This window comes from Brachybacterium muris, assembly GCF_016907455.1.
GTDB classification, from domain to species: domain Bacteria; phylum Actinomycetota; class Actinomycetes; order Actinomycetales; family Dermabacteraceae; genus Brachybacterium; species Brachybacterium muris.
Window position 1 is genome coordinate 3426632 of record NZ_JAFBCB010000001.1, and the last position, 115343, is coordinate 3541974.

At 69.5% G+C, this 115343-nt stretch carries 96 protein-coding genes, 3 tRNA genes and 1 pseudogene (2 of these 100 running past the window's edge); 51 read left to right on the top strand and 49 right to left on the bottom strand.

From position 1 onward, the window contains the following. Both JOD52_RS15870 and JOD52_RS15875 read right to left on the bottom strand, forming a co-directional pair. Positions 1–66: the beginning of a hypothetical protein gene (locus JOD52_RS15870; protein ID WP_204411114.1), read on the bottom strand. The gene continues 279 nt to the left of window position 1, outside the view; only the first 66 of its 345 coding nucleotides appear in the window; it begins with the start codon at positions 64–66; its stop codon lies off the left edge, out of view. Then, positions 63–344 (bottom strand): type II toxin-antitoxin system Phd/YefM family antitoxin, encoded by a 282-nt coding sequence (locus JOD52_RS15875; RefSeq protein ID WP_204411116.1) that lies wholly within the window; start codon positions 342–344, stop codon positions 63–65. The genes JOD52_RS15870 and JOD52_RS15875 overlap by 4 nt, the downstream gene beginning before the upstream one ends. Before the next feature lie 103 nt (positions 345–447). Between JOD52_RS15875 and JOD52_RS15880 the strand changes: the two genes are divergently transcribed. Next, a complete protein-coding gene (locus JOD52_RS15880; RefSeq protein WP_204411118.1) occupies positions 448–2031 on the top strand; it encodes a M81 family metallopeptidase in 1584 nt (527 codons plus the stop codon). A gap of 169 nt (positions 2032–2200) precedes the next feature. Here the strand turns inward: JOD52_RS15880 and JOD52_RS15885 are convergent, their stop codons facing one another. Beyond that, positions 2201–2932, bottom strand: coding sequence for a TetR/AcrR family transcriptional regulator (locus JOD52_RS15885; protein ID WP_275579122.1), 732 nt, complete (start codon positions 2930–2932; stop codon positions 2201–2203). Positions 2933–3311: 379 nt separating this feature from the next. On the opposite strand from JOD52_RS15885, the gene JOD52_RS15890 reads away from it, so the two are divergent. The 3 genes from JOD52_RS15890 (at position 3312) to JOD52_RS15900 (ending at position 9125) form a co-directional block, all read left to right on the top strand. Next, on the top strand, positions 3312–6863 hold the full coding sequence (locus JOD52_RS15890) for a phosphodiester glycosidase family protein (RefSeq protein WP_239551939.1): 3552 nt from the start codon (positions 3312–3314) through the stop codon (positions 6861–6863). A 129-nt stretch (positions 6864–6992) separates the two neighbouring features. Beyond that, entirely contained in the window at positions 6993–7892 is a 900-nt protein-coding gene (locus JOD52_RS15895; protein ID WP_239551940.1) for a hypothetical protein, read from the top strand. A gap of 21 nt (positions 7893–7913) precedes the next feature. Further along, on the top strand, positions 7914–9125 hold the full coding sequence (locus JOD52_RS15900) for a toxic anion resistance protein (RefSeq protein ID WP_204411122.1): 1212 nt from the start codon (positions 7914–7916) through the stop codon (positions 9123–9125). An 80-nt stretch (positions 9126–9205) separates the two neighbouring features. On the opposite strand, the gene JOD52_RS15905 is transcribed toward JOD52_RS15900, so the two are convergent. The 15 genes and pseudogenes from JOD52_RS15905 to JOD52_RS15975 form a co-directional block, all read right to left on the bottom strand. Beyond that, complete coding sequence (locus tag JOD52_RS15905; RefSeq protein WP_204411124.1) at positions 9206–10540, bottom strand: Wadjet anti-phage system protein JetD domain-containing protein; 1335 nt, start codon at positions 10538–10540, stop codon at positions 9206–9208. A gap of 4 nt (positions 10541–10544) precedes the next feature. Then, the gene (locus JOD52_RS15910) at positions 10545–11291 is read right to left on the bottom strand and encodes an ATP-binding protein (RefSeq protein ID WP_338124028.1); all 747 of its coding nucleotides are present in this window, start codon (positions 11289–11291) and stop codon (positions 10545–10547) included. Then, positions 11288–12850 carry an IS21 family transposase gene (gene istA, locus JOD52_RS15915; protein WP_204408388.1) on the bottom strand — a complete coding sequence of 521 codons (1563 nt, stop codon included), beginning with the start codon at positions 12848–12850 and terminating at the stop codon, positions 11288–11290. The genes JOD52_RS15910 and istA (JOD52_RS15915) overlap by 4 nt, the downstream gene beginning before the upstream one ends. A 101-nt stretch (positions 12851–12951) precedes the next feature. Further along, the gene (locus tag JOD52_RS15920) at positions 12952–16347 is read right to left on the bottom strand and encodes an SbcC/MukB-like Walker B domain-containing protein (protein ID WP_204411127.1); all 3396 of its coding nucleotides are present in this window, start codon (positions 16345–16347) and stop codon (positions 12952–12954) included. Continuing rightward, positions 16344–17087 (bottom strand): DUF4194 domain-containing protein, encoded by a 744-nt coding sequence (locus JOD52_RS15925; RefSeq protein ID WP_193864974.1) that lies wholly within the window; start codon positions 17085–17087, stop codon positions 16344–16346. The genes JOD52_RS15920 and JOD52_RS15925 overlap by 4 nt, the downstream gene beginning before the upstream one ends. After that, positions 17074–18615, bottom strand: coding sequence for a DUF3375 domain-containing protein (locus JOD52_RS15930; RefSeq protein ID WP_017823489.1), 1542 nt, complete (start codon positions 18613–18615; stop codon positions 17074–17076). Before JOD52_RS15930 ends, JOD52_RS15925 begins: the two co-directional genes overlap by 14 nt. 421 nt (positions 18616–19036) lie before the next feature. Then, positions 19037–20590 carry an aldehyde dehydrogenase family protein gene (locus tag JOD52_RS15935; protein ID WP_204411129.1) on the bottom strand — a complete coding sequence of 518 codons (1554 nt, stop codon included), beginning with the start codon at positions 20588–20590 and terminating at the stop codon, positions 19037–19039. Continuing rightward, positions 20587–21420, bottom strand: a complete 834-nt coding sequence (locus JOD52_RS15940; protein WP_204411133.1) for an NAD(P)-dependent oxidoreductase — start codon at positions 21418–21420, stop codon at positions 20587–20589. The genes JOD52_RS15935 and JOD52_RS15940 overlap by 4 nt, the downstream gene beginning before the upstream one ends. Then, positions 21420–21953: a hypothetical protein gene (locus JOD52_RS15945; RefSeq protein ID WP_204411135.1), complete on the bottom strand. Its 534-nt coding sequence runs from the start codon at positions 21951–21953 to the stop codon at positions 21420–21422. Before JOD52_RS15945 ends, JOD52_RS15940 begins: the two co-directional genes overlap by 1 nt. After that, on the bottom strand, positions 21950–22894 hold the full coding sequence (locus JOD52_RS15950; protein WP_204411137.1) for a DUF3100 domain-containing protein: 945 nt from the start codon (positions 22892–22894) through the stop codon (positions 21950–21952). Before JOD52_RS15950 ends, JOD52_RS15945 begins: the two co-directional genes overlap by 4 nt. Before the next feature lie 211 nt (positions 22895–23105). Beyond that, positions 23106–24110, bottom strand: a complete 1005-nt coding sequence (locus JOD52_RS15955; RefSeq protein WP_204411139.1) for a Gfo/Idh/MocA family protein — start codon at positions 24108–24110, stop codon at positions 23106–23108. Further along, on the bottom strand, positions 24104–25096 hold the full coding sequence (locus tag JOD52_RS15960) for a Gfo/Idh/MocA family protein (protein ID WP_204411142.1): 993 nt from the start codon (positions 25094–25096) through the stop codon (positions 24104–24106). Before JOD52_RS15960 ends, JOD52_RS15955 begins: the two co-directional genes overlap by 7 nt. 185 nt (positions 25097–25281) lie before the next feature. Continuing rightward, on the bottom strand, positions 25282–25779 hold the full coding sequence (locus JOD52_RS15965; protein WP_204411144.1) for a flavodoxin domain-containing protein: 498 nt from the start codon (positions 25777–25779) through the stop codon (positions 25282–25284). Between the two features lie 230 nt (positions 25780–26009). Continuing rightward, positions 26010–27161: pseudogene (fucO, locus tag JOD52_RS15970) on the bottom strand (lactaldehyde reductase). Between the two features lie 555 nt (positions 27162–27716). Continuing rightward, positions 27717–28568 (bottom strand): uroporphyrinogen-III synthase, encoded by an 852-nt coding sequence (locus JOD52_RS15975; RefSeq protein ID WP_204411146.1) that lies wholly within the window; start codon positions 28566–28568, stop codon positions 27717–27719. Positions 28569–28756: 188 nt separating this feature from the next. On the opposite strand from JOD52_RS15975, the gene JOD52_RS15980 reads away from it, so the two are divergent. The 9 genes from JOD52_RS15980 (at position 28757) to JOD52_RS16020 (ending at position 36136) form a co-directional block, all read left to right on the top strand. Then, positions 28757–29074 (top strand): hypothetical protein, encoded by a 318-nt coding sequence (locus JOD52_RS15980; protein ID WP_017823500.1) that lies wholly within the window; start codon positions 28757–28759, stop codon positions 29072–29074. After that, positions 29074–30282 carry a JmjC domain-containing protein gene (locus JOD52_RS15985; protein WP_204411148.1) on the top strand — a complete coding sequence of 403 codons (1209 nt, stop codon included), beginning with the start codon at positions 29074–29076 and terminating at the stop codon, positions 30280–30282. The genes JOD52_RS15980 and JOD52_RS15985 overlap by 1 nt, the downstream gene beginning before the upstream one ends. A gap of 146 nt (positions 30283–30428) precedes the next feature. Then, a complete protein-coding gene (locus JOD52_RS15990; protein WP_338124121.1) occupies positions 30429–31259 on the top strand; it encodes a sucrase ferredoxin in 831 nt (276 codons plus the stop codon). A 3-nt stretch (positions 31260–31262) separates the two neighbouring features. Then, positions 31263–31538, top strand: coding sequence for a type II toxin-antitoxin system Phd/YefM family antitoxin (locus JOD52_RS15995; RefSeq protein ID WP_204411150.1), 276 nt, complete (start codon positions 31263–31265; stop codon positions 31536–31538). A gap of 3 nt (positions 31539–31541) precedes the next feature. Beyond that, positions 31542–31946 carry a type II toxin-antitoxin system VapC family toxin gene (locus tag JOD52_RS16000; protein WP_204411152.1) on the top strand — a complete coding sequence of 135 codons (405 nt, stop codon included), beginning with the start codon at positions 31542–31544 and terminating at the stop codon, positions 31944–31946. A gap of 45 nt (positions 31947–31991) precedes the next feature. Continuing rightward, positions 31992–32903, top strand: coding sequence for a CorA family divalent cation transporter (locus tag JOD52_RS16005; RefSeq protein WP_204411154.1), 912 nt, complete (start codon positions 31992–31994; stop codon positions 32901–32903). A gap of 247 nt (positions 32904–33150) precedes the next feature. Further along, positions 33151–34713: an IS21 family transposase gene (istA, locus tag JOD52_RS16010; RefSeq protein WP_204408388.1), complete on the top strand. Its 1563-nt coding sequence runs from the start codon at positions 33151–33153 to the stop codon at positions 34711–34713. Beyond that, the gene (locus tag JOD52_RS16015) at positions 34710–35456 is read left to right on the top strand and encodes an ATP-binding protein (RefSeq protein WP_338124028.1); all 747 of its coding nucleotides are present in this window, start codon (positions 34710–34712) and stop codon (positions 35454–35456) included. Before istA (JOD52_RS16010) ends, JOD52_RS16015 begins: the two co-directional genes overlap by 4 nt. 134 nt (positions 35457–35590) lie before the next feature. After that, positions 35591–36136 (top strand): AMIN-like domain-containing (lipo)protein, encoded by a 546-nt coding sequence (locus JOD52_RS16020; protein ID WP_204411156.1) that lies wholly within the window; start codon positions 35591–35593, stop codon positions 36134–36136. Between the two features lie 89 nt (positions 36137–36225). Here the strand turns inward: JOD52_RS16020 and JOD52_RS16025 are convergent. The 3 genes from JOD52_RS16025 to JOD52_RS16035 all read right to left on the bottom strand — a co-directional run bounded on the left by JOD52_RS16025 (position 36226) and on the right by JOD52_RS16035 (position 36617). Beyond that, positions 36226–36301 (bottom strand) — tRNA-Ala (locus tag JOD52_RS16025). A gap of 33 nt (positions 36302–36334) precedes the next feature. Next, entirely contained in the window at positions 36335–36523 is a 189-nt protein-coding gene (locus JOD52_RS16030) for a DLW-39 family protein (RefSeq protein ID WP_204411157.1), read from the bottom strand. 20 nt (positions 36524–36543) lie between these two features. Then, positions 36544–36617 (bottom strand) — tRNA-Ile (locus JOD52_RS16035). A 146-nt stretch (positions 36618–36763) separates the two neighbouring features. On the opposite strand from JOD52_RS16035, the gene JOD52_RS16040 reads away from it, so the two are divergent. Further along, positions 36764–37237 carry an aminoacyl-tRNA deacylase gene (locus JOD52_RS16040; RefSeq protein WP_204411159.1) on the top strand — a complete coding sequence of 158 codons (474 nt, stop codon included), beginning with the start codon at positions 36764–36766 and terminating at the stop codon, positions 37235–37237. 121 nt (positions 37238–37358) lie between these two features. Here JOD52_RS16040 and JOD52_RS16045 read toward each other — a convergent pair whose 3' ends face one another. The 7 genes from JOD52_RS16045 to dnaA all read right to left on the bottom strand — a co-directional run bounded on the left by JOD52_RS16045 (position 37359) and on the right by dnaA (position 48945). After that, on the bottom strand, positions 37359–37958 hold the full coding sequence (locus JOD52_RS16045; protein WP_017823509.1) for a DUF3566 domain-containing protein: 600 nt from the start codon (positions 37956–37958) through the stop codon (positions 37359–37361). Positions 37959–37962: 4 nt separating this feature from the next. Then, positions 37963–40851, bottom strand: coding sequence for a DNA gyrase subunit A (gene gyrA / locus JOD52_RS16050; protein WP_239551941.1), 2889 nt, complete (start codon positions 40849–40851; stop codon positions 37963–37965). A 112-nt stretch (positions 40852–40963) separates the two neighbouring features. Then, positions 40964–43078, bottom strand: a complete 2115-nt coding sequence (gene gyrB / locus JOD52_RS16055; RefSeq protein WP_338124122.1) for a DNA topoisomerase (ATP-hydrolyzing) subunit B — start codon at positions 43076–43078, stop codon at positions 40964–40966. A gap of 388 nt (positions 43079–43466) precedes the next feature. Beyond that, positions 43467–44216 (bottom strand): DciA family protein, encoded by a 750-nt coding sequence (locus JOD52_RS16060; protein WP_204411161.1) that lies wholly within the window; start codon positions 44214–44216, stop codon positions 43467–43469. Positions 44217–44275: 59 nt separating this feature from the next. Further along, the gene (recF, locus tag JOD52_RS16065; RefSeq protein WP_204411163.1) at positions 44276–45541 is read right to left on the bottom strand and encodes a DNA replication/repair protein RecF; all 1266 of its coding nucleotides are present in this window, start codon (positions 45539–45541) and stop codon (positions 44276–44278) included. 19 nt (positions 45542–45560) lie between these two features. Beyond that, the gene (gene dnaN, locus JOD52_RS16070) at positions 45561–46685 is read right to left on the bottom strand and encodes a DNA polymerase III subunit beta (protein WP_204411165.1); all 1125 of its coding nucleotides are present in this window, start codon (positions 46683–46685) and stop codon (positions 45561–45563) included. A 499-nt stretch (positions 46686–47184) separates the two neighbouring features. Next, a complete protein-coding gene (gene dnaA, locus JOD52_RS16075; RefSeq protein WP_204411167.1) occupies positions 47185–48945 on the bottom strand; it encodes a chromosomal replication initiator protein DnaA in 1761 nt (586 codons plus the stop codon). Between the two features lie 345 nt (positions 48946–49290). On the opposite strand from dnaA, the gene rpmH reads away from it, so the two are divergent. The 8 genes from rpmH to JOD52_RS17640 all read left to right on the top strand — a co-directional run bounded on the left by rpmH (position 49291) and on the right by JOD52_RS17640 (position 55662). Further along, the gene (gene rpmH, locus JOD52_RS16080; protein ID WP_017823516.1) at positions 49291–49428 is read left to right on the top strand and encodes a 50S ribosomal protein L34; all 138 of its coding nucleotides are present in this window, start codon (positions 49291–49293) and stop codon (positions 49426–49428) included. Between the two features lie 46 nt (positions 49429–49474). After that, positions 49475–49933: a ribonuclease P protein component gene (gene rnpA / locus JOD52_RS16085; RefSeq protein ID WP_204411169.1), complete on the top strand. Its 459-nt coding sequence runs from the start codon at positions 49475–49477 to the stop codon at positions 49931–49933. After that, complete coding sequence (gene yidD / locus JOD52_RS16090) at positions 49933–50223, top strand: membrane protein insertion efficiency factor YidD (protein WP_204411171.1); 291 nt, start codon at positions 49933–49935, stop codon at positions 50221–50223. The genes rnpA and yidD overlap by 1 nt, the downstream gene beginning before the upstream one ends. A gap of 86 nt (positions 50224–50309) precedes the next feature. Then, a complete protein-coding gene (gene yidC / locus JOD52_RS16095) occupies positions 50310–51422 on the top strand; it encodes a membrane protein insertase YidC (RefSeq protein ID WP_204411173.1) in 1113 nt (370 codons plus the stop codon). A 69-nt stretch (positions 51423–51491) separates the two neighbouring features. Then, the gene (locus JOD52_RS17325) at positions 51492–52220 is read left to right on the top strand and encodes a Jag family protein (RefSeq protein ID WP_017823520.1); all 729 of its coding nucleotides are present in this window, start codon (positions 51492–51494) and stop codon (positions 52218–52220) included. 8 nt (positions 52221–52228) lie between these two features. Next, positions 52229–52921 carry a 16S rRNA (guanine(527)-N(7))-methyltransferase RsmG gene (rsmG, locus tag JOD52_RS16105; protein WP_204411175.1) on the top strand — a complete coding sequence of 231 codons (693 nt, stop codon included), beginning with the start codon at positions 52229–52231 and terminating at the stop codon, positions 52919–52921. Positions 52922–52955: 34 nt separating this feature from the next. After that, complete coding sequence (locus JOD52_RS16110; RefSeq protein ID WP_031307119.1) at positions 52956–53837, top strand: ParA family protein; 882 nt, start codon at positions 52956–52958, stop codon at positions 53835–53837. A gap of 88 nt (positions 53838–53925) precedes the next feature. Then, complete coding sequence (locus JOD52_RS17640) at positions 53926–55662, top strand: ParB/RepB/Spo0J family partition protein (RefSeq protein WP_017823523.1); 1737 nt, start codon at positions 53926–53928, stop codon at positions 55660–55662. A 322-nt stretch (positions 55663–55984) separates the two neighbouring features. Here JOD52_RS17640 and JOD52_RS16120 read toward each other — a convergent pair whose 3' ends face one another. Continuing rightward, entirely contained in the window at positions 55985–56731 is a 747-nt protein-coding gene (locus tag JOD52_RS16120; protein ID WP_338124028.1) for an ATP-binding protein, read from the bottom strand. Continuing rightward, positions 56728–58290: an IS21 family transposase gene (gene istA / locus JOD52_RS16125; RefSeq protein ID WP_204408388.1), complete on the bottom strand. Its 1563-nt coding sequence runs from the start codon at positions 58288–58290 to the stop codon at positions 56728–56730. The genes JOD52_RS16120 and istA (JOD52_RS16125) overlap by 4 nt, the downstream gene beginning before the upstream one ends. Before the next feature lie 1189 nt (positions 58291–59479). Between istA (JOD52_RS16125) and istA (JOD52_RS16130) the strand changes: the two genes are divergently transcribed. The 3 genes from istA (JOD52_RS16130) to JOD52_RS17645 are packed head-to-tail and all read left to right on the top strand — an operon-like array spanning position 59480 to position 61912. Then, positions 59480–61042, top strand: a complete 1563-nt coding sequence (istA, locus tag JOD52_RS16130; RefSeq protein WP_204408388.1) for an IS21 family transposase — start codon at positions 59480–59482, stop codon at positions 61040–61042. Beyond that, positions 61039–61785, top strand: a complete 747-nt coding sequence (locus JOD52_RS16135) for an ATP-binding protein (protein WP_338124028.1) — start codon at positions 61039–61041, stop codon at positions 61783–61785. Before istA (JOD52_RS16130) ends, JOD52_RS16135 begins: the two co-directional genes overlap by 4 nt. A 4-nt stretch (positions 61786–61789) precedes the next feature. Further along, entirely contained in the window at positions 61790–61912 is a 123-nt protein-coding gene (locus tag JOD52_RS17645) for a hypothetical protein (RefSeq protein WP_275579124.1), read from the top strand. 1603 nt (positions 61913–63515) lie between these two features. On the opposite strand, the gene JOD52_RS16140 is transcribed toward JOD52_RS17645, so the two are convergent. The 6 genes from JOD52_RS16140 to JOD52_RS16165 all read right to left on the bottom strand — a co-directional run bounded on the left by JOD52_RS16140 (position 63516) and on the right by JOD52_RS16165 (position 72521). Further along, positions 63516–63809 carry a hypothetical protein gene (locus tag JOD52_RS16140; protein WP_204411177.1) on the bottom strand — a complete coding sequence of 98 codons (294 nt, stop codon included), beginning with the start codon at positions 63807–63809 and terminating at the stop codon, positions 63516–63518. Positions 63810–64014: 205 nt separating this feature from the next. After that, positions 64015–65196: a thioredoxin-disulfide reductase gene (trxB, locus tag JOD52_RS16145; protein WP_204411179.1), complete on the bottom strand. Its 1182-nt coding sequence runs from the start codon at positions 65194–65196 to the stop codon at positions 64015–64017. Between the two features lie 49 nt (positions 65197–65245). Next, positions 65246–65839, bottom strand: a complete 594-nt coding sequence (locus JOD52_RS16150; RefSeq protein ID WP_239551942.1) for a hypothetical protein — start codon at positions 65837–65839, stop codon at positions 65246–65248. Continuing rightward, positions 65836–68358 carry a hypothetical protein gene (locus JOD52_RS16155; RefSeq protein ID WP_204411181.1) on the bottom strand — a complete coding sequence of 841 codons (2523 nt, stop codon included), beginning with the start codon at positions 68356–68358 and terminating at the stop codon, positions 65836–65838. The genes JOD52_RS16150 and JOD52_RS16155 overlap by 4 nt, the downstream gene beginning before the upstream one ends. Before the next feature lie 54 nt (positions 68359–68412). Continuing rightward, on the bottom strand, positions 68413–70047 hold the full coding sequence (gene murJ, locus JOD52_RS16160; protein WP_239551943.1) for a murein biosynthesis integral membrane protein MurJ: 1635 nt from the start codon (positions 70045–70047) through the stop codon (positions 68413–68415). 89 nt (positions 70048–70136) lie between these two features. Beyond that, positions 70137–72521, bottom strand: a complete 2385-nt coding sequence (locus JOD52_RS16165) for a DUF6049 family protein (protein WP_204411185.1) — start codon at positions 72519–72521, stop codon at positions 70137–70139. A gap of 191 nt (positions 72522–72712) precedes the next feature. Here JOD52_RS16165 and JOD52_RS16170 point away from each other — a divergent pair, with 191 nt between their 5' ends. Together JOD52_RS16170 and JOD52_RS16175 are read left to right on the top strand one after the other, a co-directional pair. Beyond that, on the top strand, positions 72713–74119 hold the full coding sequence (locus JOD52_RS16170) for a CCA tRNA nucleotidyltransferase (RefSeq protein WP_239552479.1): 1407 nt from the start codon (positions 72713–72715) through the stop codon (positions 74117–74119). Positions 74120–74307: 188 nt separating this feature from the next. Beyond that, a complete protein-coding gene (locus JOD52_RS16175; protein WP_204411189.1) occupies positions 74308–77133 on the top strand; it encodes a transglycosylase domain-containing protein in 2826 nt (941 codons plus the stop codon). A gap of 73 nt (positions 77134–77206) precedes the next feature. Here the strand turns inward: JOD52_RS16175 and JOD52_RS16180 are convergent, their stop codons facing one another. Beyond that, positions 77207–78232, bottom strand: coding sequence for a hypothetical protein (locus JOD52_RS16180; protein WP_259884394.1), 1026 nt, complete (start codon positions 78230–78232; stop codon positions 77207–77209). A 310-nt stretch (positions 78233–78542) separates the two neighbouring features. Further along, on the bottom strand, positions 78543–78677 hold the full coding sequence (locus JOD52_RS17650) for a hypothetical protein (protein ID WP_259783812.1): 135 nt from the start codon (positions 78675–78677) through the stop codon (positions 78543–78545). 586 nt (positions 78678–79263) lie between these two features. Between JOD52_RS17650 and rpsF the strand changes: the two genes are divergently transcribed. The 8 genes from rpsF (at position 79264) to JOD52_RS16220 (ending at position 86080) form a co-directional block, all read left to right on the top strand. Beyond that, positions 79264–79596: a 30S ribosomal protein S6 gene (gene rpsF, locus JOD52_RS16185; protein ID WP_204411191.1), complete on the top strand. Its 333-nt coding sequence runs from the start codon at positions 79264–79266 to the stop codon at positions 79594–79596. Positions 79597–79636: 40 nt separating this feature from the next. Next, positions 79637–80197 (top strand): single-stranded DNA-binding protein, encoded by a 561-nt coding sequence (locus JOD52_RS16190; RefSeq protein WP_204411193.1) that lies wholly within the window; start codon positions 79637–79639, stop codon positions 80195–80197. 108 nt (positions 80198–80305) lie between these two features. Then, positions 80306–80542 carry a 30S ribosomal protein S18 gene (gene rpsR, locus JOD52_RS16195; RefSeq protein ID WP_017823537.1) on the top strand — a complete coding sequence of 79 codons (237 nt, stop codon included), beginning with the start codon at positions 80306–80308 and terminating at the stop codon, positions 80540–80542. A 17-nt stretch (positions 80543–80559) separates the two neighbouring features. Next, a complete protein-coding gene (gene rplI / locus JOD52_RS16200) occupies positions 80560–81027 on the top strand; it encodes a 50S ribosomal protein L9 (protein WP_017823538.1) in 468 nt (155 codons plus the stop codon). 243 nt (positions 81028–81270) lie between these two features. Continuing rightward, positions 81271–81552 (top strand): ribosomal protein L7/L12, encoded by a 282-nt coding sequence (locus JOD52_RS16205; protein WP_204411195.1) that lies wholly within the window; start codon positions 81271–81273, stop codon positions 81550–81552. 258 nt (positions 81553–81810) lie between these two features. After that, positions 81811–83169, top strand: coding sequence for an amino acid permease (locus JOD52_RS16210; RefSeq protein ID WP_276547970.1), 1359 nt, complete (start codon positions 81811–81813; stop codon positions 83167–83169). A gap of 170 nt (positions 83170–83339) precedes the next feature. Further along, positions 83340–83423, top strand: a tRNA-Leu gene (locus JOD52_RS16215). Positions 83424–83644: 221 nt separating this feature from the next. Further along, on the top strand, positions 83645–86080 hold the full coding sequence (locus JOD52_RS16220) for a TIM-barrel domain-containing protein (protein WP_204411199.1): 2436 nt from the start codon (positions 83645–83647) through the stop codon (positions 86078–86080). 30 nt (positions 86081–86110) lie between these two features. Here JOD52_RS16220 and JOD52_RS16225 read toward each other — a convergent pair whose 3' ends face one another. The 6 genes from JOD52_RS16225 to JOD52_RS16250 all read right to left on the bottom strand — a co-directional run bounded on the left by JOD52_RS16225 (position 86111) and on the right by JOD52_RS16250 (position 92040). Then, positions 86111–87175 (bottom strand): hypothetical protein, encoded by a 1065-nt coding sequence (locus JOD52_RS16225; protein WP_204411201.1) that lies wholly within the window; start codon positions 87173–87175, stop codon positions 86111–86113. 62 nt (positions 87176–87237) lie between these two features. Then, on the bottom strand, positions 87238–87786 hold the full coding sequence (locus JOD52_RS16230) for an NYN domain-containing protein (RefSeq protein WP_204411805.1): 549 nt from the start codon (positions 87784–87786) through the stop codon (positions 87238–87240). A gap of 8 nt (positions 87787–87794) precedes the next feature. Continuing rightward, a complete protein-coding gene (locus tag JOD52_RS16235; RefSeq protein ID WP_017823544.1) occupies positions 87795–88718 on the bottom strand; it encodes a hypothetical protein in 924 nt (307 codons plus the stop codon). Between the two features lie 117 nt (positions 88719–88835). Further along, positions 88836–89897, bottom strand: coding sequence for a Gfo/Idh/MocA family protein (locus JOD52_RS16240; protein WP_204411203.1), 1062 nt, complete (start codon positions 89895–89897; stop codon positions 88836–88838). A 56-nt stretch (positions 89898–89953) separates the two neighbouring features. Then, complete coding sequence (locus tag JOD52_RS16245) at positions 89954–90853, bottom strand: sugar phosphate isomerase/epimerase family protein (protein WP_017823546.1); 900 nt, start codon at positions 90851–90853, stop codon at positions 89954–89956. Further along, positions 90850–92040 carry an ROK family transcriptional regulator gene (locus JOD52_RS16250; RefSeq protein ID WP_017823547.1) on the bottom strand — a complete coding sequence of 397 codons (1191 nt, stop codon included), beginning with the start codon at positions 92038–92040 and terminating at the stop codon, positions 90850–90852. Before JOD52_RS16250 ends, JOD52_RS16245 begins: the two co-directional genes overlap by 4 nt. Positions 92041–92150: 110 nt before the next feature. On the opposite strand from JOD52_RS16250, the gene JOD52_RS16255 reads away from it, so the two are divergent. The 3 genes from JOD52_RS16255 (at position 92151) to JOD52_RS16265 (ending at position 94737) form a co-directional block, all read left to right on the top strand. Continuing rightward, complete coding sequence (locus JOD52_RS16255; protein ID WP_204411205.1) at positions 92151–93680, top strand: protein adenylyltransferase SelO; 1530 nt, start codon at positions 92151–92153, stop codon at positions 93678–93680. A 204-nt stretch (positions 93681–93884) separates the two neighbouring features. Then, complete coding sequence (locus JOD52_RS16260) at positions 93885–94442, top strand: type 1 glutamine amidotransferase domain-containing protein (RefSeq protein WP_204411207.1); 558 nt, start codon at positions 93885–93887, stop codon at positions 94440–94442. A 43-nt stretch (positions 94443–94485) separates the two neighbouring features. Further along, positions 94486–94737, top strand: a complete 252-nt coding sequence (locus JOD52_RS16265; protein ID WP_204411209.1) for a hypothetical protein — start codon at positions 94486–94488, stop codon at positions 94735–94737. A 32-nt stretch (positions 94738–94769) separates the two neighbouring features. On the opposite strand, the gene JOD52_RS16270 is transcribed toward JOD52_RS16265, so the two are convergent. Together JOD52_RS16270 and JOD52_RS16275 are read right to left on the bottom strand one after the other, a co-directional pair. Further along, a complete protein-coding gene (locus JOD52_RS16270; protein ID WP_259884391.1) occupies positions 94770–96245 on the bottom strand; it encodes a DUF4091 domain-containing protein in 1476 nt (491 codons plus the stop codon). After that, entirely contained in the window at positions 96208–96579 is a 372-nt protein-coding gene (locus JOD52_RS16275; RefSeq protein WP_204411214.1) for a hypothetical protein, read from the bottom strand. The genes JOD52_RS16270 and JOD52_RS16275 overlap by 38 nt, the downstream gene beginning before the upstream one ends. Positions 96580–96982: 403 nt before the next feature. Here JOD52_RS16275 and JOD52_RS16280 point away from each other — a divergent pair, with 403 nt between their 5' ends. The 10 genes from JOD52_RS16280 (at position 96983) to ppsA (ending at position 109392) form a co-directional block, all read left to right on the top strand. Further along, positions 96983–97807 carry a hypothetical protein gene (locus JOD52_RS16280; protein ID WP_204411216.1) on the top strand — a complete coding sequence of 275 codons (825 nt, stop codon included), beginning with the start codon at positions 96983–96985 and terminating at the stop codon, positions 97805–97807. After that, entirely contained in the window at positions 97804–99234 is a 1431-nt protein-coding gene (locus JOD52_RS16285) for a PGAP1-like alpha/beta domain-containing protein (RefSeq protein WP_204411219.1), read from the top strand. Before JOD52_RS16280 ends, JOD52_RS16285 begins: the two co-directional genes overlap by 4 nt. A 393-nt stretch (positions 99235–99627) precedes the next feature. After that, entirely contained in the window at positions 99628–101199 is a 1572-nt protein-coding gene (locus tag JOD52_RS16290) for an HNH endonuclease signature motif containing protein (RefSeq protein ID WP_204411222.1), read from the top strand. Between the two features lie 148 nt (positions 101200–101347). Beyond that, positions 101348–101749, top strand: coding sequence for a hypothetical protein (locus tag JOD52_RS16295; RefSeq protein ID WP_017823556.1), 402 nt, complete (start codon positions 101348–101350; stop codon positions 101747–101749). 45 nt (positions 101750–101794) lie between these two features. Then, complete coding sequence (locus JOD52_RS16300; protein WP_204411225.1) at positions 101795–102457, top strand: alpha/beta hydrolase; 663 nt, start codon at positions 101795–101797, stop codon at positions 102455–102457. 250 nt (positions 102458–102707) lie between these two features. Beyond that, positions 102708–104174, top strand: a complete 1467-nt coding sequence (locus JOD52_RS16305; RefSeq protein ID WP_204411227.1) for a CNNM domain-containing protein — start codon at positions 102708–102710, stop codon at positions 104172–104174. Next, a complete protein-coding gene (locus tag JOD52_RS16310; RefSeq protein ID WP_193865022.1) occupies positions 104171–105211 on the top strand; it encodes a hemolysin family protein in 1041 nt (346 codons plus the stop codon). Before JOD52_RS16305 ends, JOD52_RS16310 begins: the two co-directional genes overlap by 4 nt. Then, entirely contained in the window at positions 105208–105867 is a 660-nt protein-coding gene (locus JOD52_RS16315; RefSeq protein ID WP_239551944.1) for a class I SAM-dependent methyltransferase, read from the top strand. Before JOD52_RS16310 ends, JOD52_RS16315 begins: the two co-directional genes overlap by 4 nt. A 140-nt stretch (positions 105868–106007) precedes the next feature. Then, a complete protein-coding gene (locus JOD52_RS16320; RefSeq protein ID WP_204411229.1) occupies positions 106008–106946 on the top strand; it encodes a pyruvate, water dikinase regulatory protein in 939 nt (312 codons plus the stop codon). Positions 106947–107016: 70 nt separating this feature from the next. Then, positions 107017–109392 (top strand): phosphoenolpyruvate synthase, encoded by a 2376-nt coding sequence (ppsA, locus tag JOD52_RS16325; RefSeq protein ID WP_204411231.1) that lies wholly within the window; start codon positions 107017–107019, stop codon positions 109390–109392. Between the two features lie 9 nt (positions 109393–109401). On the opposite strand, the gene JOD52_RS16330 is transcribed toward ppsA, so the two are convergent. Further along, complete coding sequence (locus tag JOD52_RS16330) at positions 109402–109770, bottom strand: cupin domain-containing protein (protein WP_204411234.1); 369 nt, start codon at positions 109768–109770, stop codon at positions 109402–109404. Between the two features lie 211 nt (positions 109771–109981). On the opposite strand from JOD52_RS16330, the gene JOD52_RS16335 reads away from it, so the two are divergent. Then, on the top strand, positions 109982–110461 hold the full coding sequence (locus JOD52_RS16335) for a hypothetical protein (RefSeq protein WP_204411236.1): 480 nt from the start codon (positions 109982–109984) through the stop codon (positions 110459–110461). 34 nt (positions 110462–110495) lie between these two features. On the opposite strand, the gene larC is transcribed toward JOD52_RS16335, so the two are convergent. Further along, positions 110496–111977, bottom strand: coding sequence for a nickel pincer cofactor biosynthesis protein LarC (gene larC / locus JOD52_RS16340; protein ID WP_239551945.1), 1482 nt, complete (start codon positions 111975–111977; stop codon positions 110496–110498). Between the two features lie 172 nt (positions 111978–112149). Further along, the gene (locus JOD52_RS16345) at positions 112150–113124 is read right to left on the bottom strand and encodes a sugar-binding transcriptional regulator (RefSeq protein ID WP_204411238.1); all 975 of its coding nucleotides are present in this window, start codon (positions 113122–113124) and stop codon (positions 112150–112152) included. A 130-nt stretch (positions 113125–113254) separates the two neighbouring features. Between JOD52_RS16345 and JOD52_RS16350 the strand changes: the two genes are divergently transcribed. Next, positions 113255–114919, top strand: a complete 1665-nt coding sequence (locus JOD52_RS16350) for a ribulokinase (protein ID WP_204411240.1) — start codon at positions 113255–113257, stop codon at positions 114917–114919. 24 nt (positions 114920–114943) lie between these two features. Next, positions 114944–115343: the start of a dihydroxyacetone kinase family protein gene (locus JOD52_RS16355; protein WP_204411242.1), read on the top strand. Its footprint extends 1313 nt past the window's final position; 400 of the gene's 1713 nt are visible here — the first part of the coding sequence; it begins with the start codon at positions 114944–114946; the stop codon falls past the right edge of the window.

The window sequence follows — 115343 nt, forward strand, 5'->3', positions numbered from 1 at the left end:
GACGTCCTTGGGCAGCGCCGCGAGATCATCCTTGAACGCCGGGACCCAGCGGAAGGGGAGACTCACTCGAAGTCAGCGGGGTCGAAGCCGAGCTCGGTCAGGAGTGAGTCGCTGTCGGAGGACGGCTGGCTCATACGGGATGCGAGGGTCTCGGCAAGTTCGAGGTCCTCGAGGATCGACTCGAGGCGCTCGTAGAGCTCGAAGGGGATGACGGCCGCCTGGGGCTTGCGATGCGCACCGAAGATGACGGGCTCAGCCATGGCGCCCTCGACCTGGAACCGGGCGAGGGTAGCACCGAGCTCCTCGCGGGCTTCGCGGCTGGTTCGTACCTGGGTGATCGCCATGGCGAAAGGATACCACCAACGTGTACACATTTGTGTACCTCACTTGCTGCTGCGAGGATGGCCCCACCCGCCATCAACCGCTTAAGTCCGGGAGGGCCTCCTCATGAACCGCCGCACCGAGCCCCACAGGTCTGAGCCTCGCAGGCCCCGTATCGGCATCGCCGGTATCGCCATCGAGTCCTCCACCTTCACCCCATACCGCTCCTCCGCGGCGGACTTCGAGGTGCGCCGCGGCACCGAAGCGATCCTCGATCGCTACCCGTTCTTCACCGCCACCACCGGCTCCGGGCAGGTGCTGCGAGAGGCGGCCGACTACGTGGGTGTCCTCCACGCCCGCGCCCTCCCCGGCGGCCAGCTGGTTCGCGAGGTCTACGAGGGGTGGAAGCGAGAGATCTGTGAGGGCCTGGCCGCCGCCCACGCCGAGGCGCCGCTGGACGGGTTCTATTTCGACATCCACGGCGCGATGAGCGTGGTGGGCCTGGAGGACGCCGAAGGGGACCTGATCACCGCGATCCGCGAGGCGATCGGCCCGGACGTGGTGGTGGGTACCGCCATGGACCTGCACGGCAACGTCTCCGAGACCCTGTTCGATGCCTGCGACCTCCTCACCTGCTACCGTCACGCCCCCCACATCGACGCCTGGGAGACCCGCGAGCGGGGCCTGCGCGACCTGGTGGACGCCACCGCCGCCGTGATGGCCGGCGGCCCGCTCCCCCACAAGGCGCTGGTGCACGTGCCGGTGCTGCTGCCCGGGGAGAAGACCTCCACGCGCATTGAACCGGCCAAGTCCATCTATGGCCGCATCCCCGATCTCACCGACCGCGAGGGCGTCACCGACGTGTCCTATTGGGTGGGCTTCGCCTGGGCCGACCAGCCCCGCTGCAAGGCCGCCATCGTCGCCTTCGGATCCGACGCCGAGGCCGTCGACACCGCAGCTCTGGAGCTGGCCACCTCGGTGTGGGAGGCCCGCCACGATTTCGAGTTCGTGGCCCCCACCGGCAGTTTCGCCGACTGCCTGGACCAGGCGATCGTCAGCGAGAAGCGGCCGTTCTGGATCTCCGACTCCGGGGACAACCCCGGCGCCGGTGGGGCCGACGACACCACCTACTGCCTGGCACAGCTGTTGGGCCGCGAGGAGATCCGCACCAATGAGGTGAGCGCACTGATGGTGTCCTTGGTGGATCCGGACTCGAGCAGTGCCGCGTGGGAACTGGGCGTGGGCGGGCGCGGGGACTTCGTCGTGGGCGGGCGGATCGATGCCCGCGAGCCCGGCCCGGTGCCGCTGCGTGCCCAGGTGGTGGCGCTGGACGACTCCGCCTCGACCGGACGGGCAGCCGCCCTGCAGGTGCTGGTTCCGGGCGCGGGTGACGACGGCATCGAGCAACTGTCGGGCCTGACGGTGGTTGTCACCGCGCGTCGCTCCCAGTTCGCCACCGCCGACATGTTCGCGCGCCTGGGGCTATCGATGACGGGGTTCGACGTGGTCACCGTGAAGATGGGCTACCTGGAGCCGGACCAGTACGAGGCCGCCGCCGACTGGCTGTTGGCCCTCACCCCCGGCGGCGTGGACCAGGACCTGGTGCGCCTGGGCCACTCCCGCATCGACCGGCCGATGATCCCCTTCGATGCCGAGATCCCGGCCCCATCGGCCGCAGGGATCCGACGGGGTACGCAGGTCACGGGGTGATCACGATGCCACCGTCCATCCACTCCGGTCGGCGGTGACCACTGGTCTCGGTGCATGCAGCCGATCATCGACGAGACCCCGGCCTCTCCACAATCCCCGCTGCCGCAGGTGAAATCCTGCGCGCCGCGTTCCAGGGTGAGGCCCCCGCCTGCCCGGCCGCGCCTGGCGGTCAACGGATGCCGGCGATGATGTCGTCCACCACGCGCTCGGCCACCTGGCCCGCCACCTGGGGCTCCGCGCCGCGCAGGGGCCCGTGCACCATCAGCTCCGCGCAGCCGTGCACGGCCGACCAGCAGGAGAACTCCGCACCCGGGCGGCGGTAAGCCGGCAGAACACCACTTGCCACGCAGCCCTCCAGCGCCGCCAGCAGCTCCCCGACCGGTGGCATCTCCTCGAGCGATGCCCGATTCCCCAGGCGCGCCTGCCCGGCGAAGGCGGTCTCGAACAAGCCCGGTTCCTCGACGGCGAACTCGATGTAGCTCAACCCCACTTCGCGCAGGCGGTGCAGTGCTGCCTCTGCCCGCGCCACGAGTGCGACGGGATCGGTCGCGCCGGCGGCGGGAGTGGGAGTGTCCGCGACGGGAGCGGGGGTGGCGGTCGCAGGGCCGGACCGGTCATCGATCCGGTCCCGCATCCGCTCAGCCATGCGCTCCTGGATCTCCCGGCCAAGAGCCTCCAGCAGCTCCGCGCGATCCCGGAAGTGGCGATAGGCCGCAGCGGGAGTCACGCCCGCACGACGCGTCGCCTCGCGCAGGGACAGCGACGAGGGCCCATCCACGCGGGTCATCTCCAGTGCCTCCGCGATGAGGGCTGCCCTCAGGTCACCGTGGTGGTACCCGCGGGAATCCCGGGCCTTGCTCTCCTTCACCACAGGAGTCGTTCCGAGAGTTCCCCTCACCATCCCCGCCTCCCTCACATAAGTCCACGCTGTTCACACAATGTATATGCCATTCACATAGACCGCTTCCCATCCTCCCCGATGGTCGTCATGACCTCACAGCACACCGCTCACCCACCCGCCACCTATTGCGCATTTCTGAGCGCATGGTCGATTCCCGGATACCCAGGATTCACCTGAGCCCCGCCTCCAGGACTACCGGCTTCCGTAGCGTGAGCTGTGCCCATCTCACGACCCCTAGGTCAGGACCCCCATGCGCTCCCCTGCATCCGTATCGCCGCCCGCCCAGAACCCCATGAAGGGCGTTAGGCACGAGCAGGATCCGGTCTGCTCGGCTGTCGACATTCACAACCCCGTAGGCGCCTCCGAATCCCGTGCTCGATTGACACCGACGGGTCGGTTCGCCGTCCTGCTGGCAGGTCTCGCACTGCTGGCACCGGGGCTTTTCGCACTCGAGTCCTTCCAGGCGGCACCAGCGTCGGCCGAGGTCACCGACGAGCAGCTCTCCCAGGGAGGGGTGCTACGGGACTCCACCACCCTTCGCATCGCCCCGGGGCTGGATCTGACCACCTTCTCCCGTCTGGAGGAGCCCGGCTGGAACGAAGGCAGCGTGCTGACCGCAGACCTGCGGGAGTCCACGTTGTCGCTGGATGTGCGCGACTCGGGAACCGTCACCGGCCGGGCCCCGCTCCAGGACGTGATGCGGGAGGGCCCGCGCGGCGACCGCGCTGTCGCTGCCGTGAACGGCACCTTCTTCGACATCAACCACTCGGACGCCCCGATCTACACCTCCGTCTCCTCCGAGGGTCTGCGCACCGGCACCTCCCAGCCGCGCGCCTCCTTCACGGTGGCCGACGGGCAGGCCGCCATACAGGAGCTCGCCGCCTCCGGCTCCGTCACCCTGGAGGACGGCACCGCCCTGGAACTCAGCGGAATGAACACCCCGAACCTGGCACCCGGCACGATCGGCGTGTACACCGCAGCCTGGGGCGACTACAGCCTGGACCGCCCCGCCGGCGGCCCCGATCGGATGGCCGCAAGGATCGCCCGCGCCACGGTGGTCGACGGTGTGGTCACCGATGTCAGCGGCCTGATCCCGCGTGCAGGTGACCCGCAGATCCCCGACGGCGCCCAGGTGCTGCTGGGACGCGAGGCCGGGGCGGAGAAGGTCGCCGCCCTCCAGGTAGGCGACCAGGTCGAGATCGAGGTGGGCCCCTCGGCCGATGTCGACCTCGGTATCGCTGGATCCCACCAGATCCTGCGCGACGGCGAGATCACCGATATGAGCACGTATCGGCTGGCAACCGATGTGCATCCGCGCACTGCCGTGGGCATCAGCCGGGACGGCAGCGAACTGTTCGTGTTGGTCCTGGACGGCCGCTCCTCCGACTCCCGCGGCATGACGCTGCCGGAGCTCGCCGCGCTGCTGCGGGACATGGGTGCCCACAATGCGCTGAACCTCGACGGCGGCGGTTCGTCGGCGATGGCTGCCCGCGCTGCCGGGGACGAGAGCGAGCAGATCTGGAACAGCCCCTCGGATGGCGTGGTTCGCGAAGTTCCCAACGCGCTGGTGTTCTACTCCGATGCCCCGGCCGAGCAGCTCTCCGACGTGCAGGTTCGTACCACCGTGGACGGCGAGGACGCCGTGCTGCCGGGCATGCACCGCACCGTGGAGGCCACCGGCCTGGGTGCAAACTTCGATCCGGTACTGGTGGACGGAACCTTCGATGTCGACGGCCCCGTCGAGATCGTCTCCTCAGATAGCACCAGTGCCCGCGTGCTGGGTTCCGAGCGCGGTCAGGGCACTGTCACGTATGCCGCCGGCGCCCACCAGGACTCGGTGACCCTGCGGGTGCTGGGCGAGCCGGTCGCCCTGCAGGCCTCCGCCCGCTCCCTCTCCCTTCCGGACGCGGAGACCCCGCAGTTGCTCACCCTGACCGGTGTCGATGCTGATGGGCAGAGGGCCCGTGTGGAGACCGGCGATGTGGAGGTCGATGTCACCCATGGGTTCCTCGTGACCGACGATGGCCTGGGCACCTGGGCCGTTGCCGCCACCGGCGCGGCGGACACCGGTTCGGTGACGTTCCGCCACGGGGAGCTCTCCACCACAGTGGCGCTCACCCACGGCACCGGGCAGGTCGAGGTGTTCGACTTCTCCGACCCGTCGGCCTTCCGTGGCGACTCGGCGCGAGCCACCGGGTCCTTCTCCGCCGCCGACGGACCGTCGACAACCGACGGCACCACCCACGCGGCCATTGGCCTGACCTACGACTTCACCACCTCCTCCGCCACCCGCGGCTACTACCTCGTGGCGAACGAACCGGTCCAGGTGGAGGGCTCCACCCTCGCCTTCACCTTGGACGTGCGCGGGGATGGCACCGGGTCATGGCCACGGCTGCAGGTGCGGGACGCCCAGGGCTCCGTCACCAACCTCGGTGGTGATCACCTCGAGTTCCAGGGGTGGCAGCAGATACGCTTCACGGTCCCCGAGGGTTTGCCCCAACCGCTGACCGTGGAGCGGGTGCGGATCATGGAGACCCGCCCGGAGGCCCAGTACACCGGGGACATCGCGGTAGCCAACCTGAGAGCAATCACCACCCCGGAGGCGGAGACACTCCCAGAGCAGCGCATCCATGATCAGGCCCTCCTTGCCTCAGGATCCGTCGCGGAACGCCCGCAGCGCATCGCCGTGATGAGCGATGCCCAGTTCGTGGCGGCCGATCCGGACAGCGATGCCGTCGCCGGCGCCCGCCGAACCTTGCGAGAGATCAAGGCCGAGCAACCAGACCTCCTGGTCATCAACGGCGACTTCGTCGACGAGGCCTCCGAGGCGGACTTCGTGCTGGCCAAGCAGATCCTGGACGAGGAGTGGGGCGCCGAGATCCCCTACCTCTACGTACCGGGCAACCACGAGATCATGGGCGGGAAGATCGGCAACTTCGAGACCGCCTTCGGCCCGGCGTCCACCAGTCGCGACCTGGGCCGCACCAAGGTGATCACCCTGAACACCGCCTCGGGCAGCCTGCGCGGTGGCGGACTCGACCAGATCGCCGAGTTGGAGCGCCTCCTGGAAGAGGTGGAGGACTCCGACACCCTCACCGGTGTCACCGTGTTCTTCCACCATCCGCCCACAGACCCGTTGCCCTCTAAACTCTCCCAGCTCTCCGACCAGCGCGAGGCGCGGGCCGTGGAGAAGCTGCTGGCGGACTTCCGCCGCGACTCCGGGAAGTCCGCCGCCGTGATCAACGGGCACGTGGGTGCGTTCCACGGCTCCGCGGTGGAGGGCGTGACCTACCTGATCAACGGCAACTCGGGGAAGAACCCCTCCGGCACCGTCGAGACCGGCGGCTTCACCGGCTGGACCATGGTCGGGATCAACCCCGGCGCCGGCCTGGTGGGCCAGAACCCGAGCACGCAGGACCGGGTGGACTGGCTGGCAGCCGAGACCAAGCCCTGGGTGGACGAGCTCTCGCTCACCGCCACCGAGGAACTGCGCGTCGGGGCCGTCGGCTCGGCGAGCGCGACCTTCACCCAGGACGGGCGCACCGTGCCGGTGGCCTGGCCGGTGACCGCCCAGTGGGGCGGAGAGGGCGTGATCGTGGAGTCCGGCACCGACGACGCCGAGGTGGAGAAGCGCCGCGGGGACGGCCGGGCGGTGCTGCGGATGAACCCGCTGACCGGTGAGCTCACCGGGTTGCGACGCGGGCAGGCGACCCTCACCGTGACCGTGAACGGCCGCACCGCCGAACAGGTGGTGACCGTCACCGGGCCAGGGAAGGGCCGAGGGCACGGCAAGGGACACGACAACGGGAAACGTCCTGGTCACGACAAGGGCCCTGACAACGGGAACGGGAAGGAACCGGGCAAAGGCAAGGGCAATGGACCTGGCAGTGGAAAAGGCAACGGGAAAGGCCGTGGCCACGGGAACGGCTGACGCCGGCGGCCGCGGGCCGGGGTCCGGCAGCACTGCACGCACCCCGGCAGGCCGCTGATCACGCATTCCTCACTGTTCTCCAGCCGTTAGCGATAGCCTGCGGACGACCACGAGACGAGGCGGGTGCGCGTGAGCAAAGGGAACGACCCGTCGGCCCAGCGGCCGACCACCGAGGGTGCCGCCGCGCCCTCACGCCCCGCCCTGCCCGGGGACATGGACCTGCCGTGGAAGGCCACGGCCGAGCGCCGCGACCTGTGGGGCCCGGCCCCGAAGCCCCTGGAGGGCAAGGTCCACTCCCCCGCAGCCGGAAGCTCGACCGAGCTGGTGCGCTCCGCCCCCCGTCGCAGCCCCCTGGTGTCCTTCGGGGTGCCGGTGCTGACGGGCTCTGCCGCGGCCTTCGCCGTCGTCGCCCTCGGCGTGGCCGGGGTGATCGCCGGGCCCATCGCCGCGATCGCCGCCGGCGTGGGGGTTCTGGCCGCGGGCGGCACCGGCGGCCTGCTGTACTCCCTGCGCCCGGAACCGGCCCGCCTGCTCACCACCGGTGCCGACGTGCCCGATTCCACCCGCGAGGTGCTCGAGCAGATCCTCCACGCCACCGCTGAGACTCGCGGACGCACCCGTGACCTGCGCGCCCGCGCCTCGGACCCGACAGCCCTGCAGGTGCTGAAGGACGTGGACGCGCTGCTGGTGCGGATCGACGCCCTGGCCGGCTCCGAGGCGATACAGACCCTGCGCCCCTCCTCCGGTGAGGTGACGATGCTGGAGGGCATGGCCTGCCGGTACATCCCGGAGCTGGTGGACGCCGCTGAGGACATCATCGGCTTCCTGGTCACCTTCCGCGGCTCCGCCCGCGAGGAGGCCCTGGCGAACCTGCGGGCCGTGGACCAGCAGCTCGGTGTGCTGGCCGACGGCGTGGAGCGCATCGAGCAGGACATGGTGGCCGGGGTGTCCCGCTCCCTCGAGGTGCACTCCGAGTTCCTGCGCACCCGTTTCGCCGATCAGCACCTGAACCCCATCATCGACGTCTGAGAACCCCTTCAAGGAGAACCCATGGACAAGCTGCAGCCCCCCACCCCCGCCGAGGAGATCGTGCCCGCCGAGCCCGTCGAGGAGCTCAGTGAGGAGAAGGCCGTCTCCCTACTCACCGACCTTCCCGCCGAGCAGCAGAAGGAGCTGGAGACCCGCGCCGACCAGTGGCTCGAGGAGATCTCCACCCTGAACCCCCACTCCCAGGAGTTCACCGCCCAGGTCAACGCGCTGGGCGCGGTGGCGCGTCGTACCTTCGAGCGCACCAGCGGCACCTCCTCCCGCTTCATGGAGCAGTCTCTGCGTGATGCGAAGGAGTCCGGCGGCAGCCAGGAAGTGGTCTCCAAGTCCCTCGCGGACCTGCGCAGCACGATGGAGGACCTGGCCCCCAAGGAGGACACCTTCGCCTCCAAGGCGCTGAGCTTCCTGCCCGGCCGCGGCGCCGCCAAGCGGTACTTCCGCAGCTTCGAGTCCAACCAGAAGCAGCTCGACGGTGTGCTGACGGCCCTGGGTCGTGGCCAGGAGATGCTGCAGCGCGACAACGCGGAGCTGGCCGTGGAGCGCCGCGGACTGTGGGAGGACCTGGGTGCCCTGCAGAAGGCCTCCCACCTGCTGGGTCTGCTGGATGATCGGGCGGTGGAGAAGGCGCGGCAGGCCCGTGCGGAGGGCCGCACCGAGGCGGCCGACGCCCTGGAGCGCGACGTGCTGTTCGCCGTGCGTCAGCGCCGCCAGGACGTGGCCACCCAGATCGCCGTCACCGTGCAGGCTTACATGGCGATGGGGCTGATCGAGGACAACAACACCAAGCTCGCCCAGGGCGTGGAGCGGGCCCGCACCACCACGGTGACGGCACTGCGCACCGCGGTGATCACCGCGCAGGCGCTGGAGAACCAGAAGCTGGTGCTCGATCAGATCGACGCGGTCAACTCCACCACTGATTCGCTGGTGGCGCGCACCTCGCAGATGCTGGCCGACAACTCCGTGAAGATCCAGGAGCAGGCCGCCACCTCGGGTGTCTCCGCCGAGACCTTGCAGAAGGCCTTCGACAACCTGTTCACCACCATGGACGGGATCGACACCTTCCGCGCCCAGGCCAACCAGAACTTCCTGGAGACCGTCAACGCCCTGGAGCACCAGGTGGAGCGGGCCCAGCCCTACATGCGCCGCATGGAGCAGGCCCCCGCCCAGCAGGCCCAGATCGACTCGGCCTCGGACCTGCTGCGCATCGAGGACTGATCAGCTCCTCTCAGCGCCGCGAGCGGCGAGTTCGGTGAGCATCTCAGGAGTGAAAGGCCACCGATCTCGCTATTGATCGATCAGCATGGCCGGTCAATCATCACGGCCGCTTCAAGGTGCGTGACCGCGTAGCCGAGCTCGATGCGTTCCTGCTCCAGCCGTGTGCCGCCCGTGGCGAGTTCATCGTGCAGGATCTGCTCGCTCCCGGTCAGGCGTGAGAGCGTGACCACCGGACGCACGGACGTGGTGACGGCGAGCGCTCGATGGTCTTCGAGGGTGTTGGCGTCCATGAGAATGCTGGTGACGTCGTCATGGTGGTGCCGGGCCCGGTCCAGGATCCGGAAGCCGTCTGCGTCGAGATCCCCCCAGTAGATGACCGGGACGTCTCGTATCCAGGGCACGTCGAGCAGGCTGGGGATCGCGTATCCGGAACCGCTCACGGCGACCGCCTCGGGGATGTCCGGGAGCACCTGGACGGTCTCAGCGTTCTCACACACGATGACCACGCGGGGGGTGAGCCCCAGATCAGGCAGCTGCCTCACGGCGATCCGGGAGCTTCGAGGGAAGCCGGGGTGTCCCTGTCGAAGTCGGGGATCGAGGACCAGGACGTCGTGGAAGACGGGGTCCGAGGCGAGGCCGAGGTCCTCCGACCCGTCGGCGCGGGCGGCGCCGACGAGCCTGCTCACCAGTGACCGGTGATCCCGCAGCCACTTCGTGTGCATACCCGGGAACGGCACCTGGCGGATGCGCAGCCCCGAGCGGGGGTGGGACAACAGCCAGGCCGCCACCGCGATCGACAGATCGGCATCTGTCGGAGACATCCGCAGCCACTGCGCGCGCGACCGGTCCATCCCCGCAGCGACCGAGTGACGCAGAGCCTCGCCCCCCACCCCGGGGTGATTGGCCAGGTGGGGAGTCTCCTCATGGTGGGCCAGGTGGGACACCGCCGCTTCGTAGCGGACACGCAGGAGCTCCGCCTCCGCCTGGGTCGGTCCGTCGGCACACTCGGTGAGCACGTCAGCACCGGTTGCACCCCATCGCACGGGGACTCGCTGGGAGCCGAGGTGTGCCCAGCGGCGCTCCTCCCACTGCACGTGGAGGCCCAGCGGTTCGGGGGCGCGACGCCACAGCTGGACCCACTCGGAGACCGCGGGCGGGTCGGCAAGTGCCTGCGCAGCCGTGGGAGGGTGCAGGGGCACGCTCACGGTCGCCTTCGAAGGCTCAGCGAGCCATGCGGGCAGGTTGCGATCCCACTTGGTGCGCAAGGTCGCTCGGACGTCCTCAGGTGTGCGCATGTGGACCTGATTGAGTATTCGTAGTCGTGGGAGCCACCGAATCTTGCTCTTGGGGACCGCCGATCGTGCCGACGGGGGCCAGTAGCCGCCGCGGTGGGGACCACTGGCTCCCGCCGGCATCGGGTCACTGGGGCAGTGCGGTGTGTTCTCGCATGTTCCTGTCGCCGGTGTCGATCCAGATTGTGTTGTGCACGATGCGGTCCATGATCGCATCGGCGTGGACTGCTCCACCGAGCCGGGCGTGCCAGTCCTTCTTCGGGTACTGGGTGCAGAACACGGTCGAGCCGGTGTCATAGCGGCGCTCGAGCAGTTCCAGCAGCATCGAACGCATTCCCTCGTCAGGATGGTCCAGCAGCCACTCGTCGATCACCAGCAGCGAGAACGTGGAGTACTTCCGCAGGAACTTCGTCTGGCCCTGCGGCTTGTCCTTTGCCAGGGCCCAGGCCTCTTCGAGGTCGGGCATTCGGATGTAGTGGGCTCGGAGCCGGTGCTGGCAGGCCTGCTTCGCCAGCGCGCAGCCGAGGTAGGACTTCCCTGAGCCGGTGAAGCCCTGGAAGACCACGTTCTGTTGCCGCTGGATGAAGGAGCAGGTTGCCAGTTGCGCGATCACGTTCCGGTTCAGTCCCCGTTCCTCGACCAGATCCAGCCGCCGCAGGTCCGCTCCGGGATAACGCAGCCCCGCCCGGCGGATCAGACCCTCGACCTTTCCATGATTGAAGATGGAATGCGCCTCGTCCACGATCAGCTGGAGCCGTTCCTGGAACGACATCCCCAGCACGTGAGCCTCATCCTGGGCATCGATCGCGTCCAGCAGCGCGGTCGCGCCCATCTCGCGCAGCTTCCGCTTCGTGTCGTTATCGATCACGCTCACCGGACACCTCCGGCGTAGTAGTCGGCGCCACGGACGTATCCGCCGTCTTCCGCGGGTTCCTCGCGGGGTGGACGCAGGGCGGCGACCTTGTCCTGCCCGGTGGCCAAGATCGGGTGCAGATGCGCATAGCGCGGTGAACGGACCCGTCCCGTCAGCGCGAGTGCGCAGGCCGCCTCGACCCGATCTACGGAGAAGCGGCGAGAGAGCCGTAGCACCGCCAACGCGGGATCCAGGCCCTGTTCCACGATCGGCACGGACTCGAAGATCCGCTGGATCACGATCACCGTGGCCGGCCCGACCCGATCTGCCCACGCCCGCACCCTCTGCGCGTCCCAGGCCTGGAAACGCTCGCCCGCAGGTAGGTCCGCGTCGTTGGTGCGGTACTCATTGCTCGCGGTCTCCGGGAGCAGCAGGTGACTGGTCAGTCGCTGGCTGCCCTGATAGATCTCCAGCGTCCGGGCCGTGATGCGCAGATCGACCTTCGCGCCGATGTGCGCGAACGGCGCGGAGTAGAAGTTCCGCGCGAACGTGACGTGCCCGTTCCTGCCCACTCGTCGTCCGTAGTGCCATGTCGAGATCTCGTAGGGCACCGCCGGCAGCGGCGTCAGCAGCGGCCGCTCCTCCGCGTCGAACACGCTGGCGCGGGATCCGGGCCGCTTCTGGAACGGCTCCGCGTTATAGGCCTCCATCCGCTGCCCGATGGCGGCTGCAAGTTCGGGCAGGGACGTGAATCGCTGATCCCGCAGCCCGGCGATGACCCAGGTCGCGACGTGCGCGACGGTGTTCTCCACGCTCGCCTTGTCTTTCGGTTTCCGCACCCTCCCCGGGAGCACCGCCGCCGAGTAATGCGCTGCCATCTCGCGATACGCATCGTTCAGGACGATCTCGCCCTCGCGGGGGTGCTTCACCACACCGGTCTTGAGGTTGTCCGGAACGATCCTCGGGACCGTCCCGCCCAGCGCCTCGAACATCGCTACGTGCGCTCGCAGCCAGGACTCCTGGCGCATATCCAGCGCCGGGAAGCAGAACGCGTAACGAGAAAAAGGCAGGCAGGCAACGAACAAGAACACCTTCGAGACCTCGCCGGTGACCGGATCGGCCAGCTCCATCGTGGGGCCGGACCAGTCGACCTCCACGCTCTGGCCGGCCTTGTGACCGACTCTCGAAGCGGCACCGGTGACCATGACGTGGTGCTGGTAGGTGCGGCAAAACCGGTCATACCCCATCGCCGGATCCCCAGCCGCCGTGGTCGCGTCGAAGTACTCGCCGTGCAACAGCTTCAGCGTCACGCCGACCCTGGCCATCTCTCGATGGACCTGTTCCCAGTCCGGCTGTGCGAACACGCTCTCGTGCTCGCCCCGGCCCGGGAACAACCGGGCATACACCTGCTCATCGGCGACGTCCGCGATATCGCCCCACCCGATCCCTGCAGCGTCAGCGGCCTCGAACACCGCCCTCACGGACTTGCGGGACATGCCCTGCGAGGACGAAATCGCTCGCCCCGACAGACCTTCTGCGCGCAGCTGGAGCACCAGCTTCGCCCTGATCTTCCGTACCATTCCAGATTGCTCCTTCCGCCGCGTGCCCTATACACACGGCGGAAGGAGCGTAGACAGAGCGGCCCCAACGACACCACTGGTGGTCCCGAACGACGCCACCGCTACGGCAGCGACGTGGCACCCGAACCCTCGATCAGCGGACCCCAGCGAGGCGAATATTCACCTGATCCCATGTCGGTGAAGGCGACTGCCGAGAGCCGCGAGGCCCGACCGGTGGGGTTGGAGACGACCGCCGCTCCACCGACATACTCCTCGATCGTCTGCAGCATCTTCAGGGGTGTCGCCAGCAGCAGTTGGAAGCCGAAGGAGCGGAAGACCTCCAGTCCGGCCCGAGTGAAGTGGATATCGGTCTTGTCGAAGGCCTCATCGAGCACCACCAGACCGTACGGCGGGAACCCATCGGCGCTGGAGGTGAGCTGGTAGCGCAGGGCCGCAGCGAGGCAGAACGTCACGAGGCGCTGCCGCTGGCCACCGGACCGCCCGTCGGACCCCTTGTACACGTCGACCACCATGCCCTCGGCGTCGATCTCGCGCGCCTCGAACTCCACATGGCGACGGGTGTCGAGCACCCGCTTGCGCCAGGATTGATCTGCGCTCTCCGCGGAGCCCAGCCGGCGCAGGACGTGGTCCATCCGCGCGAACCGCTCCTCGGCCGCTGTGACGCTCTCATCGTCCTGGTGGAAAGCACCGTGGGTGATCTCCATCAGCTCCCCCAGGAACGCTTTCGCCTCGTCGCTCAGACGCTGATGGGCTATCAAGGTCAGCCAGGTGCGCCGTTCGGTGTCGAAAGGGGTGGCACGCAGTGACTCATCCACCGGTCCCAGTCGCTGCTGGACGTCGCGGATGGCGTGCGCGATGTCCGCGCGGAGCTGACCGATGTTGTTCTGGGACTGGGTGCGCAGCAGGTCCCGGAAGCGATGCTCGAACTCCGGCAACCGATCGGACTCCAGGCGACCCAGCTGCGCGAGGAAGTCCGGGGTGGCCGCGATGTCGTCGACCAGGTTCACCGATCTCTCGGCCCACTGACGCAGGTACCGAGCGCGGGCGAGCGCCAGCGCACTCTCCGCACTGCGGATCTGGTCCTTGACCTGATCGAGCTCATCGCGGATCTGCCCGGAGACCTCACTGATCACGTCGGGCAGTTGCTCACGCGCCAGCGTGCGCCGCCTGGCCCGGACCCGTCGATCGAGCTGCTCGCGATGCACGAGGTCAAGGTGCGCATCGGCGAGTTCCCCCCGAGCTCGTTCCAGATCGGCGGTCGCGGACTCGACCGCAGCGGACAGATCGTGGTGCCGGTTGCGAGCCTGCTCGGCATCGTCCCGGGCCTGAGCATGGTCCTCCCCAGCAGTGCGGAGCAGGACCTCCAGGCGGGCCATGTCGGCGTCGGACAGCAGGTCCTGTCGCTGCTGCCGCAACGTCCCGAGGCGCTGATCGACGTCGACGGCGTCGATGTCCTCCCAGTTCAGCTGCAGCAGCTGAGCAAGGTCGAGGTCCCGGTCCCGGAGGGCCCGCCGCTGCCGCTCCATGTCTGCAAGCCGTTGCTGGCTCTGCGCGATCTCCGCGTTGGCCTGCTCGAGCTGCTGCCTGCGCACCTCGAGCAGAGCCGCGTTGTCGGTACCGATGACCCAGTGGTCCCGGTCCGAGATCCGATGGCGGTCGTCCTTGATGTGGCGATCACGGTTCTTCACCTGCCCGGCGCGACTGAGTGCCTTCTCATGCCGAGCCAGCTGCTGCGCATCGTCGACCAGGACGTGCGGGAATCCCGAGGAGATGCGGCCCCGCAGCCACGACTGAAAGGGAGACGGTGCGAGTTCCAGCACGGACAGGACGGTGCGATGCGAGACCGCACCGGCATCGTGCCGGTGTCGATCCGTTTCCCGAACCCGTTCGTAGGAGATGCGCCGGTTCCAGTGCCGCGCATCGACAGCCCGGGCCACAGCAGGGTAGAGACGCTCAGGAACCAGGATCGTCGTGGAGAGTCCTGCCAGCAGTCGCTCGACGGCGCCCTGCCACTGCTCATCGCGGACGTTCATCAGCTCGCCGGCGAACGGAAGTGAGGCCGGGGACTCGCCGGCGGCCTCGGCGAGCTGGTCCCTCACTTCCACCAACGATGCCGGCAGGTTCGATCGCCGAGCGTTGAGGGATCGGATCTCCGCGATCAGATCGTCCCTGCGCCGTGTGGCCTCGGCGTGCTCCACGTGAACGGGACCGGAGGTCCGGGTCAGGCCACCTGTCTCGTGATCGATGCGCTGTTGTTCGCGCTGGGCCTGGGCCTGGGCACTGGCGAGCTCCTCCGCGGTGCCTGGCATCGGGGAGCCGAGGCGGTCGAGCACCGGGGCGATGCGGTCGATGTGGTTCCGAACCCGTTCCTGGCGGTCCTCGGCCTGCTCGATCCGGCTCTCGAGCACCTGCAGGGCGGCGCCGCCGCGGTCATCGAGGGCCTGTCGGGCACGACGCTCCGCCTCCCGGGCGTCGTCCTCCGCGCGCCGGGTCCTGTCCCGCTCGTGTGCGGCGGCAGCGAGCTCGATCTCGCTCGCGCTCAGGTCACTCTGAGCGAGTTCAGCCAAGCGGGTGTACCGGTACGTCCCGACGGCTGCCAGCAGTGCGGAGAGCTGTTCCTGTTCCGCAGTGGCAGCACGGTGGACCTGCCACTGCTCCCTTTGAGGGATCAGCGCCTCGATCTGCTCACGCGCATCGATGACGGTGGCGTGCGCGTCCTGCAGAGCCCGGAACTGTTCGACAGCCTGGTCCGCGAGGGCGAATGTCGATGGCGTCTCGAGCATGAAGCCGCGCAGCAGGTCGTCCAGCGAGGTCAGGGACTTTGCTGCCTGGGTGCGGTGCAGTAGCCGCTGGGCGTCCTCGCTGCCGATCCCGGTGAGCCGTCGCAGGTGCACGCCGAACCTGGTGTAGCTGTCCTCGGCTGCCTGCGGGGAGAGCTGTTGCTTCAGGCGCCGTCGATCGATGCCCGTGTCGCACAGTCGGAGGACGTCGGCCAGTTCTGTCGGCCGATCGAACAGGACGAAGGCGGAACGGAGATCGACGGCTGCAGCGGAACGACCTGCCACGTGCATCACTCGCATCGCCGTGACGGCGCGCCCCAGACCGTCCTCGAAGGTGAGCGCGATGCCGGAGACAGTCGTCGACTGCCGCAGGTAGCCGGGGCGCACCTCGCCGGTGGCCTCGTCGGTATGCCGACGGTAGGCGCCGCGCACGTAGCTCATGGGTGAGCGGTCACGGTCACCGGCCGGTCCGTCCTGGGCAGCGGCGTTGAAGCGCGTCTCACCGGGTTTCATGAGCACTGCACTGATGGCATCCAGGATCGATGACTTCCCGGAGCCGGACTCCCCGGTGAGCAGCAGACCTGCACGGGGCACGGTGAGGTCGTGGCGCTTGTCGAAGGTGCCCCAGTTGTGCAGCTGGATGCGGGCAAGTCGCATCTGCCCGGGATGGGAGACTCCCGCTGCGGTGGGGTCGAGGTCGAGGCTGGTCTGGCTCACGTCGCGCTCTCCGTCTCGTCGAGACCTGTCTCATCGGTGTCCGGCTCGTCAGGGTCCGGCCCGTCGGAATCTGCGTCGTCGGACTCTGCGTCTTCTTCTGTCATCCCGTCGGCACTGGGCAGGTCACCGGTCCCTCCGCGCCGCAGGCGTTCGTACTCCACCTCGATCCCCTCGATCACCTCGGGGGTCAGGATCAGCGCGAGGATCGAGGACACCTCCCACCGATCGTCGGTGTCCGTGGGGAGCAGGATCGACCACTCCCGCATCCGCTTGATGCTCGCGGTGAGCCTCTTGCCGAACTGCGCCTGGTCATGACCGGAGGAGGTGGCGTAGGCCTGCATGTGCGCCTCGATCTCATCGCGCCCCACCACCATCCGCTCCTGTTGGGCAGCGCCTTGGAGCAGCAGATGCCGGAGGTGGAGGAGCAGCGCGGAGTCGATGAAGCTCAGCGGTGCCTTCCGCAGCACGCTCGGGACGGCCTGGTCGAAGTCGGGGCCGGGCTCGAGGTTGCGGGAGAAGGCGACCTCGGCATCGGCGTCGATCACCAGATCCAGCAGCAGGTCGCCGAGGTGGCGCCGTACCACCGCCTCGTGTGCCAGCAGCGCCGACCACACCAGAGGATCACGGCGGAAGGAGATGTACGGTCCGCGCAGCAGCGCGACCAGTGCTCGGCGCACGTCCAGCGGCAGGGTCCCCGGGTCACCGGGCCACAGCACCACACGATCGTCACTCTCCGACATGACTGTCCTTTCCGAGGGGGCGGGTGAACCGGCTGCGACTGATCCGAGCGCTGCGCCAGCCATTGCCGCCGTTGTGTTCGGCTCGTCCGACACCGGCTTCGCGCTCGGCACCTGCTCTTCTCCCGACCAGGCGCCATCGCACCGTCTCCACGGTGTCGGACGGCCCCTCGACCCGTTCACCGTGCCGATGGGCGAGGACCAGCAGGCCGACGATCGAGGCGAGTCCCTGAGTCGCCGGATGCTCCTCGAGCACCTCACCAACAGTCGCCGTGGAGCGGCGAGAGAGAACATCGTCGACTGCATCGACCAGTTCAGCCATATCGATCTCCGATTCACGGATCGCTGCGCGCATCGCCTCGAGATCGAGCACCTCGGTCGACGCGAGCTCGAGATCGTCCTGCGCTGTGACGTCCGAGGGTACGAGCAGATGCAGCTGGCCGACCGAGCGCGGGGTGAAGGTCGACAGCGTCAGCTCCACACCGATCCTAGTGTGAGGCCTCACCTGGGGCGCGATCTCCAGACCGATGCGCTGGGGCCTGCGGAGCCGATCGGCAAGGGCCCGGAACTCCTCGAACTGCCGGGAGCGGACGAATTCGCGCAAGGACCGTGACAGGTCGATCATGGCGTGCCGCACCTGGTGGGATTCCCGTTGCAGACGGGCGAGGTACGACTGGAGGTACACGATCCGTTCGCGACCGAACCGGTGCGCGAAGGGACGGGTGGCGAGCGCATCCACGGCGTCGTGGAACCTCGCTTCCTGGACGGGGTCGATCACCATGTCATGGAACGCGGCGAAGGAGCGTCCGGCCTCCGAGTCCTCGATCGCGTCGACGCCCAGGAACAGTTGGTCGAGGATCTCCCCCTGCGAGCCCTCGTGCTCCACCAGGTCCAGGCGCAGTCTCCGGTGCAGCCTCTCCAGTTCACCGCGCACCCGGGTGAAGTCGGACGGTACGTCCAAGGCCAGGGAGTACAGCTCGTCGATCGTCTCCAGTGCCTGAGCCTCCGGAAGCGGTTCTGCACCCAGTTCCATGACCTGTGCGATGGCCTCGTCGAGGCGGTCGCGCTCGGTATGCAGTGCCTCCAACCGCCCAGCCGAGTCAGCATCGGTGTCGCGGGCAAGGGTGCGCAGACGTTCGGTCAGCAGGGTGAGCCGGGAGCGTGTCACGGCATCGCGGGGGGTGTGCAGCTGTTCGATGAGACGCAGGGCGCTCTGAGAGTTCTCGGTGAGGGCGAACTCCTCCGTCCGTTCGGTCCGTGCAGCGCGGCGTGTGAGGTAACCCTGCTCTACCCATGTCGCACAGTACTGCTGGGCCGTGCGGGGCAGGTCGATGCCGTGGAAGCGCAGTTCCGCGAGGTCTGCAGACAGGAGGTCGTACAGGTCAGCGGCGGTACGGGTTCGCACATCCCCTGCGAGATGCGTTCCCAGGAGGCCGAGAGTGACAGGGGCGTTGTCGGTTCGCAGCAGCGCGAGGACGCCTTCCCCGCCGAACAGGTCCCGGTTCTCCAGTGCACGGGCGATCGCGGACATCAGCGGTCTCCTTCCTGTTCTTTGAGCGGCACAGCAACATCACAGCAGAGGCGCACCATGCGCATTCAGGACTCGCGTCGGAGCTGGATCACTCCACCAGGAACAGAGTAGGGACCCGCACCGACAGACGTGGGCCACCCCGGAAATCACCGGCCCCGCAGCACCTCGAACACGATGGAGTCGTCGCGGCGGTCGAAGGTGCCGTCGACCATGCGCTGCCCGCGGTCGCCGAATATGAACGAGGCGGCGGCGCCCGACCACGGGGGCTATGGGCCCCGGTCGCGATCTACTGCTGCGAGCACTGCTCGAAGCACTGAATCCCCGAGAGGCCCGGGTACCGCATCGAACCTATGCGGTACCCGGGCTCTTCCCTGCTGTGCGGCCCCCGGAACTCGGTTCGGATCGCTCAGCGGCCCGCGGATCAGTACCCGAACGCCAGCGGCGCCTGGTCGTCGGTCTCCACCCACACGGCCTTCGGCTCGGAGTACTCCAGCAGGCCGTCCCATCCGCTGGAGCGGCCGTGGCCGGAGTGGCCGAAGCCGCCGAAGGGGGCCATCACGTTGATGGTCTTGTAGCTATTGACCCAGATGGTGCCGGCCCGCAACCGCCGCGCCACCCGGTGGGCACGGTCCACGGCCCCGGTCCACACCGCGCCCGCCAGACCGAACTCGGTGGCGTTAGCCAGCTCGATCGCCTCGGCCTCGGTGTCGAAGGGGATCGCGGCGACCACCGGCCCGAACACCTCCTGCTGGGCGATCGGGTCGGTGTTGGACACCCCTGCCAGCAGCGTGGGCGGGAAGAAGAACCCCTCACGGTCCAGGCGGGCACCACCGGCGACCACCTGCGCTGTCCCGGCCGCGGCGTCCACCAGTTCGGTGATGCGCTCCAGCTGGGCGCGGTTCTGCACCGGCCCCACCTGGGTGTCGGCCGCCAACGGGTCACCCTGCTGGATGCTGCGGGCCAGCTCCCCGAGCCGCTCCACCACCTGGTCATGCACCGAGCGCTGCACCAGCAGCCGGGACCCGGCCACACAGCTCTGCCCGGCACCGGAGAAGATCGCGGCGGCCGCCCCGCCCACGGCGCGGTTCAGGTCCGCATCCTCGAACACGATGTTGGCGCTCTTGCCCCCCAGCTCCAGCACACAGGGGATCAGCGCCTCACCGGCCGCAGCCGCGATGCGCCTGCCCGTGGCGGGTGACCCCACGAACACCACCTTGCCGATCCCGGGATGGGTGACCAGGCGCTGCCCGGCCGTCGGCCCCAGCCCGGCGATCACCGCCACCAGGCCCCGCGGGGCGCCGGCCTGCTCCACCAGGGAAGCCAGCACGATCGAGGTCAGGGGAGTGAGCTCGGAGGGCTTCAGCACCACACCGTTGCCGGCCGCGAGCGCCGGAGCGAGCTGCCAGCCGGCGGTGAACACCGGCGCGTTCCACGGCGTCATCTGGGCGACCACCCCGTAGGGCTCGCGCAGTGTGTAGGTGAGGTGGCTGGTGGGCACGGGGATCGTCTCGCCGTGCTGCTTGTCCGCCCAGCCCGCGTAGTACTCGAACATCTCGGCGACCTTGGTGGTCTCCGCGCGGGCGTCGCCCAGGATCTTGCCGCCGGTGCGGGCCTCCAGCCGTGCGATCGGTTCGAGCTGCTCGCGCACCAGCTGGCCGATGCGCCACAGCACCCGGCCGCGGTCCGAGGCGGTCATCCCCCACCAGCGCTGCTGCGCGATGCGGGCCGACTGCACTGCCGCGTCCACCGCCTCCTCGCCGCCGTCGCGGTAGGTGAACAGCTGCTGCTCGGTCGCGGGGTCGATCAGCGGCACCTCGTCGCCGTCGCCGCTGTGCACGACGCCGTCGATCCAGCTGCCCACGGCGTCGGAGCCCATCAACTGGGCCCACAGTGCGGGGGCGGTGGCGGCGGGCGGCTGGGGGTCGGCCTGCTCAGAGGTGTCGTGCTGTCCGGGGGCGTGGTCAGGGGCGGTCATCGCGTGGTCACCATCCTGTTGAAGTCGTCGGCAGGGCCCACCTGCTCGCGCAGGCCGGCCCACATTCGTTCGGCTGCCTCCACCAGTGGGGAGGAGGCGCCCTGTTCGGCCACCATCTCGGCGGCGAGGGCCACGTCCCGGGCCATCAGGCCCACCGGGAAACCGGAGTCGAAGTCACCGGTGAGAACCCAGCGGGGCAGATTCACCTCGGTGACGGCGCTGCGACCGGAGGCGGTGTTGATCGCCGCCAGCAGGCGCTCCAGCTCCACGCCGGAGTTCTCCGCGACGCCGTGCAGGGCCTGGGCGGCGGCCAGGTGGATGCCGCACAGCAGGTTGTTCATCAGCTTCGCGGTGTTGCCCGCGCCCACCTCCCCTACGTGGTTCACGTTGGTGGCCAGCGGTTCGAGGGCCTCCAGCACGGCGGGCAGGTGCTGTTCGGGGCAGCCCAGGAACACGGTGAGCTGTCCTGTGGCGGCGCCGGAGGGTCCGCCGGAGACGGGGGCGTCCACCAGCACGTGGTCGTTCTCGGCGAGGTGCTCGGCGCGGCGTCGGGTGTCGTCCGGCGGGCAGGTGCTGGCATCGATCACCAGCAGCTGGTGGGGTGCCTGGTCGAGGGCCGGCAGGATCTGGTCGACCTGCTCGGTGCCCGGCAGGGACAGCACGACGGTGCGGGCCCCGGCGAGCGCCTCGGCCAGCTCCATGCGCTCCACCCCGTCGGGCGTGGGGCCGGCGCCGGGATCGACGCCGAGCACGCGGTGGCCGGCGCGCACCAGGGTGGCGGCCATGCCGCCGCCCATGTGGCCCAGGCCCACCACGGCGAATGCGCTCATCAGCCGGTCACCCGCAGCGTGATCTCGGCGATCAGGGCGGAGCCCACATAAGTGCCGGTGAACACCAGGAACGCGATGATCAGGATCTTCCAGCCGGACCGGCGCATCACGTCCAGCTCCATGCGGCTGATCGCGAAGCCCGCGTAGGCCAGCGGCGGCACCGCGAGGGCCAGGAAGTCGATCCCGCTGACCAGCGGCAGGATCGCCCCGCTCCACGGCAGCATCGGCAGGGTGAACAGGATCGCCACCAGCGAGATCCATGCGACCGACGGCAGGCGCAGCGGCACGTACTTGGTCAGCAGCAGCCCGCCGATGCACATCACGTACAGCACCGCCAGGCCGATCACGATGTCGATCACCGACAGGTCGGTGGCGAGCATCTGGATCGGCACCGCGATCAGCGACACGATGGCCACGTCGCGAAGGGTGGGCAGCAGCTGGATCTGTTTCTCGTCGCCGGCGGCGAAGTCGAGGTCGGTCAGGTCGTCCTTGGGCAGCTCGGGCCCGGTGGGGGTGGCGTCGGCGGTGGTCATCGCAGCTCGTCCTTCCCGCTGGTGGGGGTGGTGGGATCGGCCGACGGGCCGGTGGCGGAGCCGGTCGTGGTCCCGGTGTTTCCTGCCGGGTGGGCGGCCGCCGCGGCAGCCCGGCGCTCACGACGGGTGCGCGGGTTGCCAGGGTCGTCGGGCCTGGCCCAGCGGTACATCCACTCCACCAGCGGCAGGGCCACGAACAGGCTCACGTACATGCCGGTGGCGTAGGTGAGCAGGTTGGAGGAGCCGGCCAGCGCCGTGATGGTCTCGGTGGCGGCGGGGTCAGCGGCCGACAGGGCCCCGGCGCACGCGGCCATCATGGAGCCGGAGCCGATGCCGCACGCCATGGCCAGGGCCTCCACGCTGAACAGGCCGGAGGTGGAGAACAGTGAGGCCAGCACCGCGAAGATGAACGTGCCGAACAGGGTGCCCATCACGTACACGCCCAGCACGCCGGTGCCCTCGGCGCTGCGCAGCCCGTAGCGGTCGGCAATGATCGCGATGTTCGGCTCGCGGGCGATGGAGTGCACGGCACCGACGGACTCGCGGCCCATCCGCAGGATCCACACGGCGATCGGGAACGCCAGGATGATGGTGCCCAGGTTGCCGATCTCCTGCAGCAGCAGGGCGGGGCCGGACTTGATCACCAGCTCGATGCCGGGGCCGATGTCCGCACCGAAGCGGGCGATGAACGGCATCAGCGCCACCACGATCAGCGGCCCGGCAGCAGCGGCCCGCTCCCGGGAGACCACCTTCTTCATGAACCCCGCGACGTTGGGGTTCAGCAGCAGGGCGATCACGAAGGCGTAAAGCATCGGCAGCAGCAGCACGGCGCCGATACCGATGGGGATGCGGCGCACCCCGATCAACTGGGCCAGGATGCCGACGACCAGCACCAGCAGGTGCAGCGGCCAGAGCCTGGCGAAACCGCGGGCGGTCTCCATGGGGTGCTCCTCGGGGACAGGCCCCAGGCGGTCAGGTCATCCTCGATGCGTCCAGGCCGTTCCTGCGGCAGGCTTACCCCGGAGCGTAGGCGGGCACGAGGGGATGCGGCAGGGACGTCCGTCTCCCGGACTCGGATGGGCATGATGACCTCGGGCCTGGGCCCGCAGGCGCTGCCTGCCGAGGATGCTGCTGCCCAAGACGAGCAACGGTTCAGTCCTTCTCGAGGGTGACCGGCTGCCCGGTGCGCACGGACTCCTGAGCGGCGGCGACGATCCGCACGGTGCGCAGGCCCGTCTCCCCCGTCGGCTCCACGGCCTCCCCGGTGCTCACGGCATCCAGGAACGCGTCGATCAGCAGGGCGTCGTAGTTCGGGCCGTAGGCCAGCCACTGGCCCTGCCCGCCGACGTGCTGGGCGAAGGCGTCGATGTGCATCTGGCCGCCGGTGCCCAGGGCCTGCAGGGTCAGCCCGCCCCAGGTGGGAGAGTTCTTGGGCTGGGACCAGGAGCAGTCGATGGTGGCGACCAGGCCGGAGTCGTAGGTGAGGGTGACCAGGCCGCCGGTCTCGGCGTCCTCGCCGGCGGTGTCGGCCCACAGGATGCGGTTGGACACCGCGTGCACGGTACGGGGGGCGCCGAACATCGAGTCCAGGATAGCGGCCAGGTGCACGGTGTGGTCCACCATGGCGCCGCCGCCGGAGAGCTCCGCATCGCTGAACCACGCCCTCCCCGCCGGGAGCAGGCCGTTGTTGGTGCCGGTCAGGCCGACGACCTGACCGAGGGCTCCTTCGGCCACCGCGGTGCGCAGCGCCTCCACGGCGGGGGCGAAGTGCACAGGGAAGGCGGTCATCAGCACCACGCCGGCCTCGCGGCAGGCATCGACCATGGCTTCGGCATCGGCGACCGTGGTGGCCAGCGGCTTCTCGCACAGCACGTGCACGCCGCGGCGGGCGGCCTCCAGCACCTGGTCGCGGTGATGGGCGTTGGCGCTGGTCACGATCACGGCGTCGGGGCCGTCCGGCCAGGCGTTCCAGGCATCCTCATCGGAGGGGACCAGGCGGCCGCCGGGCCCGGTGCGGTACTCGCCGAAGCCTTCGGGGTCCGAGACCACCAGGTCCACGTCGCCGCGGGCCTCGAGGGCTGCCGCGTAGGAGAGCGCATGGGTGTGGGCGATGCTCAGGATCGCGACCGTGAGGCGGGGGGTGTTCTGGTTCAGCATGGGATGCTCCGTCCGGTGCGCAGGGACTCGAGGGCAGCACGGGACACCTCGACGGCGTACGCGCCGTCGGCCGCGGAGACCCGGGTGGGGGTGCCGCTGGTGATGGCCGCGGTGAACTCGAGGATCTCCTCGGTGTACGGGCTGCGGATGCCGCTGACGTCGGGCAGGTAGCCTCCCTGCTCCTCACGTCGAGCTGAGGCCACGACATCCAGCACCACGCCGGGGTCGCCCGCGGAGTCGTACTGCAGGCGGCCGGCATCACCGGCGATGTCGAAGGTGTAGCGGAAGGCGGTGCCGGGCGGGCCCCACAGCCCACGGCAGTGGCTGATGGCGCCGCCCTCATGGGTGAGGACCACGTGGCCGGTGCGCACCGTGTGGGGGCCGACGCCCACCGACTGCTGCGCGTACACGCTGGTCACGGGCCCGGTAATCCAGATCGCCTGGTCGAGGTCGTGGATCATCTGGTCCATGATGATGCCGCCGGAGGCCTCGTCGTCGGCGTACCAGTCCTGGCCCGGTGCCTCACCGGTGCGTTCGTAGCGCAGCACGGCGGGCGTGCCCACGGCGCCGGCATCGACCGCCTGCTTCGCAGCGGCGTACTGCGGGAAGTACCGCACCACGTGAGCAGGGAACAGGTGGAGCCCCGCGCGCTCGGCGTGCTCCACCACGGCGCGGGAGTCCTCGACGGTGAGCGTCAGCGGCTTCTCGCACACCACATGGCAGCCGGCATCGAGGGCCTGGTGAACGATCCCTGCGTGGGAGGGGGTGGGGGTGCACACGTCCACCACGTCCACCGCGGCCAGCAGGTCGTCGAGGGCCTCGTGCACGGTGGCGCCGTACTGCTCGGCGAAGGCCTCGGCACCGGAATGGCTGTAGCAGTGCAGGTCCACGCCCTGCTCGATCCAGCCGGGGGCGTGCTCGTGGGAGATCCCACCGGTGCCGATGATGCCGACGCGCAGGCCCTGCACTCGGTCGGGGTGGGGCATGTCGTCTCTCCGTCGCTGGAGGTCGGTGGGCGGGCACCGGGTGGCCCCGGTGCCCACGAGCCGCGTAGGGCCCGCGCATGCTCGTCCCCGGGCGCACCCGGGTTCGCACATCGATCCTAGCCCGGTCCGTGCACGTTCACGAGGGGGCCGGGCGCGCAGGCGTGGTCCGCGGGGCCGGCGGAGGGTCAGCCCTTCTGCAGCAGCGGCGCGATCTCCTCGGCCCAGGCGCGCACGGCGTCGAGGTCGCGGAAGTCGCCGGTGGGGGTGCGCATCGACTTCAGCAGCAGGCGCTCGTGCATCGGGATCTTGTCCATGATCACCCAGCCGGGGAAGTTCTTCACCGCCACCGGGGAGAAGCCCAGCATCTCCACGAAGGAGTCGGCCGCCTTCTGCTTGCCGCCCTTGGCCGGGTCCGCTGCGGAGCCCGAGCAGGTGAAGAAGGCCATCGGCTTGGTGGACAGGACCTCGCGGTGGGACTTGGCCCAGGCGGTAGCGGGCTTCTCGGCGGCATCGATGCGCACGCCGGAGCCGAGCACCACGGCGTCGTACCCGGTGGGGTCCGGTGACTGGTCCACGTCCACCAGCTCCGCGGGGACACCGGCGGCGGTGAGGGTCTCGGTGATGGTCTCGGCCAGGGTCCTGGTGGCCCCGGAGTGGGTGGCGTACGCGACGAGAACGGTCATGCGTTCACTATCGCACCGCGCGCCGCCACCCGCCCGGGACTTCGTCACTGCGGTGCCGGTGCCGGACCTGTCCGCGCACCCCGGTTCGACGATCGATCGCAGACGCTCATCACCAGAGCGCGCACGCCCCATCACCTCATCACCGCAGCACCGCAGCACGACAGAACCGCCCCGCGGGTGGTCAGGACACCCACGGGGCGGTTCAGCCCTCCGTCACAGGACGGGAAGGATCACAGCAGCGCCGCGTACAGCTCCCGGATCTCCTCGCGGGTGGCGGAGCGCGGGTTGCCAGGGGTGCACACGTCGGCGAAGGCGTCATCGGCCAGATCGTCCAGGCCCTCCTCGCTCACGCCCACCTCGCTGATCCTCGTGGGGTTGCCCAGGTCGCGGGTCAGGGCGGCGACGGCCTCGCAGGCGGCCTACCGCACCTCGGCGAGGCCCATCTCACGGGCTCTCTCGACACCGAAGGCCAGGGCGATGTCGCGGTACTTCTCACCGGTGTGCCCGGCGTTGTAGCGCATCACGGGGGCCAGCAGGATGCCGTTGGCCAGGCCATGCGGGGCGTTGTACCGGCCGCCCAGGGGGTGGGCCATGCCGTGCACCAGGCCCAGGCCCACGTTGGAGTAGCCCATGCCGGCGATGTAGCTGGCGTAGGCCATCTTCTCCACCGCCTCGGCGTCACCGTCTGCGGCCTTGCGGAGGTTCGCGGCGATCATCTGGATGGACTTCAGGTGCACCGCGTCGGACAGCTCCCAGGCTCCGGGGGTGATGTAGTCCTCGATGGCGTGGGTGAGGGCGTCCAGGCCGGTGGCGACCTTCAAGGAGCGGGGCATGCCGTCCATCAGGTCGGGATCCACGATGGCGATCACCGGGATGTCGTGCGGGTCTACGCACACGAACTTCCGCTCCTTGGCGGTGTCGGCGATGACGTAGTTGATGGTGGTCTCGCTGGCGGTGCCGGCGGTGGTGGGGATGCCGATGATCGGGACCGCGGGGTGCTTGGTGTCGGCGACGCCCTCGAGGGAGAGCACGTCGGAGAACTCGGGGTTGGCGGCGATGATGCCGATGGCCTTGGCGGTGTCCTGCGGGGAGCCGCCGCCCAAGCCGATGATCACGTCGGCCCCGGAGTCCTGGAATGCCTTCACACCGGCCTGCACGTTCTCCACCGGCGGGTTGGGGACCACGTCCGAGAAGATCTCGTAGGGGAAGGAGGCCAGGTCCAGCAGGTCGGTGATGCGGGCGGCGGTGCCGGTCTCCAGCAGCACCGCATCGGTGATCAGGAAGGCCTTGGTGAAGCCGCGTCGGCGCAGCTCGGGCGCCAGCTCCTGCAGGGCGCCCCGGCCGAAGTAGCCGGTCTGGTTGACGATCATGCGGTAGGCCATGGAGTGGGTTCCTCTCGAACTCCGGTCGCGCGATGCGGCCTGGTGCAGTGGGTGTGCGGGGATGGGTCGTGGGTGTGCAGATGACCGCGATCGACGCCCCCGTAGGCGTCAATCGATTCACAGATACTGTCTACTCGACAGCCACCGGTACTGGGGCCGAACGTCCTGCCTCACCGACATACATCCCATGAATCCGAGGCGCCGACGAGTCAGCGACCCGGCTGCCCCACGCCCGATGCCCGACTGCCCCACCCAAGACCCGAGCGCTCCAGCTCAGGGGCCGGCTTCCCCCAGCCCAGGACCCGACTGGCCCACGCCCGGCGCCCGTCTGCCCCATGCACGGCGCGGGGCGTGGGTTGCGGGGACTGAGAGCGGGACGCACCTCAGAACCACATCCTGGTTCTGAGGTGCGTCCGGCTCTGAATGTCCGGGCACCAGCTCCGGGCGCCTCCCGGGCATGACCCCGGCAAGAGCGGAGAGCAGGATCCATCCGATCTCTGCTTCCCGTCGTTCGAGCAGGCGGGGATCGGAGGCGTCCGCTCGTGCCAGCGGTCCTCAGTTCCCCCGCTGGTCCCCGTAGTGCTGCACGATCGCCTTGACCATCGACCCCAGTCGCATCCGCTCAGGCTGCAGCACAGGGATGTCCAGCTCCTCGTACGGGCCGGCGTTGACGGGCCCCACCACGGGAAGCACCAGGTCACCGGCCTTCGCGCGCCCCCGGATCCCGTCCAGCACCCCTTCCTCCTGGGCGACCTCCAACCAGCGCGCAGCACCGGGCGCGGCGGTGGAGACCACCGCGTCGAGCTTCCCCATGGCGGCGTCGTGCACGGAACGCCGCACGGCCTCGGGGTCGCGGGGAGGACCCCAGCGGTACACCGTCAGGCTCACCACCTCGGCACCCATCTCGTCCAACAGCTCGTCGAGCCCGTCGGCCCCCGAGCCATGGTGCTGCACCGCGACCCGCTGGCCGGTCACGTCCAGGGTGCGCAGGTGGTCGGCGACCTCCGCGGCGGTCTCAGACTCCGACACCCACGCGGCACTCAGGCCCGCCTGTTGGATGGCGCCGCGCCCCTTGGGCCCGCGCGCCAGGATCGTGGCACCGGCGAGCGCGGTGCGCAGCTCATCGGCGATGCCGGCGGCGGTCGCGGCCTCGAACCAGCCGCGCATGCCGATGCCGGTGGTGATCACCACCATGTCCGGGGGGCTGGCGATCAGCTCCCGGGTGCGCTCCAGCAGGGCCTCGTCGTCCACGTGGGGGATGTTCGTGAGCGCGGCGGCTACGGACACCTGGGCGCCGTGCCGTTCGAGAGCGGCCGAGAGCTCCCCGGTGCGGCGGTCCACGGCCAGCAGGATGCGCCTGCCCTCCAGGGCGTCCGAGAGGCGGGGCGATTCCGGGGATGCGCTCATGACCTCAGCGTACGGGGGCAGCGAGGGCCCGCGCGGTCCTCTCGTCCTGCGAAACACTCGGTCCATCAGGTTTCGTCTGTCGGCCCGGTCCGTTAACCTCCTGTGAGGCGGGTCACCCGCGAGGTGGCGTCGGCCATGGCCGGCGGTTACCGCAGCCCGCTCTGACAGTCCGCGATCGAGGAGGAACCATGACCGATACGACGAAGGATCCGCAGGAGAACGAGGGCCCGGCCGACGGCGGTGCCGCAGGCGTGCCCGGCGTGCAGGATGGTGGCGCCGATGGCGGGGCCGAGGGTCCCGCTGACGGTGGCGCATCCGGTGTCCCCGGCGTGCAGGACGGCGGCGCCGATGGCGGAGCCGAGGGCCCGGCCGACGGCGGCGCATCCGGCGTCCCCGGCGTGCAGGACGGCGGCGCCGACGGCGGGGCCGAGGGCCCGGCCGACGGTGGCGCCTCCGGCGTCCCCGGTGTCCAGGACGGCGGCGCCGATGGCGGGGCCGATCGATAGTGAGCAGTTCTGACTCTGATCTCCAGCACCCCGGTTCCCGTGAGGGGGCCGGGGTGCTGGGATCCCGCCTGACCGATGTGAGCCGTGAGCAGTTCGCCGGCGAAGTATGGGGGAAGAAAGCCCTGCTCACCCGTGGTGCGAGCGACTTCTCGGACCTGTTCAGCGCTGATGCGGTGGACGAGCTGATCTCCCGGCGGGGCCTGCGCTCGCCCTTCCTGCGGGTCGCGAAGGACGGTGCGACGCTGCCCGTGGCCTCCTTCACCGCCGGGGCCGGGGTGGGTGCCACCGTCAGCGACCAGCTCGACGACACGGCCCTGTGGCGGCACTTCCGCGACGGCGCCACCCTGGTGCTGCAGGCCCTGCAGCGCACCTGGGAGCCTCTCGGGGCATTCAGTGCCGCCCTCGCCGACGAGCTGGGCAGCCCGGTGCAGGCCAACGCCTACATCACGCCCCCGCAGAACCAGGGCTTCGACGACCACTACGACGTGCACGACGTGTTCGTGCTGCAGATCGAGGGCACCAAGCGGTGGGTGCTGCACCCGCCCGTTCTGGATGCCCCGCTGCGGGACCAGCCGTGGACCGACCGCCGTGAGCAGGTGGCAACTGCCGCCGCCGAGGAGCCGTACATCGACGCGGTGCTGGAGCCGGGCGACGCCCTGTACCTTCCGCGGGGCTGGCTGCATGCCGCCACCGCGCAGGGCGAGGTGTCCATCCACGTCACCCTGGGGATCCACAACTGGACCCGGTACGCCGTGGCCGAGCAGGTCACCCAGTCCGTCCTCGCGCTGCTGCGGGAGGATCCGACGATGCGGCAGAGCCTGCCGCTGGGGGCCGACGGACCGGACGAGCAGGTGCTGGCCCTGGTCAAGGACAGCATCAGCGCTGTGCTCGGCGATGCGGACCCGTCGGCAGGACTGGCGCGCACCAGGCGGGGGCAGGCCCGGCCGGCACCCCTGGGGCCGCTGGCCCAGCTGGCCGCACTGCGGGGCCTGGCCGACGACTCCCGGTTCGTGCTGCGCGAGCACCTCGATGCACGCCTGGACGGGACACGCCTGTGGACCCGCGTGGGGTGGCTGGACTTCTCCGAGGACGAGCTCCTCCACGTCCGTGCCGCGCTGGACGGCCAGGAGCTCACCCCGCAGAGCAGCGGACGGGCGCTGGTGGAGCGCCTGGTGCGTTCCGGGGTGCTCGTCCCGGTCGGCAGCTGAGCTTGACCGGGCCACGGAGCAGCGACGCCGGGCGGCGGGGTGCTGCCCCAGTTCCGCGGCAGCATGCGTTCCGCTGCGCGGATGCGGCACGGGAGCGCGGTGACAGCATCGGCGGGACCGCGCCCCGCGGCACCTACTGGGTGCTGGTGGAGCATCGCGGCGGCTGGCCCGTCAACGGCTTCGACGGTCTGGACCTCGACCCGGACGTGTACACCGAGGTATTCGCCGCGGCGCAGGCGCTGCGGGCCCGGATCCTGCTGATCCGGCGGCACGGCCGCCGTTCACGGGCCACGTCCGGCCACTGGGGCGTGATGCACCTGGCGGGCCCCGGTGACCTGCGGCAGATCTGGGGCAGATGGCGGCACGATGCGGACCTGCTGGGCATTCCCGTGGCGCTGCGTGAGGTGGCGAAGGCGTCGACGCGAGCAGGAGCGGACGAGGACCACCCACCCGTGATCCTGGTGTGTGCCCACGCCCAGCACGACCTGTGCTGCGCGATCCGCGGCAGGCCGGTCGCTGCAGCCCTCGCCGAGCGCTGGCCCAAGCAGGTGTGGGAGTGCTCGCACGTGGGCGGGGACCGTTTCGCGGCGAACGTGCTGGTGGTGCCCGACGGCGTGTACTACGGAAACCTCGAGGCGAACAACGCGGTCGACGTGCTCGAGGACCACCTGGCAGACCGGATCGGTTCGCGATACCTGCGCGGATACACCGACCTGGCTCCGGTGGAGCAGGTGGCGGTGGGTGCGGCTCTCAAGCACTGGGGGCCCGCGGGCCGCTTCGCCCACCGGATCGACTCGGCCGACTTCGAGGATGGCCGCTGGCGGGTACGGGTGCGCCGGGTTCCCACCGAGCAGGTGCTCGAAGTGGAGCTGACCGCCTCGCGCACCGTCCCCCACCAGCTCACCTGCCGCGGCCCTCAGAAGGCCATGGCAGTGACGTTCACGGTGCAGTCGGTGACCGCATGTTCTACGATGTAGCACATGAGTGAGATCGGGATCCGTGCCTTGAAGCAGAACGCCTCCGCCGTCGTGGCCGAGGCCGCTGCCGGTCACACGGTGACGATCACCGATCGAGGGCGGCCCGTGGCGCAGATATCGGCCTTGCCGCACTCCGCCCTCCAACGCCTGCTCGACTCCGGACGGGCCCGGCTCCCCAGGGTCAGGCTCAATGAACTGCCGGCACCCGCACCGGCAACGAGTTCAGGCCCGGCGATATCCGAAGAACTGCAGGCGATGCGCGAGGCAGAGCGCTACTGACCCATGGCTCACTACCTGGATACGTCCGCACTGGTGAAGCTGGTCGTGGCCGAGGCCGAGACCCCCGCACTGCGCGCGTGGCTGGAGTCGAACTCCCCCGTCGCCGTGACCTCCGACCTCACGCGCACCGAGCTGTTCCGCGCCGTGCGCCGCGTGGACCCTTCTCGGAGCCCGCACGCCCGAACCGTCCTTGACGCACTGATCATCATCAGTATCACCTCCCACATCTTCGATGCCGCCGGCCTCCTGGATCCGGTGGTCCTCAGATCGCTGGACGCCGTCCACCTCGCCGCAGCTCTGGAACTCGGGGACGATCTCGACGCTCTGGTCACCTATGACGACCGTATGGGCGAGGCTGCCCGCGCCCTGGGGATCCGGGTCCTCTCGCCCGGGCACGATCACCCCTGAACCCGTGAGGCTCCGGCGTCGAGGGTCGGGCATAGGGTGACGGCCATGCGAATCATCGAGGACGCCGACGCCCATGCGCTGCCGTCGCAGCCCACCGGCACGCCGTCCACCCGGGAACCGTTCTGCGCGCTGACCGGTTCCGTCGGCTCGGAGCTGGCCACCTGGGCGGCAGCTCAGCTGGACCTGGCACTTCCGCTCAGCAACCACACCCCGCATCGGCCCACGATCACCCTCGGTGACGACAAGGGCCAGCTGGTGGTGTTCTCCTTCGACGCCGACGGCACCCTCACACCTATCCGTCTGTTCGCCGGCGCCGGCGGCCTCCTGGTGGTCGGCCCGGACGAGGACCTCGCCTGGATCCGGGACCACCTGTGGTCCCGCGAGGGGCAGCAGACCCTGCAGGGCGCCGACGTGTGGGCGGTGCTGATCGACCTGCTCCACGAACTGGCGGTGGACACCCAGGACGTGCTGGACGAGCTGTCCGATCAGAGCCGTCACCTGGAGACCCGGGCCAGCGGCTTCACCTCGGCACCCGAGCGGCGGGCGATGGCCGAGCTGCGCAACCACCTGTTCTCGATCCAGGAGATCGCCGATACCCAGCATCGGCTGCTGGCATCGGACGGGGAGCTCGCTCAGACGCTCAGCCCGGATCATCGCCGCCGACTGCGCCGCAGCGCGAACGCGGTGGACTCGGTGCGCTCCCGCGCATCCCAGCTGTATGCGCGCCTTGGTGACGTGCTGCAGCAGCAGGGCACGATCATCTCCGAGCGCCTCACCTTCGTGGCCACGATCTTCCTGCCGCTGAACCTGGTGGCCGGGCTGTTCGGCATGAACTTCGGCTGGCTCACCGACCGGATCGGCACCTTCGGGGCGTTCCTCGGCCTCGGCGTGGTGCTCCCTCTGCTGCTGATGGGCGCGACGATGGTGCTCACCCATCGGGTGGCCCGCTCCTCCTGATCGACCATCACCGTTCCCCTGGCCTTCGGGTTTGATCGAGCGCACACTGGGCGGACGGCCGATGCCGCCGTGGCACCGACCGTGTTGAATATTCGCCTCGCTGGGGTCCGCTGATCGAGGGTTCGGGTGCCACGTCGCTGCCGTAGCGGTGGCGTCGTTCGGGACCACCAGTGGTGTCGTTGGGGCCGCTCTGTCTACGCTCCTTCCGCCGTGTGTATAGGGCACGCGGCGGAAGGAGCAATCTGGAATGGTACGGAAGATCAGGGCGAAGCTGGTGCTCCAGCTGCGCGCAGAAGGTCTGTCGGGGCGAGCGATTTCGTCCTCGCAGGGCATGTCCCGCAAGTCCGTGAGGGCGGTGTTCGAGGCCGCTGACGCTGCAGGGATCGGGTGGGGCGATATCGCGGACGTCGCCGATGAGCAGGTGTATGCCCGGTTGTTCCCGGGCCGGGGCGAGCACGAGAGCGTGTTCGCACAGCCGGACTGGGAACAGGTCCATCGAGAGATGGCCAGGGTCGGCGTGACGCTGAAGCTGTTGCACGGCGAGTACTTCGACGCGACCACGGCGGCTGGGGATCCGGCGATGGGGTATGACCGGTTTTGCCGCACCTACCAGCACCACGTCATGGTCACCGGTGCCGCTTCGAGAGTCGGTCACAAGGCCGGCCAGAGCGTGGAGGTCGACTGGTCCGGCCCCACGATGGAGCTGGCCGATCCGGTCACCGGCGAGGTCTCGAAGGTGTTCTTGTTCGTTGCCTGCCTGCCTTTTTCTCGTTACGCGTTCTGCTTCCCGGCGCTGGATATGCGCCAGGAGTCCTGGCTGCGAGCGCACGTAGCGATGTTCGAGGCGCTGGGCGGGACGGTCCCGAGGATCGTTCCGGACAACCTCAAGACCGGTGTGGTGAAGCACCCCCGCGAGGGCGAGATCGTCCTGAACGATGCGTATCGCGAGATGGCAGCGCATTACTCGGCGGCGGTGCTCCCGGGGAGGGTGCGGAAACCGAAAGACAAGGCGAGCGTGGAGAACACCGTCGCGCACGTCGCGACCTGGGTCATCGCCGGGCTGCGGGATCAGCGATTCACGTCCCTGCCCGAACTTGCAGCCGCCATCGGGCAGCGGATGGAGGCCTATAACGCGGAGCCGTTCCAGAAGCGGCCCGGATCCCGCGCCAGCGTGTTCGACGCGGAGGAGCGGCCGCTGCTGACGCCGCTGCCGGCGGTGCCCTACGAGATCTCGACATGGCACTACGGACGACGAGTGGGCAGGAACGGGCACGTCACGTTCGCGCGGAACTTCTACTCCGCGCCGTTCGCGCACATCGGCGCGAAGGTCGATCTGCGCATCACGGCCCGGACGCTGGAGATCTATCAGGGCAGCCAGCGACTGACCAGTCACCTGCTGCTCCCGGAGACCGCGAGCAATGAGTACCGCACCAACGACGCGGACCTACCTGCGGGCGAGCGTTTCCAGGCCTGGGACGCGCAGAGGGTGCGGGCGTGGGCAGATCGGGTCGGGCCGGCCACGGTGATCGTGATCCAGCGGATCTTCGAGTCCGTGCCGATCGTGGAACAGGGCCTGGATCCCGCGTTGGCGGTGCTACGGCTCTCTCGCCGCTTCTCCGTAGATCGGGTCGAGGCGGCCTGCGCACTCGCGCTGACGGGACGGGTCCGTTCACCGCGCTATGCGCATCTGCACCCGATCTTGGCCACCGGGCAGGACAAGGTCGCCGCCCTGCGTCCACCCCGCGAGGAACCCGCGGAAGACGGCGGATACGTCCGTGGCGCCGACTACTACGCCGGAGGTGTCCGGTGAGCGTGATCGATAACGACACGAAGCGGAAGCTGCGCGAGATGGGCGCGACCGCGCTGCTGGACGCGATCGATGCCCAGGATGAGGCTCACGTGCTGGGGATGTCGTTCCAGGAACGGCTCCAGCTGATCGTGGACGAGGCGCATTCCATCTTCAATCATGGAAAGGTCGAGGGTCTGATCCGCCGGGCGGGGCTGCGTTATCCCGGAGCGGACCTGCGGCGGCTGGATCTGGTCGAGGAACGGGGACTGAACCGGAACGTGATCGCGCAACTGGCAACCTGCTCCTTCATCCAGCGGCAACAGAACGTGGTCTTCCAGGGCTTCACCGGCTCAGGGAAGTCCTACCTCGGCTGCGCGCTGGCGAAGCAGGCCTGCCAGCACCGGCTCCGAGCCCACTACATCCGAATGCCCGACCTCGAAGAGGCCTGGGCCCTGGCAAAGGACAAGCCGCAGGGCCAGACGAAGTTCCTGCGGAAGTACTCCACGTTCTCGCTGCTGGTGATCGACGAGTGGCTGCTGGACCATCCTGACGAGGGAATGCGTTCGATGCTGCTGGAACTGCTCGAGCGCCGCTATGACACCGGCTCGACCGTGTTCTGCACCCAGTACCCGAAGAAGGACTGGCACGCCCGGCTCGGTGGAGCAGTCCACGCCGATGCGATCATGGACCGCATCGTGCACAACACAATCTGGATCGACACCGGCGACAGGAACATGCGAGAACACACCGCACTGCCCCAGTGACCCGATGCCGGCGGGAGCCAGTGGTCCCCACCGCGGCGGCTACTGGCCCCCGTCGGCACGATCGGCGGTCCCCAAGAGCAAGATTCGGTGGCTCCCACGACTACGAATACTCACGTGTCACGAAGGAGTGAGCCATGAAGCGATTGCTGTCCGGCATCGCCAGTCTTCTGCTGCTCGTCGGCCTGGGCATGGCCGTCCCCACCGCAGCCGAGGCCGCACCCTATTGCGGCATCAGCTGGGGCTCCAACAGCGAGACCCGTTCCGGGTACTCCACCTCCCACCTGAAGAACCTGCGCACAGGCAAGCACGACTGCTACGACAGGCTCGTCATCGATCTCGACCACCGCGTCACCGGCTACTCGGTCAAGTACGTCAGCGCAGTGCGTCGGCGCGGCTCCGGATCGGTGGTGTCCCTCGCGGGCGCGGCCGACCTGCAGATCACCCTCAACGCCCCCGCCTATGACGACAGCGGGCGCGCCACCTACTCACCTGCCCGCCCGAACACCGCGGTGAACGTGGCCGGGTGCCGCACCTTCCGTCAGGTCGCCCTCGCCGGAAGCTTCGAGGGGGAGACCACGCTGGGCCTCGGTGTGCGCGCACGCCTGCCCATGCGGGTCACGGTGCTGAACGGGCCCGGATCCGGGTCGCGCATCGTCGCGGACGTCGCCCACCGGTGGTGAGCCCCACCCCCTGAGCGGCAGTTCCCGAGCCCCATGCAGGTCAACGCAGAAGGCCGCCTCCCTCACGGGAAGCGGCCTTCTGTCCTGCCTGGTGGAGACTAGGGGGGTCGAACCCCTGACCTGAAGCTTGCAAAGCTACCGCTCTACCAACTGAGCTAAGTCCCCGTGCGCGTGAAGCGCGGTATCGAGTGGACGGTGTCAGCCCCGCTGTGCGGGAACCGGCTGGGCCTGCGGGGAGGCCTTGGCCGCGTCCTGCTCGGCGGAGATGGACTCTGCTTCGTCCCACAGGTCGTTGCGTAGCCGATCCGATTCCACCTTCCGCCAGACGAGGACGCCGGCGATGGTGCTGCTGATCAGTACTGCTGCGATCTGTCCGAACTTCTTCACGAGTCCTCCGATCCTCGAAGTGGGCCTAACTGGACTTGAACCAGTGACCTCTGTCTTATCAGGACAGCGCTCTAACCGACTGAGCTATAGGCCCGTGATGGCTGTTCCGAGCCGATCCCGCAGGATCGTACCGGGCGTGCCACCGACGCACAACGCTACAGCGGATCCAGTCGTCGCGTCCAACCGGTCGGGGAGGTTGTACGGGAGGTCACAGCCGCGACCGCCCCCTAGGGTGGCTCCATGAGCGAGCAGCGTGCGATCGAGGCCCTGGAGGCCACCGGACTGGACTTCACCCTCACCCGCCACGGCCGGGTCTCCTCCCTGGCCGAGGCCGCCGAGGCCCGCGGTGTGCAGCCCCGCGACCTGATCAAGACCCTGGTGGTGCGCCGCGCGGACGACGACTTCCTGTTCGTGCTGGTGCCCGGTGACCGGGAGATCTCCTGGCCGAAGCTGCGCTCCCTGCTCGGGGTGAGCCGCATGTCCATGCCCGACAAGGACGTGGCCAAGCAGGCCACCGGCTACGAGCGCGGAACCATCACACCGTTCGGCTCCACCACCGCCTGGCCTGTCGTCGCCGACGCCTCCCTGGCCGGTGAGCCGGATCGGATGATCTCCCTGGGTGCCGGGGCGCACGGCGTGGCCGTCACCGTCAACGCCGAGGCAGCCATCGCAGCGCTGGAGGCGCAGGTCGCCGACGTCACCGAGCTGCAGTAGGCCCGTCAGGCCCGTCGGCAGATCCGGCCGGCGCGGAGACAGCGAGGCGCAGACAGCAGATGAGTGGACGCCAGTGGCTGTTTCACGGTCTGAAATCAGCCACTGGCGTCCACTCAGTGGGTCACTCGTCGGTGAAGGTGAGCTTCAGACCGCCCAGCAGCGCCGCCACCAGGTTGTACAGGAACGCCAGCAGGGTGCCCAGGGCGGTGATGATCACGACGTTGATCACGGCCACCACGGTGCCGTAGCTGACCATCTTGGAGAAGCTGAAGAAGTCCATGAATGGCAGCGGCTTGTCGCCGTTCAGCGAGCGGCCCAGCTCGTCGATCTGGGTCCACAGGCCGATGGCGTCCACCAGGTTCCACAGCAGCGCCACGGCCACCACGGTGGAGATGCCGATGGCGATCGCGATCAGGAACGACAGCTTCATCACCGAGAACGGGTCCAGCCGTGCCAGGGTCAGGCGCACGCGGCGCGGGCCGCGGCGCTCCCGCTCGTTGGCGCTGCCCGCCGAGGCGGCGGACTTCGCCGGGCTGCGGCTGGCGCCCTTGGACGAGTCACCGCGGCCGTCGCCCAGCTTCGTCGAGCCACCCTTGGAACCGGAGCCGCTCCTGGAACCGGCAGAGCCCTTGGAGCCCCTCTCTCCCTGGGAGCCTGCGGTGTCATCCACCTCGGGCAGGGTCGAGGTGGAGTCGCCGCGCTCGTCGTTGCTCGTGGTCACGGGGTCACTCCTCGTTCAGGGTGTCGTCGTCGGACGACGGTTCGGACGCGTCCGAGCCTAGAGCATCGTCCTCGGGGGACGGCTCCAGCGACGCGGCATCAGCGGATTCCTCCATAGGATCCTCGCCCGTGGCACTCTCCGTGGCGTTCTCCGTGGCGTTCTGCGTGCCCTCGACGGCCTCGGCGACCTCATCGGCCTCGAGCTCGTCGTCCACCTCCGCCTCGGCGGTGGTGGTGACCAGGATGATGTGGTCGCCCTTGTCGGGCTTGGCGAACACCACGCCCATGGTGGTGCGGCCCTTGGCGGGCACACCGTCCACACGGGAGCGCACCACCTTGCCGCGCTCCATCACCACCAGCACCTCGTCGGTCTCCTGCACCACGGCGGCGCCGACCAGGTGACCGCGGTCGTCCGGCAGCTTCGCCACCCGGATGCCCAGGCCACCACGGCCCTGCAGGCGGTACTCGTCGATGCTGGTGCGCTTGGCGAAGCCGCCGTCGGTCACGGTGACCACGAAGGTGCCGGGGCGCACCACGTCCATGGCCAGCAGCTCGTCGTCGTGACGGAACTTCATACCGGTCACGCCGCTGGTGGCGCGACCCATCGGCCGCAGCACATCGTCGGCCGCCGGGAAGCGCACGGACTGGCCGTTGCGGGAGACCATCAGCAGGTGGTCGTCGCTGTTCACGGCGCGCGCCGCGATCACCCGGTCGGGGCGGGGACCCTCGGGGCCGTCCACCTCGCGCAGGTTGATCGCGATGATGCCACCGGTGCGGTTGGAGTCGAAGGCCGACAGCGGGGTCTTCTTCACCAGGCCCGAGCGGGTGGCCAGCACCAGGAACTCGGCATCCTCATAGGTGTCCAGCGACAGCACCGAGGCGATCCGCTCGTCCGGCTGGAAGGCCATCAGGTTGGCCACGTGCTGGCCCTTGGCGTCGCGCGGCGCCTCCGGGATCTCGTAGCCCTTGGAGCGGTACACGCGGCCCTGGTTGGTGAAGAACAGCAGCCAGCGGTGGGTGGTGGTGGTGAAGAAGTGCTCCACGATGTCGTCGGCCCGCAGGGAGGCCCCGCGCACGCCCTTGCCGCCGCGCTTCTGCGCCCGGTACTGGTCGGTGCGGGTGCGCTTGACGTAGCCGCCCTTGGTGATGGTGACGACCACATCCTCCTCGGGAATCAGGTCCTCCATCGACATGTCCGAGTCGAAGGGCAGGATCTGGGTGCGGCGGTCGTCGCCGTACTTCTCGACGATCTCGGCGAGCTCCTCGGAGACGATGCGGCGCTGCCAGGCCGGATCGGCCAGGATCCCCTCGTACTCCTCGATCATGGCCTGCAGGCGATCGTGCTCATCGATGATCTTCTGGCGCTCCAGGGCTGCCAGGCGGCGCAGCTGCATCGCCAGGATCGCGTTGGCCTGGACCTCGTCGATCTCCAGCATCTCCATCAGCCCGGTGCGGGCCTGGTCGGCATCCGGGGAGCGACGGATCAGCGCGATCACCTCGTCCAGCGCATCCAGCGCCTTGAGGTAGCCGCGGTAGATGTGGATCTGCTCCTGCGCCTTGCGCAGGCGGTACTGGGTGCGCCGCACGATCACGTCGATCTGGTGGCGGGTCCACTCACGCACGAAGGAGTCGATCGACAGGGTGCGGGGCACCCCGCCGGCCAGGGCCAGCATGTTCGCGGAGAAGTTCTCCTGAAGCTGGGTGTGCTTGTAGAGGTTGTTCAGCACCACCTTGGCCACGGCGTCGCGCTTGAGCGTGATGACCAGGCGCTGGCCGGTGCGGCCGGAGGTCTCGTCGGTGATGTCGGCGATGCCCTGCATCTTGCCCAGCTTCACCAGCTCGGCGATCTTGCGGGCCAGGGTGTCGGGGTTGACCTGGTACGGCAGCTCGGTGACCACCAGGGACATGCGCCCGTTGATCTCCTCGGTGCTGACCACGGCGCGCTGGGTGATGGAGCCGCGGCCGGTGCGGTACGCCTCCTCGATGCCCTTGGTGCCCACGATGGTGGCGCCGGTGGGGAAGTCCGGGCCCTTGATGAAGCGCAGGCAGGCGTCCAGCAGCTCGGGCTTGGTGGCCTCGTGGTTCTGCAGCAGCCACTGCACGGCCTCGGCCACCTCGCGCAGGTTGTGCGGCGGGATGTTGGTGGCCATGCCCACGGCGATGCCGGAGGAGCCGTTGACCAGCAGGTTCGGGAACCGTGCGGGCAGCACGACAGGCTCGGAGATGGTGCCGTCGTAGTTGTCCTGCACATCGACGGTGTCCTGGTCGATGTCGCGCACCAGCTCCAGGGCCAGCGGCGCCATCTTGCACTCGGTGTACCGGGGGGCGGCGGCGCCGTCGTCACCGGCGGAGCCGAAGTTGCCCTGCCCCAGGATCAGCGGGTACCGCATCGACCAGGGCTGGACCAGGCGCACCATGGCGTCGTAGATGGCGGAGTCGCCGTGGGGGTGGTAGTTGCCCATCACCTCGCCGACGACCTTGGCGCACTTGGAGAACGAGCGGTCGGGCCGGTAGCCGCCGTCGAACATCGCGTAGATGATGCGGCGGTGGACGGGCTTGAGGCCGTCGCGCACGTCCGGCAGGGCGCGGCCCACGATCACGCTCATCGCGTAGTCGAGGTAGGAGCGCTGCATCTCCTGGTTCAGATCGACCTGGCTGATCTTGTCGACCTCGTTCTCGTCCAACGGGTCCACCAGGGTGACGGTGCGGTCGGTGGCCTCGGAGGCGGAGATCTCGGTGGTGCCCGCGGGGCCGATGCCGGTGGCGGGCGCGCCGTCCAGGCGGGTGTCCTCGCTGCTCGCCTCGGGGGTGGTGGCGTCGGCACCGGGCTCGACGGGGGTGTCACCGCCGACGTTCTCGCCGGGGGTGGTGGGGTCGTTCGGGGTGTCGCTCATGCGGGAAGACCTTTCGCGTCGGATCCCGGAGGATCCTGGGGCAGCGGGTGGGGGCCGGCCGCGGGGCGCGCGCGGGGACCGGTGAGGATCCGGCGCGCGGCGCCCGGGCCGATCAGATGTCGAGGAAGCGGACGTCCTTCGCGTTCTCCTGGATGAAGCGGCGACGTGCCTCGACGTCGTCGCCCATCAGCACCGAGAAGATGGTGTCCGCATCTGCGGCCTCGTCCACGGTGACCTGCTTCAGGGTGCGCACGTCGCGGTCCATGGTGGTGGTCTGCAGCTCGCGCCAGTCCATCTCGCCCAGGCCCTTGTAGCGCTGGATCCCGTTGTCCTTGGGGATCCGCTTGCCGGCGGCGCGGCCGGCCTCCAGGCGCTGGTCGCGCTCCTCGTCGCTGAACACGTACTCGTGCGGCGAGTTGGACCACTTCAGGCGGTACAGCGGCGGCATCGCGATGAACACGTGGCCCAGCTCGATCAGCGGCCGCATGTAGCGGAACAGCAGGGTCAGCAGCAGGGTGCAGATGTGCTGGCCGTCCACGTCGGCATCCGCCATCAGGATGATCTTGTGGTACCGCAGCTTGGTGGCGTCGAAGTCCTCGCCGATGCCGGTGCCGAAGGCGGTGATCAGCGAGCGCACCTCCTGGTTGTCCAGGGCGCGGTCCAGGCGGGCCTTCTCCACGTTCAGGATCTTGCCGCGGATCGGCAGGATCGCCTGGGTGCGTGGGTCGCGGCCGGAGACGGCGGAGCCGCCGGCCGAGTCGCCCTCCACGATGAAGATCTCGGACTCGGCAGGGTTGCGGGAGGAGCAGTCGCGCAGCTTGCCGGGCATGCCGCCGGTCTCCAGCGGGGACTTGCGGCGGGTGGCGTCACGGGCCTTGCGGGCCGCCTCGCGGGCCATCGCCGCGGCCTGCGCCTTGGTGACGATGGAGCGGGCCTCCTGCGGGTGGGACTCCATCCACGCCACCAGCTGGTCGTTCATCACCTTGACCATGAAGGTGCGGGCGATGGCGTTGCCCAGCTTGGTCTTGGTCTGGCCCTCGAACTGCGGCTCGCCGAGCTTCACGGACACCACGGCGGTCAGGCCCTCGCGGATGTCCTCACCGGTGAGGTTGGCGTCCTTCTCCTTGATGATGCCCTGGGCGCGGGCGTACCGGTTCACGATCGCCGTCAGCGCCGTGCGGAAGCCCTCCTCGTGGGTGCCGCCCTCGTGGGTATTGATGGTGTTGGCGTAGGTGTGCACCGACTCGGAGTAGGCGCCGGTCCACTGCATGGCGACCTCGACGGAGATCTTCACCTCGGTGTCCTCGGCCTCGAAGGCGATGATCTCGGGGTGGATCACCTCGGCCCGCTTGGCCTTGTTGATGAACTCCACGAAGTCCTGCAGACCCCGCTCGTAGCGGTAGGTCCAGGTGGGGTGCCCGGTGGGCTTGTCCTCACCCTCGGCGGCCGTGTCCTTCTCCGCCTCGAGCTCGACGTCGACGAGGTCATCCTCGCCCTCCTCGATGTGCACGGGCCGCTCATCGGTCAGGGTGATCGCGAGGCCCTTGTTCAGGAACGCCATCTGCTGGAAGCGCTTGCGCAGCACCTCCACGTCGAACACGGTGGCGTCGAAGATCTCGTCGTCCGGCCAGAAGGTGATGGTGGTGCCGGTCTCGGTGGTCTCCTCACCCTTGTCCAGGGGGGCCTCCGGCACGCCGCGCACGTACGCCTGGCGCCACACGTGGCCCTGGCGGCGGATCTCCACCTCCATGCGGCGGGAGAGGGCGTTGACCACGGAGGAGCCCACGCCGTGCAGGCCGCCGGAGACGGCATAACCGCCGCCGCCGAACTTGCCGCCGGCGTGCAGCACGGTCAGCACCAGCTCCACGGCGGGCTTGTTCTCGGTGGGGTGCATGTCCACCGGGATGCCGCGGGCGTGGTCGACGACCTTGACGCCGCCGTCCTCCAGCAGGGTCACCTCGATCGAGTCGCCGTGCCCGGCCAGGGCCTCGTCCACGGAGTTGTCGACGATCTCCCACACCAGGTGGTGCAGGCCGCGCTCACCGGTGGAGCCGATGTACATGCCGGGGCGCTTGCGCACGGCCTCGAGGCCCTCGAGGACGGTGATGTCCGAGGCCTCGTAGTGCTCGGGGGCGTGCGCCGCGCTCTCGCTCGCGCTCATCGCGGCAGGCTCGGGCGTCGCCTGGGCCGCTGCCTGATCGGGGGTGGGATGGTCGCTGTCGCTCACGTGATGTGGCTCCTCGCAGTCCGGGGGCACTCGGCTCCGGTGGAGCGCCGAGGGGTTCGACCTGGTCAGCAGCCCGTATCCTGGTCCTGCACACGAACGGCCCGCCGTGCCTCGCGCACGCGCGCGAGGGCTCGCAGGCCGCTGTGGAGGGGGCCGGGATCGGTGCGCCGAGGCGCGGGACGAACCTGGTCGATTCTATCGGACGACGGCCCGTGAACCTATTCGACGCCCCGATCCTGTGGACAAGACGACGCAGAAGTGGCTCCAGACGCGCCGCGAACCCCTCCCGGAGCGATTCGGACACCGTCACATGAGGTCCCGTACGGCCCGGCGGGTGATCTCGCGGCACAGGGCCGTCCAGCGATCCGCGATCCAGGGGTGCCGGGCCTCAGCCGTAGGTGTCGCGCGGACCGCGCCAGGTGACGGTGCGCCGCCCCTTCTTCCAGGTGCGCTGCGCGGCCGCGGGCCCGGTGACTCGCAGCTCGGAGACCACGTGGGAGCCGATGTGCTCCTCGATCGTGGTGATCAGCTGCGGGGTGATCATGCGCATCTGGGAGGCCCAGGCGGAGGAGGATGCGCTGACCACCAGCACCCCGTCCTCGAAGGAGACGGGGCTGCAGTGGGCCGCGATCCGCTCGCCGACGATGTCGTCCCATTCCTCCAGCACCCGCCCGGCGCTCATCCCCGCGGTCCAGCCCAGGTCGCCCAGCACCCGGCGCAGCACCAGTTGGACCCCCTGCGGGTCGCGCGGATCGGGCCGGGCACCGGAGTAGCCGGGGGCGCTGGTGGAACGGTCGCGCACATCGCGCGCCTGCGTCTTCGCGGAGATCGGGAACAGTCCTCGATCCCGCGCCGCGGCACGGGAGCGGTTCACGGTGCGACGGGCCAGCTCGAAGGGATCGGTCGGGGTGGGCAGCTCCACCGGGTCGTACGCCGGCGGCTCCTCCCTGGCGTCGATCTCCTCGCCGACACCGGGCTCATCAGCAGCGCCAGGCTCGTCCCTCTGGCACGGACCCGGTGCATCATCGAGGGATACGGGAGCATCCGGCTCGGCCGCGACGTCCTGGGCAGGCTCCGGCGGCAGGTGCGGGCCCGGCACCGATGCCCTCCAGGTGGACAGGTCGTACGGGTTCGCCACCGCCGGCCGATGCGGGGGTGGGGTTCCTCGTCCGCTGCCCGCACGGGGCCGCCGCCCGGTCACCAGGCGCTCCCGGCGCTGCGGGGGCGCGGCACCGCCTCGCCGAGCCTCACGTCCACCAGGTGCATATCGCCGTGCAGGGAGGCGGGGATGTCGGAGTCGTTGGCGGTGGTGATCAGCACCTGCGAGGCGCCCTTGACGATCCGTCCCAGCCGTTCGCGGCGGTGCACGTCCAGCTCACTGAACACGTCGTCCAGGATCAGGATCGGCTCGCCGTCGCCCAGGCTGCCCTCCTCCAGGCGCAGCAGGTCGTAGGAGCCCAGGCGAAGGGCAAGGGCCAGCGACCAGCTCTCGCCGTGGCTGGCGTAGCCCTTGGCGGGGAAGTCGTGCAGGCGGATCTCGAGGTCGTCGCGGTGCGGTCCCACCAGGGTGACGCCGCGGTCGATCTCGTCGTCGTGCCGCTGCCCGAGCATCTGCAGCATCGCGTCGTGGATCTCGGCGGCGGTGGGCAGGGTGCCGGGCAGGGCGCCCAGTTCGTCCAGCACGGCGGAGCGGTAGGCGACATCCGCCGGGGAGTTCACCTCGGGCCGCTGGTCCGGGGGCAGGGCCAAGGACTCCTCGGCGCCCTCGTCGGAGGCCACCCGCAGGTAGGAGTAGCCCACGTGGGGGCGCAGGCGGTTCACCAGGTGCAGGCGCGCCCGCAGCAGGTCGGCGCCGTGCCGGGCCAGCTGCTGGTCCCACACGGTCAGGGTGGAGCTCGCGGCCTCGGCCGGGTCCAGGCCGCCCACGGAGCGTCCGCTGCTGCCGCGACGCATGGACCGCATCTGCTTGAGCAGGTTGGAGCGCTGCTTGAGCACCCGGTCGTAGTCGGCCTTCACGGCCGCGTAGCGGGGGGCGATCACGAACAGCAGCTCGTCCAGGAAGCGGCGCCGCCCCTCGGGATCGGCCTTGACCAGGCCCAGGTCCTCGGGGGCGAACAGCACCGCCCGCACCTCACCCAGCAGGTCCCGCAGGCGGGAGACGTTCTGCCCCTGCAGCCGGGCGCGGTTGGAGCGGCCCGGGGTGATCTCCAGGTCCACCTGCAATGGGCGGCCGGCGCGCTGGAATCCGGCACGGACGATCGCGGTGCTCGCCCCGCGGTGCACCAGGGCGGCATCGTGTGGCACGCGGTGGCTGGAGAGGGTCGCGAGGTACCAGACGGCCTCGACGATGTTGGTCTTGCCCTGGCCGTTCTTCCCCACCAGCACGGTGATCCCGAGCTCGAAGGCCAGGGTGAGCTGCGGGTAGGAGCGGTAGTCGGTGAGCTCGAGGGAGGTCAGCTGCACGGAGGGTGGTCCCCTCCGCTCAGATCCGCATCGGCATGATCAGGTACTTGTACGAGCTCGACGGGCTGCCCTCGAGGGACTCCTGGCCGGCCATCACCGACGGCTTGATGGAGTCGGTGAAGGTGAGGCGGGCGAACTCGGTGCCGAGTGCCCCCAGGCCGTCCAGCAGGAAGCCGGAGTTGTAGCCGACCACCAGGTCCTCGCCGTCCAGCTGCGCCTCGAGCACCTCGCTGGCCTGGGCGTCGTCACCGGCGCCGGCCTCCAGGGCCACCTGGCCCTCGGTGAAGGACAGGCGCACGGGGGTGTTGCGCTCGGCCACCAGGGACACGCGCTTGACGGCGTCGATGAGGGGGCCGGTGGCGACCACGGCGGTGATCGGGGTGGTGTCGGGGAACAGGCGGCGCACGGGCGGGTAGTCGCCGTCGACCAGGGTGGAGGTGGTGCGGCGGCCGCCGGCCTCGAAGCCGATCAGGTTCGCCGAACCCTCCTTAGACAGGGCGATGTCAACACTGCCGCCGGTGGAGAGCGAGCGGGCCACCTCGTGCAGGGTGCGGGCGCGCACCAGGGCGGTGAGCTCGGTGCCGGGGGTGGAGGGGTTCCAGGTGAGCTCGCGCATCGCCAGGCGGTAGCGGTCCGTCGACATCAGCGTCATGGTCTCGCCGCTGATCTCGATCTTCACGCCGGTGAGCAGGGGGAGGGTGTCGTCCTTGGAGGCGGCCACGGTGACCTGGGAGATCGCCTCGGCGAACACATCGGCCGGGACGGATCCTGCCACCTCGGGCATCGCGGGCAGCTGGGGGTACTCCTCCACCGGCAAGGTGGCCAGGGCGAAGCGGGCGCTGCCGCAGCGGACCTGGAGCTTGGTGCCCTCCAGTGCCACGGTGACGTCCTTGTTGGGCAGGGCGCGCACGATGTCCGAGAGCATCCGGCCCTGGACCAGCACCTCGCCGGGCTGGTCCACCTCGGCGTCGATCGTGATCTGGGCGCTGACCTCGTAGTCGAAGGTGGACAGCTGCAGGCCGCCGCCGGCATCGGCGACGATGCGCACGCCCTGCAGGATGGGCATCGCGGGTCGCACGGGGAGGGTGCGGGTGGCCCAGGAGACGGCGTCGCCCAGCACGCCGCGGTCGAGGTGGAACTTCACCGTTGCCACTCCTTCAGAAGGTCGTCATCGTGATCGGGGCCCAGCGTATCGGTTCCGCGCGGTCCTCGCCGACACACCGTCCCAGATCCTTGACTTCCGAGCTCCTCCCCACCGAGACCGGGTCCCGTTCCTCACAGCGGCCCTCCCCGCCTCCCCGTCCACATCCCCGTCGAGCAACTAACTACAGTCCTCTTCTTCACGGCTGTGCACTTCGTGGACAACCCCCGTCATCGCAGGTCACCTCCCATGACCACCCCTGCCACTGATTGTGAATCACAGGCTCGCGCTCGTGGCTGCACTGTGCATGATCAGCGGCTCATCGCTCATTCCTGTGATTCCTCGATGCACAACGGCTCCTGCGCGGATGCTCACTGATCCACACAATCCACAGAGTTGTCCACAATGGGGAGGAACAAGGTCTGCGAAACCCTGCCATCTCCCCGCCCGATCACGGCTCTTCTCCTGGTCACCGCGCACCTTCTCGCGAGCGACCGGGGCCTCAGTGCCGGGAGGTGGAGTTCGAGCTCTTGATACGTGCGGTGAGTTCGGTGACCTGATTGAAGATCGCCCGCCGTTCCTTCATCAGCTCACTGATCTTCTTGTTCGCATGCATCACGGTGGTGTGGTCGCGGCCGCCGAACTCCTCGCCGATGCGGATCAGCGGCATGTCGGTCAGCTCACGGCACAGGTACATCGCGATCTGACGGGCCGAGACCAGCCGGCGCGAGCGCCCGCTGCCGATGATCTCCTCGACCGACAGCCCGAAGTAGGTGGCGGTCTGGGCGATGATCGTGGAGGCCGTGATCTGGGTGCCGTCGTCGTGGCTGAGCAGGTCCTTCAGCACGCTCTGGGCGAGGGTGACGTCCATCGGCTGCCGGGACAGGGAGTGCAGCGCCTGGACGCGGATCAGGGCGCCCTCGAGCTCGCGGATGTTGGTGGCGATGTGGCTGGCGATGTACTCCAGCACGTCGTGCGGGACCTCACCGGTGTTCTCCTGGGCGACCTTCTTGCGCAGGATCGCGATGCGGGTCTCGAGGTCCGGGGGCTGCACGTCCGTCATCAGCCCCATCTCGAAGCGGGATCGCATGCGGTCCTCGAAGCCGCCCAGCTCCTTGGGCGGCAGGTCCGAGGTGATGACGATCTGCTTGTCCGAGTTGTAGAGGGTGTTGAAGGTGTGGAAGAACGCCTCCATGGTCTCGGGGGCGCGCTGCAGGAACTGAATGTCGTCGATCAGCAGGATGTCGATGTCGCGGTAGCGGCGCTGGAACTCCTGGGCCTTGCCGAACTGGCCGGACTGCACGGAGTTGATGAAGTCGTTGGTGAACTCCTCGGAGTTCACGTACCTCACCACGACCTCGGGGTACAGGCTCTGCGCGTAGTGACCGATGGCGTGGAGCAAGTGGGTCTTGCCCAGGCCCGAGCCGCCGTAGATGAACAGTGGGTTGTAGGCCTTGGCGGGGGTCTCGGCCACGGCCGAGCACGCCGCCTGCGCGAAGCGGTTGGAGGAGCCGATCACGAAGGTGTCGAAGGTGTACTTGCCGTTCAGGCGGGAATCGCCCACCAGGGTGGTCTCCGCCGGCGGGGCCTGTTGCGAGGACACCTGCGAGGGCGCCGGGGAGGGGGAGCCGGCGGTGGCCGGGGACCACAGGGAGCGGCCGGGGCCGGGGGTGGGCTCGGCGGCCGACGAGCTGCCTGCGGGTCTAGCGCCGCCGGCCGGACGAGCGGGTTCGGTGGGCGATGCGCCCGGTCCGGCAGGTGAGGGAGCGCCGAAGGACGAGCCGGCCGAGGGACCGATCCCGCTGCGGTCCTGCTCAGCATCGGTGGTGGACGAGGTGCCGTCGGCACGGGTGAATCCACCGTCGGACCCACTGTTGTGGACAGACCCCGTGCTGCTGTCCACAGAGTTGTCCACAGATTGTGCACCGGGGGCGGAGGAACGGGAGGTCATAGCGCTGCTGGGCATCTCATCGTCGTCGCCCTCGAGCAGCAGGGACTCGTCCACCGTGACCGCGAAGCGCATCTCGCGACCGGAGGCCTCGCTCAGTGCCTGCTTGAGCGAATCCACGATCCGGTGCTCGAACAGCTCCTTCGCCGAGGTGGAGGGGGCGGCGAGCAGGGCGGTGTCGGCCACCACGGCCATCAGCCGGGACAGGGTGAGCAGGGCCATCACCCGGGGCGACACCGTCTCGTCACGGCGCAGGATCTGGAGGGTGCGCTCCCAGATCGCCTCGACGTCGATGGTGGAGTCGTTCATGATCATCTCCGGTGGAAGGCAGCAGTCCCGGTAGTTTTCCACACGATCCACAATCATGTGGAAGAACCTGTGGAAAGCTGTGACCCCGGTCCCCACCCCCGATCGCGCGCCAGTGAGAAACCGGCCACACCTGCGCCGACCTGCACCGCAGCCGTTGACCCGGTGCCCCCTCGCCCCTAAGATCGTGCAGTCAGCGCTGCGAGCCGACCTTTCTGCTGTGGCAGTCCAGGATCGGCCCGGTCGTCACGGCAGCCGCTCCGTCACCTGCGGGAGCGCCCGATCAGCCCGTCCGCGCAGCAGACCACATGCCACCGCGAGGGGCACGTCCGTGCCCATGATCGAGGAGAACCGATGAGCAAGCGCACCTTCCAGCCGAACAATCGTCGTCGCGCCAAGAAGCACGGCTTCCGCGCCCGCATGCGCACCCGCGCCGGCCGCGCCATCATCAACGCACGTCGCGCCCGGGGCCGCAGCGAACTGTCGGCCTGAGGCCACAGGACGGCGCCCGGGCCATCAAGCAGCCCTGGACCGTGACGTGAGCACCTGGTCCCGTCACCGGCTCCGCACCGGCGACGAGTTCCGCGCCGTCACCCGCCGTGGCGTGCGCAGCGCCCGATCCCACGTGGTCGTGCACCTGGCCCTCCTGCCGGAGGGACCGGAGGCGCCCCGCGTGGGATTCGTCGTGTCCAAGAAGGTCGGTAACGCCGTGGTCCGCAACCGCGTGACCCGGCGCATGCGAGAGATCATCCGACCCCGCCTCACCGCGCTGCCTGCGTGCTCCGCCGTCGTGGTCAGGGCCCTGCCCGGCATCGACTCCCAGCCGTTCGCGCAGCTGGAGACGGATCTGGCGGGGGCACTCGACTCGGCCGCCCGCAAGCTCGAACGGCGCAACGAGGAGAGGGCCCGGCCCGCGACCTCGACGGCCGGCGAGCCCTCGACCGGCGGGCCCCTGACCGACGAGGTCGGGGCGAGCACCGGGAAGTCGGAGCGCTGATGCCCGCGACGATGCGCTCCCTGGCCCGGCTCCCGCGGCGCCTGCTGGCCCTGCCGGTGCGGGCCTACCAGGTGGGGATCTCCCCGTACACCCCTCCCGCCTGCCGCTTCTACCCGGTGTGCTCCCAGTACGGCATGGACGCCCTGCGCGTCCACGGTGCCGTCAAGGGGACCGCGCTCACCGCCTGGCGCATCCTGCGCTGCAACCCGCTCACCCGAGGAGGACCCGACCCGGTCCCCGCCCCGGGGATGTGGAGCAATCCGCGTCGACTGCGGACCCCGGCCCGCTAGGGCCTACCCTTGTCCAGAACCCCGACCCGTAGCCGTCACACCGCATGGACGTCATGCGCATACCGACGGCAGGAAGAACCAGGCCGATGAACCCTCTGTATCCCATCGAATGGGCCGTGGCATGGATCATGGTGCAGTTCCATGCACTGCTGTCCGTGTTCATGGACCCCGACTCCGGCTGGACCTGGGCGCTGTCGGTCGTCGGCCTCACCGTCGTGATCAGGACCCTGATCATCCCGCTGTTCGTGCGGCAGATCAAAGCCTCCCGGGCCATGCAGATGGTCAGCCCCGAGCTGCAGGCCGTGCAGAAGAAGTACAAGGGCAAGACGGACCAGGAATCCCGCCAGGCGATGGCGCAGGAGACCATGGCCATCTACAAGGAGGCCGGCGCCAGCCCGTTCTCCTCGTGCCTGCCGATCCTGCTGCAGATGCCGATCTTCTTCGCCCTGTTCCGGGTGCTGTACACCAAGCTGCCGCAGGCCGCCGGCGGTGAGGGCTTCGGCCCGCTCACCCCGGAGCTGGCGCACAGCGCCTACACCGGCACCTTCTTCGGCAACGTCACCATCGCCGACAGCTTCCTGAACTCCGGCGACGGCGGCATCACCACCAAGATCATCTCCGGCATCATCATCGCCCTCATGTGCGCGGTCACCTTCATCACCCAGAAGGAGCTGACCATGCGCAACATGCCCAAGGCAGCCCTCGAGGGGCCGATGGCCAGCACCCAGAAGATGATGCTGTACATGCTCCCGTTCATCTACGTGATCACGGGACCGGGCATGCCGATCGGTGTGCTGATCTACTGGCTCACCACCAACGTGTGGACCTTCGTCCAGCAGTACATCGTCATCCGCGCCACCCCCACTCCGGGCTCCGACGCCGACAAGCAGCGCCAGGCCCGCATCAACGCCAAGCGGGAGAAGAAGGGCCTGGAGCCGCTGGACTTCACGCCGAAGAAGAAGGTGGTGGAGGAGCCCGAGGAGGCGCCCACCATCCGGGTGCAGCCCAAGAAGAACAAGAAGCTCAGCGACCAGGAGAAGCTCGAGCGCGCCCGCGAGGCCCGCGCCAGGGCCCAGGCCGAGCGGAAGGCCGCCCAGGAGGCCGCCGGCGCGCAGGAGAAGCCCAAGCCCTCCTCCTCGCCGTTGAACAAGGGTTCCAAGGGGTCGAAAGGCTCGAAGGGCTCCAAGCGTCACAAGTGACACCGTCCCTGGGCGCGCTGACGCTCCCGGGACCTCCCCGTACCCCGCAGCATTCCAGGAGGACCACCGATGAACGACACCACCGAACCCCAGCAGCCCACGGGCACCACCGATGCGTCCACCCCCGACGCCACCGGGATGGACGCCGAGATCATCACGCTCGACGAGCAGCCGGAGGCCGTCAAGCCCGACGCCGTGAAGAGTGAGGATGCGAAGGCTGAGCCCACGACGGGTGAGGCCGAGGGCTCCGCCGATCCTCGCGCCGCGTCCGACGAGGACCGTGAGGACGACGACGCCCCCGTCGCCGGCCCCGCCGGTGAGAGCCGCCAGGACCGCCTGAAGCGCCTGGAGGAGGAGGGCGACATCGCCGCCGACTACCTCGAGGAGCTGCTGGACATCGCCGACCTCGACGGCGACATCGACATCGACGTGGACGGCGATCGCGCCTCCGTGGAGGTGCGCGGCGCCACCCAGCTGAAGAAGATGAACGAGCCCCGCGGTGAGCTGCTGGACGCTCTGCAGGAGCTGACCCGCCTGGCCGTGCAGACCCGCACCGGTGACCGCTCCCGCCTGATGCTCGACATCTGCGGCTTCCGCGCCCAGCACAAGGAGAGCCTCGAGGACCTCGCGGCCGACGCCGTCGCCCAGGCCAAGTCCGGTGGCGCCCCCGTGCCGCTGCGCCCGATGAACCCCTTCGAGCGCAAGGTCGTCCACGACGTCGCCAAGCGCGAGGGCCTGCGTTCGGAGTCCGACGGTGACGGCAAGGACCGTCACGTCGTCATCTACCCGGCCTCCTGAGGCCCCGCATGACTCCCGTCTCCACAGTGCCCGAGGAGCTGCGCAGCCCGGCCGAGCGGGTCTTCGGTGACCGCCTGGCACTGGTCGAGCGATTCACCGGGATGCTCGCCGCCGAGGGGCCCGAACGCGGCCTCATCGGCCCGCGCGAGGTGGACCGTCTGTGGGAGCGGCACGTGCTGAACTGCGCCCTGCTGGCCGATGCGATCGACGAGGTCTCCGCGGCCGGCCGGCCCACCGCCACCCTGGCCGACGTGGGCTCCGGGGCAGGGCTGCCCGGTGTGGTGATCGCCATCGCTCGCCCGCAGCTGCAGGTCACGCTGATCGAGACCATGCAGCGCCGCACCACCTGGCTGGACGAGGTGAACACGGAACTGGGGCTGGGCATGGAAGTGGTGCGTGCCCGCGCCGAGGAGCTGCACAAGGACCGCTCCTTCGACCTGGTGACCGCACGGGCAGTGGCGGCGCTGGACAAGCTGGCTAAGTGGACCCTGCCGCTGGTGGCCGACGGCGGCACGCTGCTGGCCATGAAGGGCGGCTCGGCCGGCGAGGAGATCGAGAAGGCCGCCCCGGTGCTCAAGCGACTGGGTGGGACCGATGCCCGCATCGGCCGCTACGGGGACGGCGAGGTGGAGGTTCCCACTACAGTGGTCCACGTGCTCCGCACTCCCCAGGCGACCAGGAAGGGAGGCCGACGTGGCTGATCAGCGCGACGTCCCCGCGACATCACGCACCGGGATGGAAGACACCCCGCTGATGCGCGAACTGGCCCGTGACCACGCCCGTCGTCGCGAGCTGGAGGGCCTGGAGTTCGGCGTCCCCGAGAACACCCGGGTGATCACCATCGCCAACCAGAAGGGTGGGGTGGGAAAGACCTCCACCACCGTGAACCTGGCGGCTGCGCTGTCCATGGGCGGGCTGAACGTGCTGGTGGTGGACGCGGACCCGCAGGGCAACGCCTCCACCGCGCTGGGGATCGACCACCACGCCGACGTGCCCAGCATGTACGAGGTGCTGGTGGAGTCCACCCCCATGCACGAGGTGATCCAGCAGGTCCCCGAGATGGACCGCCTGCTGTGCGCCCCCGCCACCATCAATCTCTCCGGCGCCGAGATCGAGCTGGTCTCGATGGTGGCCCGGGAGAACCGGCTGCGCGGCGCGATCCGTGACCTGCTCGCCCACCGCGAGAAGGAGGGGCAGCCGCGCCTGGACTACGTGCTGATCGACTGCCCGCCGTCACTGGGCCTGCTCACCGTGAACGCGCTGGTCGCCGCCCGTGAGGTGCTGATCCCCATCCAGGCCGAGTACTACGCCCTCGAGGGCCTCACACTGCTGCTGAACAACATCGAGCTGCTGCGCCAGCACCTGAACCCGGACCTGGTGGTCTCCTCGATCCTGCTGACGATGTACGACGCCCGCACCCGGCTGGCCGCACAGGTGGCGCAGGATGTGCGCGAGCACTTCCCGGACCAGACCTTCACCACCGCGATCCCGCGCTCGGTGCGGATCTCGGAGGCCCCCAGCTACGGGCAGACGGTGCTCACCTACGACCCGGCCTCCAGCGGTGCCCTCGCGTACCGGGCAGCGGCCCACGAGCTCACCACCCGCCCGGCACCTTGACCCCCACGGTCCGCAGGAGGCGACGACGCATACGGCGGACACTCCCATCACGCTCTCGGTGGATGATCCACCCGGAAGGACGACGGACATGACGCAGAAGCGAGGACTCGGTCGAGGACTCGGTGCGCTGATCCCCGGTGCCGGCACTGCCCCGGCCACCGGCCAGGACCTGCGCACCCGATCGCATCCTCGCACCTCCCCGGAGGCCGGGGAGAAGGGCGCCTCGAGCCGTCCGGTGGACATGTTCTTCTCCGGCGATCCGGTGCAGGCCGATGAGCAGCGCCCGCAGCGGGACCGTGCCTCGAAGCAGGACATCGCCGGTGAGATGGCCCGTGCTGCTGCCGAACGGCGTGGTCGTGCAGGGGTGGGCACGGGGCGCGCCAGCACGGCGAAGGCCCCGACGGCTGCGAAGGCCACTGCCGCGAAGGCCACCGCTGCGAAGGCTGCGACGGGGAAGGGCGGCGCCGCGGAGGACGCCCAGGACGCTCCGGACGCCCCGACGTCGACCACTCCCGCGAAGAAGGCACCCGCCAAGCGGACGCCTGCCAAGAAGGCTCCCGCGAAGAGCGCCCCCACCAAGAGCGCTCCGGCCAAGAGCAACCCCACGAAGAGCACCCCGGCCGAGAAGGCTGTGGCGAGGAAGCCTTCCGTGACGGAGGCCCCGGTGGAGAATGTCCCGGCGGCGGATGTCCCGGTGGCGGAGTCTCCTGCGGAGGCACCGACCGAGTCCACTGGCCCGGTCGCCGAGAACAGTCCCGTCGTGGACGTCGAGAAGGTCACCAGCACCCCCGTCTCCGGCACGGCCGAAGCAGATACCCCTGAAGGCACCGCTTCCGAGGCAACGGCCGCCGAGCCCAGCACGCCTGCCACGTCCACAACGGAGACTTCCACGCCGGAGCCGACCCCGCAGGCCGCGCCTTCCGATCACGACGAGCTCAGCAAGCCCGAGGAGGACCCCAGGGCCGCTGTCCAGGACGGAGCCCTGCTGCCCGTCCCCGGCGCGGAGTTCGCCGAGGTCCCGATCCATGAGATCCGCGAGAACCCGCGCAACCCGCGCACCATGTTCGACGAGGATGAGCTGGACGAGCTCGCCGAGTCCCTGCAGCAGGTGGGTGTGCTGCAGCCTGTGGTGGTGCGGCCGATCTCGGTCACCGAGGATGGCGAGTCCTTCGAACTGGTGATGGGTGAGCGCCGCTGGCGTGCGGCCCGCCGCGCCGGCCTGGATCGCATCCCAGCGATAATCCGTGAGACCAGCGATGACGACCTGCTGCGCGATGCCCTGCTGGAGAACCTGCACCGTTCGCAGCTGAACCCGCTGGAGGAGGCCGCTGCCTATCAGCAGCTGCTGGAGGACTTCGGGTGCACGCAGGACGAGCTGGCCGAACGCATCGGGCGCTCGCGCCCGCAGATCACGAACACCCTGCGCCTGATGCGCCTTCCCGCCCTGGTGCAGCGGCGCCTGGCCAGTGGGGCGATCAGTGCGGGCCACGCCCGTGCTCTTCTCTCGCTGGATGATCCGGCGCTGATGGAGGAGCTCGCGCAGCGGATCGTCCAGGAGGGCCTGTCCGTTCGGGCGGTGGAGAGACTCGTTGCTCGGGGAGTGCAGCCCGCTGCCGCTACCCGCACCCCGCGCCGCAGCACGTACGACCCCCACGTGGTGGATCTGACCAGTCGGCTCTCGAACCGCCTGGAGGCCCCGGTACGCATCGACGTGGGCAAGCGCAAGGGCAAGATCACCCTGGAGTTCTCCAACCTTGAGGATCTGGAGCGACTTGTGGAACGCATCGGACTGGATCTGCCCGAAGGAACCGCTGACCATAGCTGAGGTTTCACAGGACCGGGTGGTCGTACCTGCTGGACGGCGACAGAGAGCGCGAACTCTTCATTGGGGAGCGGTACTGCCGTGCCGTTGTGAGCATCTATGCGAGTGACTGCATATGCTTGCATCATCTTCCGTCATTGGTTGGTTGGATGCTCTTCCCCACCGCTGGTCCCACTCGTGACGGGCCGAGGGCGCCTGGTCCGTATCGCCCATGAGTATTCGTAGTCGTGGGAGCCACCGAATCTTGCTCTTGGGGACCGCCGATCGTGCCGACGGGGGCCAGTAGCCGCCGCGGTGGGGACCACTGGCTCCCGCCGGCATCGGGTCACTGGGGCAGTGCGGTGTGTTCTCGCATGTTCCTGTCGCCGGTGTCGATCCAGATTGTGTTGTGCACGATGCGGTCCATGATCGCATCGGCGTGGACTGCTCCACCGAGCCGGGCGTGCCAGTCCTTCTTCGGGTACTGGGTGCAGAACACGGTCGAGCCGGTGTCATAGCGGCGCTCGAGCAGTTCCAGCAGCATCGAACGCATTCCCTCGTCAGGATGGTCCAGCAGCCACTCGTCGATCACCAGCAGCGAGAACGTGGAGTACTTCCGCAGGAACTTCGTCTGGCCCTGCGGCTTGTCCTTTGCCAGGGCCCAGGCCTCTTCGAGGTCGGGCATTCGGATGTAGTGGGCTCGGAGCCGGTGCTGGCAGGCCTGCTTCGCCAGCGCGCAGCCGAGGTAGGACTTCCCTGAGCCGGTGAAGCCCTGGAAGACCACGTTCTGTTGCCGCTGGATGAAGGAGCAGGTTGCCAGTTGCGCGATCACGTTCCGGTTCAGTCCCCGTTCCTCGACCAGATCCAGCCGCCGCAGGTCCGCTCCGGGATAACGCAGCCCCGCCCGGCGGATCAGACCCTCGACCTTTCCATGATTGAAGATGGAATGCGCCTCGTCCACGATCAGCTGGAGCCGTTCCTGGAACGACATCCCCAGCACGTGAGCCTCATCCTGGGCATCGATCGCGTCCAGCAGCGCGGTCGCGCCCATCTCGCGCAGCTTCCGCTTCGTGTCGTTATCGATCACGCTCACCGGACACCTCCGGCGTAGTAGTCGGCGCCACGGACGTATCCGCCGTCTTCCGCGGGTTCCTCGCGGGGTGGACGCAGGGCGGCGACCTTGTCCTGCCCGGTGGCCAAGATCGGGTGCAGATGCGCATAGCGCGGTGAACGGACCCGTCCCGTCAGCGCGAGTGCGCAGGCCGCCTCGACCCGATCTACGGAGAAGCGGCGAGAGAGCCGTAGCACCGCCAACGCGGGATCCAGGCCCTGTTCCACGATCGGCACGGACTCGAAGATCCGCTGGATCACGATCACCGTGGCCGGCCCGACCCGATCTGCCCACGCCCGCACCCTCTGCGCGTCCCAGGCCTGGAAACGCTCGCCCGCAGGTAGGTCCGCGTCGTTGGTGCGGTACTCATTGCTCGCGGTCTCCGGGAGCAGCAGGTGACTGGTCAGTCGCTGGCTGCCCTGATAGATCTCCAGCGTCCGGGCCGTGATGCGCAGATCGACCTTCGCGCCGATGTGCGCGAACGGCGCGGAGTAGAAGTTCCGCGCGAACGTGACGTGCCCGTTCCTGCCCACTCGTCGTCCGTAGTGCCATGTCGAGATCTCGTAGGGCACCGCCGGCAGCGGCGTCAGCAGCGGCCGCTCCTCCGCGTCGAACACGCTGGCGCGGGATCCGGGCCGCTTCTGGAACGGCTCCGCGTTATAGGCCTCCATCCGCTGCCCGATGGCGGCTGCAAGTTCGGGCAGGGACGTGAATCGCTGATCCCGCAGCCCGGCGATGACCCAGGTCGCGACGTGCGCGACGGTGTTCTCCACGCTCGCCTTGTCTTTCGGTTTCCGCACCCTCCCCGGGAGCACCGCCGCCGAGTAATGCGCTGCCATCTCGCGATACGCATCGTTCAGGACGATCTCGCCCTCGCGGGGGTGCTTCACCACACCGGTCTTGAGGTTGTCCGGAACGATCCTCGGGACCGTCCCGCCCAGCGCCTCGAACATCGCTACGTGCGCTCGCAGCCAGGACTCCTGGCGCATATCCAGCGCCGGGAAGCAGAACGCGTAACGAGAAAAAGGCAGGCAGGCAACGAACAAGAACACCTTCGAGACCTCGCCGGTGACCGGATCGGCCAGCTCCATCGTGGGGCCGGACCAGTCGACCTCCACGCTCTGGCCGGCCTTGTGACCGACTCTCGAAGCGGCACCGGTGACCATGACGTGGTGCTGGTAGGTGCGGCAAAACCGGTCATACCCCATCGCCGGATCCCCAGCCGCCGTGGTCGCGTCGAAGTACTCGCCGTGCAACAGCTTCAGCGTCACGCCGACCCTGGCCATCTCTCGATGGACCTGTTCCCAGTCCGGCTGTGCGAACACGCTCTCGTGCTCGCCCCGGCCCGGGAACAACCGGGCATACACCTGCTCATCGGCGACGTCCGCGATATCGCCCCACCCGATCCCTGCAGCGTCAGCGGCCTCGAACACCGCCCTCACGGACTTGCGGGACATGCCCTGCGAGGACGAAATCGCTCGCCCCGACAGACCTTCTGCGCGCAGCTGGAGCACCAGCTTCGCCCTGATCTTCCGTACCATTCCAGATTGCTCCTTCCGCCGCGTGCCCTATACACACGGCGGAAGGAGCGTAGACAGAGCGGCCCCAACGACACCACTGGTGGTCCCGAACGACGCCACCGCTACGGCAGCGACGTGGCACCCGAACCCTCGATCAGCGGACCCCAGCGAGGCGAATATTCACCCATGGAGAGCGGGACTCGGCATAGTAGTACGAGCCTGCCTCGCCTATGCTCTGATCCCCGTCCGCTGATTGAGTCCCCTGGTGTTTCCCATCGAACGGCAGCATGGCTTCCGGAGCGTGATCCACGAATGTGCACAAGTGTGTGGATGAGTGAAGGATCTGCTGTTCAGAGGTGGAAACTGAGTCACCGCCCCACCTGACCAGGCCGCACCGTGATCGGGTAGGGACGCTGGGGTTGGTCTGAAGGGTGGGGTCGTCAGTACGCGCGTTTCACATGGAACTTTCGCAGCGGGGTTCTCACGTTTCATGTGGGATCGTTCCCGCCGGGGTTCATGTTTCACGTGAAGCCCAGTGATAAAGTCCCCCGTTACGACCAGTCGGCACGTGAGCCAGCGCCGCCCTGTACCGAGTTGTTTCCCGTGAAACCGGCGGAACACATCAACCCAAAGGTGGGCTACGAGGCTCTGACTGGCAGCGGTGATGTCTGATCCGGAGCAATTGCCCTGGCGTTCTCAGCCGTAGACGAGGCCCGGACGTCGAGCTGCCGATGGAGCACCCGGTTCCCAGAGAGAACTCGCGTTTCACGTGCAACGTCGTTCAGGCGGCAACATGTCGGAATGATGCCGGCCTTTGCTGCACTCATTCCAGAGTGCCCAACCAAGTTTTGCCCGTAGAGATTTACGTGAAACCAAGCTGGTTACGATCCTGGAGGGGTGCCGACAGTCAGGACTGGACCCCTCCCCGTGAGAGATCGGGTAGGGCACATGTTTCCCGTGAAACGATCATCCCTTAGGTCATCCATCCCCTTGAGTGAGGGCTGCTGGCGTACCAGTGGATTCCTACGATCTCGGAGCTGCGGGTCGTTGAATATTCGCCTCGCTGGGGTCCGCTGATCGAGGGTTCGGGTGCCACGTCGCTGCCGTAGCGGTGGCGTCGTTCGGGACCACCAGTGGTGTCGTTGGGGCCGCTCTGTCTACGCTCCTTCCGCCGTGTGTATAGGGCACGCGGCGGAAGGAGCAATCTGGAATGGTACGGAAGATCAGGGCGAAGCTGGTGCTCCAGCTGCGCGCAGAAGGTCTGTCGGGGCGAGCGATTTCGTCCTCGCAGGGCATGTCCCGCAAGTCCGTGAGGGCGGTGTTCGAGGCCGCTGACGCTGCAGGGATCGGGTGGGGCGATATCGCGGACGTCGCCGATGAGCAGGTGTATGCCCGGTTGTTCCCGGGCCGGGGCGAGCACGAGAGCGTGTTCGCACAGCCGGACTGGGAACAGGTCCATCGAGAGATGGCCAGGGTCGGCGTGACGCTGAAGCTGTTGCACGGCGAGTACTTCGACGCGACCACGGCGGCTGGGGATCCGGCGATGGGGTATGACCGGTTTTGCCGCACCTACCAGCACCACGTCATGGTCACCGGTGCCGCTTCGAGAGTCGGTCACAAGGCCGGCCAGAGCGTGGAGGTCGACTGGTCCGGCCCCACGATGGAGCTGGCCGATCCGGTCACCGGCGAGGTCTCGAAGGTGTTCTTGTTCGTTGCCTGCCTGCCTTTTTCTCGTTACGCGTTCTGCTTCCCGGCGCTGGATATGCGCCAGGAGTCCTGGCTGCGAGCGCACGTAGCGATGTTCGAGGCGCTGGGCGGGACGGTCCCGAGGATCGTTCCGGACAACCTCAAGACCGGTGTGGTGAAGCACCCCCGCGAGGGCGAGATCGTCCTGAACGATGCGTATCGCGAGATGGCAGCGCATTACTCGGCGGCGGTGCTCCCGGGGAGGGTGCGGAAACCGAAAGACAAGGCGAGCGTGGAGAACACCGTCGCGCACGTCGCGACCTGGGTCATCGCCGGGCTGCGGGATCAGCGATTCACGTCCCTGCCCGAACTTGCAGCCGCCATCGGGCAGCGGATGGAGGCCTATAACGCGGAGCCGTTCCAGAAGCGGCCCGGATCCCGCGCCAGCGTGTTCGACGCGGAGGAGCGGCCGCTGCTGACGCCGCTGCCGGCGGTGCCCTACGAGATCTCGACATGGCACTACGGACGACGAGTGGGCAGGAACGGGCACGTCACGTTCGCGCGGAACTTCTACTCCGCGCCGTTCGCGCACATCGGCGCGAAGGTCGATCTGCGCATCACGGCCCGGACGCTGGAGATCTATCAGGGCAGCCAGCGACTGACCAGTCACCTGCTGCTCCCGGAGACCGCGAGCAATGAGTACCGCACCAACGACGCGGACCTACCTGCGGGCGAGCGTTTCCAGGCCTGGGACGCGCAGAGGGTGCGGGCGTGGGCAGATCGGGTCGGGCCGGCCACGGTGATCGTGATCCAGCGGATCTTCGAGTCCGTGCCGATCGTGGAACAGGGCCTGGATCCCGCGTTGGCGGTGCTACGGCTCTCTCGCCGCTTCTCCGTAGATCGGGTCGAGGCGGCCTGCGCACTCGCGCTGACGGGACGGGTCCGTTCACCGCGCTATGCGCATCTGCACCCGATCTTGGCCACCGGGCAGGACAAGGTCGCCGCCCTGCGTCCACCCCGCGAGGAACCCGCGGAAGACGGCGGATACGTCCGTGGCGCCGACTACTACGCCGGAGGTGTCCGGTGAGCGTGATCGATAACGACACGAAGCGGAAGCTGCGCGAGATGGGCGCGACCGCGCTGCTGGACGCGATCGATGCCCAGGATGAGGCTCACGTGCTGGGGATGTCGTTCCAGGAACGGCTCCAGCTGATCGTGGACGAGGCGCATTCCATCTTCAATCATGGAAAGGTCGAGGGTCTGATCCGCCGGGCGGGGCTGCGTTATCCCGGAGCGGACCTGCGGCGGCTGGATCTGGTCGAGGAACGGGGACTGAACCGGAACGTGATCGCGCAACTGGCAACCTGCTCCTTCATCCAGCGGCAACAGAACGTGGTCTTCCAGGGCTTCACCGGCTCAGGGAAGTCCTACCTCGGCTGCGCGCTGGCGAAGCAGGCCTGCCAGCACCGGCTCCGAGCCCACTACATCCGAATGCCCGACCTCGAAGAGGCCTGGGCCCTGGCAAAGGACAAGCCGCAGGGCCAGACGAAGTTCCTGCGGAAGTACTCCACGTTCTCGCTGCTGGTGATCGACGAGTGGCTGCTGGACCATCCTGACGAGGGAATGCGTTCGATGCTGCTGGAACTGCTCGAGCGCCGCTATGACACCGGCTCGACCGTGTTCTGCACCCAGTACCCGAAGAAGGACTGGCACGCCCGGCTCGGTGGAGCAGTCCACGCCGATGCGATCATGGACCGCATCGTGCACAACACAATCTGGATCGACACCGGCGACAGGAACATGCGAGAACACACCGCACTGCCCCAGTGACCCGATGCCGGCGGGAGCCAGTGGTCCCCACCGCGGCGGCTACTGGCCCCCGTCGGCACGATCGGCGGTCCCCAAGAGCAAGATTCGGTGGCTCCCACGACTACGAATACTCATCGTTGAGCTCTAGTGCAGGGGTGAGCGGTGGAGTCCACCCCGAGGGTCCACGAATACTCTCTGAGCAGTTGCGAGGGATCACTGTTTCACGTGAATCATTTCGGAGACGACAGCGGGCCTGTTGGTTTTTGTAGCCATGGGGATGCGCGGGCCGGTGTGTTCACACAGTCGGTGGTGAGCGCGCTGCACGCGAACTCCTCCGCCCTGACGTGCGGCGTTAAGTGAGTTCAGGGCCGAGCAGTCGCTGGAGGGCAAAGTGTGGTGTGGTGTGGGCAGCCGGCCACAGGATGAAGCCCGTGGTGCGCACGGCAATTATGGCCCACATCGGGTTCACGTGAAACGTTCGATGCTTCCTAATCACCCGTGATGCGATACCCGAACTCGGGGATGACTGCAGTTGTCGACTGACTGACCCTGAGCACCTGGACCCGCCGCGCAGGATCGTAGACCCAGATTGTTAGATGGGTGGGTGGGAGGCTGGATGCTTCACGTGAAACGTGCACTCTCGCGTCCGAGGGACCTTGGTGCTGTGTCGCGGCGATGATTCCCCTACGTTGCACGTGAAACAGGTAGAGGACCACTCTTAAGGTACGGCGCTGGTGATGGCCTTCAATACGTGGGTACAGACCGCCGGCCACCATGGCGTCCTGGAGGGGATCGCAGTTCCGTACAGGGGGTCTCCGCGTACCTGTCCCCTGCGAAGCGGAGCGCACGATCGGTGATCGGCCACTGTTGAACAGGGGCGTGTTTCACGTGAAGCACTCCGCGGATCAAAAGTAGAAGCCCGCCCTGCCCACGCCCTCGGCCGCGGACTTCTACCCGTTTCCCGTGAAACACGGCATCACAACCTGGAGCGTCTGACTACTCGACGCAGCGCCAACTACTCACTAGGCCCGCATACGGCCTGCCCGGCAGGTTCGACGTGAAACGTCACGTGATCAGTCGCGCACTATAGGGCGCACCAGGGAGAACCTTCGGGAGGCGCGGGTGCCGGCGCCGTACGTGAGCAGTACATGTTTAGATGCCGTTCACCTCATGGACCCCGCATGACCCAGCGGCGCCCCCTGCAAGGCGCATGGAGGCGGAGGGTGCAGCTCGATGGTTCCACGCGAAACAGCGGTGAAACGATGAATCGGCTCTCGGTCGCGCTAGGAGAGGTTAGGTACTCGCGGGGTGACCGGCACGAAAGTGTCCACGCCAGCGCTGCATGGTCAAGACGATCACGTGGACCGGAACCGTGACTCTGCACAGTGTGCGTAACTGTGTGGACAAGGCAGTGGCGTCACTGCACCTCTCGGGGACCTCCGATCTGTCCAGGATCGGGGACCTTCGACTTCCCTCCCCGGCCGAGAGGGTAAATGCCCAGGTCAGAGACGTATTCGAGGAGAGTGGACATTCTGTACCGTCTAGACTGTTATCCACATTCAAGTGTGGACAACCATGTGTACAACCGCCTCGCGAGGTGTGGATAACGCTGTGGACAACACTGTGCACAATCGCTTCCTGCACGTCAGAGACATGCGTATCCCATGATTTGACAGAAGGTGTGGAGGAAGTCGGCACTCAGCTGCCAAGGCTATGAGGTCCCGCCGAAGGGTTGGTCGTGCCAGGGACGGTCACGTCGAGGAGGGCCCGAATCGCTGGTGCACCTCGTGCTTGGGCAGCGCCCCTTCGAAACGCTCCTCCACGGTCCATTCTCCGGGCAGCTGCACCATTGCGCCGTCCGGGCGACGGCCCTGGAGTCCAGCGACAGTACCGACCCCGGGCTCGGTCGGCGTCTCCGGAACACCACCAGGACGGTCGAACTGATGATCAGCGTCGTGAAGCCCTGATCTCAGACGGATCCACGCGGGCAGCGCAGTGATGCCGAGCAGGTCCAGCTGCTCATCCGTCGGGTCCTCGATCAGCACGGCATGCGCGTCCGCACCCCACCGTCGGGCAAGCTCCCGCAGCACGGTGGGAGCAGGCCGACACGGCGCGCACCAGTCGGCCCACACGAGCACGATAGCCGGACGATTGCAGGCGAGCGTTCGAACCTGCGCCTGCCCCTCCCCGCGGGGAGCACCGTCCCCGTTCACCGGAACCGGCGAGACGGGCACCCTCGACGGGGCACCGTCAGCGGGCCTCAGGCAGCGTGGTCGACGCGTCCGAAGGGCCACCGGGGGTGGTGGCCTCCAGCTGCTCGGTGGGCACGGACGGCTCCGTGGGGACTTCCTCGGCCGCGGCCTCGTGAGGGTTCTTCTCCCCGGCGAAGGCGAGAGCAGCCTGGTCGGCCAGCCAGCGCTCCGCGTCCAGAGCAGCCTGGCAGCCCGACCCGGCCGCGGTGATGGCCTGGCGGTAGGTGTGGTCCACCACGTCGCCCGCGGCGAACACGCCCGGCACCGAGGTGTAGGTGGAGCGGTCCTTGCACACGATGTAACCCTGGGCGTCGAGCTCGAGCTTGCCGCGCAGCAGCTCCGTGCGCGGCACGTGCCCGATGGCCTCGAACACGGCGCCGGCAGGAAGGGTGCGCTCCTCGCCGGTCTCCACGTCGCGCAGGGTCACCGACTCCACCTTGTCCTCGCCGTTGATGCTGACGACCTGGCTGTTCCAGGAGAAGCGCAGCTTGGGATCGGCCTCCGCCCGGCGAGCCATGATCTTGGAGGCGCGTAGCTCGTCGCGCCGATGCACCATGGTGACGTTCTTCGCGTAGCGCGTCAGGAACGTTGCTTCCTCGACGGCACTGTCGCCACCGCCCACCACCACGATCTCCTTGTCCTTGAAGAAGAAACCGTCGCAGGTGGCGCACCAGCTGACGCCCTTGCCGGAGAGCCGCTTCTCGCCCTCCACACCCAGCTCCCGATATGCGGAACCGGTCGCGAGGATCAGAGCCTTCGCGCGGTACACGGTGCCGTCATCCAGGGTGACCGTCTTGATCTCGCCCTCGAGCTGCAGGTCCACCGCATCCTCGAACAGCACCTCGGCGCCGAAGCGCTCGGCCTGCTCCTGCATCTGCGCCATCAGCTCCGGGCCCTGGATCCCCTCGGGGAACCCGGGGAAGTTCTCCACGTCGGTGGTGGTCATCAGGGCACCACCGGCATCCAGGGCGCCCGCGATCACCACGGGCTTCATCTCCGCGCGGGCTGCGTACACAGCGGCCGTGTAGCCGGCCGGCCCGGAACCCACGATCACGACGTCGTGCACCGGAGCATCGGCGTCGGCGGTCGGGGCCGCGGCCGGATCGGCGGCAGTGGTGTTGTCAGTGGCCTTCGGCGAGGAGGTGCCGAGGATGTTCAGGGCCTGGATGGGCTGGGTCATGTGGTGGATCCTTCCATGGGAGTTCGGGGGTGGGCCGGATGGGCCGGCCTCATACGCTGCCGACCATGACCTGGCCGGTCCACAGCAGATTGTCGGTGGGTTCGCCCTGCTCGGAGGCGCCGCACTGGGGCAGCACCACGGTGGCCGAGACGGTGCCTCCCGCCGAGCGCAGGGTCTCGCGGTCCATGGGGCCGTGCACCAGCAGCCAGCCAGGTGTCTCCTCGATGCCCCATGCGACCTCCTCCATGATCAGCACGGAATCAGGGATCCCCTGCTCCCGCAGGCACCGTGTGGCATCGAAGCTGACCATCTGCAGGATGGTTCCGCTGTCGATCAGTCGTTGCACCTCGGGTCCGAGGGTGCTCTCGGTGACAACGGGGCGGCCGGCCTGGTTCTTCCCGGGGCCGGCGGGGCCATCGATCGAGGTGGAACCGGTGCGCACGCGGCTGGAGGTGCCGGTGTCGAGCGCATAGGCCAGCTGCAGGCCCAGCAGGACGGTCACCAGCAGCGCGATCAGGGCGAGGTGCAGGGGGATCCCCACGACGCTGCGGAAGCGCTCCACCATCCCGACCCGGCCGGTGGCCGAGCTGCGGGACGATCGTCGCGGAGCTGCCGACGACCTGCGCGAGGAGCGGCGTGTCATTCGACCCAGACCTCGGCGATCCGCCCGCGAAAGCCGTCCCGCTCGCTGTCGGCGGGGAGCTCGGGGAACCACAGTGCCACCCGCTGGGCCTCGACCGGTTCCTCCGGCGCCAGGCGCACCTCGCCGTCGCCGGCGAACTCACCGGTGGCCAGCACGTCGCCCATCGACCCGTCCTCCGCGACGGCGCGCAACTCGATCGCACCGCCGCTGTTGCGGGCGGTGGTGAGCACGACCGCGGTGAGGGTGGAGGTCTCCCCGAGGTCGAGGTACACCCCCACGCCGTCCTTCGTGCCCGCATAGTTAGCGCCGTGGTAGATCTGCGTGGACCAGAAGGTCCCCGGGTCCCCGTCGGTCATACGCTCGGTCTGGTCGGCGTTGTCCGGTGGCTTGTCGGATCCTAAGGTGAACACCTCCACGCCTGCGAGCTCCGCGGGCGTGGCGGCCGGCGCTTCCTCGGTGGGCTCCTCCGGTGCAGGCTCCTCGCCCCCGCCATCACTGGGCGGCGCGGCCGAGGTCTGCGGAGGTTTCGTGTTCAGAGGATTCGCGACCCGGTCGCGAAAACCGGAGGTGATGGTGGAGACTGCCAGGACCATCGCGAGGATGACCGCGAGCACCCCACCCAGAAGGATCCACTGCGATACCCGGGAGCGCTGCTCCGGGGGCAGTGGCTCCATCGCGAAGGCATCAGGATCGTCCTTGTCCACCGCCACGCTGACCACGTCCCGCAGCAGCGCCGAGCGGCCCATCGGGACAGTGGCGTCCAGGTCGTTCCCCTCGAGGGCGGAGCGCTCCCGCCCGCGCACCACGATGGGACCGGTCGGCTCGGGGTCCTGCACCGACCCCATCCGTGCCGTCGCTTCGGCGTCGGAGCCGGCAGCAGCCTCGGCCGAGGTGCTCGCGGACTCCGGGGTGCGACCGGTGTCGGACCAGTCCTGGACCGGCGGGTGCGCGGGTGCGTGCTCATCGCGGGGGGCCAGGGGCCAGTCGGTGCCGGCACGACGCGAAGGGAGGTCACCAGCGGCGGCTGCCGCGACTGCTCCTGTGCCCGGCGCACCTGCGGGACCAGCGGTTCCTTCGCCGTCGGCGTTGCCGGCAGTGGCTCCGGATTCCTCACCCGATGCTGTCGGGTCCTGTTCGGGCGCCGGTGTGGGAGGCAGCGTGATCTCCAGGTGTCCGGGGAAGGCTGCGTCGTTGCGCTTCTGGTCCAGGTGCAGCTGCTGGATCAGGGCCTGGGCGTCCTCGGCGTGATGATCCTTCATTGCGGGAGACGGCTGCGCGGACTGCTCCCCGCTCGATCCTGGCACGGGGTGCGTGCCCTCGGGCTGTGGTCCCGGGGCCAGCTCGTGATCGGAGGACGGCGATGCCGGCGACCCGGCCTCGCGGTGCGATGCGGCGTCGGTGCGCTCCGCCGACGCGGACGCGATCGCTGCAGCTCCGGCGGCGCCTGCAGCCGCGACGGCTCCTGCTGCTCCGGCGGCACCGGCCATACCGGACGTCGGGGGGACGAGGGGCCCGGCATCGTTGGGCCGAGACGGGGACCCGGGCGAGGAGGCGGATGGCTCGGCCTCGGTGCGCGGCTCATCAACAGTATCCGCGGATTCGGCGCCCGAGTCAGCGGTCGTATCAGAGGCAACGGCAGCGTCAGCGGCAGCACCAGAGTCAGCGACAGGATCGGAGGCGGCGGCAGCGGTGGGTGCCTGCTCCGGGGTGTCTCGCTCGTAGGCCTCGAGCGTCACCGGGATCGACTGCCACGGTTCGAGTTCCGCGATCAGCTCACGGCTGGTCTCCGGGATCACATCGGCCGATTCGTTCAGCACCAGGTCGCACAGCACGTCCAGATCCGTCGGGATCGGCCGCTGCGTGACCTCTGAAGGACGGGGCACGTGGCCGTCGGTGCCCTGCTGCGGACTGCGCCCGGCCAGTGCCCGGTACAGCAGCGCCACCAGGGCGGAGGTGTCCTGGAAGGACGCGATCGGACCGGACCGCTCCAGGCCCGGGTGCGAGGCGGCCTCCACTCCCATGCCCAGGACGGTGACCTGCCCGGAGGCGGTGTCCACGAACACGCGGTTGGAGTCCAGGAACTGGTGGCGGACCCCGCGGCGACGGGCCGTCTCCACGCCCTTGGCCGCCTCGCCGATGATCGAACGGGCCGTCTCCGCGTGCAGGCTGCGGCCACGCAGCAGAGCGGCCAGCGGGGGCGCGGACGGCAAGGGGTACTCGACGACGGTGAGCGGTTCCGGGCCCTGCCCGGGGTCGACGTCGGCATCGCGCGGGTCGTCCAGGACCACCACGTCACGCACCGGGATCAGGCGCGGATCCTCCACCGGGTAGGCGCGGCGGGCGGCATCGGCGGTCTCGAGCGCGGCGGCACCGTGCACGATGAACAGTGCCACCGGCTCGCCGGTGCTCACTGAACGGGCGCGCTGCCACATGGCGTCCTCGGCGACGCCGGACAGGGGGATCCTCCCCTCCAGGGTCCACCTCGAACGCAGTGCGTCCTGATGCGGGATCGTGTTCACCGACCGCCCTTCTGCTCGTGCCGCGGGCCCATGGTGCCCGAAGCGTCCCCCATGCTACGAGGTGACCCTGGACCGGCGGAGCACACGGCGCTGCACGATGCCCACCACCCAGCGCACCTCGTCCACTCGCAGCAGCCATCCGGCACCCACGAACACTGCCGTCATCACCACGCCGATCACGCCGCCCAGCAGCACCGCCATGAGGCGATGGGACCAGATCGCCTCCTCGACCAGCATCACCAGCCCGGTGCCCACGGCCCAGGCCAGCACCCCGGCAGCCACCAGTTTGGCCAGCACCACGGCACCCTTGCTCAGGGACGGGGTCTCCACCTGCAGCGCGCCTGCCTGCTTGCGCAGCATCCTGTACCCGGTCAGCCAGGCCACGAGGTTCCCGAGGCTGGTGGCACCGGCCGCCGCCATCGCCGCGTACCGCGGATCCACCACGGTGAGGATCAGTGGCACCGAGGCCAGGGTCACCACCGCGATCGGGATCTGCATCAGGAACGGAGTGCGGGCGTCCTCGTAGGCGTAGAAGACCCGCTTCATCAGGTACAGGGAGGCGAACGGCACCAGACCCAGCATGTACGCCACCAGCACGGTGCCGTTGGCCCGTGCACCCACCTCCCCGGTGCCACCGCCGATCACCCACATGATCGGCCCGGCCAGGGCCACGAACACTGCCGTGCACAGCACCATCGGCACCGCCAGCAGGCGGTTGGTCTCCCCGTAGCGCTCCAGGGCGGCACGGTGCTCGCCCTCGGCCGCATTCCGCGAGATGGCCGGGAAGGTGGCTGTGACCAGCGTGACCGCGATGATCCCCTGAGGGATCATGAACGCCATGTACGCCCACTCCATGGTCAGCAGCGCCGGGTAGCGGGCAGCGGCCTCCGGCTGGTCCTTCAGCAGCTCCGCGGCGCGCACCGCCCCACCGGTGGCCCAGCGCGAGGCCCAGATCCCCACCTGACCCAGGCCCAGCATCGCCAGCGTCCACAGGCCGATCCGGCTCAGCTTGCCCAGGCCCAGTCCGCGGAACCCCCAGCGAGGCCGCAGCCGCAGGTCGAGCTTCTTGACGAACCAGAACAGGAACAGCACCTGCGCGGCGGAGCCGCCCACGTTGATCGCCGCCATCGCGGCCACCATGGTCATGGTCCACTGCTCCGGCTCGCCCACGGTGCCCCAGATCCCCAGGAAGATCGCGGCACCGAGGATGCCCACCAGGTTGTTGAGCACCGGTGCCCACTGGTAGGGGCCGAAGGAGTCGTGGGCGTTCAGGAGCTGACCGCACATCACGTACAGTGCCGAGAAGAAGATCTGCGGCATCATCCACAGGCCCAGCTGGATGGCCAGGGCGTAGGTGACCGGGGGCAGCACGCCGCTGGTGAGCACCAGCAGCACGGGCACCGCCACCATGCACACCACCGTGACGCCCAGGGCGAACGCGGCCACCAGGGTCATCAGGCGGGAGATGTAGTCGCTGCCGCGGTCCGGCCGTTTCACGGCCCGCACGATCGCCGGCACCAGGATCGCGTTCAGGGTGCCGCCGCCCACCAGGATCCAGATGGTGTTGGGCAGGGTGTTGGCGGCGCTGAAGGCGTTGGCCGCGGCGCTCATGGAGCCGGCCAGGATCGCCCCGAACAGGTAGTTGCGCACGAATCCGAGCAGGCGGGAGACGATCGATCCCGATGCCATCAGCACGCTTGCCCTCATCAGGGTGGAGCGGCTGGACGGCACCCCTGCCCGGCGGTGCCGCGGCACGTGCACTGCCCTCAGCTCGCGGGTCATGCGCGCTCCTCCTGCGGGTCGGTCTGGGTCCGGCGGTTCTGCTGGGCGGGCTCGTGGGGGCCAGGATCGGGAGGGGCCGGGCGGGACAGTCCGGTGCGGGAGAGCTCGACCGGGTCCTCCGGGCCCTGCACCGCGGGAGCGCGGGTGCTGGCGCCGGTGCGGCGGGCACGGATCACGCCCACCACCACCAGCAGGCCCATGCCGATCACCAGCAGCAGGGTGGTCCAGTTCTCCCAGGCCGGGTTCACCGTCAGCGGCACCTCGATCGGCTCGGTCAGCGGCCGGCCGTCCGGGGTGGTCAGCCCCACCGTGAGCTGCACGGTGCCGTTGGCGATCGCATCCACGGGAACGGCGATCTCCGTTTCGCCGCGGGCCGGCACCGTCACCTCGGGCTGGTCCTGGTCGATCCGCACCAGTGGCCGGTCCGAGCTGAGCGCGGTGCGCACCGTGATCGGTGTGTCCAGCTCATTGGTGAGGGTGATCGGCACACCTGCCGAGTCGGAGATCAGGTTGTAGCCCGAGGCGGGCACCACGTGGATGCGGTCCATCAGCAGACCCACCTCGTTGCCGGTCTCCCGAGCGCGCTCGGCGGGCACCCCCGCCATGCCCCGCCACCGCAGGGAGGCCCCGGACAGGGCCATCAACCGGGGGGCGTCCAGGGCGGCGTCGTCGTCCATCGCGGCCCCCAGCCGGTCCAGCTGCTCCCAGGAACCGGCGAGGTCCTCCAGCACGGCCGGGCTGGTCAGGGGCGTGGGCTCCGCCTCGGCGAGAGGCTGGTACAGCCCGATCTCGTCGGGGGCGGTGGGGGTGACGGCCTCGGGGTCGATCTCCCCGAGGGTCAGCAGCGCCCCGGTCTCGTCCTGCGGGTCCGTGGTCCAGTCCCCGCTGCCCGTCGCGCCCATCAGGTCCCCGGTGCGGCCCGCGGTGATCCAGGGGGCGTCGGCGAAGGCGTCCAGCACCGAGCCGGTGGCCTGGGCGTCCAGGGCGGCCCCCGGGTCCGGGGCGATCAGCACATGGCGCGGCGCGGTGGTGTACTCCGAGGCGATCGTGGCGGTCTCGGCCAGCATCCTCTGCCGGGTCCGCTCGGTGTCGGTGCTGCCGGTGAGCAGGGAGAACTCGGCCGACAGCTCCGGATCCGGGGCCAGCACCGGGATCGGGCCGGCGTCGGTCGCCAGGGAGCCCACCGAGCTGGGGGTGACCGTCCCCGGCGCCGATCCCCGCAGGGCGGAGGAGGGGACCATCAGCGTGGTCGCGCCGGCATCCGCTGCGTCCTGGAGGGTCTGGGCGTCGGCCTGCTGCGCGGGGACGGACAGGGCGTTGCCGGCCGGCGTGATGCCGGCGTCCCCCCAGGCCCGCTGCCCCGCCTCGGTGACGGCGGTGGAGAGGGTGGTCGTCCCGGCGGCCTGCAGGGCCACCCGGTCGGCGTGCGCGTAGGGCATCGCCAACACGGTGCGGTCCCCCACCTGCTCGGCGAGCGTGGAGGCGAGCGGTGCGGCGACCGGGTGCGGCTCGTACTCGGGGACCGTCGGCGCAGCAGTGGCATCGCCGCCCTCGGCCGGGGGCTCGGTGGCCGGTGCGCCGTCCTCAGCGGTGGAGCCGACCGGGATGCGGGGCGGGTCCAGCAGCGCCGGGTCCAGCCACCAGTCCACGTCCGTGCGCACGGCGAGGTCCACCAGGTCCGCGATCCTGCCGGACTCCACTGCCTCGGCGAAGGCATCGGGCGCGGTGATGGGCGCGGAGGGGTCCAGGGTCGCCACCGGAAGCACCACCGACTGGCGGATCGTGTCGGTCGCCCCCGAGGGGCGCCACACCACGAAGGTGTACAGCGAGGCCAGCTGCTCCTGCCCGGAGACGACGGTGAGGGAGATCCGGCGCGTCCCCCAGTAGTACGGGGCGTCCACGTAGCCCAGCTGGTCGGCGCTCGCACTGACGGCCAGGGTGACGGACTCCCCCGGGGCCAGGTCGGTGCTCGCGGCGGAGGTGGCCACCGGGTCACCGGTCGCATCGACCTCGGTGCGGGCCTGCCACGCGGCAACAGCCTGCCGTTCGGTGACGCGGGAGATGCGGGTGCGCAGTGCGAGCTGCGGGGAGGCGATGTGCTCCGAGGAGGTGTTGGTCACGGTCACCTCCGCCGCCACGGTGCCGTCCGCACCGAGGGAGGTGGGGGTGAGGGACTCCAGGTCCAGCGCCACCGGCGCATCCGGTGCGGGCTGCGGGGGTGCCGCCGGTGCGGCGGGGCGGGCCGACACCGTGCCCGAGCCCATGGCCAGCGCCGTCGCGGGACCGTTCACCAGTGCGGGTGCCGCCACCAGCAGCAGCGTCAGCAGCACTGCCGACAGCGCCACGAGCGCAGGGCGCACGGGCAGCGGGGACGACAGCATGGGGACACCCTATGCGCCGACTACCGTAGAGGTCCCGCAGCCTCGCGCACGACGCCGAGGCGGCTTTCCGGCGACCCTCCCAGGACAGGACACCCGTGACCGATCCCTCTGCTCGCCCCGCAGGCCCTGACACGCCGGCGCATCCCGACACGGCTGCGCGGCTGGAGATCGCGCGCACCCGCGCTGCGACCATGTTCCGGGCCCTGCCCGAGGAGATCCATGACCTGGGCCGCCGTTTCGAGGCCGCGGGCTTCGAGCTGGCCCTGGTGGGCGGGCCGGTGCGGGACGCGGTGCTGGGCCGCTCCAGCGCCGACCTGGACTTCACCACCTCCGCCCGACCGGACGACACCGAGGCGATCCTTCGCACGTGGACCCGCGACGGCGCGATCTGGGACATGGGCCGGCAGTTCGGCACCCTGGGCGGGGTGCGAGACGGCGTGAAGGTGGAGATCACCACCTACCGCACGGAGACCTACGACCCCACCAGCCGCAAGCCCCAGGTGGCCTTCGGCGACACCCTGATCGGTGACCTCTCCCGCCGCGACTTCACCGTCAACGCGATGGCCGTGCGGATCCCCTCGCTGGACCTGGTGGATCCCTTCGACGGTCTGGCCGACCTCGCCGCCGGTGTGCTGCGCACCCCCGTGGCTCCTGAGCAGTCCTTCGACGACGACCCCCTGCGGATGATGCGTGCGGTGCGCTTCGTCTCCCAGCTGGGCTTCGCCCTGCACCCGGCCACCGCCGCGGCCGTCGAGGCGCTCGCCGACCGCATCACCATCGTCTCCGCGGAGCGGGTGCGGGAGGAGCTGGTGCGCCTGATCTGCGGTCAGCACCCCCGGCGGGGCCTGGAGCTGATGGTGGACCTGGGACTGGCCGTCCACGTGCTGCCGGAGCTGCCGGCGATGCAGCTGGAGCTCGATGAGCACCACCGGCACAAGGACGTGTACCAGCACTCCCTCACCGTGCTGGACCAGGCCATCGACCTGGAGAGCGAGCCCGGCTCCGGTGGGCCCTGCGAGAGCCCTGACCTGGTGCTGCGCCTGGCCGCGCTGCTGCACGACATCGGCAAGCCCGCCACCCGCCGCTTCGAGGAGGGAGGCACCGTCACTTTCCGCTTCCACGAGACGGTGGGCGCGAAGATGGCCGCCAAGCGCCTGAAGGCGCTCACCTTCGACAAGGACACCACCAAGAAGGTGGCCCGCCTGGTGGAGCTGCACCTGCGGTTCCACGGCTACGCGGACGCCCCGTGGACCGACTCGGCGGTGCGGCGCTACGTCACCGACGCCGGTGACCTGCTGGAGCGCCTGCACCGCCTCACCCGGGCCGACGTCACCACCCGCAACCGTCGCAAGGCCCGCCATCTGGCCCGCGCCTACGACGAGCTCGAGCAGCGCATCGCCGACCTCGCCGAGCAGGAGGAGATCGGGAAGATCCGCCCGGACCTGGACGGCAACCGGATCATGGAGCTGCTGGGCATCGGCCCGGGCCGGGAGGTGGGTGAGGCGTACAAGCACCTGCTGGAGCTGCGGATGGAGCACGGGCCGCTGGGGCCCGAGCGCGCTGAGCAGGAGTTGCGCGCCTGGTGGGAGGCCCGCTGAGTGCCCCCATGGTGCCCCGCGGGCCCCGCGATCCCGCTGTGACGGACGCCGCAGCAGACGTGCACACCGTGTGAGAGACGCCCCCGTGCCGTTCCGCCCGGGGCGCAGGGGTGTCCATACTGAGAGGTCGCGCACCCGGGTCCCCGGGAAGCGCGAGACCTGACCCTCAGATCGCCCCAGGAGCAGCAATGAGCGAATCCCGACGCTCGTCCGGCGCCCGTCGTGCCGCAGGTGTGCGGCGCGCCTCCGGTTCCGGAAAGTCCGACGCGCGCGGCAAGCGGATCGCCGGCGGCAAGGACGCAGGCTCCCGTACGCCCTCTGCTGATCGCATCAAGGGCAGCAGCCGCACCCAGCGCAAGGGCTCCGCCGGCGCGGCAGCAGCCTCCACCGGTGCGGGGGCCGGGGCTGCAGCTGCCGGATCCACCGGTGGTGCTCGATCCTCTGCCGGCGCTCGGGCCACGGGCCGACGCGCAGCCGACCGGACCTCGGTGGCGGCGCGCCATGCAGCCCCCGGTGGTGCAGGTGCAGGTGCCGGGAAGGGCGGCGGGTCCGGTCGCGGTGGCAGTGGCTCCTCGGGACCCGGTCGCGCCGGAGGCTCCGGCAAGCCCGGCAAGGGCGGCGGTTCGAAGGGTGGCCGAGGCAGTCGCGGAGGCCGGGGCAAGAAGGTCGCCGCTACCAACGTCCTGAACTATCCCCGCGCCGGGGCGAAGAACCCCTGGCGCTGGCTGCCCTCGCTGCGCATGATCGTGGGCGCGATGGCACTGTTCGTGATCGCCGGACTGGGCTTCGCGGTGTGGCTGTACAACGACACCGAGGTGCCCGAGGTGGACGACATCGCCCTGGCGCAGACCTCCCGGGTCTACTTCGCCGACGGCGAGACCGAGATGGGCCGCTTCAGCGAGATCAACCGCACCATCATCCCCAACGACGAGATCCCCGAGAACGTCAAGGACGCGGTGGTGGCCAGCGAGGACTCCAGCTTCTACGAGAACCGCGGGGTGTCCCCCCGCGGGATCGTGCGCGCCCTGATCAACAACCTCAGGGGCGGCGCCCAGCAGGGCGGTTCCACCATCACCCAGCAGTACGTGGAGCGGTACCACACCGGCACCACCACCTCCTACGTCGGCAAGGCGAAGGAAGCGGTGATGGCGCTGAAGATCGACCAGGAGCTCAGCAAGGACGAGATCCTCTCGCGGTACCTCAACACCATCTACTTCGGCCGCGGCGCCTACGGCGTCCAGGAGGCCGCCCAGGCGTACTTCGGCAAGGACGCGAAGGACCTCACGGACGAGGAGGCCGCGGTGCTGGTCGCCGTGATCCCCGCCCCATCGGCCTACGACCCCGCGGAGAACCCGGAGAAGGCCGAGCAGCTGTGGACCCGCGTGATCGAGCGACGGGTCAACGCCACCGGCGGGCTCACGGCCGCCGAGGCCGACGCCATGCAGTTCCCCGAGACCATCCCCCCGGGCCGCACCAATGTCCTGGGCGGCACCAACGGGTACCTGCTGGACACGGTGCGCAGCGAGCTGATCGCCCAGGGGATGACCGCGGACCAGCTGAACACCGGCGGCTACCGGATCATCTCCACGATCGACCCGCGGATGCAGGAGATCGCGGTGACAGCGATCGCCGAGCTGCCCGAGGACAGGCCCGAGCGCAACCGCGTGGGCACCCTGACGATCGACCCCTCCTCCGGGGCGATCCGCTCGATGTACGGCGGGCCCGACTTCGTGAAGCAGGCGCAGAACGATGCCACCCAGTCGCGCATGCAGGCCGGCTCGATCTTCAAGACCTTCACCCTGATCGCGGCCCTGGAGGACGGCTACCCGCTGAAATCCCGTTGGGACGGCAACTCCCCGAAGGAGTTCCCGGAGCAGGGGTGGACCGTCAAGAACTTCAACGACACCTCCTACGGGCGGGTGACCCTCGAGAAGGCCACCACCAGCTCGATCAACACCGCCTACGGCGAGCTGAACATCGAGATCGGTCCGGAGCGCACTCAGGAGACGGCCATCAAGCTGGGCTTGCCGGAGGACACCCCGGGCCTGGGTGCGGAGCCCTCCAACGTGCTGGGTTCGGCCTCGCCGACGGTGCGTGAGATGGCCGAGGTGTACGCGACGGTGGCCGCCGGCGGCATGTACCGGCCCTCCTACATCGTGCAGACGGTGCACACGCCGGACGGCGCCGTGGAGTACGAGCACCAGGACAACGAGCAGCGGGCGCTGGACGAGCGGGTCGCGATCAACGCGACCGTTGCCCTGCAGGGCCCGCCCACGGAGGGGTCCGCCCGCTCGCTGCGGGATGTGATGGACGGACGCCCCGTGGCCGGCAAGACCGGCACCTCGGAGTCCTTCCGCTCGGCCTGGTTCGTGGGCTTCACCCCGCAGCTGGTGACCGCGGTGGGCATGTTCCAGCCCACTGAGGACGGCACCGGTGAGGAGCCGCTGACCCGCTTCGGCGGGGTCGACAACATCACCGGCGGCAGCTTCCCCACACAGATCTGGGGGTCCATCATGTCCCGCTCGCTGGAGGGTCAGGAGTTCATCGACTTCCCGGAGGAGGTGCGCCTGGAGAACCAGAAGCGGACCCAGCGCACGCAGGCACCGCGACCGCGCACCACCCGGGCCCCGGCACCGGAGCCGACCACGGAGGAGCCCTCGGAGGAGCCTTCGGAGGAGCCCACCACGGAAGAGCCGTCGGAGGAGCCGTCGGAGGAGCCGTCGGAGGAGCCGACCACCGAGGAGCCGTCGGAGGAGCCGACGACCGAGGAGGAGCCCACCGAGGAGCCCGAACCCGAGCCCACCACCACACAGCCGGGCGGCGGCCGAGGCAACGGCGGTGGCAACGAGAGGCCCACCGAGGAGCCCACCACCGACACCCAGGGCGGCGAGAGGGCCCCGAACCGCGGCGGGTCAGGAACCGGCTCCGGAGGTTCCGGGGCGGGAGGCGGCACCGGTGGACGTGACGACGCCGGCCCGCCCGCCGGTGGCGGACGGGACGACGGCACCGCCTGAGACACCCCGGACACGGGGCCCCGCGCTGTCTCAGCACGGGGCCCGTTCCTCGTTCCTGAGGCCGACCGCTTCGTCAGTCGCGCAGCTCCTCCGGCCGGCGCTGGTTCTCCCGCCGGCCATGAGTGAGGGAGCGCAGGTCGGTCTCGTCGTCGAAACTGGCGCCCAGGCCACCGGCCACCACACCGAGCGCCGCGCTCATCCACGCGATGTCCAGGTAGCGATCCAGGCTCGCGGGCCGCTTGATCACCGACTCCAGGTAGTCGGGGTCGATCACCACCAGGCCCGCCAGGAAGATCAGCAGCACCATCGCCAGGTACAGGCCCAGCACACTCAGGTACAGCGTGAGCACCGTGGAGAGGTTGTAGTACAGGTGCACGGTGGCGGGGTCCTCCCGCTTGGGCCGCTCCCAGAGGTTGCCGCTGATGATCAGCCACCCCACCATCAGCGTCATCGCCAGCAGGCCGATCGTCAGCAGCCGTGGCGTGGACAGCGCAGCTGACATCTCCCAGATGTTGCTGTAGAAGATGCCGAAGGCGCCGGTGGCGCAGGCCGCGGCCACGGCGCTGGACAGCTTCGGTGCGGTACGCCAGGGGGCGTTGGTGGCCACCATCCCGATGATGGTGCGCGGCACCCCGGTCACGGTGTTCGCCGTCAGCATCGCGCCGGCCTCGCCGGTGGCCTCGGTCCACGCGTTCCCGTGAAGCGAGTACCGCTCATGGTCCTCCTCGGTGCCTACACCGGTGATGCGCAGCACGCAGGCCATGAACACCGAGGTCAGCCGCTTCTTGCTGGACAGCACCCCGACCACCGGGTACGCGATCGCGGCGGAGCACTGCTCGGGGAACACCTCGGCGATCAGGGGCACCCCGCCATGCCGGCGCGGTATCTCGGTGAGCATCAGCACCGCGTCCACGTCCTCGTCACCGGCCATCAGCGCACCGGGCGTGGACATCTCCAGGGTGTTGGCCTCGCTGATGCCCAGCAGCTGGGACCGCACCCGCACCTCGGCACTGCCGAACACGCGTGTCAGCTCCTGCTGCAGGGATTCCTGGGCGCCCTCGGCTCCCAGGGTGCAGCGACCCGGGTCGGCCAGGACCACCACGTTGATGCCGGGCCGGGAGGGATCGCGCGCGGGCTAGACGGTGGCCCGGGGTGCTCGGGAGGAACCGTGGAGGTCGGGGGGCCGTCGGCGGGGAGTCTGTGAAGTGCTCATCAGCGCTGACCCTACTCCCGGCAGCGAGTGGTGCACCCTATTGACCTGGGATTCTACCGTCCGTTACCGCGGGGAGGGGATGCGCTGAGCAGGAGTTGGCCCTGCTGTGGCCATGCCATCACACGCGCGTTCCCTGTCGGGGCACCGTGCCGGGGCATCGTGTCGGCGTCGGGGTTTCCGCGTCGGGCCGCCTCGGTCACCGAGCGAGCCCACGGACATGGTCTCCCAGCACGTCACCGCGCCAGCGCGTCGACTCCGGGACCTCGTCCCAGGCCTTGGCCAGCAGGTCCACCACCTCGGCCGAAAGGCCCTGCTGATGGGCCCGAGCCATCGCCCGTGCGTACAGCCGGGTGGAGCGGTGCGACGGACCATCCGTCCGGCCCGCCCCGCTCATCCCACGTCTCCAGCTGTTCGATCAGCCCCTCGAGATCCAGCAGCCGCTCCAGCCGGGGCAGTCCGTACTCGCGCAGTGTCGCCAGGACGTGCTGCGCGACGGCCGCGGCCGACGACCCGTCCGACACCTCCCACCAGGAATCCGTTGGTGCCGGAGACTGGCTGTGCAGGGAGCCGCGGATCAGGCCCAGTGGCTCGGTGACCGTTCGTGGCATCCCCTCGCCCAGCTCGACGCGCCGCCAGGTGGGTGCGGTGCCCTTGTACCCCCGGTCCCGGAGGGCGGGGACGATGATCTGCTTGCATGCGTCGCGCCACAGCGCTGCGGTGCCTGCCATGGCTCCGGATCCTAGAGGGAGCTGTGATCCCTGGCCCACGTCGGCCCCTGCCCTGGCCGGGACCCCGGGGGCCGGGTAGGCTGGGCCGGTCCGTCACCCGTGCCACCCGGTGCGATCAGCGGATGGCATGAACCCTCCTGCCACGGAGATACCGTGGCCGCGAAGACCACAGGAGGTGGGTACCAGAACATGCGCACTTACGAAATGGTCGTGATCCTCGACCCGTCCGTCGATGAGCGGACCGTGAGCGGAACCTTCGAGAAGCTCGTCCAGGTCGTCCCTGCTGAGGGCGGCACCGTCGACAACGTCGACGTGTGGGGCAAGCGGAAGTTCGCCTACGAGATCGACAAGAAGTCCGAGGGCATCTACATCGTCCTCACCTTCACCGCCAAGCCCGAGACCGCCCAGGAGCTGGATCGTCAGCTGGGCCTGAACGAGTCCGTGCTGCGCACCAAGCTGATGCGCGTCGACGAGACCAAGCCCGCCGTTGCGGCCGAGCCCGCTGCCGACGAGTCCAACTGAGTCTTATCCCCCCACCCGTCCCGGAAGCACAGGAGCATCCATGGCGAATGACACCGTCATCACGGTGATCGGCAACCTCACCGCCGACCCCGAGCTGCGTTTCACGCAGTCCGGCATCGCGGTGGCGTCGTTCACCGTCGCGTCCACCCCCCGCACCTTCGATCGCCAGGCGAACGAATGGAAGGACGGGGAGGCGCTGTTCCTGCGCTGCTCGATCTGGCGCGACGCCGCGGAGAACGTGGCCGAGTCGCTGGAGAAGGGCACCCGCGTGATCGTGCAGGGTCGCCTCAAGCAGCGCTCCTACACCGACCGCGAGGGCAACAACCGCACCAGCATCGAGCTGGACGTCGAGGAGATCGGCCCGTCCCTGAAGTACGCCACCGCGAAGCCCACCAAGGTGCAGCGCGGCGGCGGGGGCGGCTTCTCCGGCGGCGGCCAGCGCGGCGGCGCCCCCCAGGGCGGCGGCTACGGCGGCGGCAACGGTGGCAACCAGGGCGGCGGTGGCTACGGCAACGCCCCCCAGGGTGGCAACCAGTCCGGCGACTCCGACCCCTGGGCCGGTGGCGGCAACCAGGGCGGGTACGACGATCCCCCCTTCTGATCACCCGGCCCGGCCCCACTGATGTGAGGCAGCGGCCCTGATCACACCCCCTTATCCATTCCATCCCGGGTGCATGCCCGGGCTCCCTTAGGAAGAAGGAGCACCACGATGGCCAAGCCTGTTCTTCGCAAGCCGAAGAAGAAGCAGAACCCGCTGAAGGCCGCGGGTCTCGAGACCGTTGATTACAAGGACGCAGGTCTGCTGCGCAAGTTCATCTCCGACCGTGGAAAGATCCGCGCTCGCCGCGTCACCGGTGTGACCGTGCAGGAGCAGCGCAAGATCGCCAAGGCCGTGAAGAACGCCCGCGAGATCGCCCTGCTGCCGTACTCGACCTCCGGTCGCTGAGCGAGGAAGGGAACACCATGACCACCAAGCTCATCCTCACCAACGAGGTCACCGGCCTCGGTACCGCCGGTGACGTCGTCGAGGTCAAGGACGGCTACGCCCGCAACTACCTGGTCCCCCGCGGCCTCGCCACGGCATGGACCAAGGGTGGCCAGCGCCAGCTGGACCAGATCCGTGCCGCTCGCGGCAAGCGTTCCATCGAGAGCGTGGAGGAGGCCCAGTCGCTGAAGGCCACCCTGGAGGCCAAGCCGATCGTCGTCGCCGAGCGCGCCGGCGTCAACGGCCGTCTCTTCGGTGCCGTCACCTCCAAGGAGGTGGCCGAGGCAGTGAAGGCCACCTTCGACAAGGACATCGACCGCCGCGCCGTCGAGTTCGCCACCGCGATCAAGTCGCTGGGCGAGCACAAGGCGACCGTGCGCCTGCACGAGGACATCTTCGCGAACCTCGTGGTCCAGGTCGTGGCCGCCAAGGGCGCCAAGGCCTGAGTCGTACCGCGCGGCGGGTGACAGCCCACCCCCCCGCACATCGAGTGCGACGTTGTGAACAGTTCGGCACCGCTGAACTGTTCACAACGTCGCACTCGATCTGTTTATCGGGCGGGGTGAGATGCTCCCGGACTGAAACCGACCATCGGTCCGGCACACCCCGGCACACACTCGACCATCGGTCCCCCCGGCGGGTACCTGCGTCGGCGGCGTGGCGCAGGCATCCTGGGTAGCGTTGCCGCCATGTTCGGGAACAAGCAGAAGCAAGAGCAGATCGATCGACTGGTGCGGAAGAACCGTGAGCTGGGAGCCCTGGTGGTGCAACTCGCTGAGCGAGCCGGCGTGACCGGTGCGGAGCTGGACCGGCTGCGAGCGGACACCGAGCCCGGCCTCACCACCCAGGTGCAGCAGGTGGTCGCCGGGGGCAAGTTGATCGAGGCCATCAAGGAGTACCGCGTCGCCACGGGAGCAGGCCTCAAGGAGGCCAAGGACGCCGTGGAGGAGTACGCGCGTCGCATGCAGTGAACCGGCGTGGCATGCCGGGCAACTGACGCTGCACGGCGCGCACGGAGCTGGCGCGACGGCTGATCCGTCACATCGGGCCGTCCAGGCACCCTGGCGGGGTCCGGATGAGCGCCACGCTCGTATCCTCGATGGGTGAATTCCCCGTCCCACCCCTCCTCCCGCCCTGACCGGGCCACCCCCGCAACGGCCACCCCCGCACCGGTCGACGGCTCGGAGGACTCCCACCGCGGCCTCGCCCGCTCCCTCGGCCACGGGCAGATGGCCATGATCGCCATGGGCTCGGCGCTGGGCACCGGCCTGTTCCTGGGCTCCGGTGAGGCGATCGCCCTGGCCGGCCCCGCCGTGATCATCACCTTCGCGGTCGGCTCCCTGATCGCGGCCACCATCGCCCTGTCGATGGGGGAGATGGCCTCGCGGCATCCCGTGCGCGGCGGCTTCGGCACCCTGGCCGCCCGCTACCTCTCCCCGTTCTGGGGGTACCTCAGCCGCTGGCTGTACTGGATCGTCACCGTGGGGGTGACGGGCACCGAGCTGGTGGCCTGCGCCGCCTACCTCTCCTACTGGGCGCCCGGGGTGCCCATCTGGGCCGGGATCCTGATGTTCGCCGCGGTGATCATCGGGATCAACCTGGCCAGCGTCGGCTCCTTCGGCACCGTCGAGTTCGCACTGTCCTCCGTGAAGGTGATCGCGGTGCTGGTGTTCATCATCGTCGGCGTGATCCTGGTGTTCGTCGGCCTGCCGTCCCAGCCCGCCCCCGGCCTCAGCCTGCTCACGGCCGACGGGGGCTTCGCGCCGATGGGCTGGGCGCCGGTGTGGGTGGCCCTGTCGATCGTGATGTTCTCCTTCGGCGGCATCGAGCTGCTGTCCATCACCGCGGCGGAGGCCAAGGACCCGGCCCGCTCCATCCGCACCGCCGCCCGCACCACCGTGGTGCGCCTGGCGTTCTTCTACGTGGCCTGCATCGGCATCGTGCTGTGCCTGGTGCCGTGGCAGCAGGCCGCCGGCACCGGTGAGGATGTGGCCACCTCCCCGTTCGTGATGGTGTTCGACCGGCTGGGCATCCCCGGCGGCGCGCACGTCACGAACCTTCTGGTGCTGATCGCGGCGCTCTCAGCTGCCAACGCGAACCTCTACGCCGGCAGCCGCATGCTGCACTCCCTGGCCTCGGACGGACTGGCACCACGTGCCGTCGCCTGGACCACCCGGAACCGGGTGCCGGTGGTGGGCATCGCCTGCAGCTCCATCGGCATCGTCGGCGCTGCGATCCTGGCGTTCAGCGGGGTGGGCGGCGTGTTCGGCTACATGATGAGCCTGGTGGTGTTCTCGGTGCTGATGGTGTGGGCACTGATCCTGATCACCTTCATCCGGTTCCGCCGCAGCGGCATCACCGGTGCCACCTTCCACGTCCCCGGCGGCATCGGCACCGCAGTGGTGGGTCTGGTGGGGCTGCTGGCGATCCTGGCCACCGTCACGGTGCGGCCCAGCATGCAGGCCGCCGCGATGGTGGGGGTTCCGGTGGTGCTGATCGCGTCCGTGCTGTACGTGCTGGTGGCACGCCACCGCATCGACCAGGCCGACATCGACGAGGCCTTCGCCGAGGCGGAGTCCATGCGCTGAGGAGACCCCCGTACCAGGCGCTGCTCGTCGGAGGGAGGCGGCACGCCCAGCCGGCCCGAGCACGTGGTGTTCGTTACGGTGCGTCGGATCCGGTTTGGGTGAGCGGCTCCCTGGGGGTAATCTGTAGGAACCTTCGACCTCGGTGTGTTGAAACCCGGTGTCGAAGACTCGCGCGAGTGGCGGAATTGGCAGACGCGCACGGTTCAGGTCCGTGTGCCCGAAAGGGCGTGGGGGTTCAACTCCCCCCTCGCGCACCGCGAGAAACACCCCCTTCACCAGCAGAAATGCCGGTGGAGGGGGTTCTTCGTGCGTCGGTGGGTGGTGCGGTGCGTGGGTAGGTGGTGCAGTGCGCGGGTAGGCGGTGCGTGGTCGGGAGCAGGTAGGCGGTGCCTGGTCGGGACCGACGTGCAGCGCGAGCCGGGCGCGTGGTGAGACGCTGGGGGAGCCTCCAGCGCCGCCGTGAAGGGATGACCTCGTGACAACCCCCGCCTCTGAGAACTCCACCGAGAACCCCCTGCTGCAGGGCGACCACTACCGGATTACCCCGATCACCCCGCGCCTGGTGCGCCTGGAATGGTCGCCCTCGGGCACCTTCGAGGACCGCCCCTCCGTGTTCGCCACCAACCGCGAGCTGCGGGACGAGTCCGCGCGCGTGAGCGAGACCGCCACCGGGGTGCGCGTGGAGACCGACCACTACGTCCTGGACTACGACCGCGGTGAGTTCTCCGCCAACGGCCTGTCTCTCGCCGTGCTGGGCGGCGTCTCCAACTACCACTCGATCTGGCGGTACCAGCAGGATCTGTCCCTGCCGGCCCACCGCACCGCCCAGCGCGAGGGCCGCATCACCCGGCCCCTGGACGGCAACCTGGGCGGCGCCACCCGCACCCTGGACGAGGCCGACGGCGCCGTGGACCTCGATCCCGGGGTGAACAGCACCTACGGCTATGCGGACATCGACGACTCGGACTCGATGGTGTTCGGGCCCGACGGCGAGCTGCAGGCGCGGGGTGCCGAGCCGGGTTCCGTGGACCTGTACGTGTTCGCCGCCGGTCGCGACCACGTGGCCGCGGTGAGGGACCTGTTCGCGCTCTCGGGCCCGCAGCCGCTGCTCCCGCGCTGGGCGCTGGGCAACTGGTGGTCCCGCTACCACCGCTACACCGAGGAGTCCTACCTCGAGCTGATGGACCGCTTCGAGGACGAGGGCGTTCCGCTGTCCGTCGCCGTGATCGACATGGACTGGCACCTGACCGACGTCGACCCCGCGTACGGCTCCGGCTGGACCGGGTACACCTGGGACCCGGAGCTGTTCCCTGACCCCGCGCGCTTCCAGCAGGCCCTGCACGATCGGGGCCTCCGGGTCACCCTCAACGACCATCCCGCTGACGGGGTGCGCGCCTTCGAGGAGCTGTACGAGAAGGTCGCCGAGGCCATGGGGCGCACGGCCGACGGCGCGGCCGTGGAGTTCGACCCCACCGACCCCGGGTTCCTCCGCGCTTACCTCGAGGTGCTGCACCGCGGCCTGGAGGAGCTGGGCACCGACTTCTGGTGGCTGGACTGGCAGTCGGGCCCCTACTCGAAGGTCCCCGGCATGGATCCGCTGTGGGTGCTCAACCACGTCCAGTACGAGGACACCCGCAAGCAGAACGGCGACGGGCTGCTGCTGTCGCGCTACGCGGGACCGGGCAGCCACCGCTACCCCGTCGGCTTCTCCGGCGATGCCGTGATCAGCTGGAAGTCGCTCGCCTTCCAGCCGCGGATGACGGCGGCCGCGGCGAACATCGGCTACGGCTGGTGGAGCCATGACATCGGCGGCCACATGGGCGGGTACTGGGACGAGGAGCTGGCCACCCGCTGGGTGCAGTTCGGCGTGTTCTCCCCGATCCTGCGCCTGCACTCCTCCAGCTCCCGGTTCACCGGCAAGGAGCCGTGGATGTTCCCCGAGCCCGCGCACGCGGTGATGGTGGAGCAGCTGCGACTGCGCCACCGCCTGGTGCCCTACCTCCACGCCATGAACCGCCGCGCCTATCACGAGGGCCGGTCCCTGGTGGAGCCCACCTACTTCGAGGACACGTCCCTCGAGGCGTACATGTATTGCGACCAGTACCTCTTCGGCTCGGAGCTGCTGGTGGCGCCGATCGTGCGTCCCGTGGACCGCACCACCCGGCTCGCCGTGGCCGAGGCGTGGCTGCCCGCGGGCCGCTGGACCGATGTCACCACCGGCATCTCCTATCGCGGGGGCCGACTGGCGAGCCTGCACCGCGACCTGTCCTCGATCCCGGTGCTGCTGCGCGCCGGCGGGTTCCTGCCATTGATCGCCGAGGGGGAGTCCCTGGACATCCGCGAGACCACCCCGGCGCTCGAGGTCCTCGTCGCAGGCGGTGGCGACGGCACGTTCATGCTGGCCGAGGAGACCGAGCCCGGGACCTGGGCCGAGACCGTGTTCTCGCTGGACATCGAGGCCGGGCGCCTCACCATCGAGCCCGCGACCGGCGACGGATTCCCGGCCCGCACCATCTGGGAGCTGACGCTCCTGGGCTTCGGCCCGGAGGCGGCCGGCGACCTCACCGTACGCGGTGCCGAGATCCAGAGCGTGACCACCGCGGACGGTCGGGTGAGGGTGCGCCTGGTCGGTGCCGGCACCGAGCCGGTGGTGCTGGAGGGCGCAGGGCTCGGCACCACCGGGCCCGGAGACGTGCTGGGTCAGGTGGAGAAGGTGCTGCGTGGCGCGGCCATCGGCTACTTCACCAAGGACCTGCTGTTCGCCCAGCTCGAGCGTGACGGCGCCGCCGCCCTCAGCTCACTCGCCGCGTACGGCACGGTGCCCGTCTTCACGCCGGAGGATGTCGAGCACGGCCACCCCACCCCGGAGCTGGTCGCCGCCCTCACGGAGCTGCTGCTCGCTGATCGGTGACAGGAACGGGTGCACTCGTCCGGGCTCAGGTCAGGGCGTGTGCACCCATCCCTCGTCCTGGTGCCGCCACCGCTGCACCTCGCCGGTCACGGCGGGAACGTCGCCGGTCAGCCAGTAGGTGGATCCGGGGTCCCAGCCGCCGATCACGCTCGCGGTATCTGCATCGACCTCAAGGGCACGGGTGGCGGCCTGCAGGTACCCGGCCACCGTCAGGTGCACGGCGTCCCACTGCTGCGCCACCTGCTCCCAGTCGGGCACCACCCATCTGCCGTCGCGCCCTGTGGCCCGGTACCAGTCCCCCCTGCGCGAGGCAGAGACCTCCAACGGGTGCTCACGGCACAGAGCGATCCAGCCCTCCGCGCCTGTGATTTCGAGGGCGCGCCCGGGCCCGTGCACCGGTGTCACCCACGCGTCGACCCAGCCCATCTCGTCCTCCACCAGGTCCAGCGCGGCGGGGACCCGGTCCACCGTCTGCTGCAGTCCCAACGGGGTCGACCACCATGACCCCGACGGTGCGTTCCGGGCATGCCGGGGCTGCTTCTTGCGTGCGGCTGCCTCACCCTCCCGGGCATCCGCGGCCCATCGGGACACGTCCCGATGGAGCCAGGAGTCGTCGGGAGAACCCGGCCGGCCCCAGCGCACGATCCACTGCTGCGGCGCGCACGGCCGGTCCCAGCCCAGCACCGGTGCCCATGCGGCAACCCTCTCGGCCAAGGGCCGCAGCGCATCGCCGATGTCCGGGAGAGCAGCGAGCGCGTCCTGATCATCGGGCTCCTGCCAGTACATGGCAGCTCCCACCGATGTGGACAGCGCCCGATGCAGCAGCTGGGCCGGGTCCCCGCCGGGAACCCCGCCAGGGGAAGGCGCATCGAGAACGGTCAGGTCCAGGGCTGCCAGATCGCGGGCCAGCTCCTCGATGGTGCGGGGCGGCTCACGGTCGGCCTGGCCCGCGCCGCCGTCGCCCCCGCTGCCCCCGGCAACGGGACCGAACAGCAGCACGGAGCGGAACGAGGGACTCGGATCCAGCTCGGCCCCCAGCATCGAGGCACCCAGGCCGATCCGCTCGTCCAACCGGCAGGCCAGGTCGAGACACATCCGTCTCCCGCGGGGCCCTGCCAGCAGTGACTGCGCATCGAGCCCCATCGGAGGGCCTCTTCTCAGATGAACTCGTAGGGATCGAACTCGTCGATGTCGATGATCCGGATCCGCGGCAGCGGGCTGGTGAACGCCTCGACGTCGTACTCGAGGTCGAACATCTCGATGCCGGGGATGCCGCGCAGCTCACCGGAGAAGAACTCGTGGAAGCCCACCAGGGCGGTGCGACGCCCCTCGGTGCCAGCCAGCGCCGTCATCTGCGGCACGAAGTCCGCGTCATGGCTGACCAGCATCACGTCGGCCGCACGGTCCTGCAGGGCCTCGGCGGTGCGCTGGATGGCGATGTCCACCACCTTGCCCTCGCCGCGCAGCGGCACCGGGCGGTACCCGATCGCGGTGAGGGCCTGCACGAACCCCACCGGCAGGCTGTCGTCCACGGCCAGGAAGAACAGGCCCGAGACCGGATTGCCCCAGGCGTCCTGTGCATGGGTCAGCAGCTTGCCCCAGCGGGGCCGCTCCTCCGGCTGGGGCCGGCGGCCCAGGACCGACACCCCCAGGGTGGCGTCGATGTTCTCCCCGTCGACCAGGAGGTACGTGGTGCGGTCGGTCATCTGATCCGTCATGCTCCCAGTGCGACGTACAGCTTGCCGTCCGTGCCCTTGGCGATCTTCATCGGGGAGGGATCATCGGCGTGGATGTTGTGCACCAGCACCACACGGCCCTCCGCATCGAGGTTCGCCTCGAAGTGGTCGCGGGTGAGGTGAGTGGCCTTGCCCCCCAGGTCCTGATCGTCGATCGCCTGCTGGGTGGACTCCACGCAGGTGTCCTGGAGGATCGAGCTGTCGTCGATGCCCTTGCCGGTGAGCGGGTCCATCTGCAGCGCGCAGGAGGCGGCGGGGTCGTCGTCGGACAGTCCCATCAGGTAGGCGATCACGGTGTCCTTGGCGGCGTCGAGGTCGGCGTCGGTCGGGTCCTGGACCGGGGTGTCCACGTAGACGTCCGAGCCGGGCAGGCCCACGGTGCCCGTGGGCTCCTCGGTGGTGGGCGCCTCGGACGTCGGCTCCTCCGTGGTGGGTGCCTCAGAGGTTGGCGAGTCCGATGTCACCGGGTCGGTGGGGTCCTCGAGGGTGGTCTGCTCCGAGGTGGGACCGGCCGACGGCGACTCGGTGGGATCATCCCCGCCGTTCATCGACAGCAGTGCGAGACCGCCGCCACCGGCTGCCAGCGCCAGCAGCGTCAGGCAGCCGCAGGCGCCCACGATCCAGGGCCACGGCTTCTTCTTCTGCGGTGGCTGGCCACCATTCGGGGCCGGGTAGGGGGCTCCGGCACCTGCCGGGGCACCCGGTCCGGCGGAGGCACCCGGGCCGCCTGCGGCGCCGGGGTATCCGTTGCCTGCGGCCGGCGGCGGGGGCGGGGAGCCCCACTGGCCGCTGCTGGGAGGCTGGCTCCCGCCCTGCGGCGCACCACCCTGCGGCGCACCACCCTGCGGCGCACCGCCCTGAGGCTGCTGGGGGGACGGGTTGCCGGGGTAGGGGCTGCTCATGTCCTCGAACCTTTCGACGTAGTCCCCACCAGCGTACCGGGGCGCACCTCCGGTCCCGCCGGGATTCCCGCGCGGGGCAGGTCTGTGCTCGCTCAGGTCTGTCCCCACTCGGTCCAGTCAGTCCAGGCGGATCTCGCGGCCCTCGGCGGCCGAGGTGTACACCGCCTCGAGGATCCTCGCCATCTCCACCCCGTGCTCGGCCGGTGCGACGGACTCGGCACGCCCCAGGGAGGCGCCGACGAAGTTCGCGATCTCGTTGCCGAAACCGGCACGCATCTCGAAGGTGCCCGAGGAGATCTGCGGGGTGATGTTGACGACCGAGTCGTGCATCTCCGTGGCGATCTGCAGGGTGGGCTCCAGATCCGCGCCGCCCTTGGTGCCGTGCACCGACACCGCGGTGGAGTCCTTGGTGGCGTGCAGGGAGTAGGAGCACTCCAGCAGCAGGGAGGCGCCGTTCTCGAAGCGCACCACGGCGTTGGCCATGTCCTCCACGGTGTTCTTGTCCGGGTCGTAGTCCGAGACCTTGTACCGGGGCATGGTGGTGATGTTGGCGCGGTTGCCGAGGACCTCGTAGGTGTTGCCGGAGACCGACACCGCCTTCGGGCAGCCCATCAGGTACCAGGCCAGGTCCAGCACGTGGATGCCAATGTCCAGCAGGGGGCCGCCGCCGGCGATCTCCTTGTCGGCGAACCAGCCGCCGGGATTGCCCATGCGGCGGATCAGGCCGGCCTTGGCGTAGTACATCTCGCCCAGCTGCCCGGCGTCGATGAAGGACTTCAGCACCTGGCAGTTCGGGGAATGACGGCGCACGAAACCCACCTGGACCACCCGGTCGCTCCTGCGCACCGCGTCCTGGATGGCGGTGGCCTCGGCGACGGTGCGGGCGATCGGCTTCTCCACCAGCACATGCTTGCCGGCCTCGACGGCGGCGATGGTCCAGGTGGCGTGGGAGTCGTTCCACGTGCACACGCTGACACCGTCGATGTCGTCCTGCGCCAGCAGCTCATGGGCGTCGGCGTAGGAGCGGGAGGCACCGAACTCCTGGGCCACGGTGCGGGCGCGGTCGGCGTTGATGTCGCTGATGGCGATGATCTCCACGCCGGGATGGGCGGCGTAGGCCTCGAGGTGGGCGCGGGCGATGCTGCCGGCGCCGATGACGCCGACTCGGAACATGGTCATGGATGGGTCTCCTCAGGGGATGGGGTGGGGACGGAAGAACGGGCGGGGAAGGTGCCTCAGGCCTCGGCCAGCAGGCGCTTGGCGTTGGCGATGCCGCGCTCGCAGCCCACCAGGCAGTCCTCCCAGCCCTCGAACTCGATCGCGGCGTAGCCGGAGAAGTCGGAGTCCTTGATGGCGCGGGCCACCGCACGCAGGTCGATGTCGCCGTTGCCGACCACTGCCCCGCGCAGGTGCTTGCCGCCGCGGCTGCGGAACCAGCCCGCGCCCGGATCCTGCTGGGCGGGCCGGATGTAGAAGTCCTTGAAGTGCACCACCATCGCGTAGGGCAGGTTCTGGGCCACCGACACCTCGGGCTGCTCGTCCACGCACACGAAGTTGCCCACGTCCAGGGTGGTGCGGAAGTTCGGCTGGTCCACCGCGTGGATGATGCGCCGCACCCTGTCGGCGGACTGCACGAAGAAGCCGTGGTTCTCCAGGCTGGTGGTGATGCCCTTGGTGGCCGCGTACTGCGCGATCTCCGTGCAGGCGGCGACGATCCCCGGGAGAGCACGCTCGAACAGCGGGGTGTCATCACCGGGCAGGCCGGGGTGGCCGGCCACGTCGTGCCGCATCCGTTCGATCCCCAGGCGCTCGGCGAGGTCCACGTACTGCTTCACCCGCTCCACCTGGCGTGCCACCTCCGCGGGATCCTCGGAGGTGAAGTCAGCACCGATCGCCAGGTTGGACAGGACGACGCCGGCGCTCGCCGCCTTCTCGCGGATCTGGTCCACGTAGGCGGGGTCCGAGGCGATGCTGGGCACGGGGTCGTCGGTCTGCTCGCTGAGGGAGGCCAGCTCGAGGTGCTCACCCTCGGAGGCCGCCACCCAGTCGATCACCTCCGGCAGCGTCATCTCTCCGCTGGAGAGCTTGGAGTGGAAGCTGTAGGAGCTGAATCCGAAGCGGATCTGGTCGGTCACGGGGTTCCTTCCGGGTGGGCGTCTGCGGGGCGGGGATGATCGGGTGGTGCCGGGAAGCGGTGCCAGGGCGGGGGCACCTCCAGCACGCCGGTGACCTGCACGGAGCCGTGCTCGAAGGCGAGGCCCAGCGCACCGACGAGAGCGCCGTCGGTGGTGAGGCGTGCGGTGCGGAAGACGGGCTTCCCGGGGCTGGTGAGCAGGTGGTGCACGTGGTGGCGCAGTGGGTCCAGCAGCAGGTCGCCGGCGCGGGACAGACCGCCGCCGATCACCACCTGCTCAGGGTCCACGGTGAGCAGCAGGGTGGCCAGGCGCGGTGCGATCTCGGCGCAGAACGCGTCGATCTCCGCCAGGGCCGCCTGGTCCCCGTCGGCCGCTCGAGCGAACAGCGGTGCGGCGTCGTCCCCGGTGGACCAGTGCAACCGGCCACGCCGGGAGGTGCTGGTCCACCGCATGCCGCGCTGCGTGCCCAGCTCACCGGCGAGCCGGTGGCGGCCCTGCAGAATCCGGCCGCCCAGGATGAGGGCCACGGAGATGCGGTGACCGATCTGCACGAAGGCGATGTCGGCGGGGCGGGCGGAGAGGTGGTGCTCGGCGTAGGCGGCGAGCTTGATGTCGTTCTCCACCGCCACCGGGCAACCCAGGCGCAAGGACAGCTCCGAGGCGATGTCCGTGCCCTCCAGGTCCTTCACCGCGAGACTCTGGGCGAGCCGGCCATCCGCATCGAGGATGCCGGGCACGGCGATGCCCACGACCGCCGGGGAGAGGCGTTCATCGGTCCCGCCCTCGTCAGCGGCGTCCTGCACCACCTGAGCGACTGCACCCAGACGGGCAGCAGCGCCGTTTCCGGCGTACTCGCGGCGCCCGGTGGCGACCATCCGGCCTGCAGCATCGGTGAGCAGGCACCGCACGGAGCGGTCGCCGATGTCCACCGCCGCCACGGTCGCCGCCCCGGGATGGAACGCGAATCGGCGGGCCGGCCTGCCGGGGGAGGAGGCAGGCGCGGCGGGCACGATGCGCACGGGCCCGGTCTCTACGAGGGAGGTGAGCACGGCGTCCACCGTGGGGCGTGACAACACGGTCTGCTCGGCCACCTCGGCCAGGGTGAGGGGCTCGTTCGCCGCACGCAGTGCCAGCAGGCAGGCGCGCGCATTGCCCTGGCCCACAGCAGCGCTGTCGGCGGTGACCATGGTGCCCTTCGACGGGATTATGAAACCCGGTTGTGTAAATGCTTGGGTTCAGTCTTCGCCGCGTCGGGAGTCCTGTCAAGGTCGTCCCGGTACCGTGACCGCAGGAGGCGATGCCCATGATCGACAGCCCCGCGACCACCCCATCGATCCCCACCCTGCAGCAGACCTACGCCGAGACCGTGCCCGAGCTCTCGGTGCCACACCAGGCAGAGGCGCCCCCCTCGCCCCAGCTCACTTGGCTGAACGAAGAACTTGCGACCGAGCTCGGGTACGACCCGGAGTGGCTGCGCGGGCCCGAGGGACTCGCGCTGCTCACCGGACAGGTCCCCGACACCACCGCTCAGGTGTACGCCGGGCACCAGTTCGGACAGCCCAACCCCCAGCTGGGCGACGGTCGCGCCGTGCTGCTCGGTGACATCCTCGATCCCAATGGCCGACGCTTCGACCTGCACCTCAAGGGCGCAGGGCGCACCCCGTTCGCGCGCGCCGGTGACGGCAAGGCACCGCTGGGCCCGATGCTGCGCGAGGCCGTGATCGGGGAGTCCTTGCACGCGCTGGGCATCCCCACCACGCGGGCCCTCGCGGTGGTCAGCACGGGGGAGCGGATCCGCCCCCGGCAGGGCATCACCCCCGAACCGGGCGCGATGCTCACCCGCGTGGCATCCAGTCACCTGCGCGTGGGCACATTCGAGTACGCCGCCTGGCACTTGGGCCCGGATGTGCTGCGCCCTCTCGCCGATCACGCCATCGACCGTCATCACCCCGAAGCGCGGGACGCCGAGAACCCGTACCTGGACCTGCTGCGATGCGTGGCCGAGGCGCAGGCCCGGCTCATCGCCCCATGGATGCTGGTGGGCTTCGTGCACGGCGTGATGAACACCGACAACATGACCATCTCGGGGCAGGGGATCGACTACGGGCCCTGCGCATTCCTGGACGAGCACCGGGCCCGCGCGGTGTTCAGCTCGATCGACCAGCAGGGGCGCTACGCCTACGGCAACCAGCCCGGCATCGCCCTGTGGAACCTCTCCCGCTTCGCCGAGACCCTGCTGCCGGTCATCGCCCCCGACGAGCCGGAGGCGGGGATCGAGGCTGCCACTGCCGTGCTGCAGGGCTACGAGCCCGCGTACCTCGATGCCTGGACCCGCGGTATGGCGGCCAAGCTCGGGGTCCCCGAGAGCCCTGGACCTGGCGCGGCTGCCGGCACCAGCACTGATGCCGCCTCCGACGCTGATGCCGCCTCCGACAGCGCTGGCGTCCACCTCGCGGCGGTCCGCGCACTCGGGGAGGACCTCTTGGCCCTCCTCGAAGCCCAGGCAGTGGACCACACGAGGTTCTTCCGCGCCCTCACGGGCGGCACCGCGCGCGAGCTGTTCGCGGATCCCGCCCCCTTCCAGCAATGGGACCGCAGACGCGTTGACCTGGGTGGATCCTCGCCCCGAGACGATGTGAACCCCGTGTACATCCCACGGAACGTCCATCTGGACGCCGCGCTGCGCGGGGCCCACCTCGGCGACCTCTCCGGCGTCGAGGAGATGATGGAGGCCGTGCGCTCGCCGTTCCACGCCCGCGCCCACCTGGAGCATCTGGCGGGGCCGGGTGAGGGTGGGGACGTGTTCCTCACCTACTGCGGAACCTGAGGGGAAGCGACCGCTGCCCCACCCTGTTCGTGCTCGGACCCTCGCCCATTCCCTCCGCTGGCTCCCACCGCTCGGTCGGCGGCTTCCGGGCGCCCGGTGCTACGGTCGCGACACGGGTCGGCACCTGTTCCCACAGCCCCGCGTTCAGCTCGGCGCCCGTGCAGCAGGGCCGTCCATCGACCGCTCTACACAAGGAGATGCACGATGACCGCGACGCTCACAGGCCGCAAGATCCTGATCATCACCACCAACTTCGGCACCGAGACCGACGAGATCCAGCGCCCCCTCGCAGAGCTGAAGGAGGCAGGCGCTGAGGTGGTCGTCGCCGCCGCCGAGCCAGGCCCGGTCAAGACCCTGAAGCTGGATCGTGAACCCGGCCCCGAGGTCCCCTCCGACATCCTGCTGGAGGATGCCGACGCCCATGAGTACGACGCCCTGGTGATCCCCGGCGGCACCCTCAACGCCGACACGCTGCGCGCCGAGGAATCCGCCCAGGAGCTGGTCAAGGCCTTCGCAGCCGACGGGAAGCCGGTCGCCGCGATCTGCCACGGCCCCTGGCTGCTGATCGACTCGGACCTGGTGGACGACCGCGACATGACCTCGGTCCCCACCATCAGCAATGACCTGCTGAACGCCGGCGCCACCTGGACGGATCAGGAAGTGGTGGTGGACACCGGCGGCGGCTTCCCGCTGATCACCTCCCGCAACCCCGATGATCTCGACGCCTTCAACGGTGCGATCATCAAGGCCCTGACCGCCTGAAGGCCCTGACGGCCCGACCCCTGACCCACGAAGGAGCAACGCCATGACCGAGAACCCGGACTTCCAGACCGAGCCCACCACCGGTGAGAGCATCGACGACGCCCTCGAGGCCGCCCGCCCCGGCGACCCGGAGCGTCCCGCCCCTGCCGAGGCCGACGGCGTGGGCCTGGACCGCACCGTCGAGCGCGGCCAGGAGGACCTCGCAGCTGCTGAGCAGGGCAACCGCGATCAGGACGAGATGCGCTCCGAGGGCGACGACGTCGACGACCTGGCCGGCAATCAGCCGCTGGTCTGACCCCTGACGGGAGCTGGTAGGCGCTGGGCAGATCAGCTGCCCAGTGCCTCCAGGATCGCTTCGTCGACGGCCCGCCGGGCCTGCAGGTGCTCCTCGACGTCGTAGCTGAAGTGCGCGTAGGTGAGGGCGCCGCCCTCGTCCACCAGGGCGGCGGCGCGATCGTGGCCGACCAGCGAGGCCAGCCAGGTCAGCGCCCGGTGGTCGGCCATCCCCTGCGCGAACACGCGGTGCCGCAGGGATACCCAGGGGGTGCCGTCGGGCCCGGGGTACACGGCGTAGGAGGCGCCCCCGTAGAAGCCGCCGCCCGCGCAGGTCTCGGTGAACGGGTCGATGGGCTTCAGCGCGAACTGTGCCCACCAGAAGTTGTAGCCCCAGTGCAGGAACCCCGGGGCGTGGTGGACGAACAGCTGCCGGCCCAGCACCCGGTTGCGCACCGAGGGCAGGGAGATGAAGCGGTTGGCCACCTCGCGGTCCTGCGCCACGCAGTAGTACACCCACGGGTTGCGACCGGCGTCGAGGAACGGTTCCACATGGTCCGTGGCCACGATCGGGATGTCCACCACCCCCTGCTCGGCGAACTCGAGTGAGCTGAGCGCGTCCACCACATCGGCTCCCTCGAGCAGGTCGCTCACCTGCTCCTTCGCCGCCCGGTAGTCCTCCAGGCCCTGCACGCTGGGCTCATCGCTGATGTGCCACAGCACGCGGCCCTCCCAGGTGGCGGTCAGATGCTCGAGCAGCGCGGGGATCAGCGCCACCATCAACCGGCGGTACTCGGGGTCGGTGGCGGCCACGTGCCAGCCGAAGCGGTCCTCGATCCCGTCGGCGGTGCGGACCTGGATGGCGGGGGTGAAGCGGGCACCCCACTGGGTGAACAGGTGCGCCACCTCGATCGACACCATGCCCACCTCGCGGCAGATCCTGAGCCAGCGGTCCAGTTCGGTGAAGTCGAAGCGGTACTCACCGCTCTCCTCGCTGATGCCCACCAGTTGCACGGTGGGGCGCTTGTGGCCCTCGGCGGTGTCCAGCGGAGGCGTCCAGGTGGGGGTGAGCACGGAGTTCACGTCCATCTCGCGGGCTGAGCGCAGGAACGCCTCGATCAGCTCCCAGTGCCGCTCGGAGAACACCTCGACGTCGTCGTAGGAGGACAGGGAGTCGGCGTGGAACCAGTGGGTGTTGACGATCTCCAGCGGCGGCAGCTGATGGGGATGGATCTGCAGGCGGAGGGTGTGCTCCTCCCAGGGCCCGTCACTGCCGGCGGGCCGCAGCCGCATCAGCAGCTCGTGCTCCCCGGCCAGCAGGGCGTCCTCCACCAGCACGTCGATCCACAGCGCCTCCCAGCACCCGGGGGTGAGGGGGGCGAGCACGACGGTGCGGTCGCCGGCATCGGTGTCGGGACCGCCCGCGCCGGCCTCCCCGGTGAGCGGCTCCAGCACGTCGGGGTACTCGCCTGGCTCGGTGACCAGGTAGTGCTCATCGGGGTCCTCGGGGGCGGGGGTCGAGACCGGCACGCGCCGCACCGCTCAGGGTCGTGTGTGCCGCGAGGTCTCCCAGCAGCTCCACCTCGACCGCCGCCGTCATGCCCGCGCTGCGAGGGGCCGGGCGCTCGCCGGCCCCGTCCGCGAGCGCGTCGGCGCAGCCCTCCCCGGCCTCGAGCCTCACCGCGATCTGCACGGACAGTCGCTCCCCGAGGAAGCCGGAGGCGTGCACACCTCCGATCAATGAGGCCGGGCGGGGTTCCGCCCTGCCCATCAGCTTCACGAGGCTGTCCATCAGAACGGTCTGCACGGTGCTCACTCCTGCGGCGGGGGCGGGGACGACGACGTCGGCCCTCCATCCTCTCATCGGACGTCTGCTCGGGCATGCCGACCGACAGGAAAAACCGTTGCGCACGTTCCCCGACGGTCCTACGGTGATCCCACACCGAAAGGAGGTGATCCGAGGAATGATTTCCCATCGGACATGTGAGGTGGCTCGCCGCTGAGGCGACCATCGGCCCGAACCGTCGGATCGCTCCGGCGGCTCATCGGATCGACGGACCGCAGCGAATCCACTCGAGCTGCCCGGACCCGCAGGGGTCGGACTCGTCCCCCGACCGGCGCCCAGCGCGACCTGCGGGTCTGCCCATGCCCGGATACGCCGAGTGCACCGACCCGGCCGGCCGATCCTGCGCAGCACAGGGCCTGGGCGGTGACCATGGGGAGGAGTACCCATGGACGGTGACGCAGGTCGCACGTACCGTGCCCTCATGGGCGCCACCAGCACACTCGACCACTCCCCGCGACTGACCGAGCTGCCGGGCGCCTCGCGTCTGCTGCGGATCGACGAGTCCACCTTCGCCTGGGTGATCGCACAGGTGCGGGACGGGAGTGCCCCGAGCTCGGAGACCGCGGCCGCCCAGGCCCATCAGGCCGGCCTGCTGCAATCCGCGGACCCCGTCGAGGTGGAACCCCATTGGGACGCCCTCCTGCGCCGCGCCATCACCTCCCCCGTGCGCATCGACATGGTGAGCGTGGACGGCGCGCGGGCGTGGGCCACCACCGTGCACGTGGCCGGAGAGATCCAGCTGGTGATCGACCAGGTGCGCGAGGTGACCTCCAGTGACTCCACGGTGTCCCTCGGTGCCCGCAGCTCGGCGCTCACCCTGGCCGTGGGCCGCATCGAGCACTTCTCCGACCTGATCACCGCGCTGGTGCCCCAGCGCCCCGCCTTCGGTGCGGATCCGTCCGAATCCCTGACGGCGCCGGAGGCTCCCGGAGCGACGACGGACCCGCCCTCGGTGGACCCGCCATCCGTGGCCCAGGTGCAGGTCGTGGTTTCCGCGAACCCGGCCACCGGCGAGCCGATGATCCGCGACCGCTCCTGGTACGCCTTCGGGGCCGACGGAACGGTGCTCGCGACGCTCACCGGCACTGGCGAGGCCACTACCGCCGAGCCCGCCCCCGTCGGCGCGCTCACCGAGATCCTCAAGGCCGACCTGATCGCGGCCATCAACCACGTCACGGCCGACCGGGCGGACAGCGCTGACAACGCTGAGGGTGCCGGGCAGACCACCGAGGGGGATGAGCGATGAGCTTCCAGGGGATGGACCCGGACCAGGTGCGCGACCAGGCCGAGGGGCTCCGCACCGCAGCTGAGCGACTGGGGGAGGTGCTGGACCGGCTCGACGCCGCCACCCACGCCGTGGAATGGCGAGGCCCTGATGCCGATTCGTTCCGCGAGAACTGGCACGTGGTGCGCAGCCAGGGCGAGTCGGTGGTGGTCCCGGGCATTCGGGACCGCTCCGGCGAGCTGGAGCGTCACGCCGAGGAGCAGGACAAGGCCTCCTCCAACGGGGACTCCGGGGGCGGGTTCTGGGACGGCGTGGTTGACTTCTTCAGCGGTGCGGCGGAGAAGATCTCCGACTTCGCCTCCGGGGTGGCCGGGGTGGTGGACTGGGTGGCCGATGAGATCGGGGAGCAGATCGCCGGGTGGCCGGATGACCTGCGGGACTACCCGGGCATCCTGCTGGGCAACCTGCAGGAGTTGGGCAGGTCCACCACCGGCCTGCTCGGGATGGCCGCCGACGCCGTCATGAATGGGGAGTGGCCGCGCCTGACCGAGCTCGGGGTGGGCCTGATCGATGCCGGTCTCGACGGCATCAACACCCTGGTGCACGCGACGACCGGCCTGGACCTCAATCTGGCCGACGACGGGACCGGTTATGCCGACGCCCCTCAGCAGGTGGAACTGGGCGGGCCGGGTGATCCCGGTTACGTCGATCCGCACTCCCTGGCAGACATCATCAACAACACCAATGCCAGTTACGGTGCACCGGAGGACGGGCAGGTGGGGCTGACCGTGGTGCGCGATGCCCAGGGGAACCCCACCGGGGTGATCGCCAACATCCCGGGGACGGAGCAGTGGAGCCCGTTCGCCTCGGACAATCCGATGGACCTCTCGGGCAACGCCGCGCAGGCGGGCCCCAACGGGTGGTCCGCGGGCTCGGAGGCGACGGCCGATGCGATCGCACAGCTCTATTCCGACCTGGACCTCCCCCCGGGCACGCCTCTCATGCTGAACGGTCATTCGCAGGGCGGGATGATCGCCTCGAGCCTCGCTGGGGACCCGGATTTCTCGAATCAGTTCAACGTCACGAATGTGATGACCTACGGTTCTCCCGTGCAGAACTATCCGGTGAACTCCGGGACGGATTATCTGCACATCCAGCACGGGAACGACCTGGTCCCGAAGATAGATGCCGGCGGGCGCGACGTCTTCCTCAATCCCCCTGTGGTCTCGCCCAATGTGACGACGGTGACGGCGGATTCCCCGGGAGGGATCTTCTCGCCGGGCGACAACCACTCCTCCGGGGAGTACCACACCACCGTCACCGAGCAGCTGGCGCAGAACGGCTCGCAGCTGCATCAGTATCAGCACAGCGGATCAGTGGCCGACTTCCTGGTGGGGGACACCGGCTATGCCGATCACTACGTCTCCGACGTGCATCGCAACAACTAGGCCTGCGTCGCGACAGCTGAGGCCTGGGTCGAGACAGCTGAGGCCTGCCTCGCGCCCTGACCCGGCGGTCGCCGGTGGCGCCCTGTCGTCCACAGCCCTTTCGCGTTAGAGCTCGGGACGCAGGGGGCTGCAGTCCCGGGGTGCTCGAGGCTGTCGAGGTTCCTCCCCATGCCACGGCTTTCCACATGTCTCTCCACATCTCGCAGGTAGTAGGGGGTATTGAAGTTCCTCCCCAGAACGCACTTGTGCACATATTCGTCCACATTTCTGTCCCCACTCATGTTCGCTTTCATGCTCCCCGATACGCTTATCCACAGATTCTCGGTGGCCCTTTCGTACGGGCATTCGAAAGAGTAGTCTGGATGTACTGATCGGCTGTGGGGAGGTGGAGGCATGGGTGGGGAACTGTTCACCCCGGTACGGCGCTGGCCCGTGCGCGCACGCTCACCCCTCACGCAGGAGCGGATCATCGACGAGGTGGACGCTCCGTCGGGCGACCCGCAAGCCGCTCTGGCCTGCCGCATGCACGAGCGGATGAAGACCCGCACCCGCCTGTACGCCCGGCAGCTGCGCGACATGGCCACGTTCTTCCACTACGACCCTGATGCCCAGGGCGCACTGGACGAGGCCGACATCTCCGCGATCAAGATCGCCGTGGGCCTTCGCACCTCATCCTTCCGGGCCGGCGCCATGATCCGGGATGCCCACCGCGCCGTCGAGCAGATGCCAGGCACCTTCCACCGCCTGGCCGAGGGGGAACTGCCAGAGGAGTGGCACGTGCACCTGCTGCGCCTGGTGCGGCCGCTGGACGAGGGCCACGTCCAGCACATCGACGAGCACGTGGCCAGCTGGGACCTCGCCTCGATCTCCCGTGATCAGTTTGTGCGCCACCTGCGCCGGTTGGTCGCGATGGTCACCGCACTGGATACCCCGAAACCGCCGTCGGCACTGCGCAGCGTGGACCTCCACCTCGCCGATCCCGAGCTGGGCACGGCCTCCCTCACCATCACCGGCCCGATCCCGGAGATCATGGCCCTCTCACACCGTCTGGACGTGTGCGCCCATGCCGTGCAGAAGGCGCAGCGTGCCGCCCTGCAGGACGAGAACGCAGCGGAGATCCCCTTCGACATCGACGGTGACGTGCTCGAGCGGGGCCGCCCACTGTCGCTGGCGGCGATCCGCTACGCGATCCTCACCCGCTCCGTGCTCGAGACGGGCACCGTGCAGGTGCCGGCCCCACGGTTCAAGCTGTACGTCACGGTCCCGGCGCTGACCCTGCAGGGTCGCTCGGAGATGCCGGGGATGCTGAACGGCCTGGTGCCCGTCCCCGTCGATCAGGCCCGCGCGCTCGCCGGCGGCGAGTCCACCTGGTTCCGGATCCTCACCGATCCGGCGACAGGTGCGTACCTGCCCGCCGCGCCCACCACCTACCGGCCCCCGGCGGCTCTTCTCGAACAGCTCCGGTTCCGGCATCCCACCTGCAACGCCCCGGGCTGCACCAGGCCCACCATCCTCGCCAGCGAGGCCGACCACATCATCGAGTTCAACCACCTCGACCCCAGCGGTGGCGGCCCCACCAGCCTCGAGAACCTTCACCTGCTGTGCTGGCTGCACCACAAGTGGAAGACCCTGGGTCGGCTCGACCCCGTGCGCGACGACGCAGATCTCCACAACAGCTGGCCCTCGGGCATGGACCGCACGCTGTGGACCATCGACGGCAAGATCACCACCACCACGTGGGACGACCGCGACCTGGTCGCCCCGCAGCTCGCCGCCGAGATGAACGAGGAATGGCGCGAGCAACAGGGCCGTCATGGACCCCGGAGGCGCCCCCGCGGTGACACCTCCGCAGCGGGGGACGACGATCCCTCCGGGAACAGGCATGCGAACACCCCGGGTGCTGCGGGGAACGACCTGACCGGGGCTGACGATCCGATCAGCCAGTACGGCGATCCTCCGTTCTGAACTGAACTGAACTGAACTGAGCTGAGCACGGGCCGTGTCGCCCTGCCGGCCCCGCGTCCCGGTGCCCTGACCCCCTGCCGCCCTGATACGCGATGGCCCGGGCGTCGGGGACAATCAGGGGATGGAACCTATGGGACGGAGGATCGCCATGGCAGGACTGCTCGGCACCCTGCTGGCCGCCTGCGGTGTGAACCGCGGGCCCGATGACGCCACTGTCACCGCGGCCCTGCAGCAGGCCGTCGAGGGCAGCGAGCACTACGTCGTCGGCAGCATCCGCTACCTGAGCTCCTTCAGCCGAGGCACCGCGATCGACGGAGCCCTCACCCTGCGCGCCGCGGACCACGACGAACTGCTCACCGCCTACGACGACGTCCTGCAGCGCCTGTCGGCCGCCTACCGGGAGCTGTCGCCGAAGGACCCCGCCCAGGTCGCTGTCATCGCGCGTGCGGAGGCCGACCGCGGTCTCTCCGCCGCCGCCGAGGACGTCGTGCCCCCGGCGTCCGCCGGTCACCCCGACACCGACGACCTCGCCGCCCACTACGGCACCTGACCACTACGGCACCTGACCACGACGGCACCTGAGTACCCTCGAGGCATGACCAGCACCCCCATGAACCCGCCCGTCGAACTGATCGCCCCGGAGATCGACGAGACCGCCGTGGTGCGCATGGGCTCCCGCGATCCCGAGGCCCCCGTCGTGCTGCTGCTGCACGGCCTGGGCAGCCACGAGCGCGACCTCACCGGGCTGGTGCCGTACCTGCCGCCCAGCTTCGCCTACGCATCCCTGCGCGGGATCTACCGGTACGTGCAGGGCTACGCCTGGCTCGAGTCCGACATCGACCCCGCCGCCACCGAGAAGATCCAGACCTCCGCCGCGGCCGTCGAGACCTGGATCGCCCAGCAGAGCGCCCCGGTGGTGGGCGTCATCGGCTTCTCCCAGGGCGGCATCCTGGGCCTGCAGCTGCTGCGCCGCGACCCCCGCGCCCTGGACTGGATCGTGCAGCTCTCCGGAGCGCCCTTCCCCGCACCCATGCCCGGCGATGCGGCGCTCGCCGAGGTGAAGCCGCCCGCTCTGTGGGGCCACGGCGGCCTGGACCCCCTGTTCGACGAGGACCGTGAGCAGCGGGTGCGGGACTTCATGCGCGAGCACACCGCCCTGGAGGAGGAGCGTCGCCCTCACCTGGGCCACGCCGTCGACGAGGTGGAGCTGCGGGCCATCGCCGCGTTCCTGCAGCGCCGGGCCGACGAGTGGGCCTGACCTGACGAACGCGCCTGACCTCACGGGACGCCGTATCACGGATCGCCGCAGGTCTCGGCACCGCCGGCTGCCCGGTCCACATCACCGGTGACGGCACAGCATGCAGCCGGTAGTCTGCTCTCATTCCGCGCCGAGAGACGCCGCGGATCGAGGAGAACCAGGAGAACATGAGCGCCGCAAGCGACGCACCCGGTGACAGTCCCAGGCCTTCGGGCCTGCACGTGACACCAGTGACCGGGAGGATCCGTCCGTGGATCTGATCGGCCCCCTCATATCCTTGGCGGTCAGCCTGCTGCTGATCGCCGCCTGCGGCGGATTCGTCGCCGCCGAGTTCGCCCTGATCACCGCCAACCGCAACGACGTCGAAGCCGCTGCGGCCAAGGGCGACAAGCGCTCCCAGGGAGTGCTGGAGGGCATGAAGACCCTCTCCACCCAGCTGTCCGGCGCCCAGCTCGGCATCACCGTGACCAACCTGGGCATCGGCTTCCTCGCCGAACCCGCGATCGCCAAGCTCGTGGGCCCGCCGCTGATCGACGCCGGTCTCAGCGATCTCGCCGCCCGCTCGGTCTCGGTGGCCATCGCCCTGGTGCTCGCCACCGGGCTCACCATGATCTTCGGTGAGCTGGTCCCCAAGAACCTGGCGATCGCCGAACCGCTGCGCACCGCCCGCGCCGTCGTCGGCTTCCAGCGCGGTTTCACCTCCGTGTTCCGCTGGCCGATCCGCCTGTTCAACGGCAACGCCAACGCCATCATCCGCAAGATGGGCATCGAGCCGCAGGAGGAGCTCAGCTCCGCCCGCAGCCCCGAGGAGCTCTCCGCCCTGGTGCGGCGCTCCGCCGACGAGGGTGCCCTGACCGCTGACACCGCCGACCTGGTGGAGCGCACCCTCGCCTTCGGCGACCGCCGTGCCCACGACGCGATGGTGCCCCGCGGCCGCATGGACACCCTGGACGTGGACGACTCCGTGCAGGACCTGCTGGAACTGGCCCGCACCACCGGCCACTCCCGCTTCCCCGTGCTGGACGACGAGGGCGAGGTGGCCGGGGTCGCGCACATCCGTCGCGGCCTCGCGGTTCCCTTCGAGCAGCGCCCCACCACCCGCGTGGACTCCGTGATGGGCAGTGCCACCTTCGTCCCGGACACCGTGCCGCTGGACGACCTGATGGACACCCTGCGTGCCGGAGGCCTGCAGATGGCCCTGGTGGTCGACGAGTTCGGCGACACCGACGGCCTGATCACCCTGGAGGACCTGGTCGAGGAGATCGTGGGCGAGGTGCGCGACGAGCACGACGACGAGACCGACGACGTGCCCGACCCCGACGGCTCCTGGGACCTCGACGCGATCCTGCGACCGGACGAGGCCAGCGGCCGCCTGGGTGTCACCGTTCCCGAGCACGAGGACTACGAGACCCTGGGCGGCCTGGTCACCATGGAACTGGGACGCCTGGCCGAGGTGGGCGACGAAGTGGTCGTCCCCACCGACCCCGAACCGGGGGAGGACCCCGCCCAGCTGCGCCTCGAGGTGCGCGAGATGGACGGCCTGCGCATCGAGACCCTGCACGTCAGCATCGAGCCTCCCGCCGATGACGACGGCCCGCGCTCCCCGAGCTCCCCGCGGTCGCCGCACTCGCCCAGTTCCCCGAGCACCCCGAACGGACCGGGCGGCTCCCACGCCGCGACATCCCGGCGCTCCAGCGATGAGGAGGCACAGCGATGAGCTTCCTCACCGGTATCGCCCTGACCATCGTGCTGCTGATCGCCAACGCGTTCTTCGTGGGCGCCGAGTTCGCCCTGATCAGCGCCCGCCGCTCGATCATCGAGCCCCAGGCCCACGAGGGGAAATGGGCCGCCAAGGTCACCCTGAACGCGATGGAGCACGTCTCGCTGATGATGGCCGGAGCCCAGCTGGGCATCACCGTGTGCTCCCTGGCGCTCGGTGCGATCAGCGAGCCCGCCATCGCCCACGTGATGGAGGGCCCCTTCGAGTGGCTGGGCGTTCCCGACGCCCTGGTGCACCCCATCTCCTTCGCGATCGCCCTGACCCTGGTGACCTACCTGCACGTGGTGTTCGGCGAGATGATCCCCAAGAACATCGCCCTGGCCGGACCCGAGCGGATGGCCCTGGTGCTGGGCCCGATCCTGTCCGGCGTGGTGTTCGTGCTGCGCCCGGTGCTGTGGGCCATGAACGGCATCGGCAACCTGGTGCTGCGCATGTTCGGCGTGACTCCCAAGAACGAGGTGACCAGCGTGTTCACCCGTGACGAGGTGGCGGCGATGGTGAGCGAGTCCCACGACGGCGGCCTGCTGGAGGACAATGACGAGGCCCTGCTGCTGGGCGCGCTCACCTTCGAGCAGCGCAGCCTGGTGAACCTGGTGATCCCCCTGGACCGGGTCTCCACCCTGCCCGCCGGGGTCAGCGCCGCCCAGGCGGAGGAAGCCGCCATCGACGGCTTCTCCCGCTTCCCCATCAAGGCGGCCGACGGCACTCTCGAGGGCTACGTCCACATCAAGGACCTGCTGGAGTCGGCCGCCGAGGCCCGCAACCTGCCGATCCCCGCGGACCGCATCCGCGCACTGCCCCGCGTGGGTGCCGACCAGCCGCTGCGTGCGGCCCTGGCCAGCATGCAGGCCAGCGGTGCCCACCTCGGTGCCGCCACCGACCGCACCGGTCGCGTGATCGGCATCGTCACCCTCGAGGACATGCTGGAGGAACTGGTGGGACAGATCCGCGACGACTCCCGGGCCGCGGCATGAGCCCCGCGCCTGCCGGGCCCGGCTCTGCGGCGTCGGGCCCGGCGCAGAACCTCTGGGAAGCGGCAGTGGCCCGCAACCCCGAGCATGCCCGGGGCTACGCGGACCGGTGGCGACGCATCGAGGCCTCCGGCCAGGACATCCACGGTGAGGCACGGCTGATCGACGCCATGGCCGCCCGGGGCTCGCGGGTGCTGGACGCCGGCTGCGGCACCGGCCGACTGGGCGTCTACCTCGCCGGCGTCGGGCACCACGTGACCGGCGTGGACCTGGACCCCACCCTGATCGGGGTGGCCCGCCAGGACCATCCCGCCGCACGCTGGGAGACGGGGAACCTCGCCGAGCTGGACCTGCGGGACGAGCACGGGCAGCGCGAACTGTTCGACCTGGTGGTGTGCGCCGGGAACGTGCTCACCTTCCTCTCCGGCGCCGAGCGCGTCCCGGCCCTCACCCGGATCGCGCAGCACCTGGCGCCCGACGGGCGGTTCGTGGCCGGCTTCGGCCCGGGGCGCGGATACCCCGTCGGCCGCTTCGAGGTCGATGCCGCGAGCGCGGGCCTGCGTGTGCAGCAGCGCTTCGCCGGCTGGGACCTGCAGCCCCGCGGCGAGGGAGCCGAGGGTGACGACGAGTTCCTGGTGGCGGTGCTGACGCAGGCCTGATGCCGTGGGGTGACGCACCGGATGTGACGTACCACCGGGCGGAACGGCCTGCGGCCGCGGCGAAACCGGCGTTACGGTGAGGGCGAGCACGACGACGTGTCGCTGCGGGTCAGTTCCTTCGCCCGACGGAAAGGTCCGCGATGGCCCCTCCGCTGCCTGTTCCCCGGCCGCTGCCCCGAGCCGAGAGCCGGGAGATCACCTCACCCGCTGCCCCGGCCCCCACCGTCGCCCCCGATGGCAGTGACGCACCGGTCCAGGAGACCCACGGTGCCGTGCCCGTGTACTTCATCTCCGACTCCACCGGCATCAGCGCCGAGACCATGGGCAACGCCCTGCTCGCCCAGTTCCCCACCGTCCCGTTCGAACGCCGCCTGATCCCCTTCCTGCGCACCACCAGGGAGGCGGAGGAGGTGCGCGAGCAGCTGAACCAGGCGATGGACGGGCCCGTGGAGCCGATCGTGTTCCTCACCGTGGTGGACGAGGAGGTGCGGGAGGTGCTGCTGGGCACCCGCGCCCCCGTGATCGACTTCGTCTCCGGGCACCTGGCCCGCATCGAGGCGCAGCTGGGTCTCTCCAGCGACCACGCCCCCGCTCGCTTGCACGGCGTGGGCGACGTGCGCCGCTACAACCGGCGGATGCAGGCCGTCGAGTTCGCGATCGAGCACGACGACGGCCAGTCCGTGCGCGCCATCCAACGGGCCGACGTGATCCTCATCGCCCCCTCCCGCTGCGGGAAGACCCCCACCAGCATGTACCTGGCCCTCATGCACGGCGTGTTCGTGGCGAACTACCCGCTGGTGGACGAGGACCTCGAGAACGGCAACCTGCCCCAGACGATCGCCGACCTGTCCGATCGCTGCTTCGGGCTGCTCACCAGCCCGAAGCGCCTCTCCGAGGTGCGGGGGGAGCGCAGGCCCGATTCGCGGTACGCCTCGGTGGACCAGACCCACTGGGAGCTCTCCCGCGCCCGCCGCATCTACGACTACTACGGCATCCCTTTCGTGGACTCCTCGAGCAAGTCCGTCGAGGAGATGTCCACACTCATCCTGCAGTCCCTCACCGACCGCCCCGCCCCCTGACCCCCCGATCCTGCTGTAGGACGCAATGAAGCGCACCCATCGCGGCACCGCCGCCGGAAGGAGCATGACCATGACCTCCAGCATCCGTTGGTTCTCCGAACTCGGAATGGCCGACCTCGAGCAGGTGGGAGGCAAGAACTCCTCCCTCGGCGAGATGGTCTCCAACCTCGCCCGCCTCGGCGTGCACGTGCCCGACGGCTTCGCCACCACCGCCGACGCCTACCGGGAGTTCCTGGGTGCCACCGGCCTGGCCGAGCGGATCGACGGGATGCTCACCGGCCTGGACACCGACGACACCATGGCGCTGACCGACACCGGCAAGAAGATCCGCGACATGGTCGTCGCCCAGCCCTTCCCCGCCCAGCTCGAGGCCGACATCCGCGAGGCATACGAGAAGCTCGCCGCCGGCAGCGGCGCCGAGGCATCCTTCGCGGTGCGCTCCTCCGCCACCGCCGAGGACCTCCCCGACGCCTCCTTCGCCGGCCAGCAGGAGACCTTCCTGAACGTGCGCGGCATCGACGCCGTGCTCACCGCGATCCGCGAGGTGTTCGCCTCCCTCTACAACGACCGCGCCATCGCCTACCGCGTCCACCACGACTTCGACCACGCCTCCGTCGCACTCAGCGCCGGCGTGCAGAAGATGGTGCGCTCCGACATCGGCGCCAGCGGCGTCATGTTCACCGTGGACACCGAGTCCGGCTTCGACCAGGCAGTGTTCATCACCTCCGCCTACGGCCTGGGCGAGGGCGTGGTGCAGGGGGCCGTCAACCCCGACGAGTTCTACGTGTACAAGCCCGCCCTGCGCGCCGGGAAGGCCGCGATCCTCAAGCGGGCCGTGGGCGACAAGGCCACCAAGATGATCTACACCCAGGACACCGAGGTGGGCCGCACCACCGAGTTCGTCGAGGTGGATCCCGCCGAGCAGGCGAAGCTGTCCCTCACCGACGAGCAGGTGCTGGACCTGGCCCGCCAGGCCCTCATCATCGAGGAGCACTACGGCCGCCCCATGGACATCGAATGGGGCCTGGACGGCGTCGACGGGCAGATCTACGTGCTGCAGGCCCGCCCCGAGACCGTGCAGTCCCGCGCCGGCTCCACCGTGGAGAAGTACCACCTGTCCTCCCGCGGCACCGTGCGCGCCGAGGGCCGGGCGATCGGCGCCAAGATCGGCTCCGGCCCCGTCTCGGTGCTCACCTCACTGGACCAGATGCACGACTTCCAGCCCGGCTCGGTGCTGGTGGCCGACATGACCGACCCCGACTGGGAGCCGATCATGAAGCGCGCCTCCGCGATCGTCACCAACCGCGGCGGCCGCACCTGCCACGCGGCGATCATCGCCCGTGAGCTGGGGATCCCCGCCGTGGTGGGCACCGGCACCGCCACCCGTGAGCTCAAGGACGGTGAGGAGGTCACCGTCTCCGCCGCCGAGGGTGACACCGGATTCGTGTACGAGGGGCTGCTGGACTTCAACGTCTCCACCTCCCAGGTGGACTCGATGCCGGAGGTGCCCACCTCGATCATGATGAACGTGGGCAACCCCGACCAGGCCTTTGCCTTCTCCCGCCTGCCCAACGCCGGTGTGGGCCTGGCCCGCCTGGAGTTCATCGTGAACCGCCAGATCGGCATCCACCCCCGCGCCCTGCTGGAGCTGGACACCCTCCAGGCCGAGCACCCGGACGTGGCCGCCAAGGTGAAGGAGGCCATCGCCGCCTACGACAGCCCCCGCGACTTCTTCGTGCAGCGTGTCGCCGAGGGCGTGGCCACCATCGCCGCGGCCTTCGCCCCCAACCCCGTGATCGTGCGGATGAGCGACTTCAAGTCCAACGAGTACGCGAACCTGCTGGCCGGCGAGGTGTACGAGCCGCACGAGGAGAACCCGATGATCGGGTACCGCGGTGCCTCCCGCTACCTCTCCAAGGACTTCGCGGACTGCTTCGCGATGGAGTGCGAGGCCCTGCGCTACGTGCGTGAGGACATGGGCCTGGACAACGTGAAGATCATGATCCCCTTCGTGCGCACCCCCGCGGAGGGCAAGGGCGTCATCGACCTGCTGGCCCAGCACGGCCTGCGCCGCGGGGAGAACGACCTGCAGGTGGTGATGATGTGCGAGGTGCCCTCCAACGCCATCACCCCCGAGCTGTTCCTCGAGCACTTCGACGGGTTCTCCATCGGCTCCAACGACATGACCCAGCTGACCCTGGGCCTGGACCGCGACTCCGCCCTGGTGGCAGAGACCTTCGACGAGCGCGACCCGGCCGTGAAGTTCATGCTGTCGCGCGCCATCGAGGCATGCCGCGTGGCTGGCAAGTACGTGGGCATCTGCGGTCAGGGCCCCAGCGACCACCCGGACCTCGCCGAATGGCTCGTGGACCAGGGCATCGCCTCGATGTCCCTGAACCCCGACACGGTGGTGGACACCTGGCTGAGGATCGCCCGCCGCGGGTGAGGCCGGGGGTCAGGCCTCCGGGTCCACCACCGGGATCTGGCCGGTGTGGCTGTTCTTGCCCGGGATGCTCGTGACCGTGGTCAGCAGGAACACGGTGTTCTCCAGGGCCTCTACCGAGTGCCGGTCGTGGGTGAGGGCTTCGACGTTGCCCTCCTGGATCACCACCGTCTCCTGGCCGGTGACCTGCAGGACCCCGCGGATCACCTGGATGGACGCGGCCGGCGGTGAGTTGTGCTCGGCCAGCTGCACGCCCTTTTTCAGGGCGATGACCGTCTGCCGCAGGGGCCCGTCGTGCACGAGGATCTCGGCATGGCGGCCGTTCGGTGCCTTGAGGGCCTTGTCGATCGTGAGGCTGATGGTGTCGGACAGTGCGGCCATGATTCCTCCTGAGGTGGCGGTGTGCCTGCCCAGTATCCGCCAGGAACTCCGTTTCGTCAGGCGGTTCGACCGGCACATGGTCGGGCCCGGGGAGGAGTCGTGCAGGTTCCGGGCGGGTGCGGCGGAGGGCAGAGCCACGCAGCGCGCACAGCCCTACGGTGCGAGAAGGGGCTCGGCAACGAACGCGCGGGCCGGGAGCGACGGGGGAGTCATGCACACCAGGAGCAGCGGCAGGGACGTGCGCCGACGCGTCGAACAGTTGGTCGGCGCGGTGATCCTCGCGCTGTCGGCGACGGCGTGCAGCGAGCTGGGGGAGGTGGTGGATCCCGACTGGCGGGCGATCTTCGAGGAGAACTCGGGTATCGACCTGCCCGCCGACGCCGAGTTCACGATGATCGCCCGATCCGACGGCGGGTTCACGGCCGACTTCGTGAGCATCTATCGGATCCACGTACCCGATCCGGAGCCCGGCGGCCTGTTCGATCCCGAGACCTACACCCGCGCAGCCGACGGCGGTGATGGCGAGCACCTTGCACGACTGACCGAGGAAGCCGGGGAGACCGGGGACGACGTGAGCGACGTGCACCCGACCCATTGCAAGTGGGACCTGGAGAACGAGCAGTTCTACGAGCTGATCCTGTGCCGCACCGCCGAGGACGGCGAGTTCCTGGCCTTCGAGACCCACGTCTGAGCTCCCGCCGACATCACCGGGCCCGACGGGCGGATCAGTCCCCGGCGAGCAGACGGGCGGCAGTACTGCGGGCCAACTGCAGCATTTCCCGCTCGCTGATCCCCAGCTCCCGGGCCGCTGCGGCCACGTCCCGGAACTCCGGTTCGCGACGCATCACGGCCCCGGACTCGTCGCGAGCCACCTTCACCCCGATCGACTGCCCCTGCACCTGGACCTGCTCGAAGGAACGGGAGCGGATCCGACGGGTCACCGCATGCATGCGCACCCCGAGGGTGCCCGTGGCCTGCATCATCGTCGCCGACACGGCGTCGACGTCGACCTCACGAGCCAGGGCGTGCACCGTGATCGCGGGCCGTCCGCGCTTCATCACGATCGGGGTGAGCCACGCATCGAGTGCTCCCTGTTCCAGCAGTGCCTCCACGGTGCCGGGCCAGAGCCTCGGATCCAGGTCATCCACGTTGGCCTCGATTTGCACGGCGGTGGCGGGGGTGTCGTGAGCGTCCGGGTGGGCGGGGCCGGTCCGAGTGACCGGCTCGCCGATCACCACGCGGACCACGTTGGGCCTGCCCAGGGTGTCCTTGGTGCCGGCGCCCACGCCGATTGCGCGCACCGTCATCGCCGGCTGCGGACCAGGTGTAGAAGCGAGTCCCCGCACCAGCGCCACACCGGTGGGGGTGGCGAGCTCGCCGATGCCGGGAGCGACACCCGGCGGGACCTGCCTGCCGCCGTGGGCGTGGGGGCCGCCCTGGGCGTGGGCGGGAAGGTGCTCGTCATCGACGTGGTGGTGATCGCCGTGCGAATGATGATCGTCGTGGTCGTGGTCGTGGTCGTGGTCGTGGTCGTGGTCGTGCGAGTGCTGATGCCCGCGGGAGGGGAGGATCTCACCGGCCACCGTCGGCCACCCGATGACGAGCCGGGCCACGGCCGGGACCGGCACCGGGATGTCCCCGTGAGCAGCGCGGATGCGGCCCGAGCCCACCGCGATCACGCTGCCGGCGCCATCGGTGATGCCCAGCTGGCGCCACGCCTCGCAGGCCCCGATCACATCGGCCAGGGAGTCCAGCGCGCCCACCTCGTGGAAGTGGACCTGATCGGCCGGGACGCCGTGGGTGGCACCCTCGGCCTCGGCCAGCCGCCCGAACACGGCGAGCGCCAGGTCGACGGTGCGCCTGGGCACCGAAGCGTTCGCGCGCGAATGCTCCAGCAGCTCGCGGACCGAGGCCCAGGTGCGGTGCGGCGGGTCCTCCACCAGCACCTCCACGTCCACCTTGGTGGCCTGCTGACCTGCACGATCCACCCCCGCTGCAGTGAGGCGCACGGAACCTGGGATCAGCGTGTCGAGCACGCTCTGCACGGCGTCGAGATCCGCACCGGCATCCACCAGCGCCCCGAGCAGCATGTCCCCGGCCACCCCGGCGGTGGCGTCGATCCAGGCGATGACCGGGTCGGCGTCGGGTGCGGACGAGACCTCGGGCACGGGGGAGTGGTCGGCCGTAAAGGGCTTGGGAGAAGTCATGCCCGTGATGCTACGGGGCCGTCACCAGGGGCCCCTCAGCTCATGGAGTAACTCGTCCATTGTCATCCCGTCCGGCAGCTCTATGCGGGCGAGTTCGGCGGTCCTGGCCGAACCGTCCGCTTTCGGTGGGACCGGTGTGCTGCGCACCTCGGGGGAGTCCTGCGCTGAAGTTCTAGGACTCAAGGATCTTCTCCGCGGTGTCACGATCCGTTATCAACCCGTTGACGAATCTTGTGCGCGCGGCCCCTGCGATCGCCTTCGCCTTCTTGGCGCCGGCGGCCACCGCGACGACCTGGGGGGTCCTGCGAAGGTGGTGGGTCTCCAGGGTGACGCACAGGCGTGTCACCTCCGGGGCCACGATTCCGCCGTCCGCGTCGAACCAGATGCCCGCGATCTCGCCGACAGCACCTGCTGCATCGAGCCGAGCCCGGACCACCGGTGGGAACTCGTCGCGGATCTGGGTCTCGGGCGGATCCCAGGAGCCGACGGAGACCATGGCGAGATCCAAGTGTTCGAACAGTCCGCGCACGAAGGTCAGCTCGTCCATCCAGCGCTGCCTCTCCGCTGTGGTCCCCACGAACAGGGGCGCCTTGATCGTGTGGGCGGCGCCGTGGGCCTCCTCCAGGCGTGGTCGGAGGCGTTCAATGGGGGAGGTCGCGGTCTCCGAGGGGATCTCCCCGGTGATCTGGACCGCGGTGAACGCTGGTGGGTCCTGCAGTTGCGAGGCGACGGAGAGGATCGTGCGCCCCCAGGTGAAGCCGACGTTGTCACCGGGGTGGGTCAGTTCGCGGATCACCTGCGCGCCCATCGCCCCGAGCTGGTCCCGTACCTCAGCGATCTCGCCCTGCGAGTCGATCACGCGCACGAGATCCAGGCCGAGATGCTCTGCCAGCGGGACGGAGAACATCGGCAGGTCGGTGGTCGGCTCGAGGATCTCGATCCTGATGATCCCTTTCTCACGGCCACGTGCGAGGAGGCGGGCGATCTTGAAGCGGGAGATGCCGGTCTCCTTGGCCAGCTCCACCTTGGACGTGTCCTCGAGGTAGTAGCGGCGGGCGAGCTGGGCGATCAGTTGGTTCTCGGTGAGCTCGCCCGTGGTGGACGGAACGGGCGGGTCTGAGCCGTCGGAGGAAGAGGGAGGGGTCAACGGTGCTCCTGGAATGAGGACGTTATGGTTGACACCCTATGCCTCCGACCGTAGTCTGCTCATATGAGCAAGTGTAGCTGCTCAGATGAGCACTCCATCTGAGTGCGCAACTCTCAGTGAGGAGGGTGCTGTGCCGGCATCGACCACGTACGTCCTGGGGATCGACTTCGGGACGGAATCCGCGCGGGCGGTCCTGGTGCGCCTGACCGATGGAGCCGAGATCGCCACGGCGGTGCACCCCTATCAGCACGGGGTGATGGACGAGACCCTCGTGCACACCGGCGCCAAGCTCCCTCCGGACACCGCGTTGCAGGATCCGGACGACTACCTCGCCGCACTCCAGGCGGTCGTCCGGAGCGTGCTCAGCCGCTCCCGCATCGACCCGGAGCAGGTGATCGGCCTGGGCATCGACACCACCGCCTGCACCCTGGTGCTCACCGACGCGCACCTCGTCCCCCTGCCGCGTCTGACCCGGTGGCACAGTCAGCCGCTGGCCTATGCCCGCCTGTGGAAGCACCACGCTGCCCAGCAGTGCGCCGAGGAGCTCATCGCCGCCGCCGAGGCCGAGGGAGGCATGTTCCTGCCCCAGTACGGCGGGCGGCTCTCCTCCGAGTGGCTGCTCCCCAAGGCTCTGCAGACCCTCCGCGAAGCCCCCGAGGTGTATGCCGCGGCCGAGCGGATCCTCGAGCAGCAGGACTGGATCGTCTCCACCCTGGTCGGGCACGAGGTCCACTCCGCCTCGGTCGCCGGCTACAAGGGCACCTACCGGGCAGAGGGCGAGGGCTACCCCTCGGCAACCTTCCTCAACGGCGTCCATGATGGCTTCGCCTCGGTGCTGGACAAGGTCGGCCACGAGTTCCTGGCACCGGGAGACAGCGCGGGGACCCTCAGCGGGGAATGGGCCGAGAAGCTCGGCCTCTCGCCGCACACGTCCGTCGCCACCGGGAGCATCGACGCCCATGCCGCTGTGCTCGGCTCCGGTGTGGTGGACCCCGGCGTCATGGTCGCGGTGATGGGGACCAGCGTCTGCAACCTCATCGTCACCGACGACTACGCCGAGCCCGTCGGCATCCAGGGCGTGGTCCTCGACGGCATCCTGCCCGGCAAGTGGGGCTACGAGGCTGGGCAGGCCGGCTTCGGCGACACCTTCGGCTGGTTCGTGAGGCATATCGCCGGAGCCGATGTCGCCGACAACGCGGCGATCACGGGACGCTCCGTCTTCGAGGTGTTGGAGGAGCAGGCGGCCGCCCTGAACCCCGGCGGCAGCGGACTGCTGGTGCTGGACTGGCTCAGTGGCAACCGATCGATCCTGATCGACTCCAACCTCTCCGGTGCCGTGATCGGCCTGACCCTCGCCACCCGGTCCCACCACATCTACCGGGCACTGCTGGAAGCAGCCGCCTTCGGGCAGAGGATCATCGTCGAAGCCTTCGAGCAGGCAGGTGTGAGCGTGGACCGATTCGTGGTCTGCGGCGGCATCCCGCAGAAGAACCCCCTGCTGATGCAGATCCTCGCCGACGTCACCGGCCGGCGGATCGAGGTCTCGCCGTCCTCCAACAGCTCGGCGCTCGGAGCAGCGCTCCACGCGGCAATCGCCGCCGGTGCGAAGACCTGGAAGGAAGCGGCGGGCCTTGCCCCGTCGATCACCGTCGCCCACAACCCCGACCCCGAGCGCACCGCGGCGTACGAGTGCCTGTACGCCCTGTACCGGAAGCTCCACGACGACCTCGGTGTCGCCAACCCCCAGTACATGCACGAACTCCGCCGACTCCAGGCGCAGGCCCTGGGTCACTGACCCTTTACCCCGAGGAGAGCTTCGATGAGGAAGATTATCAACGACCCCGAGCAGTTCGTGGACGAGGTCATCGACGGGATCCTGCTGGCCCATCCCGAACGGCTGCGAGCCGCCCAGGGCGATCGCCGGGCCCTGGTGCGACGCGACGCCGGCACCGGGGGACGGGTCGGGATCGTCACGGGTGGTGGGTCCGGACACCTGCCGTTGTTCCTCGGCTACGTCGGGACCGGCCTGGCCTCCGGCGTGGCCGTGGGGAACGTGTTCTCCTCACCTTCCCCGGAGCAGGTGCACCGCGCGACCGTCGCCAGCGACGACGGGGCCGGCGTGCTGTACCTCTACGGAAACTACGGCGGGGACGTCTACACCTTCGACCTCGGCGCGGACCTCAGCGCAGCCGACGGCATCCGCACCACCACCGTGGTCG

Coding starts and splice junctions, on each gene's coding strand:
- JOD52_RS16295 (WP_017823556.1), top strand. CDS start 101,348: ATGGCAGGACTGCTCGGCACCCTGCTGGCCGCCTGCGGTGTGAACCGC.
- JOD52_RS17325 (WP_017823520.1), top strand. CDS start 51,492: ATGAACGACACCACCGAACCCCAGCAGCCCACGGGCACCACCGATGCG.
- JOD52_RS16265 (WP_204411209.1), top strand. CDS start 94,486: ATGACCGAGAACCCGGACTTCCAGACCGAGCCCACCACCGGTGAGAGC.
- JOD52_RS16330 (WP_204411234.1), bottom strand. CDS start 109,770: ATGGCCGCACTGTCCGACACCATCAGCCTCACGATCGACAAGGCCCTC.
- JOD52_RS16175 (WP_204411189.1), top strand. CDS start 74,308: ATGAGCGAATCCCGACGCTCGTCCGGCGCCCGTCGTGCCGCAGGTGTG.
- JOD52_RS16235 (WP_017823544.1), bottom strand. CDS start 88,718: ATGAGCAGCCCCTACCCCGGCAACCCGTCCCCCCAGCAGCCTCAGGGC.
- JOD52_RS16005 (WP_204411154.1), top strand. CDS start 31,992: ATGCGAATCATCGAGGACGCCGACGCCCATGCGCTGCCGTCGCAGCCC.
- JOD52_RS16225 (WP_204411201.1), bottom strand. CDS start 87,175: ATGTGTCTCGACCTGGCCTGCCGGTTGGACGAGCGGATCGGCCTGGGT.
- JOD52_RS16020 (WP_204411156.1), top strand. CDS start 35,591: ATGAAGCGATTGCTGTCCGGCATCGCCAGTCTTCTGCTGCTCGTCGGC.
- trxB (WP_204411179.1), bottom strand. CDS start 65,196: ATGACCCAGCCCATCCAGGCCCTGAACATCCTCGGCACCTCCTCGCCG.
- JOD52_RS15975 (WP_204411146.1), bottom strand. CDS start 28,568: ATGAGCGCATCCCCGGAATCGCCCCGCCTCTCGGACGCCCTGGAGGGC.
- JOD52_RS16320 (WP_204411229.1), top strand. CDS start 106,008: ATGGCCCCTCCGCTGCCTGTTCCCCGGCCGCTGCCCCGAGCCGAGAGC.
- JOD52_RS15875 (WP_204411116.1), bottom strand. CDS start 344: ATGGCGATCACCCAGGTACGAACCAGCCGCGAAGCCCGCGAGGAGCTC.
- JOD52_RS16255 (WP_204411205.1), top strand. CDS start 92,151: ATGCCCATGATCGACAGCCCCGCGACCACCCCATCGATCCCCACCCTG.
- JOD52_RS17645 (WP_275579124.1), top strand. CDS start 61,790: ATGCCGGCGGGAGCCAGTGGTCCCCACCGCGGCGGCTACTGGCCCCCG.
- JOD52_RS16285 (WP_204411219.1), top strand. CDS start 97,804: ATGAGCTTCCAGGGGATGGACCCGGACCAGGTGCGCGACCAGGCCGAG.
- JOD52_RS17640 (WP_017823523.1), top strand. CDS start 53,926: ATGACGCAGAAGCGAGGACTCGGTCGAGGACTCGGTGCGCTGATCCCC.
- JOD52_RS16230 (WP_204411805.1), bottom strand. CDS start 87,786: ATGACCGACCGCACCACGTACCTCCTGGTCGACGGGGAGAACATCGAC.
- istA (WP_204408388.1), top strand. CDS start 59,480: ATGGTACGGAAGATCAGGGCGAAGCTGGTGCTCCAGCTGCGCGCAGAA.
- JOD52_RS17650 (WP_259783812.1), bottom strand. CDS start 78,677: ATGGCTCGGGCCCATCAGCAGGGCCTTTCGGCCGAGGTGGTGGACCTG.
- JOD52_RS16310 (WP_193865022.1), top strand. CDS start 104,171: ATGAGCTTCCTCACCGGTATCGCCCTGACCATCGTGCTGCTGATCGCC.
- rsmG (WP_204411175.1), top strand. CDS start 52,229: ATGACTCCCGTCTCCACAGTGCCCGAGGAGCTGCGCAGCCCGGCCGAG.
- JOD52_RS15965 (WP_204411144.1), bottom strand. CDS start 25,779: ATGACCGTTCTCGTCGCGTACGCCACCCACTCCGGGGCCACCAGGACC.
- JOD52_RS16300 (WP_204411225.1), top strand. CDS start 101,795: ATGACCAGCACCCCCATGAACCCGCCCGTCGAACTGATCGCCCCGGAG.
- istA (WP_204408388.1), bottom strand. CDS start 58,290: ATGGTACGGAAGATCAGGGCGAAGCTGGTGCTCCAGCTGCGCGCAGAA.
- JOD52_RS15885 (WP_275579122.1), bottom strand. CDS start 2,932: ATGGTGAGGGGAACTCTCGGAACGACTCCTGTGGTGAAGGAGAGCAAG.
- JOD52_RS16150 (WP_239551942.1), bottom strand. CDS start 65,839: ATGACACGCCGCTCCTCGCGCAGGTCGTCGGCAGCTCCGCGACGATCG.
- yidD (WP_204411171.1), top strand. CDS start 49,933: ATGCCCGCGACGATGCGCTCCCTGGCCCGGCTCCCGCGGCGCCTGCTG.
- JOD52_RS15905 (WP_204411124.1), bottom strand. CDS start 10,540: ATGCCGGCGGGAGCCAGTGGTCCCCACCGCGGCGGCTACTGGCCCCCG.
- dnaA (WP_204411167.1), bottom strand. CDS start 48,945: ATGATCATGAACGACTCCACCATCGACGTCGAGGCGATCTGGGAGCGC.
- ppsA (WP_204411231.1), top strand. CDS start 107,017: ATGACCTCCAGCATCCGTTGGTTCTCCGAACTCGGAATGGCCGACCTC.
- JOD52_RS16250 (WP_017823547.1), bottom strand. CDS start 92,040: ATGGTCACCGCCGACAGCGCTGCTGTGGGCCAGGGCAATGCGCGCGCC.
- JOD52_RS16205 (WP_204411195.1), top strand. CDS start 81,271: ATGTTCGGGAACAAGCAGAAGCAAGAGCAGATCGATCGACTGGTGCGG.
- JOD52_RS16275 (WP_204411214.1), bottom strand. CDS start 96,579: ATGAGAGGATGGAGGGCCGACGTCGTCGTCCCCGCCCCCGCCGCAGGA.
- JOD52_RS16240 (WP_204411203.1), bottom strand. CDS start 89,897: ATGACCATGTTCCGAGTCGGCGTCATCGGCGCCGGCAGCATCGCCCGC.
- JOD52_RS15935 (WP_204411129.1), bottom strand. CDS start 20,590: ATGACCGCCCCTGACCACGCCCCCGGACAGCACGACACCTCTGAGCAG.
- JOD52_RS16290 (WP_204411222.1), top strand. CDS start 99,628: ATGGGTGGGGAACTGTTCACCCCGGTACGGCGCTGGCCCGTGCGCGCA.
- JOD52_RS16170 (WP_239552479.1), top strand. CDS start 72,713: ATGTTCCGGGCCCTGCCCGAGGAGATCCATGACCTGGGCCGCCGTTTC.
- JOD52_RS16110 (WP_031307119.1), top strand. CDS start 52,956: ATGGAAGACACCCCGCTGATGCGCGAACTGGCCCGTGACCACGCCCGT.
- JOD52_RS15925 (WP_193864974.1), bottom strand. CDS start 17,087: ATGTCGGAGAGTGACGATCGTGTGGTGCTGTGGCCCGGTGACCCGGGG.
- istA (WP_204408388.1), bottom strand. CDS start 12,850: ATGGTACGGAAGATCAGGGCGAAGCTGGTGCTCCAGCTGCGCGCAGAA.
- JOD52_RS15900 (WP_204411122.1), top strand. CDS start 7,914: ATGGACAAGCTGCAGCCCCCCACCCCCGCCGAGGAGATCGTGCCCGCC.
- yidC (WP_204411173.1), top strand. CDS start 50,310: ATGAACCCTCTGTATCCCATCGAATGGGCCGTGGCATGGATCATGGTG.
- JOD52_RS15880 (WP_204411118.1), top strand. CDS start 448: ATGAACCGCCGCACCGAGCCCCACAGGTCTGAGCCTCGCAGGCCCCGT.
- larC (WP_239551945.1), bottom strand. CDS start 111,977: ATGACTTCTCCCAAGCCCTTTACGGCCGACCACTCCCCCGTGCCCGAG.
- JOD52_RS15940 (WP_204411133.1), bottom strand. CDS start 21,420: ATGAGCGCATTCGCCGTGGTGGGCCTGGGCCACATGGGCGGCGGCATG.
- JOD52_RS15945 (WP_204411135.1), bottom strand. CDS start 21,953: ATGACCACCGCCGACGCCACCCCCACCGGGCCCGAGCTGCCCAAGGAC.
- JOD52_RS16190 (WP_204411193.1), top strand. CDS start 79,637: ATGGCGAATGACACCGTCATCACGGTGATCGGCAACCTCACCGCCGAC.
- JOD52_RS16315 (WP_239551944.1), top strand. CDS start 105,208: ATGAGCCCCGCGCCTGCCGGGCCCGGCTCTGCGGCGTCGGGCCCGGCG.
- JOD52_RS15995 (WP_204411150.1), top strand. CDS start 31,263: ATGAGTGAGATCGGGATCCGTGCCTTGAAGCAGAACGCCTCCGCCGTC.
- rpsR (WP_017823537.1), top strand. CDS start 80,306: ATGGCCAAGCCTGTTCTTCGCAAGCCGAAGAAGAAGCAGAACCCGCTG.
- JOD52_RS15950 (WP_204411137.1), bottom strand. CDS start 22,894: ATGGAGACCGCCCGCGGTTTCGCCAGGCTCTGGCCGCTGCACCTGCTG.
- rpsF (WP_204411191.1), top strand. CDS start 79,264: ATGCGCACTTACGAAATGGTCGTGATCCTCGACCCGTCCGTCGATGAG.
- rpmH (WP_017823516.1), top strand. CDS start 49,291: ATGAGCAAGCGCACCTTCCAGCCGAACAATCGTCGTCGCGCCAAGAAG.
- JOD52_RS15955 (WP_204411139.1), bottom strand. CDS start 24,110: ATGCTGAACCAGAACACCCCCCGCCTCACGGTCGCGATCCTGAGCATC.
- JOD52_RS15980 (WP_017823500.1), top strand. CDS start 28,757: ATGACCGATACGACGAAGGATCCGCAGGAGAACGAGGGCCCGGCCGAC.
- istA (WP_204408388.1), top strand. CDS start 33,151: ATGGTACGGAAGATCAGGGCGAAGCTGGTGCTCCAGCTGCGCGCAGAA.
- JOD52_RS16260 (WP_204411207.1), top strand. CDS start 93,885: ATGACCGCGACGCTCACAGGCCGCAAGATCCTGATCATCACCACCAAC.
- JOD52_RS16040 (WP_204411159.1), top strand. CDS start 36,764: ATGAGCGAGCAGCGTGCGATCGAGGCCCTGGAGGCCACCGGACTGGAC.
- JOD52_RS15930 (WP_017823489.1), bottom strand. CDS start 18,615: ATGTCCGCGATCGCCCGTGCACTGGAGAACCGGGACCTGTTCGGCGGG.
- JOD52_RS16000 (WP_204411152.1), top strand. CDS start 31,542: ATGGCTCACTACCTGGATACGTCCGCACTGGTGAAGCTGGTCGTGGCC.
- JOD52_RS16335 (WP_204411236.1), top strand. CDS start 109,982: ATGCACACCAGGAGCAGCGGCAGGGACGTGCGCCGACGCGTCGAACAG.
- murJ (WP_239551943.1), bottom strand. CDS start 70,047: ATGGCATCGGGATCGATCGTCTCCCGCCTGCTCGGATTCGTGCGCAAC.
- JOD52_RS15960 (WP_204411142.1), bottom strand. CDS start 25,096: ATGCCCCACCCCGACCGAGTGCAGGGCCTGCGCGTCGGCATCATCGGC.
- JOD52_RS16210 (WP_276547970.1), top strand. CDS start 81,811: ATGGCCATGATCGCCATGGGCTCGGCGCTGGGCACCGGCCTGTTCCTG.
- gyrA (WP_239551941.1), bottom strand. CDS start 40,851: ATGAGCGACACCCCGAACGACCCCACCACCCCCGGCGAGAACGTCGGC.
- rplI (WP_017823538.1), top strand. CDS start 80,560: ATGACCACCAAGCTCATCCTCACCAACGAGGTCACCGGCCTCGGTACC.
- JOD52_RS16280 (WP_204411216.1), top strand. CDS start 96,983: ATGGGCGCCACCAGCACACTCGACCACTCCCCGCGACTGACCGAGCTG.
- JOD52_RS16165 (WP_204411185.1), bottom strand. CDS start 72,521: ATGCTGTCGTCCCCGCTGCCCGTGCGCCCTGCGCTCGTGGCGCTGTCG.